The 113,456-nt window shown below is 61.4% G+C and carries 107 protein-coding genes and 2 pseudogenes (2 of these 109 only partly in view); 74 read left to right on the top strand and 35 right to left on the bottom strand.

Features of this window, described 5'->3' with window-relative positions; translation table 11 throughout:
- Both thrS and V4R08_RS05635 read right to left on the bottom strand, forming a co-directional pair.
- Window positions 1-1,130, bottom strand: partial view of a threonine--tRNA ligase gene (gene thrS / locus V4R08_RS05640; RefSeq protein WP_335578448.1) — the 5' portion only. The gene continues 916 nt to the left of window position 1, outside the view; only the first 1,130 of its 2,046 coding nucleotides appear in the window; its start codon is at window positions 1,128-1,130; its stop codon lies beyond the left edge, outside the window.
- A 155-nt stretch (window positions 1,131-1,285) separates the two neighbouring features.
- Complete coding sequence (locus V4R08_RS05635) at window positions 1,286-1,726, bottom strand: copper uptake system-associated protein (protein ID WP_335578447.1); 441 nt, start codon at window positions 1,724-1,726, stop codon at window positions 1,286-1,288.
- A 122-nt stretch (window positions 1,727-1,848) separates the two neighbouring features.
- Between V4R08_RS05635 and V4R08_RS05630 the strand changes: the two genes are divergently transcribed.
- The 8 genes from V4R08_RS05630 to V4R08_RS05595 all read left to right on the top strand — a co-directional run bounded on the left by V4R08_RS05630 (window position 1,849) and on the right by V4R08_RS05595 (window position 9,196).
- Window positions 1,849-2,214 carry an ArsC family reductase gene (locus V4R08_RS05630; protein WP_335578446.1) on the top strand — a complete coding sequence of 122 codons (366 nt, stop codon included), beginning with the start codon at window positions 1,849-1,851 and terminating at the stop codon, window positions 2,212-2,214.
- A gap of 349 nt (window positions 2,215-2,563) precedes the next feature.
- Window positions 2,564-3,319 (top strand): ABC transporter ATP-binding protein, encoded by a 756-nt coding sequence (locus tag V4R08_RS05625; RefSeq protein WP_335578445.1) that lies wholly within the window; start codon window positions 2,564-2,566, stop codon window positions 3,317-3,319.
- Window positions 3,312-4,067, top strand: coding sequence for an ABC transporter ATP-binding protein (locus tag V4R08_RS05620; RefSeq protein ID WP_335578444.1), 756 nt, complete (start codon window positions 3,312-3,314; stop codon window positions 4,065-4,067). Before V4R08_RS05625 ends, V4R08_RS05620 begins: the two co-directional genes overlap by 8 nt.
- Before the next feature lie 145 nt (window positions 4,068-4,212).
- Complete coding sequence (locus tag V4R08_RS05615; protein ID WP_335578443.1) at window positions 4,213-5,442, top strand: ABC transporter substrate-binding protein; 1,230 nt, start codon at window positions 4,213-4,215, stop codon at window positions 5,440-5,442.
- Window positions 5,443-5,540: 98 nt separating this feature from the next.
- Window positions 5,541-6,404, top strand: a complete 864-nt coding sequence (locus V4R08_RS05610) for a branched-chain amino acid ABC transporter permease (protein WP_335580189.1) — start codon at window positions 5,541-5,543, stop codon at window positions 6,402-6,404.
- Window position 6,405: 1 nt separating this feature from the next.
- A complete protein-coding gene (locus V4R08_RS05605; RefSeq protein ID WP_335578442.1) occupies window positions 6,406-7,377 on the top strand; it encodes a branched-chain amino acid ABC transporter permease in 972 nt (323 codons plus the stop codon).
- Between the two features lie 155 nt (window positions 7,378-7,532).
- On the top strand, window positions 7,533-8,177 hold the full coding sequence (locus V4R08_RS05600) for a DUF47 domain-containing protein (RefSeq protein WP_335580188.1): 645 nt from the start codon (window positions 7,533-7,535) through the stop codon (window positions 8,175-8,177).
- A gap of 14 nt (window positions 8,178-8,191) precedes the next feature.
- Window positions 8,192-9,196 carry an inorganic phosphate transporter gene (locus V4R08_RS05595; RefSeq protein WP_335578441.1) on the top strand — a complete coding sequence of 335 codons (1,005 nt, stop codon included), beginning with the start codon at window positions 8,192-8,194 and terminating at the stop codon, window positions 9,194-9,196.
- Here the strand turns inward: V4R08_RS05595 and sugE are convergent.
- Window positions 9,189-9,503 (bottom strand): quaternary ammonium compound efflux SMR transporter SugE, encoded by a 315-nt coding sequence (gene sugE, locus V4R08_RS05590; RefSeq protein WP_335578440.1) that lies wholly within the window; start codon window positions 9,501-9,503, stop codon window positions 9,189-9,191. The genes V4R08_RS05595 and sugE overlap by 8 nt on opposite strands.
- A 245-nt stretch (window positions 9,504-9,748) precedes the next feature.
- On the opposite strand from sugE, the gene V4R08_RS05585 reads away from it, so the two are divergent.
- Window positions 9,749-11,368 (top strand): peptide chain release factor 3, encoded by a 1,620-nt coding sequence (locus V4R08_RS05585; protein WP_335578439.1) that lies wholly within the window; start codon window positions 9,749-9,751, stop codon window positions 11,366-11,368.
- 59 nt (window positions 11,369-11,427) lie between these two features.
- On the opposite strand, the gene V4R08_RS05580 is transcribed toward V4R08_RS05585, so the two are convergent.
- Window positions 11,428-11,718: a hypothetical protein gene (locus tag V4R08_RS05580; protein ID WP_335578438.1), complete on the bottom strand. Its 291-nt coding sequence runs from the start codon at window positions 11,716-11,718 to the stop codon at window positions 11,428-11,430.
- Between the two features lie 178 nt (window positions 11,719-11,896).
- On the opposite strand from V4R08_RS05580, the gene V4R08_RS05575 reads away from it, so the two are divergent.
- From V4R08_RS05575 to der, 5 genes are all read left to right on the top strand, one after another.
- On the top strand, window positions 11,897-12,481 hold the full coding sequence (locus V4R08_RS05575; protein WP_335578437.1) for an NnrU family protein: 585 nt from the start codon (window positions 11,897-11,899) through the stop codon (window positions 12,479-12,481).
- A gap of 1 nt (window position 12,482) precedes the next feature.
- Window positions 12,483-13,307: a 3-methyl-2-oxobutanoate hydroxymethyltransferase gene (panB, locus tag V4R08_RS05570; RefSeq protein ID WP_335578436.1), complete on the top strand. Its 825-nt coding sequence runs from the start codon at window positions 12,483-12,485 to the stop codon at window positions 13,305-13,307.
- 154 nt (window positions 13,308-13,461) lie between these two features.
- Window positions 13,462-14,115: a tetratricopeptide repeat protein gene (locus V4R08_RS05565; protein ID WP_335578435.1), complete on the top strand. Its 654-nt coding sequence runs from the start codon at window positions 13,462-13,464 to the stop codon at window positions 14,113-14,115.
- Window positions 14,116-14,154: 39 nt separating this feature from the next.
- Window positions 14,155-14,700: a hypothetical protein gene (locus V4R08_RS05560; protein ID WP_335578434.1), complete on the top strand. Its 546-nt coding sequence runs from the start codon at window positions 14,155-14,157 to the stop codon at window positions 14,698-14,700.
- Between the two features lie 65 nt (window positions 14,701-14,765).
- The gene (gene der / locus V4R08_RS05555) at window positions 14,766-16,148 is read left to right on the top strand and encodes a ribosome biogenesis GTPase Der (RefSeq protein WP_335578433.1); all 1,383 of its coding nucleotides are present in this window, start codon (window positions 14,766-14,768) and stop codon (window positions 16,146-16,148) included.
- 43 nt (window positions 16,149-16,191) lie between these two features.
- On the opposite strand, the gene V4R08_RS05550 is transcribed toward der, so the two are convergent.
- Window positions 16,192-16,377, bottom strand: a complete 186-nt coding sequence (locus V4R08_RS05550; RefSeq protein WP_335578432.1) for a hypothetical protein — start codon at window positions 16,375-16,377, stop codon at window positions 16,192-16,194.
- A 108-nt stretch (window positions 16,378-16,485) separates the two neighbouring features.
- Window positions 16,486-17,229 (bottom strand): SDR family NAD(P)-dependent oxidoreductase, encoded by a 744-nt coding sequence (locus V4R08_RS05545; RefSeq protein ID WP_335578431.1) that lies wholly within the window; start codon window positions 17,227-17,229, stop codon window positions 16,486-16,488.
- A 470-nt stretch (window positions 17,230-17,699) separates the two neighbouring features.
- On the opposite strand from V4R08_RS05545, the gene pyrF reads away from it, so the two are divergent.
- The 3 genes and pseudogenes from pyrF to V4R08_RS05530 all read left to right on the top strand — a co-directional run.
- A complete protein-coding gene (gene pyrF, locus V4R08_RS05540; RefSeq protein ID WP_335578430.1) occupies window positions 17,700-18,422 on the top strand; it encodes an orotidine-5'-phosphate decarboxylase in 723 nt (240 codons plus the stop codon).
- A gap of 200 nt (window positions 18,423-18,622) precedes the next feature.
- Window positions 18,623-18,886, top strand: a complete 264-nt coding sequence (locus tag V4R08_RS05535; protein WP_335578429.1) for a hypothetical protein — start codon at window positions 18,623-18,625, stop codon at window positions 18,884-18,886.
- Between the two features lie 33 nt (window positions 18,887-18,919).
- A pseudogene (locus V4R08_RS05530) lies at window positions 18,920-19,426 on the top strand (IS1 family transposase); the annotation flags it as partial.
- Here V4R08_RS05530 and V4R08_RS05525 read toward each other — a convergent pair.
- A complete protein-coding gene (locus V4R08_RS05525; protein WP_335578428.1) occupies window positions 19,423-19,956 on the bottom strand; it encodes a hypothetical protein in 534 nt (177 codons plus the stop codon). The pseudogene V4R08_RS05530 and the gene V4R08_RS05525 sit on opposite strands and share 4 nt — an antisense overlap.
- A gap of 424 nt (window positions 19,957-20,380) precedes the next feature.
- Between V4R08_RS05525 and dnaE the strand changes: the two genes are divergently transcribed.
- The 16 genes from dnaE (at window position 20,381) to lpxB (ending at window position 41,575) form a co-directional block, all read left to right on the top strand.
- A complete protein-coding gene (gene dnaE / locus V4R08_RS05520) occupies window positions 20,381-23,884 on the top strand; it encodes a DNA polymerase III subunit alpha (RefSeq protein ID WP_335578427.1) in 3,504 nt (1,167 codons plus the stop codon).
- 169 nt (window positions 23,885-24,053) lie between these two features.
- The gene (locus V4R08_RS05515; RefSeq protein ID WP_335578426.1) at window positions 24,054-26,585 is read left to right on the top strand and encodes a caspase family protein; all 2,532 of its coding nucleotides are present in this window, start codon (window positions 24,054-24,056) and stop codon (window positions 26,583-26,585) included.
- Between the two features lie 230 nt (window positions 26,586-26,815).
- Entirely contained in the window at window positions 26,816-27,814 is a 999-nt protein-coding gene (locus V4R08_RS05510; RefSeq protein ID WP_335578425.1) for a 30S ribosomal protein S2, read from the top strand.
- Between the two features lie 129 nt (window positions 27,815-27,943).
- Window positions 27,944-28,867, top strand: a complete 924-nt coding sequence (gene tsf, locus V4R08_RS05505; RefSeq protein ID WP_335578424.1) for a translation elongation factor Ts — start codon at window positions 27,944-27,946, stop codon at window positions 28,865-28,867.
- A 51-nt stretch (window positions 28,868-28,918) separates the two neighbouring features.
- Window positions 28,919-29,635, top strand: coding sequence for a UMP kinase (gene pyrH / locus V4R08_RS05500; RefSeq protein ID WP_335578423.1), 717 nt, complete (start codon window positions 28,919-28,921; stop codon window positions 29,633-29,635).
- A 60-nt stretch (window positions 29,636-29,695) separates the two neighbouring features.
- Window positions 29,696-30,259 carry a ribosome recycling factor gene (gene frr, locus V4R08_RS05495; protein ID WP_335578422.1) on the top strand — a complete coding sequence of 188 codons (564 nt, stop codon included), beginning with the start codon at window positions 29,696-29,698 and terminating at the stop codon, window positions 30,257-30,259.
- An 18-nt stretch (window positions 30,260-30,277) separates the two neighbouring features.
- Window positions 30,278-31,036: an isoprenyl transferase gene (locus tag V4R08_RS05490; RefSeq protein WP_335578421.1), complete on the top strand. Its 759-nt coding sequence runs from the start codon at window positions 30,278-30,280 to the stop codon at window positions 31,034-31,036.
- Window positions 31,037-31,041: 5 nt separating this feature from the next.
- Window positions 31,042-31,884: a phosphatidate cytidylyltransferase gene (locus tag V4R08_RS05485; RefSeq protein WP_335578420.1), complete on the top strand. Its 843-nt coding sequence runs from the start codon at window positions 31,042-31,044 to the stop codon at window positions 31,882-31,884.
- 3 nt (window positions 31,885-31,887) lie between these two features.
- Window positions 31,888-33,111 carry a 1-deoxy-D-xylulose-5-phosphate reductoisomerase gene (dxr, locus tag V4R08_RS05480; RefSeq protein ID WP_335578419.1) on the top strand — a complete coding sequence of 408 codons (1,224 nt, stop codon included), beginning with the start codon at window positions 31,888-31,890 and terminating at the stop codon, window positions 33,109-33,111.
- Between the two features lie 46 nt (window positions 33,112-33,157).
- The gene (locus V4R08_RS05475; RefSeq protein WP_335578418.1) at window positions 33,158-34,309 is read left to right on the top strand and encodes a M50 family metallopeptidase; all 1,152 of its coding nucleotides are present in this window, start codon (window positions 33,158-33,160) and stop codon (window positions 34,307-34,309) included.
- A 288-nt stretch (window positions 34,310-34,597) separates the two neighbouring features.
- Window positions 34,598-37,126 (top strand): outer membrane protein assembly factor BamA, encoded by a 2,529-nt coding sequence (gene bamA / locus V4R08_RS05470; RefSeq protein WP_335578417.1) that lies wholly within the window; start codon window positions 34,598-34,600, stop codon window positions 37,124-37,126.
- Window positions 37,127-37,158: 32 nt separating this feature from the next.
- Window positions 37,159-38,244, top strand: a complete 1,086-nt coding sequence (lpxD, locus tag V4R08_RS05465) for a UDP-3-O-(3-hydroxymyristoyl)glucosamine N-acyltransferase (RefSeq protein WP_335578416.1) — start codon at window positions 37,159-37,161, stop codon at window positions 38,242-38,244.
- A gap of 3 nt (window positions 38,245-38,247) precedes the next feature.
- Window positions 38,248-38,703 (top strand): 3-hydroxyacyl-ACP dehydratase FabZ, encoded by a 456-nt coding sequence (gene fabZ, locus V4R08_RS05460; RefSeq protein ID WP_011510202.1) that lies wholly within the window; start codon window positions 38,248-38,250, stop codon window positions 38,701-38,703.
- Window positions 38,703-39,509, top strand: a complete 807-nt coding sequence (lpxA, locus tag V4R08_RS05455) for an acyl-ACP--UDP-N-acetylglucosamine O-acyltransferase (RefSeq protein ID WP_335578415.1) — start codon at window positions 38,703-38,705, stop codon at window positions 39,507-39,509. Before fabZ ends, lpxA begins: the two co-directional genes overlap by 1 nt.
- An 18-nt stretch (window positions 39,510-39,527) precedes the next feature.
- Window positions 39,528-40,385, top strand: coding sequence for an LpxI family protein (locus V4R08_RS05450; RefSeq protein WP_335578414.1), 858 nt, complete (start codon window positions 39,528-39,530; stop codon window positions 40,383-40,385).
- Complete coding sequence (gene lpxB, locus V4R08_RS05445; protein ID WP_335578413.1) at window positions 40,385-41,575, top strand: lipid-A-disaccharide synthase; 1,191 nt, start codon at window positions 40,385-40,387, stop codon at window positions 41,573-41,575. Before V4R08_RS05450 ends, lpxB begins: the two co-directional genes overlap by 1 nt.
- A 61-nt stretch (window positions 41,576-41,636) precedes the next feature.
- On the opposite strand, the gene gltA is transcribed toward lpxB, so the two are convergent.
- Together gltA and gltX are read right to left on the bottom strand one after the other, a co-directional pair.
- Window positions 41,637-42,932 carry a citrate synthase gene (gltA, locus tag V4R08_RS05440; RefSeq protein ID WP_335578412.1) on the bottom strand — a complete coding sequence of 432 codons (1,296 nt, stop codon included), beginning with the start codon at window positions 42,930-42,932 and terminating at the stop codon, window positions 41,637-41,639.
- Window positions 42,933-43,076: 144 nt separating this feature from the next.
- A complete protein-coding gene (gltX, locus tag V4R08_RS05435) occupies window positions 43,077-44,501 on the bottom strand; it encodes a glutamate--tRNA ligase (protein WP_335578411.1) in 1,425 nt (474 codons plus the stop codon).
- A gap of 173 nt (window positions 44,502-44,674) precedes the next feature.
- Here gltX and V4R08_RS05430 point away from each other — a divergent pair, with 173 nt between their 5' ends.
- Both V4R08_RS05430 and V4R08_RS05425 read left to right on the top strand, forming a co-directional pair.
- Entirely contained in the window at window positions 44,675-46,354 is a 1,680-nt protein-coding gene (locus tag V4R08_RS05430; RefSeq protein WP_335578410.1) for a glutamine--tRNA ligase/YqeY domain fusion protein, read from the top strand.
- 188 nt (window positions 46,355-46,542) lie between these two features.
- Window positions 46,543-48,939, top strand: a complete 2,397-nt coding sequence (locus V4R08_RS05425; RefSeq protein ID WP_335578409.1) for a ComEC/Rec2 family competence protein — start codon at window positions 46,543-46,545, stop codon at window positions 48,937-48,939.
- 48 nt (window positions 48,940-48,987) lie between these two features.
- Here V4R08_RS05425 and lexA read toward each other — a convergent pair whose 3' ends face one another.
- Together lexA and V4R08_RS05415 are read right to left on the bottom strand one after the other, a co-directional pair.
- On the bottom strand, window positions 48,988-49,692 hold the full coding sequence (gene lexA / locus V4R08_RS05420) for a transcriptional repressor LexA (protein WP_335578408.1): 705 nt from the start codon (window positions 49,690-49,692) through the stop codon (window positions 48,988-48,990).
- 163 nt (window positions 49,693-49,855) lie between these two features.
- On the bottom strand, window positions 49,856-51,070 hold the full coding sequence (locus tag V4R08_RS05415; protein ID WP_335578407.1) for a molybdopterin molybdotransferase MoeA: 1,215 nt from the start codon (window positions 51,068-51,070) through the stop codon (window positions 49,856-49,858).
- Window positions 51,071-51,600: 530 nt separating this feature from the next.
- Between V4R08_RS05415 and V4R08_RS05410 the strand changes: the two genes are divergently transcribed.
- Window positions 51,601-51,993 carry an SPW repeat protein gene (locus tag V4R08_RS05410; protein ID WP_335578406.1) on the top strand — a complete coding sequence of 131 codons (393 nt, stop codon included), beginning with the start codon at window positions 51,601-51,603 and terminating at the stop codon, window positions 51,991-51,993.
- On the opposite strand, the gene moaC is transcribed toward V4R08_RS05410, so the two are convergent.
- From moaC to V4R08_RS05390, 4 genes are all read right to left on the bottom strand, one after another.
- A complete protein-coding gene (gene moaC, locus V4R08_RS05405; RefSeq protein ID WP_335578405.1) occupies window positions 51,982-52,497 on the bottom strand; it encodes a cyclic pyranopterin monophosphate synthase MoaC in 516 nt (171 codons plus the stop codon). The two genes, V4R08_RS05410 and moaC, sit on opposite strands and share 12 nt — an antisense overlap.
- Window positions 52,498-52,651: 154 nt before the next feature.
- On the bottom strand, window positions 52,652-53,497 hold the full coding sequence (gene trpC, locus V4R08_RS05400; RefSeq protein WP_335578404.1) for an indole-3-glycerol phosphate synthase TrpC: 846 nt from the start codon (window positions 53,495-53,497) through the stop codon (window positions 52,652-52,654).
- Window positions 53,498-53,507: 10 nt separating this feature from the next.
- Window positions 53,508-54,521 carry an anthranilate phosphoribosyltransferase gene (trpD, locus tag V4R08_RS05395; protein ID WP_335578403.1) on the bottom strand — a complete coding sequence of 338 codons (1,014 nt, stop codon included), beginning with the start codon at window positions 54,519-54,521 and terminating at the stop codon, window positions 53,508-53,510.
- 39 nt (window positions 54,522-54,560) lie between these two features.
- Complete coding sequence (locus V4R08_RS05390; RefSeq protein ID WP_335578402.1) at window positions 54,561-56,471, bottom strand: SurA N-terminal domain-containing protein; 1,911 nt, start codon at window positions 56,469-56,471, stop codon at window positions 54,561-54,563.
- A 270-nt stretch (window positions 56,472-56,741) separates the two neighbouring features.
- On the opposite strand from V4R08_RS05390, the gene tpiA reads away from it, so the two are divergent.
- The 3 genes from tpiA (at window position 56,742) to pyrG (ending at window position 59,820) form a co-directional block, all read left to right on the top strand.
- Window positions 56,742-57,494, top strand: a complete 753-nt coding sequence (tpiA, locus tag V4R08_RS05385; RefSeq protein ID WP_335578401.1) for a triose-phosphate isomerase — start codon at window positions 56,742-56,744, stop codon at window positions 57,492-57,494.
- 136 nt (window positions 57,495-57,630) lie between these two features.
- Entirely contained in the window at window positions 57,631-58,023 is a 393-nt protein-coding gene (gene secG / locus V4R08_RS05380) for a preprotein translocase subunit SecG (RefSeq protein ID WP_335578400.1), read from the top strand.
- A 165-nt stretch (window positions 58,024-58,188) separates the two neighbouring features.
- Entirely contained in the window at window positions 58,189-59,820 is a 1,632-nt protein-coding gene (gene pyrG / locus V4R08_RS05375; RefSeq protein WP_335578399.1) for a CTP synthase, read from the top strand.
- Window positions 59,821-60,151: 331 nt separating this feature from the next.
- Here the strand turns inward: pyrG and nirD are convergent, their stop codons facing one another.
- Together nirD and nirB are read right to left on the bottom strand one after the other, a co-directional pair.
- Entirely contained in the window at window positions 60,152-60,481 is a 330-nt protein-coding gene (nirD, locus tag V4R08_RS05370; RefSeq protein WP_335578398.1) for a nitrite reductase small subunit NirD, read from the bottom strand.
- A 5-nt stretch (window positions 60,482-60,486) separates the two neighbouring features.
- Window positions 60,487-62,934, bottom strand: a complete 2,448-nt coding sequence (nirB, locus tag V4R08_RS05365; RefSeq protein ID WP_335578397.1) for a nitrite reductase large subunit NirB — start codon at window positions 62,932-62,934, stop codon at window positions 60,487-60,489.
- 455 nt (window positions 62,935-63,389) lie between these two features.
- On the opposite strand from nirB, the gene kdsA reads away from it, so the two are divergent.
- Together kdsA and V4R08_RS05355 are read left to right on the top strand one after the other, a co-directional pair.
- The gene (gene kdsA, locus V4R08_RS05360) at window positions 63,390-64,253 is read left to right on the top strand and encodes a 3-deoxy-8-phosphooctulonate synthase (RefSeq protein ID WP_335578396.1); all 864 of its coding nucleotides are present in this window, start codon (window positions 63,390-63,392) and stop codon (window positions 64,251-64,253) included.
- Window positions 64,250-65,461 carry an MFS transporter gene (locus V4R08_RS05355; protein WP_335578395.1) on the top strand — a complete coding sequence of 404 codons (1,212 nt, stop codon included), beginning with the start codon at window positions 64,250-64,252 and terminating at the stop codon, window positions 65,459-65,461. The genes kdsA and V4R08_RS05355 overlap by 4 nt, the downstream gene beginning before the upstream one ends.
- Before the next feature lie 15 nt (window positions 65,462-65,476).
- Here the strand turns inward: V4R08_RS05355 and V4R08_RS05350 are convergent.
- A pseudogene (locus V4R08_RS05350) lies at window positions 65,477-65,578 on the bottom strand (preQ(1) synthase); the annotation flags it as partial.
- Between the two features lie 310 nt (window positions 65,579-65,888).
- Between V4R08_RS05350 and V4R08_RS05345 the strand changes: the two are divergent.
- Window positions 65,889-67,466: an anti-phage dCTP deaminase gene (locus V4R08_RS05345; protein WP_335578394.1), complete on the top strand. Its 1,578-nt coding sequence runs from the start codon at window positions 65,889-65,891 to the stop codon at window positions 67,464-67,466.
- 41 nt (window positions 67,467-67,507) lie between these two features.
- On the opposite strand, the gene queF is transcribed toward V4R08_RS05345, so the two are convergent.
- The gene (gene queF / locus V4R08_RS05340; protein ID WP_335578393.1) at window positions 67,508-67,984 is read right to left on the bottom strand and encodes a preQ(1) synthase; all 477 of its coding nucleotides are present in this window, start codon (window positions 67,982-67,984) and stop codon (window positions 67,508-67,510) included.
- A gap of 185 nt (window positions 67,985-68,169) precedes the next feature.
- On the opposite strand from queF, the gene eno reads away from it, so the two are divergent.
- Window positions 68,170-69,453, top strand: a complete 1,284-nt coding sequence (gene eno / locus V4R08_RS05335) for a phosphopyruvate hydratase (protein WP_335578392.1) — start codon at window positions 68,170-68,172, stop codon at window positions 69,451-69,453.
- Between the two features lie 81 nt (window positions 69,454-69,534).
- Here the strand turns inward: eno and V4R08_RS05330 are convergent, their stop codons facing one another.
- Window positions 69,535-70,209 (bottom strand): hypothetical protein, encoded by a 675-nt coding sequence (locus V4R08_RS05330; protein ID WP_335578391.1) that lies wholly within the window; start codon window positions 70,207-70,209, stop codon window positions 69,535-69,537.
- Window positions 70,210-70,444: 235 nt separating this feature from the next.
- Here V4R08_RS05330 and V4R08_RS05325 point away from each other — a divergent pair, with 235 nt between their 5' ends.
- From V4R08_RS05325 to V4R08_RS05280, 10 genes are all read left to right on the top strand, one after another.
- Window positions 70,445-71,695 (top strand): hypothetical protein, encoded by a 1,251-nt coding sequence (locus V4R08_RS05325; RefSeq protein WP_335578390.1) that lies wholly within the window; start codon window positions 70,445-70,447, stop codon window positions 71,693-71,695.
- Between the two features lie 13 nt (window positions 71,696-71,708).
- Window positions 71,709-72,296 carry a protein-S-isoprenylcysteine O-methyltransferase gene (locus V4R08_RS05320; protein ID WP_335578389.1) on the top strand — a complete coding sequence of 196 codons (588 nt, stop codon included), beginning with the start codon at window positions 71,709-71,711 and terminating at the stop codon, window positions 72,294-72,296.
- 151 nt (window positions 72,297-72,447) lie between these two features.
- Window positions 72,448-73,005, top strand: coding sequence for an NADPH-dependent FMN reductase (locus V4R08_RS05315; protein WP_335578388.1), 558 nt, complete (start codon window positions 72,448-72,450; stop codon window positions 73,003-73,005).
- A 60-nt stretch (window positions 73,006-73,065) separates the two neighbouring features.
- On the top strand, window positions 73,066-73,383 hold the full coding sequence (locus V4R08_RS05310; protein WP_335578387.1) for an FtsB family cell division protein: 318 nt from the start codon (window positions 73,066-73,068) through the stop codon (window positions 73,381-73,383).
- Window positions 73,384-73,604: 221 nt separating this feature from the next.
- Window positions 73,605-74,627 (top strand): pyruvate dehydrogenase (acetyl-transferring) E1 component subunit alpha, encoded by a 1,023-nt coding sequence (pdhA, locus tag V4R08_RS05305; RefSeq protein ID WP_335578386.1) that lies wholly within the window; start codon window positions 73,605-73,607, stop codon window positions 74,625-74,627.
- Window positions 74,628-74,654: 27 nt separating this feature from the next.
- Entirely contained in the window at window positions 74,655-76,079 is a 1,425-nt protein-coding gene (locus V4R08_RS05300; RefSeq protein WP_335578385.1) for a pyruvate dehydrogenase complex E1 component subunit beta, read from the top strand.
- Between the two features lie 15 nt (window positions 76,080-76,094).
- The gene (locus V4R08_RS05295) at window positions 76,095-77,459 is read left to right on the top strand and encodes a pyruvate dehydrogenase complex dihydrolipoamide acetyltransferase (protein WP_335578384.1); all 1,365 of its coding nucleotides are present in this window, start codon (window positions 76,095-76,097) and stop codon (window positions 77,457-77,459) included.
- A 188-nt stretch (window positions 77,460-77,647) separates the two neighbouring features.
- Window positions 77,648-79,081 carry a dihydrolipoyl dehydrogenase gene (gene lpdA, locus V4R08_RS05290; RefSeq protein WP_335578383.1) on the top strand — a complete coding sequence of 478 codons (1,434 nt, stop codon included), beginning with the start codon at window positions 77,648-77,650 and terminating at the stop codon, window positions 79,079-79,081.
- Between the two features lie 296 nt (window positions 79,082-79,377).
- Window positions 79,378-79,722 carry a dihydroxy-acid dehydratase domain-containing protein gene (locus V4R08_RS05285; RefSeq protein ID WP_335578382.1) on the top strand — a complete coding sequence of 115 codons (345 nt, stop codon included), beginning with the start codon at window positions 79,378-79,380 and terminating at the stop codon, window positions 79,720-79,722.
- On the top strand, window positions 79,709-80,530 hold the full coding sequence (locus V4R08_RS05280) for a tetratricopeptide repeat protein (protein ID WP_335578381.1): 822 nt from the start codon (window positions 79,709-79,711) through the stop codon (window positions 80,528-80,530). Before V4R08_RS05285 ends, V4R08_RS05280 begins: the two co-directional genes overlap by 14 nt.
- Window positions 80,531-80,545: 15 nt before the next feature.
- Here V4R08_RS05280 and xth read toward each other — a convergent pair whose 3' ends face one another.
- Entirely contained in the window at window positions 80,546-81,346 is an 801-nt protein-coding gene (gene xth, locus V4R08_RS05275; protein ID WP_335578380.1) for an exodeoxyribonuclease III, read from the bottom strand.
- Window positions 81,347-81,485: 139 nt separating this feature from the next.
- Entirely contained in the window at window positions 81,486-81,818 is a 333-nt protein-coding gene (erpA, locus tag V4R08_RS05270) for an iron-sulfur cluster insertion protein ErpA (protein ID WP_011510252.1), read from the bottom strand.
- A gap of 111 nt (window positions 81,819-81,929) precedes the next feature.
- On the opposite strand from erpA, the gene V4R08_RS05265 reads away from it, so the two are divergent.
- The 7 genes from V4R08_RS05265 (at window position 81,930) to gyrA (ending at window position 92,284) form a co-directional block, all read left to right on the top strand.
- A complete protein-coding gene (locus tag V4R08_RS05265; protein WP_335578379.1) occupies window positions 81,930-83,144 on the top strand; it encodes a deoxyguanosinetriphosphate triphosphohydrolase in 1,215 nt (404 codons plus the stop codon).
- A 39-nt stretch (window positions 83,145-83,183) separates the two neighbouring features.
- On the top strand, window positions 83,184-84,977 hold the full coding sequence (gene argS, locus V4R08_RS05260) for an arginine--tRNA ligase (RefSeq protein WP_335578378.1): 1,794 nt from the start codon (window positions 83,184-83,186) through the stop codon (window positions 84,975-84,977).
- A gap of 99 nt (window positions 84,978-85,076) precedes the next feature.
- Window positions 85,077-86,531, top strand: a complete 1,455-nt coding sequence (locus V4R08_RS05255; protein WP_335578377.1) for an SPOR domain-containing protein — start codon at window positions 85,077-85,079, stop codon at window positions 86,529-86,531.
- A gap of 47 nt (window positions 86,532-86,578) precedes the next feature.
- Entirely contained in the window at window positions 86,579-87,604 is a 1,026-nt protein-coding gene (gene nagZ / locus V4R08_RS05250) for a beta-N-acetylhexosaminidase (protein ID WP_335578376.1), read from the top strand.
- The gene (locus V4R08_RS05245) at window positions 87,601-88,437 is read left to right on the top strand and encodes a segregation and condensation protein A (protein WP_335578375.1); all 837 of its coding nucleotides are present in this window, start codon (window positions 87,601-87,603) and stop codon (window positions 88,435-88,437) included. Before nagZ ends, V4R08_RS05245 begins: the two co-directional genes overlap by 4 nt.
- Before the next feature lie 21 nt (window positions 88,438-88,458).
- Window positions 88,459-89,247 (top strand): SMC-Scp complex subunit ScpB, encoded by a 789-nt coding sequence (scpB, locus tag V4R08_RS05240; RefSeq protein WP_335578374.1) that lies wholly within the window; start codon window positions 88,459-88,461, stop codon window positions 89,245-89,247.
- 295 nt (window positions 89,248-89,542) lie between these two features.
- Window positions 89,543-92,284 (top strand): DNA gyrase subunit A, encoded by a 2,742-nt coding sequence (gene gyrA / locus V4R08_RS05235; RefSeq protein WP_335578373.1) that lies wholly within the window; start codon window positions 89,543-89,545, stop codon window positions 92,282-92,284.
- A 95-nt stretch (window positions 92,285-92,379) separates the two neighbouring features.
- Here gyrA and V4R08_RS05230 read toward each other — a convergent pair whose 3' ends face one another.
- Complete coding sequence (locus tag V4R08_RS05230; protein ID WP_335578372.1) at window positions 92,380-92,634, bottom strand: hypothetical protein; 255 nt, start codon at window positions 92,632-92,634, stop codon at window positions 92,380-92,382.
- 348 nt (window positions 92,635-92,982) lie between these two features.
- Here V4R08_RS05230 and coaD point away from each other — a divergent pair, with 348 nt between their 5' ends.
- The 6 genes from coaD (at window position 92,983) to tgt (ending at window position 97,299) form a co-directional block, all read left to right on the top strand.
- A complete protein-coding gene (coaD, locus tag V4R08_RS05225; RefSeq protein ID WP_335578371.1) occupies window positions 92,983-93,480 on the top strand; it encodes a pantetheine-phosphate adenylyltransferase in 498 nt (165 codons plus the stop codon).
- A 32-nt stretch (window positions 93,481-93,512) separates the two neighbouring features.
- Window positions 93,513-94,073, top strand: a complete 561-nt coding sequence (locus V4R08_RS05220) for a peptidylprolyl isomerase (protein WP_335578370.1) — start codon at window positions 93,513-93,515, stop codon at window positions 94,071-94,073.
- 9 nt (window positions 94,074-94,082) lie between these two features.
- The gene (gene tolA, locus V4R08_RS05215) at window positions 94,083-94,535 is read left to right on the top strand and encodes a cell envelope integrity protein TolA (RefSeq protein WP_335578369.1); all 453 of its coding nucleotides are present in this window, start codon (window positions 94,083-94,085) and stop codon (window positions 94,533-94,535) included.
- Window positions 94,511-94,975, top strand: a complete 465-nt coding sequence (locus tag V4R08_RS05210) for a peptidylprolyl isomerase (RefSeq protein WP_335578368.1) — start codon at window positions 94,511-94,513, stop codon at window positions 94,973-94,975. Before tolA ends, V4R08_RS05210 begins: the two co-directional genes overlap by 25 nt.
- Before the next feature lie 111 nt (window positions 94,976-95,086).
- Complete coding sequence (gene queA, locus V4R08_RS05205) at window positions 95,087-96,169, top strand: tRNA preQ1(34) S-adenosylmethionine ribosyltransferase-isomerase QueA (RefSeq protein WP_335580187.1); 1,083 nt, start codon at window positions 95,087-95,089, stop codon at window positions 96,167-96,169.
- On the top strand, window positions 96,166-97,299 hold the full coding sequence (gene tgt / locus V4R08_RS05200; RefSeq protein ID WP_335578367.1) for a tRNA guanosine(34) transglycosylase Tgt: 1,134 nt from the start codon (window positions 96,166-96,168) through the stop codon (window positions 97,297-97,299). The genes queA and tgt overlap by 4 nt, the downstream gene beginning before the upstream one ends.
- 25 nt (window positions 97,300-97,324) lie before the next feature.
- Here the strand turns inward: tgt and V4R08_RS05195 are convergent, their stop codons facing one another.
- The gene (locus tag V4R08_RS05195; protein ID WP_335578366.1) at window positions 97,325-97,543 is read right to left on the bottom strand and encodes a hypothetical protein; all 219 of its coding nucleotides are present in this window, start codon (window positions 97,541-97,543) and stop codon (window positions 97,325-97,327) included.
- Window positions 97,544-97,764: 221 nt separating this feature from the next.
- Between V4R08_RS05195 and cysK the strand changes: the two genes are divergently transcribed.
- Window positions 97,765-98,742, top strand: coding sequence for a cysteine synthase A (gene cysK / locus V4R08_RS05190; protein ID WP_335578365.1), 978 nt, complete (start codon window positions 97,765-97,767; stop codon window positions 98,740-98,742).
- Between the two features lie 38 nt (window positions 98,743-98,780).
- Window positions 98,781-99,020 (top strand): BrnA antitoxin family protein, encoded by a 240-nt coding sequence (locus tag V4R08_RS05185; protein WP_335578364.1) that lies wholly within the window; start codon window positions 98,781-98,783, stop codon window positions 99,018-99,020.
- An 87-nt stretch (window positions 99,021-99,107) separates the two neighbouring features.
- Here the strand turns inward: V4R08_RS05185 and V4R08_RS05180 are convergent, their stop codons facing one another.
- The 4 genes from V4R08_RS05180 to V4R08_RS05165 all read right to left on the bottom strand — a co-directional run bounded on the left by V4R08_RS05180 (window position 99,108) and on the right by V4R08_RS05165 (window position 100,565).
- Entirely contained in the window at window positions 99,108-99,605 is a 498-nt protein-coding gene (locus V4R08_RS05180) for a hypothetical protein (RefSeq protein ID WP_335578363.1), read from the bottom strand.
- Between the two features lie 17 nt (window positions 99,606-99,622).
- The gene (locus V4R08_RS05175; protein ID WP_335580186.1) at window positions 99,623-99,973 is read right to left on the bottom strand and encodes a hypothetical protein; all 351 of its coding nucleotides are present in this window, start codon (window positions 99,971-99,973) and stop codon (window positions 99,623-99,625) included.
- A gap of 210 nt (window positions 99,974-100,183) precedes the next feature.
- Complete coding sequence (locus V4R08_RS05170) at window positions 100,184-100,339, bottom strand: hypothetical protein (protein ID WP_335578362.1); 156 nt, start codon at window positions 100,337-100,339, stop codon at window positions 100,184-100,186.
- Between the two features lie 40 nt (window positions 100,340-100,379).
- Complete coding sequence (locus V4R08_RS05165) at window positions 100,380-100,565, bottom strand: hypothetical protein (protein WP_335578361.1); 186 nt, start codon at window positions 100,563-100,565, stop codon at window positions 100,380-100,382.
- Between the two features lie 423 nt (window positions 100,566-100,988).
- On the opposite strand from V4R08_RS05165, the gene V4R08_RS05160 reads away from it, so the two are divergent.
- From V4R08_RS05160 to V4R08_RS05145, 4 genes are all read left to right on the top strand, one after another.
- Complete coding sequence (locus V4R08_RS05160; protein WP_335578360.1) at window positions 100,989-101,282, top strand: hypothetical protein; 294 nt, start codon at window positions 100,989-100,991, stop codon at window positions 101,280-101,282.
- Between the two features lie 715 nt (window positions 101,283-101,997).
- A complete protein-coding gene (locus V4R08_RS05155) occupies window positions 101,998-103,443 on the top strand; it encodes a tyrosine-type recombinase/integrase (protein ID WP_335578359.1) in 1,446 nt (481 codons plus the stop codon).
- Between the two features lie 33 nt (window positions 103,444-103,476).
- The gene (locus V4R08_RS05150; protein WP_335578358.1) at window positions 103,477-103,650 is read left to right on the top strand and encodes a hypothetical protein; all 174 of its coding nucleotides are present in this window, start codon (window positions 103,477-103,479) and stop codon (window positions 103,648-103,650) included.
- A gap of 460 nt (window positions 103,651-104,110) precedes the next feature.
- Window positions 104,111-105,523, top strand: a complete 1,413-nt coding sequence (locus V4R08_RS05145) for a hypothetical protein (RefSeq protein ID WP_335578357.1) — start codon at window positions 104,111-104,113, stop codon at window positions 105,521-105,523.
- A 628-nt stretch (window positions 105,524-106,151) separates the two neighbouring features.
- On the opposite strand, the gene V4R08_RS05140 is transcribed toward V4R08_RS05145, so the two are convergent.
- The 5 genes from V4R08_RS05140 to V4R08_RS05120 form a co-directional block, all read right to left on the bottom strand.
- Window positions 106,152-106,487: a hypothetical protein gene (locus V4R08_RS05140; protein WP_335578356.1), complete on the bottom strand. Its 336-nt coding sequence runs from the start codon at window positions 106,485-106,487 to the stop codon at window positions 106,152-106,154.
- Window positions 106,488-106,511: 24 nt separating this feature from the next.
- Window positions 106,512-108,293, bottom strand: a complete 1,782-nt coding sequence (locus tag V4R08_RS05135) for a hypothetical protein (protein WP_335578355.1) — start codon at window positions 108,291-108,293, stop codon at window positions 106,512-106,514.
- A 233-nt stretch (window positions 108,294-108,526) separates the two neighbouring features.
- On the bottom strand, window positions 108,527-108,826 hold the full coding sequence (locus V4R08_RS05130) for a hypothetical protein (protein WP_335578354.1): 300 nt from the start codon (window positions 108,824-108,826) through the stop codon (window positions 108,527-108,529).
- Between the two features lie 7 nt (window positions 108,827-108,833).
- On the bottom strand, window positions 108,834-108,986 hold the full coding sequence (locus tag V4R08_RS05125) for a hypothetical protein (RefSeq protein ID WP_335578353.1): 153 nt from the start codon (window positions 108,984-108,986) through the stop codon (window positions 108,834-108,836).
- A gap of 5 nt (window positions 108,987-108,991) precedes the next feature.
- Window positions 108,992-109,192, bottom strand: coding sequence for a hypothetical protein (locus tag V4R08_RS05120; RefSeq protein ID WP_335578352.1), 201 nt, complete (start codon window positions 109,190-109,192; stop codon window positions 108,992-108,994).
- Window positions 109,193-109,302: 110 nt separating this feature from the next.
- On the opposite strand from V4R08_RS05120, the gene V4R08_RS05115 reads away from it, so the two are divergent.
- Window positions 109,303-109,815, top strand: a complete 513-nt coding sequence (locus V4R08_RS05115) for a hypothetical protein (protein WP_335578351.1) — start codon at window positions 109,303-109,305, stop codon at window positions 109,813-109,815.
- Between the two features lie 55 nt (window positions 109,816-109,870).
- Window positions 109,871-110,248 carry a cupin domain-containing protein gene (locus tag V4R08_RS05110; protein ID WP_335578350.1) on the top strand — a complete coding sequence of 126 codons (378 nt, stop codon included), beginning with the start codon at window positions 109,871-109,873 and terminating at the stop codon, window positions 110,246-110,248.
- 548 nt (window positions 110,249-110,796) lie between these two features.
- Here V4R08_RS05110 and V4R08_RS05105 read toward each other — a convergent pair.
- Together V4R08_RS05105 and V4R08_RS05100 are read right to left on the bottom strand one after the other, a co-directional pair.
- Window positions 110,797-112,365 (bottom strand): anti-phage dCTP deaminase, encoded by a 1,569-nt coding sequence (locus V4R08_RS05105; RefSeq protein ID WP_335578349.1) that lies wholly within the window; start codon window positions 112,363-112,365, stop codon window positions 110,797-110,799.
- Between the two features lie 614 nt (window positions 112,366-112,979).
- A protein-coding gene (locus V4R08_RS05100) for a hypothetical protein (protein ID WP_335578348.1) crosses the window boundary here: on the bottom strand, window positions 112,980-113,456 show its 3' portion. It continues 387 nt past the right edge of the window; 477 of the gene's 864 nt are visible here — the last part of the coding sequence; the start codon falls outside the window, past its right edge; the stop codon is at window positions 112,980-112,982.

Genomic DNA, 113,456 nt, shown 5'->3' with positions numbered 1-113,456 from the left:
CTCTTGAGGCCGTGTTTGAAAATCAGAACATGGCCGGGACAGTTCATCGGCTTGATCGCGAACCAGCGCTTGTCCTCGGCTTCGTCGCCCGCCGACTGCGCCGCGAACATGTTCTCGCGATACCACTCCCAATGGCCGGAAGTCTCCCACAGCGACTTATCGAGCATTTGCGGGGCATTGACCTCGTCATAATCCTCAGCAAGTCGCCGGCGCATATAGGCGATGATCTCCTGGAACAGCGTCCAGCCCTTGGCGTGCCAGAACACGACTCCGGGACCTTCCTCCTGGAAGTGGAACAGGTCCATCTCGCGGCCCAGACGACGATGGTCGCGCTTCTCGGCTTCCTCGATCTGCTTGAGGTAGGCGTCGAGATCCTGCTGGCTCGCAAACGCCGTGCCGTAGATGCGGGTCAGCATCGGGTTGTTGCTGTCGCCGCGCCAGTAGGCGCCGGCCACCTTCATCAGCCTGAAGGCGTTGCCGATCTTGCCGGTGGAGGTCATGTGCGGGCCACGGCAGAGATCGAACCAGTCGCCCTGATAGTAGATCTTGATCGGCTCGTTGCCGGGAATGGCGTCCACCAGCTCGACCTTGAAGGTCTCGCCCTTGTCGCGGAACACCTGCTTGGTCTTTTCGCGGTCCCAGACGTCCTTGGTGAAGGGTTTGTCGCGCGCGATGATCTCGCGCATCTTCTTCTCGATCGCGGCAAAGTCCTCCGGCGTGAACGGCTCGTTGCGGAAGAAGTCGTAGTAGAAGCCGTTCTCGATCACGGGGCCGATGGTCACCTGCGTGCCCGGCCACAGCGACTGCACGGCTTCGGCCAGCACATGCGCGGCGTCGTGCCGGATCAGTTCCAGCGCGCGGGGGTCGTCGCGGTTGATGAATTCGATTTTTGCGTCGCGTTCGATCGGGTCGGCAAGATCGCTGACCACGCCATCGAGCGCCATCGCCACCGTGCGCTTGGCCAGCGACGGCGAGATGCCCTTGGCGATATCGAGGCCGGTGGTGTTTTGCGGGAACTGACGCTGCGCGCCGTCGGGGAAGGTGAGGGTGACGTTTTCGGTGGACGAGACGGGCTTCAGGTTGGCGAGGCCAAACTGGAATCCCGATGCGGTTTCGCGCTTGTCGGACATTGATCTCTCCTGTGGCTCACTCCTGCGAACGAGCGCAGGTAAGCGGGATGCAGCGGTATAGCAGCCGGTTTGTCCGTTGCAATGGCTGTCCGGCAGGCATGGCGACGCACCGCCCGATCCAGAGTCAGAAGCCGGCTTTGTCCTTTTATCGTTGGTCAGTGCATCCGGTCATGGACGGGAGGGTGGTTGCCCGTTTCGTCCATGCGCAGCAGCCCCTCGAACCGGGAGAACATCGCAAGGCGGTTGGCCGGAACCGCTTGCTCGGCTTTCGCGAGCGCCTCTGCGAGTTCACCTGCGACGTCAGGCGCAATGCCGGCACGCTGCAATGCTTCGGCGCTCCTGATTCCGTCTCCGGCGCAGAGGATAATGGTCCAGCGTCCGTGCTTGTTCTGGAGGAGCGCGCGACCGCCCATCTCGCCCTGCGTCCAGCCGGCAATCGCGTAGCCCGCTTTGGCGACCACCGGTGCGATGACCAGCTTTGCTTCCGGCTTGTCGAAGGTCGAATGGAGCAGATCGCGCACCGCGTCCTCGTCCGGCCCCGCGATCGCCGAACCGGCGAGGCTCCAAAGCACGACGAGTGCGGCCAATAGTTTCATCAGCACCGAAATCTCCTTATACATTCGCTTCACAATACACCCGCTTCGCAGGCCGTTGCGGCTCGCGTGGCCGTAACGCCCGATCCATCGGTTTCAAGCCGCAATCCCCGGAGAGCCTCGCGTTGACCATTACCATCTACGGCATCAAGAACTGCGACACCATGAAGAAGGCGCGCGCGTGGCTGGACGGCCATAGCATCGCCTATGACTTCCACGACTACAAGACCGCCGGCATCGATCGCGCCCGGCTCAAGGGATGGGCCGCAAAACTCGGCTGGGAAACATTGCTCAACCGCGCCGGCACGACGTTTCGCAAATTGTCGGATGCGGACAAAGCGGGGCTGAACGAAACCAAGGCGCTGGCCCTGATGCTGGCGCAGCAGTCGATGATCAAACGTCCGGTGCTGGAGGTTGGCGACAAGCTGCTCGTCGGCTTCAAGCCCGAGGTTTATGAAGAAGAGCTTCGAGCGCCGAAGACGAAGCGATAGTGCTGTCTCGATCGGTTCGGTCACGTCGCATTTCGACTGGAGCGCGATCAGCAAAAGTGGATGCCGGTTTTGCGTCCGATCGCGCTCCAAAATATTGATAATGCGCATGATCTTTTCGCCAAACCGCTCACACTTTGGCGGATCATGCGCTAGACTAATGGCTGATAGATGTGGGCTCAAGACGCCCGCCGAGTGCTACTTTGCACCTTGCGCGATCCTGCCCATTGACTGCATATTCCTGACATAGGCGACCGGGTCCGGGTGGTGTCCAAGCGCACTGAACGGGTCCGTCAGTAACTAGTCTCAGCCGCGAAGGGGACACCGAGCGATAGCTGAGGGGGAATTTTGAGTGGCGAATGAGTTCATTCTTGAAACCCATGGATTAACCAAGGAATTCGCTGGTTTTGTCGCCGTGCGCGACGTTGCACTACGCGTTCGCCGCGGCAGCATTCATGCATTGATCGGCCCCAACGGGGCGGGAAAAACCACCTGCTTCAACCTGCTGACCAAGTTCCTGAAGCCGTCGGCGGGTCGGATTGTCTATAAAGGGCGGGATATTACGGCGCTTGCTCCGGCCGACGTGGCGCGGCTCGGACTGGTGCGGTCGTTCCAGATTTCGGCGGTCTTTCCGCATCTCACGGCGCTTGAAAATGTCAGGGTCGCGCTGCAACGTCAGCACGGCCATTCTTTCGATTTCTGGCGCTCCAGATCGGTGCTCGATCGCTTCAACGGTCGGGCACTTGAATTGCTGGACGACGTCGGATTGAGCGAATTCGCGAAAACTCCGGCCGCCGAGATGCCATACGGGCGCAAGCGCGCGCTGGAGATTGCGACGACGCTGGCGCTCGATCCGGAAATGATGCTGCTCGACGAGCCGATGGCCGGCATGGGCCACGAGGATATCGACAGGATCGCCGCGCTCATCAAGCGCATTTCGGCGAAATATACGATCCTGATGGTCGAGCACAATCTGAGTGTGGTCGCCAGCCTGTCCGATATCATCACCGTGCTGACACGCGGTAAGGTGCTCGCCGAGGGCAATTATGCCGACCTGACCAAGGACGAGCGCGTCAGGGAAGCCTACCTGGGAGCCGGTCATGGCTGACGGGACGACGACCATATCGGGCGTTGCCGGTGCCGCAAGACCGGCCGGCGCCGCCCTGCTCACGGTTGACAATCTCGAAGCATGGTATGGCGAATCCCATATCCTTCACGGCATCAGCTTCAACGTCGCGGCGGGAGAGGTCGTCACGCTGCTCGGCCGCAACGGCGCCGGCAAAACCACGACGCTGAAGTCGGTCATGGGCATCATCAGCAAGCGCACCGGATCGATCCGTTTCGACAACCACGACATCTCGCGCGCCTCCTCGGACAAGATCGCGCGTTTGGGCGTTGCGTTCTGTCCGGAGGAGCGGGGCATCTTCGCGAGCCTCGATGTGCGCGAGAACCTGATGTTGCCGCCGCAGGTCCGCAGCGGCGGCATGTCGCTGGACCAGATCTTCACGCTGTTTCCCAACCTGAAGGAACGGCTGGGCAGCCAGGGCACCAAGCTCTCCGGCGGCGAGCAGCAGATGCTGGCGATCGCGCGCATCCTGCGCACGGGGGCGCGCTTCCTGATGCTCGACGAGCCGACCGAGGGCCTTGCGCCGGTTATCATCCAGCAGATCGGCCGTACCATCGCGCGACTGAAATCCGAGGGATTTACGATCCTTCTGGTGGAGCAGAATTTCCGCTTCGCCTCGACGCTCGCCGACCGCTTTTACGTCGTCGAACACGGCAGGATCATCGACGGTTTTGCCAACTCCGAATTGCAGGCCAACATGGACAAACTTCATGGCTATCTCGGTGTTTAGAGCGTTTTCGAGCGAAGTGGACACCAAGTTCGCGTGAAGAAAACGCGCCAAATCAAAATCAGAGAGCCTCGCTTCTGATTCCATCAGAAGCGAAAAGGCTCCAGGCAGCGTCCCCGGACGGGACCAAAACGGAGTGGAGAAGAAAATGAGAAGCGGATTAGCGGCTCTGCTCGTCGGCACGGCGCTGACTTTTGGCATGACCGTCGGCGCGACGGCCCAGGATAAACTGGACAAAAACGTCAAGATCGGCGTGCTGACCGATCTTTCCGGCCTTTATGCAGACCTCGCCGGGGAAGGGTCGGTCGTCGCGGCGCAGATGGCGGTCGATGATTCCGGCCTGAAGGCCAAAGGCTGGACAATCGAGGTGATCTCGGGAGATCACCAGAACAAGCCCGATGTCGGTACCGGCATCGCGCGCCGATGGATCGATACCGACAAGGTTGACATTATCGCCGATGTCCCGAACTCCGGCGTTGCGCTCGCCGTCAACAACCTCGTCAAGGAGAAGAACCGCATCCTGCTCGATTCCGGCGCCGGCTCTTCGGAATTGACCAACACGCAGTGCACGCCGAATACGATCCATTTCACCTACGACACCTACATGCTGGCTCACAGCACCGGCAGCGCGATGGTGAAGGCCGGCGGCGACAGTTGGTTCTTTATCACGGCGGACTATGCATTCGGTCACGCGCTCGAGAACGATACGGCTGCGGTCGTCAAGGCCGCCGGCGGTAAGGTGCTGGGAAGCGTCAGGGTGCCGCTGAACACGGCCGACTTCTCGTCATACCTGCTGCAGGCCCAGGCATCGAAGGCCAAGGTGATCGGGCTCGCCAATGCCGGCGGGGACACGACGAACTCCATCAAGCAGGCCGCGGAATTCGGCATCGTCAAGGGCGGCCAGAAACTAGCCGGCCTGCTCATGTTTTTGTCGGATGTTCACTCGCTCGGCCTGAAGGTGGCGCAGGGCCTCAACCTGAGCGAGACGTTCTACTGGGACATGAACGACGGAACTCGGGCGTTCTCGAAGCGTTTCAGCGAACGCCTGAAAACCCATGCGATGCCGACGATGGTTCATGCCGGCGTCTATGCGGGCCTGCTGCATTACTTCAAGGCGCTGGAGGCGCTTGGCGGCAATCCGCATGACGGCGCCAAAGTGGTGGCCAAGATGAAGGAGATACCGACCGACGATCCGCTGTTCGGCAAGGGTACGATCCGGATCGACGGCCGCGCGATTCATCCGGCCTACCTGTTCGAGGTCAAGACGCCTGCGGAGTCGAAGGGCGAATGGGATCTCTACAAGCTGATTGGCACCACGCCGGGAGACGAGGCGTTCCGGCCGCTGTCGGAAAGCAAGTGCCCGCTGGTGAAGCATTAATGCTGCGGTCGCCCCGGTGGTGCTGAGCCGCCGGGGAACCGTTACACACTGGAAACCGTTATTGACGGGTTGAAGCCGAGAGCATGATGTCGATCAATCTGCAGGCCCTCTCTGCGCAGCTTCTGGTCGGGCTGATCAACGGTTCGTTCTATGCGCTGCTGAGTCTCGGCCTTGCCGTGATCTTCGGAATGCTCAACATCATCAATTTCGCGCACGGCGCGGTCTACATGATGGGTGCGTTCTGCGCCTATTTCCTGCTCAACGTCTTCGGGATCGGCTACTGGCCGGCGCTGATCGTTGCACCGATTCTCGTGGGCATCTTCGGCATGGTCATGGAGCGGACCATGCTGAAATGGCTGACCGGGCTGGATCAACTGTATGGGCTGCTGCTGACCTTCGGTCTCGCGCTGATCATTCAGGGCGTGTTCCAGAACTATTTCGGTTCCTCTGGTCTGCCCTATGCAATTCCCGACGAATTGCAGGGCGGCATCAATCTCGGCTTCATGTTTCTGCCGATCTACCGCGCCTGGGTGATCGTATGTTCGCTGGTGGTCTGCATCGCCACCTGGTATCTGATCGAGCGGACCCGGCTCGGCGCCTATTTGCGCGCGGCGACGGAAAATCCCACGCTGGTGCGCGCGTTCGGCATCAACGTGCCGCGCATGATTACGCTGACCTACGGGTTAGGCGTCGGCCTCGCGGCGCTGGCCGGCGTGCTGTCGGCGCCGATCAATCAGGTGCGGCCGCTGATGGGCGCGGACCTCATCATCGTGGTGTTCGCGGTGGTGGTGATCGGCGGCATGGGATCGATCATGGGATCGATCATCACGGGATTTGCGCTCGGCATCGTCGAGGGGCTGACGAAGTATTTTTATCCCGAGGCCTCCAATACTGTGGTTTTCGTGCTCATGGTTCTCGTCTTGCTGGTAAAGCCGACAGGATTGACGGGACGGGCGACCTGACATGCCAGCATTGACCGACGATACCGCCCGGACCGCAAATGGCCGCGCCATCGGCGACGAGATGATCGTCTTCATCCTCATGACGGCCTTGCTGGCCATCGTTCCGATGACCGGGATCTACCCGTATTTCGTGATGCAGGGGCTTTGCTTCGCGCTGCTCGCCTGCGCGTTCAATCTGCTGCTCGGCTACGGTGGCCTGTTGTCGTTCGGCCATGCGATGTTTCTCGGGACGTCCGGTTACGTCAGCGCGCACGCCCTGAAGGTGTGGGGTTTGCCGCCCGAACTCGGGATCGTCGCAGGCGTCGCCGCCGCGGCTGTGCTGAGTGTCGTCACCGGCGTTGTCGCCATTCGCCGGCAAGGCATCTATTTCGCGATGATTACGCTGGCGTTGGCGCAGCTTCTTTATTTCATCTATCTGCAAACGCCGTTCACCCATGGCGAAGACGGCATCCAGGGCGTTCCTCAGGGCAAGCTGTTCGGGGTCATCGACCTGTCGCATCCGGACACGCTCTATTACGTCATTCTGGGCGGCTTCCTGTTCGGATTCCTGGTGATCTACCGCGCGATCAACTCGCCGTTCGGCGAGGTGCTGAAATCGATCCGCGAAAACGAGCAGCGCGCGATTTCGCTGGGCTACAAGACCGACCAGTACAAGCTTCTGGCCTACGTCCTGTCGGGCACGCTCGCCGGGCTCGCCGGATCGCTCAAGGTGCTGGTGGCGCAGAACGCCTCGCTGACCGACGTGCACTGGACCATGTCGGGTGAAATCGTGCTGATGACGCTGGTGGGCGGCCTCGGCACGGTATTCGGGCCTGTCGTCGGCGCCTTCGCGATCGTTGCCATGCAGCAGTACCTGGCCGGTTTCGGACAATGGGTCACGGTGATCCAGGGTGCGATCTTCGTCGTCTGCGTGCTGACCTTCCGCCGCGGCGTGGTCGGCGAAATTGCTCATTATTTCAAGCGGTCGCTGTAAATCGATCGCCCGGACGGAGCCGTTTGGGCCGCACAAACCGGTGGATGATCCCGCCGGCTGCGATGCCGATAGCCCATCTCTCCCGGAAATGGTTTATGACACCTGTGCGATCCGGACTGGCGGCCCGGTTCATTTTCTGCAATGTGGATGCTGCGATGCTGCGTTGGTTCCGGTCCTTTCTACCGAAAGAGGAGCGTTTTTTCGACCTGTTCGCCCGCCATTCGCAGACGATCGTGCAGGGGTCGCAGGCGCTTCAGGAGATGCTGAAAGGCGGTGAACAAACACCGGTGTTCTGCCAGCGGGTCAGCCAGCTCGAAAACGATGCGGACGGCATCACGCGCGAGGTGCTGACCGCGGTCCGCCGTACCTTCATCACTCCGTTCGACCGCGTCGACATCAAGAACCTCATCACCGCGATGGACGACGCCATCGACCAGATGCAGCAGACCGCGAAGGCCGTGGTGCTGTTCGAGGTGCGCACCTTCGAGCCGCCGATGCGCGAGATGGGCACGCTGATCGTGGAATGCGCCAATCTGGTCGGCCGCGCGCTGCCGCTGCTTCAGTCGATCAGCAACAACGTCGCGATGCTGACGGCGATCACCGAGGAACTAGGCAGGCTGGAAGGCCGTGTCGACGATCTGCACGATATCGGCCTGAAGGAGCTTTTCCTGAAACACCGTAACGCCAACGCGATGGACTTCATTGTCGGCGTCGAGATCTACGATCACCTGGAGAAGGTCGCCGACCGCTTCGACGACGTTGCCAACGAGATCAGCAGCATCGTCATCGAGCAGGTATAGGGCAGGGCCGCGCTGTGGACGCCACGCTTGGTCTTCCTGTTCTGGTCGGCCTGATCGCCGTCGCCCTGCTGTTCGATTTCCTGAACGGGCTGCACGACGCGGCGAATTCGATCGCGACCATCGTCTCGACCCGGGTGCTGCGGCCGCAATACGCGGTGCTATGGGCGGCGTTCTTCAACTTCATCGCGTTCCTGGTGTTCGGCCTGCACGTCGCCAACACCATCGGCACCGGAATCATTGACCCCAATGTGATCGACCCGCAGGTGGTCTTCGCGGCGCTGGTCGGCGCCATGGTCTGGAATCTGGTCACCTGGACGCTCGGGATTCCGTCGAGCAGCTCGCACGCGTTGATCGGCGGGCTGGTCGGTGGCGGCATTGCCAAGGCCGGCTTTTCGGCGGCGGTCTGGAGCGGTCTGTCGAAGACGTTGCTTGCGATCGTATTGTCGCCGCTGGTCGGGTTCCTGCTTGCTCTGGTGCTGGTCGCCATCGTCTCGTGGCTATCGGTGCGCTCGACGCCGTTCGCGGTCGATCGTGCATTCCGCATTCTGCAGTTCTTTTCCGCGTCGCTTTATTCGCTGGGTCACGGCGGCAACGACGCGCAGAAGACCATGGGCCTCATCGCGGTGCTGTTGTTTTCGCAAGGTTATCTCGGCGATCAATTCGAGGTTCCGTTCTGGGTGGTGCTGGCGTGTCAGGCCGCGATGGCGTTGGGGACGCTGATGGGCGGCTGGCGGATCGTGCGGACGATGGGCCTTCGCATCACCAAGCTGACGCCGATGCAGGGCTTTTGCGCGGAGACCGGCGGCGCGGCGACACTGTTCACGGCGACGTTTCTCGGCGTCCCGGTATCGACCACCCACACCATCACCGGCGCCATCGTCGGCGTCGGCGCGGCGCGGCGGCTGTCGGCGGTGCGCTGGAACGTTGCGAGTTCGATCGTCTATGCGTGGGTCATCACCATCCCCGCATCGGCGACTGTCGCCGCGCTGGCTTATTGGGCGGTGTCGTTCATCAAGTAACGAGCTTCAGCCCGACGATGCCGGCGACGATGAGGCCGATGCTGCCGAGCCGCGCCATTGTCGCCGGATCGCCGAACAGCACGATGCCGAGGATCGCGGTTCCCACCGCGCCGATGCCGGTCCAGACCGCATAGGCGGTGCCCATCGGCAGCGTCTTGAGCGCCAGTCCGAGCATCCCCAGGCTGACCGCCATGGCCGCCAGCGTCAGCACCGACGGCACCAGTCGCGTAAATCCTTCTGTGTATTTGAGGCCGATCGCCCAGCCGACTTCCATCAATCCGGCGACGAACAGCATGAGCCAGGCCATGACGAACCTTCCTTGAAAGACGGGCAGGGCCGTCCCCGCGAATGTTAGAGCATGATCCCGACCCGAAGGGCCGCGCCAGCGCAAAGTAGAACCCGGTTTTCGGTTACGATCATGCTCAATCGAAATAGCCTGATGGAAGGTCGTCCTTCCGCTTGCTATATGAGGCCGCGAACGCTGGTTCGCAACCGCGCTTTACCCTGCAAATCCCCTTGATCCGGCCGGTTTTCCCTGCCACACGCTCGTTGATGCCCGACCTCGCATTGCAGACTGAATCGCCCTCGCGCTCGCCATTGGCGGCGGAAGTCGCGCGCCGGCGCACATTCGCGATCATCTCGCATCCCGACGCCGGCAAGACCACGCTGACGGAAAAGCTGCTGCTGTTCGGCGGCGCCATCAATCTTGCCGGACAGGTCAAGGCCAAGGGCGAGCGGCGCAACACCCGGTCCGACTGGATGAAGATCGAGCGCGAGCGCGGCATCTCGGTGGTCACCTCGGTGATGACCTTCGAGTTCGAGAACCGGGTCTTCAATCTGCTGGACACGCCGGGCCACGAGGACTTTTCCGAGGACACCTACCGCACGCTGACCGCCGTGGATTCCGCGGTCATGGTGATCGACGCGGCGAAGGGGATCGAGGCGCGCACCAGAAAGCTGTTCGAGGTCTGCCGTCTCCGCGACATTCCCATCATCACCTTCATCAACAAGATGGACCGGGAGAGCCGCGATACCTTTGATCTGCTCGATGAGATCGAGAAGACGCTGGCGCTCGACACCACGCCGATGACCTGGCCGGTCGGGCGCGGCCGCGATTTTCTCGGTACCTATGACGTTGCGACCGGCGGCATCCGCCTGCTCGACGGCGGCGGCGCCAAGACCGGCGCGGCCGAACAGATCGACATCGCCGATCTCGCCGCGCGCAACCCCAATCTGAATGTCGACGAGATCAGGGAGGAACTGGCGCTGGCGACCGAGGCCTGCAAGCCGTTCGATCTTGACGCCTTTCGCGAGGGACACCTGACGCCGGTGTATTTCGGCTCGGCGCTGCGCAATTTCGGCGTCGGCGATCTGCTGGAGGGGCTCGGCAAATTCGCGCCGCCGCCGCGCGCGCAGGAGTCCAATCTGCGCAGGGTCGAGGCCGACGAACCGCGCATGACCGCCTTCGTGTTCAAGATCCAGGCCAACATGGATCCCAATCACCGCGACCGCATCGCTTTCGCTCGCCTTTGTTCCGGCAAGCTGACGCGCGGCATGAAAGCGAAGCTGGTGCGCACCGGCAAGCCGATGCCGCTGTCGTCGCCGCAATTCTTCTTTGCTCAGGATCGCGCGATTGCGGACGAGGCGTTTGCCGGCGACGTGGTCGGTATTCCCAATCATGGCACGTTGCGGATCGGCGATACCCTGACCGAAGGCGAGGATGTCACCTTCGTCGGCGTGCCGTCGTTCGCGCCGGAAATCGTGCGCCGCGTGCGGCTTACGGATGCGATGAAAGCGAAGAAGCTGAAGGAGGCCCTGCAGCAGATGTCGGAGGAGGGCGTCGTGCAGGTTTTCCGTCCGCGCGACGGCGCGCCCGCGCTGGTCGGCGTCGTCGGTATGCTGCAACTCGATGTGCTGAAAGCACGTCTCGCCGCCGAATATTCGCTGCCGGTGGATTTCGAGACCAGCGAATTCCAGCTCGCGCGCTGGATTTCATCCGACGACCGCAAGAAGCTCGACGCCTTCATCGCCGCCAACGGCTCCGGTGTCGCCGACGATGTCGACGGCGATCCGGTGTTCCTGGCCAAGAACGAATTCTATCTCGGCTACACAAAGGAACGCGCCGAAGGCATCACGTTTTCCAGCATCAAGGACGTGAAGAAGACGTCATAAGCCCGCAACGAAAAACGGCCGGTGCGCGACCGGCCGTTTCCCGGGAGGTGCGGGCTAGTCTAGCGCATCGAGCCGCCCGTGCGGGCGTTGCCGTTGATGTCCGCCGGCGGCGTTTTCGCGGACCCGGAGGGTTCGGTATTGACGCCGCGGCGCCCGGTTGCGGCGCCGACCGTGCCGTTCGTCGATCCCTTCGGATGAACCTTTTTGGTGTGCGCGGATCCGGACGCTCCGGCGCTGCCACGGACGCTGTCGTTCTGCTGCGCCTGACCGTGGTAGGCGGGCTGAGCCTGGGCACCGGCAATTCCGAAGGCGGCGATAGCGGCGGCGGCGACGAGAAGTCTGACGTTCATATTTATAAGCTCCATCTGGTTTGGTGGAGCGGCGATCGTGTGCTGGCGTTCTTCGTTTTTTCAAGGTGATGGCTGGGTGTTGTTGCGACGAAAGCGTGTTTGCCTCTGTTCTTGCGCCGTGTTGCCTGAAACTCCTCAAAAATGTTAATCGGAAATCAGTGCTCATAAGGAGGATACGATGGGACTAACGGTGATGATTGCTGGCCTTGTTCTGTTCCTCGGTGTGCACCTCGCCACAACACGGCGTGATTTTCGCAGGCGGTTGATCTCGTCCTATGGCGAAGGACCATACAAGATCGGGTTTTCGCTGATTTCCGCGGCTGGTGTCGCGCTGATCGTCTGGGGGTTCCTGCACTACCGCGCCACCGGGTTGATCGACGTCTGGCATCCGCCGCATGTGATGAAGCACATCGCTGAAGCGCTGATCCTGCCCGCCATCATTCTCGTGGTTGCGTCCTATATCCGCGGCCGCATCTATGCGAAGCTGAAGCATCCGATGCTGGCAGGCATCAAGCTATGGGCGGCGGCGCATCTGCTCGCCAACGGGGACCTCGGCTCGATCATCCTGTTCGGCTCGATCCTGGCGTGGGCGGTGATCGATCGCATCTCGCTCAAACATCGCACTGACCCGAGCGGCCTGCCAATCCCGGTCGGCGGGGTTCGCAACGACGTAATCGCGGTTATCGTCGGCATCGTCGTTTATCTTGCGCTCGGCGCTCTCTTTCATCCTTACGTCGTCGGCGTTCCAGTTTTTGGAGCATAGCATGTCAGTCCAGTCGGCCATCAGACGCAGGACAGCACCCGACATTCGCGCTCGCAAGAACGGCGATCCGATCGTGATGCTGACCTCGTATCATGCCCACACCGCGGCGCTGGTCGACCGCCATTGCGACGTCATCCTGGTCGGCGACAGCCTCGGCAACGTGATGCACGGTTTCGAGACCACGGTGCCGGTCACGCTGGACATGATGATCCTGCAGGGTCGCGCGGTAATGCGCGGGTCGCAACAGGCGCTGGTCGTGGTGGACATGCCGTTCGGCTCCTACGAGGCTTCGAAGGAGCAGGCGTTTCATTCCGCCGCGCGCATTCTCAAGGAGACGCTCTGTGGCGCGGTGAAACTCGAAGGCGGCGTGAAGATGGCGGAAACCATCGCGTTTCTCACCGCGCGCGGCATTCCCGTGATGGGGCATGTCGGCCTGACGCCGCAATCGATCAACACGCTGGGCTCGTTTCGCGCGCAGGGACGCGAGGAGGGAACGTGGCGGCCGATCGAGGACGATGCGCGTGCCGTGGCGGAGGCCGGCGCGTTCTCGATGGTGATCGAGGCGGTCGCAGAGCCCTTGGCGCGCAAGATCACGGAAAGCGTGGCGATCCCCACGATTGGCATCGGCGCCAGCGCCGCCTGTGACGGCCAGGTGCTGGTGCTGGAGGACATGCTCGGGTTGTCGCCGCGCGCGCCGAAATTCGTCCGGCGCTATGGCGAACTCGGTCCCATGATCGAGACTGCAATCGAAGGCTATGCGCGTGATGTGCGCAGCCGGGCTTTTCCCGGCCCGGAACATGTTTATGCGATGAAGCCGAAGGGCTAGCTGAGTCGAACGCGTGCGTGCCGCCGTGCGGTTAGTCGGGCTCGCTTTGCCTTGTCGGCGCCATATCGCTAGGGTATCGCCGCCGCCATCGACGGAGACGCGCGCTGGCTGCGCTGCGGGGCTTGCGGAAAATCGGGGACGGGGAAATCATTAAGTGACTGAGCTGTTTAGCGAAATTGACGATGAACTGCGCCGCGAGAAGGTCCAGAAGGTTTGGAGCCGCTATTCGGGGCTGATCATCGCCGCCGCCGTCCTGATCATTGTCGCTGTCGGCGGCTGGCGTGGGTACCAGTATCTCCAGGCCCAGAAGGCCGCCAAGGCCGGTTCGGCCTTCGAGGCTGCGGCGACGCTGGCCGATCAAAACAAGTATGCCGAAGCTGAAGCGGCCTTCACGAAACTGGCGGCGACCGCGCCGCCCGGATATCGCAACCTGTCGCGCCTTCGCGCTGCCGCCGAAGCCGTCAAGCGTGACCCCAAGGAGGCGGTCAAGCTCTATGACGCGATCGCCGCCGACAGCGGGTTCGGCAGCGCGGAGCGCGATCTCGCGCGGGTGCGTGCCGCCGGATTGCTGCTGGACACCGAGACCTACAACAACATGCTGCAGCGGCTGGAGCCGGCGACCGCACCCCAGGCGACCTTCCGCCACACCGCGCGCGAACTGCTGGCGTTGTCAGCCTGGCGCGCCAACGATACGACGGCCGCGCGGAAATGGCTCGATATGATCAGCGAGGACGGCCAGACCCCGTCCAGCCTGCGCAGCCGCGCCGAAGCCTTGCAGGCCTTGCTGCCGCCGGTTGCGAAGAGCTGAGCAGGATGTGCTGAACTCAAGTTTGAACGAGAACCGTTTATGCGCCGCTCGCAACGCCTGATTGCCACCGCTGTTCTGATCTCGCTCTGCGGCGTGCTGGCCGGTTGCGGCGGCGGCGGCCTGAGCAATTGGGATCCATCCGATATGCTCGACTTCCTCGATACCAAGAAGAAGCTGCCGGGCAAGCGCGAGCCGGTTTTCCCCGAGGGCGTTCCGGGCATCGAGCAGGGCGTGCCGAAGGATCTCTACAAGAGCAACGTCGAGCAGCAGCAGCAGGAGCAAGCCGCCGCGGCCGCTGCGGCTTTGCCATCGGGTGAATCCGGGCAAGCGCGGCGGTCACCGGACGGGACGGCTCGCAGCGTGCCTGCCGGCGCCGCGGCCGGTGCTGCCGCGGATGGCGCCACCGCCGCCGCGCCGCCCCGCAAGCCGAAGCGGCTGGTCCATCGCCGAGCCACCTCGTTGCCCAAGGAAGAACCCGCGCCGCCGCAGCAGGCCGCGCCGCAGCAGCCACAGCCGGTGCAACAGTCTCAGCCCGCTGCCTCGCCATTTCCGGCGCCTCTGCCCAGCGGCAGCTTCTCGCACTGATAGCGGTTTCGGCGCCGCCGAAACGCTGGTATTGAGACGCCGCCCCTGCCGGGCAGGGAACACCGATGTCCTTTATCATTGCCATCATAGGCCGACCCAATGTCGGCAAGTCGACCCTGTTCAACCGTCTGGTCGGGCAGAAACTGGCGCTGGTCGATGACAAGCCCGGCGTGACCCGTGATCGTCGCGAAGGACAGGCGCGGCTCGGCGATCTCGATTTCACGGTGATCGACACCGCCGGCCTCGACGAGGGACCGCGCGGTTCGCTGACGGCGCGTATGCAGGAGCAGACCGAGGCTGCGATTGCGGCCGCCGATGCCCTGATGTTCGTATTCGATGCGCGCGCGGGCCTGACGCCGACCGATCGCTCGTTTGCCGATTTCGCGCGGCGTGCCAACAAGCCGGTTGTTCTTGTCGCCAACAAGAGCGAGGGCAGGCACGGAGACGCCGGGGCGCTGGAGTCCTATGCGCTGGGGCTTGGCGATCCCGTCGGTGTGTCCGCCGAGCACGGCGAGGGCATGAGCGATCTCTACGACGCCTTGCGCGGTGTGATGCCGGAGCCAGCCGAAGAAGCCGAGGAATTCGACGACGACGATATCATCGAGTCCGAGGATATCTCACAGCGGCCGATCCGCGTTGCGATCGTCGGGCGCCCCAACGCCGGCAAATCGACGCTGATCAATTACCTGCTCGGGGAAGAGCGACTGCTGACCAGCCCCGAAGCCGGGACCACGCGGGATTCCATTTCGGTCGAACTCAACTGGCAGGGCCGCGATTTTCGTATCTTCGACACCGCCGGATTGCGGCGCAGGTCGCGGATCGAGGAGAAGCTCGAGAAGCTGTCGGTGGCGGATACGTTGCGTGCCGCCAGGTTCGCCGAAGTCGTCGTGCTGATGATGGATGTGCAGAACAAATTCGAGGAGCAGGATCTCCGCATCGCCGACCTGATCGAACGCGAGGGCCGCGCTCTGGTGATCGCGGTCAACAAATGGGATCTGACGGACCGGGGATCCGGCCGGATCGCATCGCTGCGCACCGATGCCGATCACCTGCTGCCGCAAGTCAAGGGTGCGCCGATTGTCGCGGTCTCCGGCCTGACGGGCGAGGGGATCGATCGCCTGATGACGGCGATCCAGGATGCCTACGCGATCTGGAACCGCCGGGTGCCGACCGCGGCGCTCAATCGCTGGTTCGAGCAGGCGGTCGATGCCAACCCGCCGCCGGCCGTGTCAGGGCGGCGGCTGAAACTGAACTACGCAACCCAGGCCAAGGCGCGGCCTCCGAGTTTCATTGTGTTCTGTTCGCGCGCGGATGCGGTTCCGGAGTCCTATCTGCGCTATCTCGTCAACAGCCTGCGCGGCTTTTTCGATCTGCCGGGGACGCCGATCCGCATCATGCTTCGCGAAAAGGCCAATCCGTTCGCCCATAAGCGCAAGCGCAAGTCATGAGCGCGGCGGGCGTTTGCCGATCGCTCTGGAAGTGGAATGCCGGTCAGCGGTTGCGAGGAGACTGCGCACGCTGCAGAAGCTGCGCCCTGTAATTCTCCAACAAGTCGGCAGCCAACTCAGCCGGAGTCCGGCGAGCGCCGCCGGCCTTTTCGTCGGGCGGCCGGTCCTTGAAGATAAAGGCGTGTATCACGCGCTCGACAATTGCTTGCATCGACAGCTCCTGACCCAACCGAACCCATCCATCGCGCACGACGTTCCAGTCATTTGTGAGGCGGCCGCCCCAGACGGTTCAATGTAGGGTGTGGCGGAAAGGTACCAATCGCCACCCAAGTAAAGATCAGGCCGACGGTGGATGGAAGCCCATCACCTTGCCGCTCTTGTAGTCGTAAAGCTTGCCGGTCTCGCTCCAGGACGGCAGGCACATCGGCACGATGAATTCCGCAACCTGTTCCGGCGTGTCCAGCGTCTTGGGATCCTCGCCGGGAAACACGGCGGCGCGCATCCGGGTCCGGATCGGCCCCGGATCGAACAGGTTGACGCGGATCGGGGTCGAGGCGGTCTCGTTCGCCCAGCACCGCACCAGCGTATCCAGCGCGGCCTTCGAGGCCGCATAGGGGCCGCGATAGGCGTTGGCTCTGCTGGCGACGCCAGACGTGACGAACACCGCGCGTCCGGCGTCGGATTGCCGCAGCAGCGGCTCCATGCAGCGGATCAGTTGAAAATTCGCGGTGACGTTGATCGCCATCACGTCCTGCCATGGCTTTATCTCGATGTGGCCGAGCGGCGAGGAGGGACCGGCGATGCCGGCGTTGCCGACGAGAATATCGAGCTTGCCGTGGCGCTCGTTCAGGGCAGCGCCGAGCCGGGCGATGCCGTCGAAGTCCGTGAGATTGAGCGGCACCAGCGTCGCGCTGCCGCCGTCCTTGCGGATGTCGTCGTCGAGCTCTTCGAGCCCTCCTTGCGTGCGCGCCACGGCGATCACATGCGCGCCGGCCTTGGCGAGCGCTCGCGCGGTGGCATAGCCGATGCCGCGTGAGGCGCCGCTGACGAGCGCGATGCGGGAGATGAGCGGTTGTGTCATGAGACGGGTACTTTTGTGCTAGAGCATTTCCCGGTGAAGTGGAAACCGGTTCACCGTAAGGAAATGCGACCATTCAATAGTTTAGAGCGCTTATCGTTCTGATTCCATCAGAACGATAAGCGCTCTAGTGGGGTGGATTTGACATTCGCTACCGCACCTGCTGCGGGCTCGCGATGCGAATGTCAAATCCACCCGCCAGGCCGGTCACGACGCCGCGTTTGCCGCCATATATCCTTGCCTGAAGCAGCCTCATGTAGCAAAACACGGCCCTAAAGCCTTTTCGCTTCTGATGGAATCGGAAGCGAGGCTCTATGATTTTGATTTGACGCGTTTTCTTCACGCGAACCGGTATCCACTTCGCTCGAAAACGCTCTAAATTCCGATATTTCAAGGATCCGGTGCCGACTGTTGCGTCAACCCTCCATAGCGTCCCGGAAATCCCTATGGCAAGCACTGAGGCAGTTCGAGGCATGACCGATTCGCACTATCTCGACCGCGCTCGTGAAAAGCTGATTGTGGCTCTCGATTTTTGGGAGGTTGAGGACGCCAGGAAGCTTGTTCGGAAGCTGGGCGACGAGGTCTCCTTTTACAAAGTCGGTCTGGGTCTCCAGCTCGTCGGTGGAAACGAGTTTGCCAGGGAGCTTATCGCCGAGGGCAAGCGGGTCTTCCTGGATTACAAGTATTACGACATCGAAGAAACCGTTCAACGCGCGGTCGCACAGGCAGCCGAGTTAAAAATCACGTTCCTGACCGTGCACGGCGTTGCGAGCATCATGAAAGCCGCCGTCGCCGGCCGCGGCAGTTCCGACATGAAGATTCTCGGCGTCACCGTGCTGACGAGCATGGATGCTGGGGACATCAAGGAGATGGGCTTCGAATGCAACGTCGAAGACCTCGTTATTGCCCGTGCAAAGAAAGCGCTTGAGGTTGGGGTCGACGGCGTCGTCGCCTCCGCGCTGGAAGCCGCCGAGCTTCGCAAACAGACGAGCAACAAGCTGATGATCGTGTCGCCGGGTATCCGCCCGAGCGGTGGCGCCAGGCACGATCAGAAGCGGGTGGCCACACCGTTTGAAGCCATACGGGCGGGAGCCGATTATCTGGTGTTGGGCAGACCCATCTACGCGGCGGACGATCCGAAAGCCGCCGCGCAAGCGATCATCCAGGAGATGGCGGACGCGCTGCGCCCAGATTGAGGCAGGAGGTTCATTTCACCAAAGGTCCGGCCGAGCTTCGCCGAGCCTTTTCCCCGTTTCTCGTTCGGCATTAACCACGCAAAATATTCCAGGGGTCATGTTTTAAACTGACCCACTACCGACCCTTGGGTAGTGGGTCAGTTTGATTGTGGCAGGGTTCCGGGCTGGAAAACGACCGACTCCAGGCGCATATTCGGGGGATGGCAGTTTCCCTCAAATCCTTGCGGCGCGTGGCCAGTTACGCCGTTCCCGCGCTGATGCTCGTTCTGCTCGCCTACGGGGCGAGTCGGTTCCATGATGGACCTATCAGTCCATGCGCGAGCGGCTATTGCTCGACTCATGGCCTCGCTCATAGTGCTGACGATTATGCGGCCTACAAGGCTTGGGAGAAGACAGCATTTGTCATTTGGCCGCTCGGTATGGTGGCCCTGTTCTTCCTACAACGTGGTAAGGGCGACGAATGACCCCCAAACGCCCTAGGGACCCCAACCAGCTAGATTCGCTACAGTCCCGCGAAGTGCCTTGGAGCGGATAAGAAGCCGAAGATAGGCAATCCCGACCAGAAGCATATCAGCACATCATATGTTGAGCGCAGCAACCTCACGATGCGGATGCACATACGCCGGTTCACTCGGCTCACGAATGCCTTCTCAAAGAAGGTCGAAAACCACGCCGCCGCGATTGCGCTCCATACGATGTATTACAACTTTGTCCGCATCCATCAGACCTTGAAGGTTACGCCCGCAATGGCTGCGGGCGTCACTGACAAGCTGTGGGAAGTGTCCGACATCGTCGCGATGTTGGAGCAGTGGGAGCTTGCGAACTTCAAGCCGGAATATCAATTCGTGGTCCGGCAGTACGCAATCGGGAAGGGCCATCAGGTCAGCGTTCTGTGGCGCGGCGGGGAAGTGGATAGCATCTTCGGATTTGAGAAGGAGGCGGATGCACTGGAATGGATTAAGGAAAAGTCGCGAGTTTGGTTGTTGGCAAACGCAAAGACTTAAGCTGCCGGGAATGGATTGCTTGGTTTGAGCGTCTGTCCATCTTGAAAAACAGGAATTTTCAACATCCCTAAATCGTGAAGGAGGCGAACGAAGGTTTCTACTTCGGGTATATTTGATTTGAACATAAACCCATGAAAGCGGCAGCCAACAATCCCGCCAATGCCGCCATCATAGACAAGCGTTACATTTCGAAACTCACAATCATAATATTCAAATCCTGAGAGCATCACCTCCTCATTTGTAAACACCTTTCCTCTGATGCGCTGAGGAGGGCCTTTTGCCTTCCGCGATGATCTCGCAATGGGCTGATAGAGCCTGAGTCCTATCCCAATTAGAATCCACGTAATGAGCCCAGCGCCTAATACGCCCGCCCATCGAAACGCTTCCCAAAACCACGATAGTTGCGAGAGAGCCCAACCCATCACAGTCGCGCCCGTGAGGCCTGTGATAAGTAGGAAGGCGCTCCACACCCAACCGCCCAAACTGAGAGCGGTATCCGCTCCTTTAAATTTCTCGAAAAACTTGAACATCGCGATTGCATACCACGTCCTCCTTGTTCGTCGCAGGATGGCAGCGAGCCAGGTCAAGAATTAACCACAGGGGTCATTCTTCAAACTGACCCACTACCCGCCCTTGACTTTTAGAACAAAACATAAACAATGTTCCTGTTATGTTCTGATCGGAGGAGGGAATCATGTTGAGACTATTCGTTGAGGAGGTGACGGCGCTGGCCTCGATCGTGCTGTTCGTCGGGATGATCGCCGTCTGGGCGCAACTCATTCCGCAGCTTTCGTGAGTGTGTGCGGCTTTCCGGGGCGTGCTGGGGAAAACAGGAACAGCTCCGCCGGCGCCTGGGTTTCGCATGGACAGGGCGGGTGCAAGCGCTCACCATTCTTTGTCGAGTCGGCTTATCACGCCGTCAACGTAGCTCCGCACCGATGATTGCCTGAAGCCATGACCGAGAAGCCCGTCGTCGCCGCCGGTTTCGTCCACCTGCACGTCCATTCGGCCTATTCGCTTTTGAAGGGTTCGATCAAGATTCAGAAACTGGTGGAACTGGCCAAGGCCGACCGTCAACCGGCATTGGCGCTCACCGACACCGACAATATGTTCGGTGCGCTGGAATTCTCCGACAAGGTCGCGGGTTACGGGATTCAGCCGATCGTCGGGTGCGAACTGGCGGTCGACTTCGGCGATCAGGATCCCAATGCGCGCAGCACGCTTCCCTTCGCCCGAGTTGTTCTGCTGGCGACGCGCGAGGCCGGTTATCGCAACCTGATGCGGCTGAATTCCCGCGCGTTCCTCGAAACGGCGGTACATCAGACCCCGCACATCAAGTCGGAGTGGCTTCGGGATGAAAACGAAGGGCTGATCGCCTTGACCGGCGGCCCCGACGGGCCGGTGGCGCTGGCGCTCAATGCCGATCATTCCGCTCTTGCGACTGCACGTTGCGATCAACTCGCCCGAATTTTCGGCGACCGGCTCTATGTCGAGTTACAGCGTCATGGCCTCGACAAGGAACGGCGCGTCGAAGGGGCGTTGATCGACCTCGCCTATGCCAAGGGCCTTCCGCTGGTCGCGACCAACGAGCCGTATTTTGCCACCTCCGATGATTATGAGGCCCATGATGCCTTGCTGTGCATCGCCGGCGGCCGCCTGGTTGCGGAAACCGACCGCGATCAACTGACGCCGGATCATCGCTTCAAGACCCGCGCGGAAATGGCCGTGCTGTTCGCCGACCTTCCGGAAGCGTTGTCGTCCACAACTGAAATTGCGGAACGTTGCGCGTTCCGTCCCCTGACGCGCAAGCCGATCCTGCCGCATTTTGCGGTCGGCGCCGGCGCCAACGCGGCGGATGCGAAAAGCGATGAGGTTGCCGAATTGCGGCGCCAGGCGGAAGAGGGGCTTGCCAACCGGCTGGCGGTTCACGGCGTCTCAAAGGGAATGACGGAGGACGACTACAGCGCGCGCCTGAGTTTCGAACTCGACGTCATCACCCGCATGAACTATGCGGGTTATTTCCTGATCGTTGCGGACTTTATCAAGCACGCCAAGTCCGAGGGCATTCCGGTGGGGCCGGGCCGGGGCTCCGGCGCTGGCTCGCTGGTCGCCTATGCGCTCACCATCACCGATCTGGATCCGATCCGGTTCGGTCTGCTGTTCGAGCGCTTCCTCAACCCCGAACGCGTGTCGATGCCGGACTTCGATATCGATTTCTGCCAGGAGCGGCGCGGCGAGGTCATCGACTACGTGCAGAAGCGCTACGGCCGCGATCAGGTCGCGCAGATCATTACATTTGGAACGCTTCAGGCGCGCGGCGTTCTGCGTGACGTCGGCCGCGTCTTGCAGATGCCTTACGGGCAGGTCGACAAGCTGACCAAGCTGGTCCCGCAAAATCCCGCAGCGCCCGTGACTCTGGCCGCCGCGATCGCGAGCGAGCCGAAGCTGCAGGCGTTTCGCGACGAGGATCCGGTGGTGGCGCGCGCGTTCGATATCGCCCAGCGTCTCGAAGGGCTGACGCGTCATGCCTCGACCCATGCCGCGGGCATCGTGATCGGCGATCGTCCCCTGAGCGAACTCGTGCCGTTGTACCGCGATCCGAAGTCGGACATGCCGGTGACCCAGTTCAACATGAAGTGGGTGGAGCCGGCAGGGCTCGTGAAGTTCGACTTTCTCGGCCTGAAGACGCTGACTGTTCTTGACGTTGCCGTGAAGTTGCTGAAGCAGCGCAATATCGATGTCGATCTCGCCACATTGCCGCTCGACGATGCGGCAAGCTACCAGATGCTGATGCGGGGCGACGTGGTCGGCGTGTTCCAGGTTGAAAGTCAGGGTATGCGGCGGGCGCTGGTGGACATGCGCCCGGATCGTTTCGAGGACATCATCGCGCTGGTCGCGCTGTATCGGCCGGGGCCGATGGCGAATATTCCGACCTACTGCGCGCGCAAGCATGGCGAAGAGGAGCCGGAGTATCTTCATCCCATGCTGGAGCCGATCCTCAAGGAAACGTTTGGCGTCATCATCTATCAGGAACAGGTGATGCAGATCGCCCAGGTCATGGCCGGCTATTCGCTCGGCGACGCCGACCTGCTGCGGCGCGCGATGGGCAAGAAGATTCGCGCTGAAATGGAGAAGCAGCGAGCGATCTTCGTTGCCGGCTCCGTGAAAAACGGCGTGCCCAAGGGGCAGGCGGAAACGATTTTCGAGTTGCTGGCGAAGTTTGCCGATTACGGTTTCAACAAAAGCCATGCCGCGGCCTATGCGCTCGTGTCCTACCAGACGGCGTATATGAAAGCGCATTACCCCGTCGAGTTTCTGGCGGCGTCGATGACGCTGGATATGAGCAACACCGACAAGCTCTCGGAGTTTCGCAGCGAGGCCCAGCGCCTCGGCATCAAGGTCGAAACGCCCTCGATCAACCGCTCGGGAGCGACCTTCGAGGTCAGCGACGGCGTCATCTGTTACGCGCTGGCGGCGCTGAAGGGAGTGGGCGCGCAGGCGGTCGAGCAGATCGTTGAAGCCCGCAAGAGCGGGTTGTTCACGTCGCTGGCCGATTTTGCCGTCAGGGTGTCGCCGCGCGCCGTCAACAAGCGCGTGATCGAAAGCCTGGCGGCCGCCGGCGCGTTCGATGCGCTCGAACCCAACCGCGCCGGCGTGTTCGCCGGCGCCGAGGCAATCCTTGCCGCGTGCCAGCGCAGTCACGAGGCCGCGACGCTCGGTCAGAACGACATGTTCGGCGGTATGGCGGATGCGCCGGCCATCATGCTGCCTCAGGCGGAGCCGTGGTTGCCGTCCGATCGGCTGAAGCGCGAGTACGATGCGGTCGGATTTTTCCTGTCCGGGCATCCGCTCGACGACTACGCAACCGCGCTGAAACGGCTGCGCGTCCAGTCCTGGGCCGAGTTTTCCCGTGCGGTGAAGACAGGCGCGACCGCGAGCAAGGTCGCCGCGACGGTCGTCTCGCGGATGGAGCGGCGCACCAAGACCGGCAACAAGATGGGTATCGTCGGCCTGTCCGATCCGACAGGCCATTTCGAGGCGGTGCTGTTCTCGGAAGGGCTGGCGCAATTTCGCGAGGTGCTGGAGCCGGGGGCCGCGGTTTTGATGCAACTCGGCGCAGAGTTGCAAGGCGAGGAGGTTCGCGCCCGCATTCTGCACGCGGAGCCCTTGGACGATGCCGCGGCCAAGACCCAGAAGGGCTTGCGGATTTTCCTGCGCGATACCAGGCCGCTCGATTCGATCGTAAAGCGACTTCAGACGCCCGAAAACGATGACCCGGCCGGGTCCGCAAAAGGCCCCGCCTCCAGGCAATCCGGAGACGGCGACGTCTCGCTGGTGATGTTGCTGGACCTCGAAACCGAGGTGGAAATAAAGCTTCCTGGCCGTTTTCGGGTTTCGCCTCAGGTCGCAGGCGCAATCAAGGCGGTTTCGGGGGTGGTGGACGTCCAGGCGGTCTAAGCCAATCTCGACTGCTTAAATTCTTGCGCGTTGCTCAAGGGAGAGAGCCTCGCGGATCTCAATCTTTGTGGATGTGCCTTGTTCGGACCGCTTTTCGTTCAAATAACATTCAGATAACCGCGCGCTGAATGCCTGAGGTTCATATTGGCTGTTGGTAGGCAGAACGATCATGCGCCTGAACAGAAGTCTCGCAATCTTTGTGTCGTGTCTGCTTTTCTTCGGTGTGTGCTCGGTGATCCCGAGCGCGGCTATCGCCCAGCAACAGGAAAAGCGTATCGCGCTGGTGATCGGGAATGGCGCATATGCCAAGGCTCCGCTCGCGACCGCAGCCAATGATGGTGGACTTATCGCGCAGACGCTGCAAGCGGCCGGGTTCGATGTCAGCGGCGCGCGCGATCTCGACGGCGATACGCTGCGCGGGGCTTTTCGTGACTTCGTGAAGAAAGCGGAAGCATCGGGCCCTGATACCGTCGCGGTGGTGTATCTCGCAGGTTACGGCGTCCAGTACGCGGGCGAGAACTATTTCATTCCGGTGGATTCGACGATCACGCATGACACCGATATCCCGACCGAAGGTTTGCGGATCGGTGATTACATGCACCAACTCACGGCGTTGCCGTTGAAGCTCAGCATCGTCGTGCTGGATATCGCGCGCGAGCAGCCGTTCGTCGAAGATGGATCAATTGCAAGCGGCCTTGCCCTGGTCGAACCCAATCCGCGAATGCTGGTCGCATTCAATGCTGCGCCGGGTACGGTCGCGCCGGAAGAGCAGGGGCCATACGGCGTTTACGCGCAGGCGCTCGCTGAAATGATCCGCACCGGCGGCCTGCCGCTTCCCGAGTTGTTCAATCGGGTGCGTCTGCGCGTCAACGAGAACACCAAGGGCGCGCAGGTGCCGTGGGACACGCAGAAGGTCGACGATGCGCGGTTCATGTTCTTCGATCGCGCGCCGGATGCGCCAGCGACCGCGTCGCCTGATCAAGTCGCGGCGGTGCGCGACAAACCGATCCGCGATCTCGGTGCGTCAGACGCGTATCTGGCGGCGCTCGATCGGGACACCTTGCAGGGCTACGAGGATTTCCTTACCGCCTATCCGCACGATCCAATGGCGAAGCGGGTGAGGGCGATCGTCGCGGCGCGTCGTGAGGCGATCACCTGGCGGCGCAGCTATCGCGCCGACACGCCGGACGCCTACTGGTCATACTTGCGGCGCTATCCGCACGGCCCCCATGCCGCTGATGCGCGGCGCAGGCTCGCGATTCTGTCGGCTGCGCTCGAGCCGCCGCAAACATTCACGGCTCTGGATTACGACGTGCCGCCGCCGCCGCCGGATGAGATTGTCTATGTCGACCGCCCGGTGCTGATGTTCAGCGATCCGGATTTCGACTTTGCTCCGCCGCCACCGCCGCCGGTGTTTTTCCTGCCGCCGCCGCCACCGGACTTCGTGGTGCTGGAGCCGCCGCCGCCGCCGATCGGATTGTTCTACCTGCCGAGTCCGTTGTTCGTGCCGATACCTGCCTATGTAAGCGCCCCAGCTTATGTGCAGCCGCCGCCGAACAACATCATCTTCAACAACATCCACAACACTACGGTGATCAACAACGTCATCAACCGTTCGCCGCCCGCGACCACGGCAAATCCGGCGGCGCCTCTGATAAACCCGGCGGCGCCCAAAGTTGCGCCGGGCAACAAGACCGCTCCGGTGCAAAACCCGGCCGCGCAAGTTCAGGTCAGCCAGCCCGCTGCACATGCAGGACCCGGGCTACCTGCCGCGGTGATGCGGAAAGCAACCCTGATTCAACAAGGCAAAGCGCCAGTCCCGCTGAGCGCGTCCATTAAACCGGCTGCGAAAGCTGGATCGGCTACGGAACGTACCGGCAAGCCGCCCGGACCACGCCGTGCGATGCCTAAGGCTGGCGGCACACGGGCTCAGCCCGCTAAGCCGCAATCGGCTACAACTCCGCCTGCCACGGCCCCGGCCACGACCGGGCACCCGCCCGCGACAGCGGTGCAGCCTGGCAAGCCAGCGTCGGGCTCGGCTTCGGCCAGCAAGCAGATTCCGAAGACCAACGCGCTGCCGGTGCCCGGTACCAAAGGGACGCCGCCGGAACCGGGCGCGTCGACACCAAAACCCGCCGCCACTGGTCCTGGGACGGCACCAGTTTCCGGTGTTCGACCATCGCCGAGCGTCCGACGGGGTGGTGTTGTGCCAAGCCCAGCCGCGCCACGGGCTGTGTCAAAACCCGGCGCCGCAACTTCAGCGCGGAAACCGCAAATTCACCCGCAACTCCGAAGGCCGGGACCATCATCCCGAAGCACTCCAACAGCTGTCGCGCCTCCACATACGCCTCCGCCGCGGGCTGCTCCGACCGTAAGGTCCGCGTCTCCGCCACGACGTGCCGGGCCAACGGCAAGACCCGCGGCTCCAGTGTCGCACGCGGCCCCGCCATTGCGGAGGATGGCGGCGCCTCCGAGACCTGCGCCGCCGCGACGCGTCGCCCGGCCACCGCGGCCCGCGCCGCACGCCGCACCTTCGCGAATGGCTCCGCCGCGGCGCGTTGCGCCGCCGCCGAGACCTGTCGCGCCGCCTCGGGCGGCCCCACGCCCCCCACGGCCGGCGCCGGTCGCCCGTCCGGCGCCACCGCCACATCGTGCCGCGCCTGCGGCCAAGAAGTGTCCGCCGAACGTCGCCAAATGCTAGCAGTAGTGCCGGTCCGACCTCGCCATCTGACCGACATTGTTCCCTTTACGGGAGGCCGAATAACGGCCGGAAATCCTTGCGCTAGGGTGATGCGGCGGCTATAAGCCGCGCCATCTCACACGGAAACATGGCCTAAACAGCCGTCCGGTGGCAGCCGGACCGCATTCCTTTTGGTTTGACGGTTTGTCCTGCTCACACGTTTCCGGAGGAACCAACCGGAGAATTGAACTATGGCGCTTCCTGAATTTTCCATGCGTCAGCTGCTTGAAGCTGGCGTTCATTTCGGCCACCAATCGCACCGCTGGAATCCGAAAATGGCGGATTACATTTTCGGTGCGCGCAACAACATCCATATCATCGATCTGGCGCAGACCGTGCCGCTGCTGCATCGCGCGCTGCAGGCCGTCAGCGATACCGTCGCCAAGGGTGGCCGCATACTGTTCGTCGGCACCAAGCGGCAGGCGCAGGACGGCGTCGCCGAGGCTGCGAAGCGGTCGGCGCAGTACTTTGTCAACTCGCGCTGGCTCGGCGGCACGCTGACCAACTGGAAGACGATTTCCGGTTCGATCAAGCGGCTGCGCCATCTCGATGAGGTGCTCAATTCCGGCGATGCTAACGCCTACACGAAGAAGGAGCGGCTGACGCTGCAGCGCGAGCGCGACAAGCTTGATCGCTCGCTGGGCGGCATCAAGGACATGGGCGGCCTGCCGGACCTGATCTTCGTGATCGACACCAACAAGGAAGACATCGCGATCCAGGAGGCCCAGCGGCTGAACATCCCGGTCGCGGCGATCGTCGACACCAACTGCGATCCCAAGGGCATCACCTATCTGGTTCCGGGCAATGACGACGCCGGCCGCGCCATCAGCCTGTATTGCGACCTGATTGCGCGTGCGGCGATCGACGGCATTTCGCGAGCCCAGGGTGATTCCGGCATTGACATCGGCGCTTCGGTTCAGCCGGCGCGCGAAGAACTTCCGGCTGCCGCGCAGCCTGCCGGCTTCCAGGGTCTCGCCGGTCCGCGCGGCGTCGCCGACGATCTCAAGAAGCTCACGGGCGTCTCCGGTGAGATCGAGAAGAAGTTCAACGACCTCGGCATCTTCCACTACTGGCAGCTCGCCGAGTTCGACCACGAGACCGCTCACAAGATCGGTGAAGAGGTTGGACTTCCGGGCCGTGCTGACGGCTGGGTCGCCCAGGCCAAGGCGCTGACCGCCGAGGCCGAATAACGTGACGGGCCGGCGGTTTCGCGGCCGCCCGCTTTCACACCGGATCTTCTGACTTGTTTCCTGAGTAGAGGTGGGGCGGTGGCCGGTGAGCTGCACCGCAGTCTCCTGACAGGCAAAGGACATACAGCAATGGCAACAATCACCGCAGCCATGGTCAAGGAACTGCGCGAAACCACCGGCGTCGGCATGATGGATTGCAAGCAGGCGCTGGCCGAGAACAACGGTGATATGCAGGCTGCGATCGACTGGCTGCGCAAGAAGGGACTGTCGAAAGCCGCCAAAAAGGCCGGACGCGTTGCGGCCGAGGGCCTGATCGGCGCCGTCACCAGCGGCAACAAGGGCGTCGTCGTCGAAGTCAATTCGGAAACCGACTTCGTCGCGCGCAACGAGCAGTTCCAGGGGCTGGTCAAGATGGTGGCGCAAGTCGCCCTCAGCGTCGGCGCCGATGTCGAGGCGATCAAGGCCGCCAAGGTTGGCAGCGCGACCGTGGAGACGGCCATCTCGGATGCGATCGCCACCATCGGCGAGAACATGACGCTGCGTCGCGCCGCGTTGCTCGAGGTCAGCAAGGGGCTTGTCGCGAGCTATGTCCACAATGCCGTCATCGATGGCGCCGGAAAAATGGGTGTGATCGTCGCGCTCGAGTCAGCGGGGAACTCCGACGAACTCGCTGCGCTTGGCCGTCAGATCGCGATGCATGTCGCGTCCTCGAACCCGTTGGCCATCGATCCTTCGGGGGTCGATCCTGCCGTCGTCAAGCGCGAGAAGGACATCCTCGCCGACAAGTTCCGGCAGCAGGGCAAGCCCGAAGCGATGATCGAGAAGATCACCGAGTCCGGCCTGAAAACCTTCTTCAAGGAACAGACCTTGCTGGAACAACCGTTCATCTTCGACGACAAGAAAAGCGTCGGCCAGGCGCTCAAGGACGCTGAGGGCAAGGTCGGCGCGCCCGTGAAGCTCACAGGCTTTGTGCGCTATGCACTCGGCGAGGGCATCGAGAAGGCCGAATCCGATTTTGCGGCCGAGGTTGCCGCGGCCGCCGGGCAGGGGTAACGCCAGACCTGAATGGGGCGGAGACAAGACTCACGGCGGAGCTAACGCATCATGGATGAGCCGGCCTATCGTCGTGTTGTCATTAAATTGTCCGGGGAATATCTGGCGGGTTCGCAGCCCTTCGGGATCGACCAGCCGACCGTCGATCGTATCGCCGGCGATCTGACCTCTGCACGCGAGTTGGGAACGGAAATCGCGGTTGTGGTCGGTGGTGGAAACATATTCCGGGGCGTCGAAGTGTCATCTCGCGGCGTCTCGCGCCCGACCGGCGATACCATGGGAATGCTTGCGACCGTGATGAACTGCCTTGCGCTCGAGGCCGCCCTCGAACGCCGCGGGCAGTCGGCCCGCGCCCTGTCTGCGTTCGTGATGCCCGAAGTCTGCGAGCTTTTCACCCGCAATGCGGCGCACAAATACCTCTCGGAGGGGCGTATTGTTCTGCTCGCCGGCGGGACCGGCAATCCTTATTTCACGACCGACACCACGGCGGTGCTTCGTGCCGCAGAAATCGGCGCGCAAGCCGTGCTCAAGGCGACGAACGTGGATGGTGTTTACAGTTCGGACCCGAAGAAAGACCCGTCAGCGAAACGGTTCGAGCGGTTAAGCCACTCGCAGGCGCTCGAAGGCGGCTATAAGGTGATGGATGCGACTGCTTTCGCGCTTGCCCGCGAGACGTCGCTGCCTATCATTGTGTTCTCGATCGCCGAACCGGGTTCGATCGGTGCAATTTTGCAAGGCACCGGTCGGGGAACGGTCGTCGCCAGTTGATTCATGGCGTCGGGCCGGGTGCGGTCGGAGGTCGAAGACGTGTCCGGGATGGAGAGCGGTATGACGGCGGGTAATTTCGATATCAACGAGTTGAAACGCCGGATGCAGGGGGCAATTCAATCCCTCAAGCACGAGTTGGGCGGTTTGCGGACCGGGCGGGCGGCGGCATCGATGCTCGAACCGGTGCAGGTCGAGGCCTATGGCAGCCACATGCCCTTGAATCAGGTTGCGACGATCAGTGTTCCGGAGCCGCGCCTGCTGTCGGTGCAGGTCTGGGACAAGTCGATGGTGAAGGCGGTGGAAAAGGCGATCGTCGATTCCAATCTGGGATTGAGCCCCGCGACCGAAGGACAGGTGCTGCGTCTTCGCATCCCCGAACTGAACGAAGAGCGTCGCAAGGAACTGGTCAAGGTCGCGCACAAGTATGCCGAGGCGGCGAAAGTGGCGGTTCGTCACGTGCGGCGCGACGGCCTGGATACGATCAAGAAGCTCGAGAAGAATCACGAGATGTCGGAGGACGATCAGAAGCGTTTGGACAATGACGTTCAGAAAGCGACCGATGCTATGATCTCCGAAATCGATCAATTGCTGGCGGGCAAGGAAAAGGAAATCCTCACCGTTTAGCGGGACTGGACTGACCTCATGTCGAATGCCGTCGCGCCCGCAACCAATGGATCGGATCACACCGATGCGCCGCTGCATGTCGCCATCATCATGGACGGAAATGGGCGCTGGGCGGCGTCGCGCGGTTTGCCGCGCGCCGAAGGTCATCGTCGCGGTGTCGAGGCGCTGCGGCGCGTTGTGCGGGCGGCGCATGAACTCGGCATTCAGTACCTGACGATCTTTTCCTTCAGCTCGGAAAACTGGTCGCGGCCCGCCACCGAAATTGGCGATCTTTTCGGCTTGCTACGCCGGTTTGTCCGCAATGATCTGGCCTCGCTGCATCGTGACGGTGTTCGCGTGCGCGTTATCGGTGAGCGCGCGGGGCTGGAGCCGGACATTTGCGCGCTTCTCGGCGAGGCGGAAGAACTCACCAGAGACAACACTCGCCTCACGCTGGTCGTGGCCTTCAACTATGGCTCACGGCAGGAAATTGCCAACGCCGCGCAGCAACTGGCGCAGGAGGTCGCGGACGGCAAGCGCGATCCGGCGACGATCGATGCGGACGCGCTCGGTCAGTATCTCGATGCGCCCGATATTCCTGATCCCGACCTGATCATCCGCACCAGCGGCGAACAGCGTCTGTCGAATTTCCTGATGTGGCAGGCGGCCTACAGCGAATTCGTTTTTGTTCCGATGCATTGGCCGGATTTCGACAAGGCAGCGCTGGAAGGCGCGATTGCCGAATATGCCAGACGCGAGCGTCGCTTCGGTGGCTTGGCTGCGAAAACCGCATCGTGATGGATATGAACCAGGATCAGGTAGCGCCAGTTTCCGGAGGGGAATCGCGAAATCTCCGGGCGCGTATCATCGCAGCACTGGTTCTCGCGCCGGCTGCGATTGCCGTCGCATGGACCGGCGGACCGCTGTGGATCGGACTTGTGACGCTCGCGGCCGTCGGCCTTTACGTCGAATGGCTCATGATCGTCGGCACCGCGCAGGAAACGCGGACGGCTGCCGCCGGGATCACGGCTCTCGTCGTATCGGGCCTGTGTCTGGGGTTGGGACACAGCGGATATTCGCTGATTATTCTTGTTATCGGCGCTGCGGCGGTTGCTGCGGTGTCGCAACGGCTGCGCCTTTGGTCGGTGGCCGGATTTTGTTATGCGGCGGCGGCGGAATTCGCCTCGGCGCAACTGCGCATCGACGGCGACTACGGATTCATCGCGTTGATGTTGGTGCTGCTGGTGGTTTGGGTGACCGATATCGGAGGTTATTTCGCCGGCCGCGGAATCGGTGGACCCAAATTGTGGCCTCGCGTTAGTCCGAAGAAGACATGGGCGGGTGCGGTGGGCGGCCTCGTCGCGAGCCTAGTTGTCGCCGCCGGATTTTCCGCCTTCGGTTTTGGAGGAATAGCGCCCTTGCTTCTGCTTGGGGCGATTCTGTCAATCGTGTCGCAATCGGGCGATCTATTTGAGTCGGCGGTCAAGAGGCGTTTCGGGGTCAAGGACTCCAGTCAGATCATTCCGGGACACGGCGGGTTGCTCGACCGCCTCGACGGCTTTGTTGCGGCGATTGTTCTCGCCGCGCTTTTCGGATTTTTGCGTGGCGATGCGGATGGCATCGGTCATGCCCTTATGGTTTGGTGATGTATGAGTGCTGTTCCGCTGAAAAACGACAAGCCGGTTCAGGCTGGCGTCAGGACCGTGACGGTTCTGGGAGCGACCGGATCGATCGGCGACAGCACGATGGATTTGTTGCGCGGCGCGCCCGGCCGCTACCGTGTCGAAGCGCTGACCGCGAATTCCAATGTCGAGGCTCTTGTCAAACTGGCGCGGGAATTCGACGCGCGGTTCGTGGCGGTCGCCGATTCCACGCGCTTTGGCGAGTTGAAGGATGCGCTCGCCGGCAGCGGTATCGAGTGTGGCGTCGGCGAAAGCGCGATCATCGAGGCTGCTTCGCGTCCGGCCGACTGGTTGATGGCGGCGGTGAGCGGCGCGGCCGGACTGAAGCCCGCGCTTGCGGCCGTGGATCGCGGGACAACGATTGCGCTTGCGAACAAGGAGTGCCTCGTCTGCGCCGGCGACTTCTTCATGCAGCGCGCCGCGAAGGCGGGGGCCTGCATCCTGCCGGCCGACTCCGAACACAATGCCCTGTTTCAAGCCTTGAGTTCGGGAAATCGCGATGAACTCACGCGCGTCATCATTACCGCATCGGGGGGGCCGTTTCGCACCTGGGCGGCGGCCGACATCGAGAAGGCGACCCTGGCGCAGGCGCTAAAGCATCCGAACTGGAGCATGGGCCGGAAGATCACCATCGATTCGGCGTCGATGATGAACAAGGGACTCGAGGTCATCGAGGCGGCCTGCCTGTTCGCGCTGACGCCGGACGAGATCGACGTCCTGGTTCACCCGCAATCGATCGTCCACGGCATGGTCGAATTCTCCGACCGATCCGTCGTCGCTCAACTCGGAACTCCCGATATGCGGACGCCGATCGCCCATTGCCTCGGCTGGCCCGAGCGCATTGCTGGACCGGCGGCGAAGCTCGATCTCGCCACCATCGGACAGTTGACATTCGAGGCGCCGGATTTCACGCGGTTCCCAGCGCTCCGGCTGGCCTACGACGCGCTGAGAACGGGGAACGGCGCAACCACGGTCTACAATGCCGCAAACGAGATCGCCGTTGCGGCGTTCATCGGCGAGAAAATCAGGTTCGGCGCCATTGCGCGGCTGGTCGAGGCCACCATGAATGACTGGGTCCGGGCAGGAAATCTCGCGCCGCTGACGTCGGCTGACGACGCCATCGCCATTGATCACAACGCGCGGAACATGGCCGCGTCGCTATTGCCACAAATTGCCGCAAAGGCCACCTAAAGGGTGGCCGGAAACAGGGCCTCCGGCACTGGACGAGGGAAACGGGATGGCCGAGTTTTTTCTTCATGGTTTCAATACATTAAGCCACGGTTTGATCGGCTATATCGTTCCGTTCCTGTTTGTTCTCACCATCGTCGTTTTCTTTCACGAACTCGGCCACTTTCTGGTTGGGCGCTGGGTGGGCGTGAAGATCCTGACCTTCTCCGTCGGCTTTGGACCAGAATTGGCGGGCTTCAACGACAGGCACGGGACGCGCTGGAAACTCTCCGCCATCCCCCTCGGTGGATACGTCAAGTTTTTTGGCGATGATTCCGAAGCGAGTACGCCGTCGAATGCAGCCCTCGCAGCCATGACGGCGGAGGAGCGAGACGGCAGCTTTCATCACAAGAAAGTTCTCCCGCGTGCCGCGATCGTGGCTGCGGGGCCGATTGCCAACTTTATCCTCGCGATCGTCATCTTCGCCGGCCTGTTCACGATTTTCGGCAAGCCCAGCACGACCCCCCGTGTCGATACGGTGCAGGCCGGCAGCGCAGCCGAAGCGGCCGGTTTCAAACCCGGCGACATCGTGACCGCTATCAACGGCAGCGGGATCGACAGCTTTTCAGATATGCAGCGTATCGTCGGAATCAGCGCCGGCGAGACGCTGACATTCGCCGTGAAGCGCGGCGATTCGATTATCGATCTGCGGGGAACACCGCAGCTCAAGGACATCAAGGACAGGTTTGGAAACGAGCACAGGATCGGCGTTCTCGGGATTGCGCGCGCGACCTCGCCTGGAGATGTCACCACGGAACGCGTGAATCCGGCGACGGCGGTATGGCTGGGAGTCAAGGAAACCTGGTTCGTGGTCGACAGCACGATGTCCTATATCGGTGGAATTTTCACCGGGCGCGAGGACGCCGACCAGATCGGGGGACCGCTTCGGATCGCGCAGATATCCGGGCAGGTCGCCACGATCGGCCCCGCCGCGCTAATCCATCTTGCCGCCGTTCTTTCCATATCCATCGGGCTGCTGAACCTGTTTCCGGTTCCGTTGCTGGATGGCGGGCACCTTTTGTTTTATGCGGTCGAAGCCGCTCGAGGCCGGCCGATGTCCGAGCGTGCACAGGAAATGGGGTTCCGAATCGGACTCGGCCTGGTGCTGATGCTGATGGTTTTTGCGACCTACAACGATATTCTGCATCTGGCCGGCTCGTGAGTCGCGCGTTCTCTAGGGCGGGATGAGGAAAAGTGTGTAGCGGTTTTCCGCCCGCATGCGGCCCTAAAATGCTGGAATCGATCACGTTCATGATTTTGGATCGATTCAATCCAAAATCATCGCGATCCGGGCGTGGCTAATGGGCAACGTCTTGGAGTTAAATTGGAATTGCACTGCGAAAGGCCGTTTGCCACTCTGGCAAAATTAGCTACAAGCGTTGCAACGAATGGGAATCTGCCGGTTCGTAGGGGTATGGGCCGGCATCGGAATGATAAGGGCGCGCTGCGCATGAATGCTGGAATGCGAGTGTTAAGGGGGACACTGCTCGCCGCCCTGATGGCCGTTGCCGTGCCGGTCGCCGCTGTCGTGACCGTTCCGCTTGTGTCGTCGCCAGCCGCCGCCCAGACTCTTTCGTCGATTTCCGTCGAGGGGAACCGCCGGGTCGAGCTGGAGACGATCCGTTCGTATTTCAAGCCGGATGCAAACGGGCGCCTCGACCAGGCGAGCATCGACGACGCGTTGAAAGCGCTGATCGGGACCGGTCTGTTCCAGGACGTCAGGATCAACCGTGTCGGAGGCCGGCTCGTGGTCTCGGTCGTGGAAAATCCGGTCATCAACAGGGTTGCGTTCGAGGGCAACAAGAAGATCAAGGACGAGCAACTGAAGGCGGAAATTCAGTCCAAGCCGCGCGGCACGTTCTCCCGGCCGATGGTCCAGTCCGACGTCCAGCGAATCGTTGAAATCTATCGCCACTCCGGCCGCTACGATGTGCGCGTTACCCCCCAGATCATCGAGCAACCCAACAACCGCGTTGATCTCGTTTTTTCGATCAACGAAGGCGGCAAGACCAGCGTCAAATCGGTCGAATTCATCGGCAACCACGCTTTTTCGTCCTACCGTCTGAAGGACGTGATCAAGACGCATGAGTCGAACATCCTGAGCTTCCTCGGTAGCGGGGACGTGTACGATCCCGACCGCGTCGAGGCCGATCGCGACTTGCTGCGCCGCTATTATCTGAAGCACGGCTATGCGGACGTTCAGGTCGTTGCCGCCTTGACCGAATACGATCCCGCTCGCCACGGGTTCCTCGTGACCTTCAAGATCGACGAAGGCCAGCAGTACCGCGTCGGATCGGTGACATTCGAATCGACGGTTCCGTCGCTCGACGGAAATTCGTTGCGCAGCTTTTCTCAAGTCCACGTCGGGGCACTCTATAACGCCGAGGCGCTTGAGAAGTCGGTCGAGGAAATGCAGGTCGAAGCGTCGCGGCGCGGATTTGCATTCGCCGTGGTGCGCCCGCGAGGTGACCGCAACTTCGATGCCCATACCGTCTCGATCGTATTTGCGATCGACGAAGGCCCGAGAACCTACATCGAGCGCATCAACATCAGGGGCAACACGCGGACGCGGGACTATGTGATCCGGCGCGAGTTCGATATTTCTGAAGGCGACGCCTACAATCGATCGCTGGTGGATCGTGCCGAGCGCCGCCTGAAGAACCTCGATTTCTTCAAGACGGTCAAGATCACGACCGAGCCGGGATCGTCCAGCGATCGCGTGATTCTCGACGTCGACGTCGAGGATAAGTCGACCGGCGACTTCTCGGTGTCCGGCGGCTATTCGACGACCCAGGGCGCACTCGCGGAAGTCAGCGTCTCCGAACGCAACTTGCTGGGCCGCGGTCTGTATGCAAAGGCCGCTGTTCAGTACGGGCAGTACGCGCGGGGATATTCGCTGTCGTTTGTCGAGCCCTACCTGCTGGACTATCGTGTCGCGCTCGGGCTCGATTTCTACCAGCGCGAGCAACTCGCCAACCAATACATCTCCTATAACATGAAGACGCTCGGATTCAGCCCGCGGCTCGGCTTCGGCCTGCGGGAGGATCTGACCCTGCAATTGCGTTATTCGATCTTCCAGCAGGAAATTACGCTGCCGACCGCCCTGCGGAACTGTAACAATATTCAATTCAACCCGGATGGTACGCCTAACCCGCTCTACAATCCGTCGCCCGCATTCGCTGGTCCGGGAGTCGGATTGGGTTGCTACTCCGACGGTGAAGCTTCGCTTCCGATCCGCCGGGAGTTGGCTGGCGGCAAGACGCTGACCTCGATGCTCGGCTACACGCTGACCTACAATACCCTCGACAACAACAAGAACCCGACCGACGGTCTGCTGATCGATTTCAGGCAGGACTTTGCCGGCGTCGGTGGTGACGTCAGCTACCTGAAGACCGCGATCGATGCGAAGTACTATCGGCCGCTGGTCTCGGACATCGTCGGTCTGATCCATCTGCAAGGCGGTATCCTGAATAGCGTCGGCAAGGACGACGGACAGCCTGGAATTCGTATGCTGGATAATTTCCAGATGGGCCCGAATCTGGTGCGTGGTTTCGCGCCGAATGGCATCGGTCCGAGAGATACCAATTATCTAAGCACGATGGATGCTTTGGGTGGCACCAAGTACTGGGGCGCTTCGGTCGAGTTGCAGATGCCGTTCTGGTTCCTGCCGAAGGAAGTCGGGTTGAAGGGCGCGGTCTATGCGGATGCCGGCTCGCTCTGGGGTTACGAGGGACCGACCTCTTACGCGCTGACCGGCGAGTTCAATGCGCCGGGCTGCATAAAAGGTACGTCGAGCAGTTCGGGAACGTGTGCCGGTCTTCAGTATGACGACACCAACCTGGTCAGGACCTCGGTCGGTGTCGGCCTGATCTGGCAGTCTCCGTTCGGCCCGCTCCGCTTCGACTACGCCGTGCCGATCACAAAGGGCAAGTACGACCGGGTGCAGGAGTTCAGGTTTGGCGGCGGAACGACGTTCTGAGCGTGATCACGGCGCGCACCGCGACGGATGGAATGGCGCAACCGGCATTCTTTAAGCAGCCGCCGTCGTTGACGCTGGCGGAGATCGCCGCATCGACGGGAGCGCAGTTGATCGACGCCTCCCGTGGTGACCAGCGGATTACCGGCCTCGCTTCGCTCGACCAGGCCGGGCCGATGCATCTCACGTTTTTCGACAACCAGAAGTATGCCGCGCAACTGGCGGCGACCAAGGCGGGCGCCTGTTTCGTCAGCCCGCGATTCGAGGCCAGCGTACCGGCCCACGTGGCTGTTCTGCGATCGGCGGCGCCGTTTGGTGCGTTCGTGAGGATCGCGCGAGACTTTCATGCCGATACCCTCCGGCCGCAATCCTGGTTCGACAACGAGGCAATCGCGCCCTCGGCCGTCATTCATCCGTCCGCGCATCTTGAAGATTCGGTCGTCGTCGATCCTTTGGCGGTGATCGGCCCCGGAGTCGAAATCGGAACCGGTTCGGTCATCGGTTCGGGCGCGGTGATCGGCCCCGGTGTGCGGATCGGCAGGAACTGCAATGTTGGCGCAGGCACGACGATCCAGACCACTCTTATCGGCAATAATGTTCTCATCCATCCCGGCTGTCATATTGGTCAGGATGGCTACGGCTTCATTTTCTTCGGCTCCGAAGGCCATGTTAAGGTTCCGCAGACCGGGCGCGTGCTGATCCAGAACGATGTCGAGATCGGCGCCGGCACAACCATCGATCGCGGCAGCCTGCGCGATACGGTTATCGGGGAGGGGACCAAAATCGACAACCAGGTCCAGATCGGCCACAACGTCAGGATCGGCCGGCGCTGCCTGCTGGCGGCCCAAATCGGCCTGGCGGGCAGCCTGACGATCGGCGACAACGTGGCGATAGGCGCCAAGGTCGGGATCAATAACCACCTTCATATCGGTGACGGCGCGCAGATCGTTGCGATGAGCGGGGTCAAGGACGATATTCCTCCGAACGGTCGCTGGGGCGGTTATTTCGCAAAACCAACCAAGCAGTGGTACCGCGAACTGTTTGCGGTGGAGCGCCTGGGGCGCGATGGTGCGCCCAACGCCGGATCGGCCACGCCCGATCCAACGGATCGAGGTGAATGAGTAATGGAGTCGCCGATCAAGTTCGAGGAGGTGGACATTGCCACCATTCTCAAAACTCTCCCTCATCGTTATCCATTCCTGCTGATCGACCGGGTCATCAACATTCGCGCCGATCACAGCGGTATCGGCGTGAAGAACGTCACGATCAATGAGCCTGCGTTCCAGGGGCACTTTCCGGAACGACCGGTCTATCCGGGGGTGTTGATGATCGAGGGGATGGCGCAGACGGCGGGTGTCATCGGCATCACGTCGGTAGAGGGCACCGAAAAGCCTCGCGCGGTTTATTTCCTGACCATCGACAAGTGCAAGTTCCGCAAGCCGGTGATGCCGGGCGATATCGTCGAATATCACATGCGCAGCATCGGTCGCCGCAAGACGATGTGGTGGTTTCACGGCGACGCGAAGGTGAATGGCGCGACCGTCGCCGAAGCCGACGTCGGCGCGATGCTGACCGACTGATGAGCAAGATCGACGCTACCGCACGGATTGAAGATGGTGCCGTGATCGGAGAGGCGACCGAGATCGGGCCGTTCTGCACGGTCGGCCCTCACGTCGTCCTCGGCCCGAATTGCCGCCTGATATCGCATGTGTCCGTCACGGGCCACACGACCATCGGGGCAAATTGCACGATCTATCCGTTCGCCGCGCTTGGCGGCGCGCCACAGGATATGGGTTACCGGAACGAGCCGACGCGTCTCGAGATCGGTGACGGCTGCACGATCCGCGAAAGCGTGACGATGAACGTCGGCAGCCCCAAGGATGTCGGCGTTACCCGCGTCGGTGCCCGCGGGTTCTTCATGAGTTACAGTCATGTCGGCCACGACTGCCAGGTCGGCGATGACGTGATCTTTGCCAACTCGGCAACGTTGGGAGGGCACTGCAAGGTCGGAGATAACGTCTATATCGGCGGTCTTTCGGCGGTGCATCAGTTCGCGCGTATCGGCAGACAAGCCATGATCGGCGGCCTCACCGGCATTCGCGGCGATGTGATTCCTTATGGCTTCGTCAACGGCCAGCATGGGCACCTCGAGGGTCTCAACGTTGTCGGCATGAGGCGCCGCAAGTTCACCCGCGAGCGTCTCGCCAAGGTCAGGTCCTTCTATCAGGAGCTGTTTTACGGGCCGGGTCTGTTTGCAGAGCGCCTCGAGCGCGTTCAAGCCTGTGCGTCGGACGATCCGGCCATTGCGGAGATCCTGACGTTCATCGGCGAGGGTAAGCATCGCCCTTTGTGTTTGCCGGAGGACGGTGCAAATAAATCTGCATAGCGGAGTCGTCGGCGAGCCATGACTAATCGCGTTTCGGATATCTCTTCGCCGATTGGCTTGATTGCCGGAGGCGGAGTGCTGCCGTTCGCGGTTGCGGATTCGCTTTTGGCGCGAGGCATCAAACCGGTTTTTTTCGCATTGAAGGGCGTTTGCGATCCGGAGAAGGTGTCGCAGTTCCGACATCACTGGATTGCGGTCGGCCAGATCGGGAAGGTTGTCCGTCTGCTGCGTGCCGAAAATTGCCACGATCTGGTTTTCATCGGAACGCTGGTTCGCCCGGCGCTGTCGGAGATTCGCCTGGACTGGGGGACTGTTCGGGCGATGGGACATGTTCTGGCGGCATTTCGCGGCGGCGATGACCATTTGCTGTCTGGGATCGGCCGCATCCTCGAGCGCGACGGTTTTCGAATGGTAGGTATTAGGGACATTGCCCCGGATCTGCTGATGCCGGCTGGATGCCTGACCCGGAAGACGCCGGACCAATCCGCTTCGGCAGACATAGCGAAGGGGCTGGACGTGCTGCGCGCCCTCAGTCCGTTTGACATCGGGCAGGCCGCCGTGGTGATCGACGGGCATGTGGTCGGCGTGGAAGGCATCGAGGGAACGGATGCGCTGTTGGCTCGTATCGCCCAACTGCGCACCGAGGGACGAATCCGCGCCAAAGCCGCGCGCGGCGTGCTGGTGAAGGCGCCGAAGAACGGGCAGGACTTGCGCTACGACCTTCCGACGCTGGGTCCGCGAACCGTCGAGAATACGGCCGCCGCCGGACTCGCCGGTATGGCCGTCGTCGCCGGCAATACGCTGGTTGCCGAACCGCAGGCGCTGGTCGGCGCGGCGGATGCGTCAAGCCTGTTCGTTGTCGGACTGCCTGCGTGATGGCGGACGGGACCGCTGCAAATCGCTCGCGACGGATATTTCTCATCGCGACGGAGGAGTCGGGCGACCGCCTCGGTTCCAGCCTGATGAAAGCCCTGCGGTGGCGGCTCGATGGTGCCGTGCGGTTCGAAGGCGTCGGCGGCCGGTCAATGGCGCGCGAAGGCCTGGTGTCGTTGTTTCCGATCGAAGATCTGTCGATCATGGGATTAGCGGCCGTGGTGAAGCAGCTTCCCATGATCCTGCGGCGGATACGCGACACCGCCGATGCCGTGATCGCGGCTGCGCCCGACATGCTCGTCATTATCGACAGTCCCGACTTCACCCATCGCGTGGCGCGACGGGTGCGTGCGCGGCGACCGGCCCTGCCGATAGTGGACTACGTCTCGCCCTCGGTGTGGGCGTGGCGGCCCGGTCGAGCGCGGGCCATGCGTCGCTATGTGGATCATGTGCTGGCGCTGCTGCCGTTTGAGCCGGAAGAATATCGCAGGCTCGGAGGTCCGCCTTGCACCTATGTCGGGCATCCGCTGACCGAGCAGGTCGGAATGCTGCGACCGGACGCACAGGAACGCCAGCGGCGCGATGCGCCGCCGCCGGTGCTTCTGGTATTGCCCGGAAGCCGGCGCAGCGAGATTGATCATCACATGGCGGTGTTCGGCGAGACGTTGCGTGCGCTACAGGCGGACGCCGGCGCGATGGATGTGGTGCTGCTGACGATGCCGCATCTGATCGAGAAGGTGAAAGTGGCAGTCGCGAACTGGCCGCTGCAACCCCGAATCGTCGTTGGCGAGCAGGGCAAACAAGCGGCGTTTCGTGTCGCCCGTGCAGCCCTCACGAAATCAGGAACCGTCACACTCGAGTTGGCGCTCGCGGGCGTGCCGATGGTTACCGCCTACAGGGGGGGCGCAGTGGAGGCCTGGATCGCACAACGCGTGATCCGCACGTCATCGGTCATTCTGGCCAATCTCGTGATTGGTGAAAACGTCATTCCCGAATTTCTTCAGGAAACCTGTACGCCCGGGAATCTTGCGCCGGCGCTTCGAGACATTCTGACAGACTCGCCGCTGCGGCTGCGTCAGCTCGAGGCGTTTGCCACGCTCGATGCGATTATGGAAACGGGACAGCGCTCGCCGAGCGAGCGCGCGGCGGACATCGTCCTTGAAACAATGCGCGCGTCCCGCGGACCGGAGTAGTGCGTAAAGAAAAGGATGAGCGGGTCCGTAGCAGCATCCGGCCTCGCCTCATTTCGAGAGCTTATTTTCGGTCGGCCATATCGACGTAATCGCGCCGCGCCGCGCCGGTATAAAGCTGCCGCGGGCGGCCAATCTTCTGCTGCGGATCCTCGATCATCTCGCTCCACTGGCTGATCCAGCCGACAGTGCGCGCGACGGCGAACAGAACCGTGAACATCGAGGTCGGGAAGCCCATCGCTTTCAGCGTGATGCCCGAATAGAAATCGACGTTCGGATACAGCTTGCGATCGATGAAATACTGATCGTTCAGGGCGATCTTCTCAAGCTCCAGCGCCACCTTGAGCATCGGATCGTCGCCGTGGCCGGTCTCATCGAGCACCGCGTGACACACCTTCTGCATGATCTTGGCGCGCGGATCGTAGTTCTTGTAGACCCGGTGTCCGAAGCCCATCAGGCGGACATCGCTGTTTTTGTCCTTCACCCTCGCTATGAAGTCGGGAATCCTGTCGACCGTTCCGATGTCGGAGAGCATGGCCAAGGCTGCCTCATTGGCGCCGCCGTGCGCGGGTCCCCACAGGCAGGCGATGCCCGCGGCGATACACGCGAACGGATTCGCGCCCGACGAACCCGCGATGCGCACGGTCGATGTCGAGGCGTTCTGCTCGTGGTCGGCATGCAGGATGAAGATTGTGTCGAGCGCGCCCGCCAGAACGGGGTTGATCTCGTAGTCCTCGCACGGCACGGCGAAGCACATCTGGAGGAAATTCTCGGCAAAGCTCAGCGAATTCTTCGGATAAATGAACGGCTGGCCGATGGTGTATTTGTAGGCCATCGCAGCCAGTGTCGGCATTTTCGCGATCATGCGCATGGACGCGATCATGCGTTGCTTGGAATCGTTGATGTCGGTGGAGTCGTGATAGAAAGCGGCGAGTGCGCCGACAGCAGCTACCATGACCGCCATGGGGTGAGCGTCGCGGCGGAAGCTCTGGAAGAACCGCGTCATTTGCTCGTGAACCATGGTGTGGTGAATGACACGCTGGTCGAAATCGGATTTCTGCGACCTGGTGGGCAGTTCACCGTAGAGCAGCAGATAACAGGTCTCGAGGAAATCGCCGTTTTCCGCGAGCTGCTCGATCGGATAACCGCGATATTCGAGCACGCCTGCGTCACCGTCGATATAAGTGATCTTGGATTGGCAACTGGCGGTGGACGTGAAGGCAGGATCATAGGTGAACATGCCTGCATGTGCATAAAGCTTGGCGATGTCGATGACGTCCGGTCCGACTGTGCCGCTCAAAACAGGAAACTCGTAGGTCTTGTCGTCGACCGTCAGCGTTGCGGTTTTTGTTGCGTTCATCGCGAAGCCCCCCGATGATATCGTTGCGGGCCGGCTAGTTCTCTCGATGAGCTAGAGAGACGAGTCGGTCATTCCAGAAGCGCCGCGCAATGGGTATCGTATTGCTGTGTGCATCGCAAGATCGCCAAAAATCGGTGGTCGGTGTTACGGCGAGACCTGATCGTCAAGCCGAGCCAGACACGTCTGTTTTCCAAGCACGGCGAGGACGTCGAATATGCCTGGCGAGGTCGTTCGTCCCGTCAAGGCGATGCGAAGCGGTTGCGCGATGGCGCCGAGTTTCAGGTTGTTTTGCTCGGCAAAAGTTCGCATCGCGGCTTCGGTGGTCTCCGCGCTCCACGATGTCACCGATTCAAGCGTTGCGCGGAGTCTGCCGATCAGCGCGCGAGTCTCCGGGGTCAACAACGGGATGGCTTTGGCGTCTAGTGTCAACGGCCGATCGGCGAAGATAAACCTGGCGCTGTCGATCAGTTCGATCAGGGTTTTAGCTCGTTCCTTGAGTCCGGGCATCGCGCGCAGCAGTTGCGCTCGCGTGACATCGTTGAGTTTCGGTTTGAGGTCCGCTCCGCGGGGAACGTAATCGAGCGCATCCTGGAACAGGTTTACAAGAACGTGATCGTCACAATTGCGGATATAGTGGCCGTTGAGATTTTCGAGTTTGGCAAAGTCGAAGCGCGCCGCGGATCGTCCGATCGCGGACAGGTCGAACGCGTCGATCATTTCCTGTGTGGAGAAAATCTCCTGATCGCCATGGCTCCAGCCGAGCCGGACCAGATAGTTGCGGAGTGCCGCCGGCAGATATCCCATGGCGCGGTAGGCATCCACCCCCAGCGCGCCGTGGCGCTTCGAGAGCTTCGATCCGTCGGGGCCGTGGATGAGGGGAATGTGGGCCATCGTTGGGAGAGCCCATCCGAGGGTATCGTAGATCTGCTTTTGGCGGGCGGCATTGATAAGGTGGTCGTCGCCGCGAATGACGTGCGTCACTCCCATGTCATGATCGTCGACCACGACCGCGAGCATGTAAGTCGGGGTGCCGTCGCCCCGCAGCAGCACGAGGTCGTCGAGGTTCTCGTTCTGCCAGACAACACGCCCCTGAACCTGGTCCTCGATCACGGTCTCGCCGATCAGAGGCGCCTTGAGGCGAATGGTCGGCTTGAGGTCAGGCGGGGCTTCCGACGGATCGCGGTCGCGCCAGCGGCCGTCGTAAAGCTTAGTGCGGCCCTCGGCGCGCGCCTTGTCCCGCATCTCGGCCAGCTCTTCCGGCGTCGCATAGCATCGGTAAGCCTTGCCTTCGGCAAGCAATTGCTCGGCGATGTCGCGATGCCGTGCGACGCGGGAAAATTGGTACACGACATCGTCGTCCCAGTCGATTCCCAGCCATTTGAGCCCGTCAAGGATAGCCTCGATTGCCGCCGTCGTGGAGCGCGCGCGATCGGTGTCCTCGATCCGAAGCAGCATCCTGCCGCCGTACTTGCGCGCGTAGAGCCAATTGAACAGCGCGGTTCGTGCGCCCCCGATGTGAAGAAAACCGGTCGGTGACGGAGCGAAACGGGTGACGACGGGTGCGGTCATTTTCGGGGATCAAACTTTCAGAGACGGTATCGGCGGGCCTTTATCACACCCGGGATTCGCATGAAAGGCTGCGAGCCGATACGGGCCTGCCGTTCCCGCAAAACGGCCAGTATCTCGGCCCTTGGCGGGCGCTTGCGGATTTGGCACATAGGCTCAGCTTTGAAAGGCACACAATGACTGACGAATCGACCGCGGATGCGGGCCGGGATTTCATACGCGATATCGTGGCGGCCGATCTCGCGTCCGGAAAGCACAACAGCGTCGTCACCCGGTTCCCGCCGGAGCCGAACGGCTATCTGCATCTGGGACATGCCAAATCGATCTGCCTGAATTTCGGCATCGCCGAGGAATTCGGCGGATGCTGCCACCTGCGTTTCGACGACACCAATCCGGCCAGGGAGGAACAGGAATACATCGACGCGATCCAGCGCGACGTCCGCTGGCTCGGCTTCGATTGGAGGAAGAACCTTCACTATGCCTCGGACTATTTCGAGCAGCTCTACGCCTGGGCGCAGCACCTCATTCGCGCGGGCAAGGCCTACGTCGATGACCAGTCGCAGGAGGAGATCCGGCTGGCGCGCGGCACGCTGACCGAGCCCGGCAGGGACAGTCCGTTCCGCGACCGGCCGGTCGATGAAAATCTCGACCTGTTCGCGCGGATGCGGGCCGGAGAATTTCCCAATGGTGCGCGGGTTCTGCGTGCCAGGATTGATATGGCGTCGGGCAACATCAACCTGCGCGATCCCGTGCTTTACCGGATCCTCCATGCCCCTCATCCACGCACGGGCACGGCGTGGAATATCTATCCGAGTTACGATTTTGCCCATGGGCAATCGGATTCGATCGAACACATCACGCATTCGATCTGCACGCTGGAGTTCGAGGATCACCGGCCGCTCTATGACTGGTTTCTCGACAACCTTCCAGTGCCGTCGCGGCCGCATCAGTACGAATTCGCACGGCTCAATGTCACGCACACCCTGTTGTCGAAGCGGATCCTGACCGAACTCGTCCGTGGCGGTCACGTCTCGGGCTGGGATGATCCACGGATGCCGACGCTTGCGGGCCTGCAGCGGCGCGGTGTGCCGGCCGCGGCGCTACGCGAGTTCATCAAGCGGATCGGCGTTGCCAAGGCCAACAGCACCGTCGACATCGGAATGTTTGATTTTGCGGTCCGCGAGACTCTCAACAGGAGCGCACCGCGTCGCATGGCCGTCTTGCGTCCACTCAAGATCGTGATCGAGAACTATCCGGAAGGCGAGAGCGAGGAGCTTGAGGCGGTCAATCACCCCGACGATGCATCGCGGGGCACGCGACGGATCCGGTTCGGGCGCGAACTTTATATCGAGCAGGATGATTTCATGGAGAACCCGCCGAAGAAGTTCTTCCGCCTTTCACCGGGCAAGGAAGTGCGGCTGCGTTACGCCTATTTCATCACCTGCCGCGATGTCATCAAGAACGCGGCGGGCGAAGTGGTCGAACTCCGCTGCACCTACGACCCCGCGACCAAAGGCGGCAACGCGCCCGACGGCCGCAAGGTGAAGGCCACGATGCATTGGGTGAGTGCAGCCGAGGCCGTGCCGGCCGAGATCAGACTCTACGGTCATCTGTTTGAAACGGCGCAACCCGACGCCGCGAACTTTGCATCCGAACTCAATCCGCAATCGCTGGAGACTTTGTCCGGCTGCATGGTCGAGCCCGCGCTTGCCAGCGACGATACCGAGGGCGCAGTGCAGTTCGAACGGCAGGGCTATTTCTGCCGGGACCGGGATTCGTCGCCCGGCCGGTTGGTGTTCAACCGGACGGTCGGCCTGCGCGACACCTGGGCCAAGGTCGCGGCGTCCGGCTCCTGATTTCGCCAGTATTCCGCATCCGTTCCACTGTTCCTTGCGCGGTCTCTTCCGTTATAGCGTTTTCGAGCGAAGTGGATCCCGGTTCGCGTGAAGAAAACGCGTCAAATAAAAATCATAGAGCCCCGCTTCTGATTCCATCAGAAGCGGAAAGGCTCTAGCATCGCGGCGAGGGCGCGAGGAGTGGCCGGATGCCGGAGCGGGGCAGGGCTCGGGATCGGACAGGGGGATACGCAGGAACGTGGCCGTCGCGGCAAGCGGTCGCTGCCAGTCCCTCACAAACGCCTTCGGGCACTTTGCCGGCACTTGTGGCACGGCTGCGAGACTGGGCGCGCGCGGAAGCGGGAGCCGGGCGGCTGTTGCCCTGGGTGCCGGTGGCATTCGGCGCAGGCATTGCGATCTATTTTTCGGCCGATCACGAGCCGATAGCCTGGGTTGTCGTTGCGACTGCGGGGGCCCTTTGTGTTGCGGCGCTGTTACTGCGTCGGCATCGGCTGTTTCCAGCCGCCGTGGTGATCGCAGCAATGGCCGCGGGTTTTGCCGTCGCCACGGTGAAAACGGCACGGGTTGGACACGTCGTCCTGACGCGGCCGATGTATTCGCCGCTAATCAGGGGCTTCGTCGAAACCCGAGAGGTGCGCGAGCGCACCGACAGATTTGTTCTGCGCGTCGTCCGGATGGACGATCCGTGGCGGCACGTCAAACTGGATCGCGTGCGGCTGTCGGTCAGGAAGGGCACCGCGCCGGCCGTCGGCAGTTTCGTGGAATTGAAAGCGCGGTTGCAGCCGCCGCTCACAGCTTTGCGGCCCGGAAGCTACGATTTCGCGCGCGACATGTATTTCCAGGGCATCGGCGCCTCCGGCTTTGTCATGGGCGCCATCAAAACCGTGAATCCGCCGCGCGGCGGCGGGATCGCGCTGCGCTATGCCGCGCTGATGCAGGAACTGCGCGACGCCATCGACGCCCGCATCCGTCTCATTCTCAGCGGCGATTCCCGGGCGATTGCCACCGCGCTCCTGACCGGACGGCGCGACGCCATCACGAAGCCCGTCAACGACGCGATGTTCATTTCGGGGCTGGGCCATGTGCTGTCGATTTCCGGCTATCACATGGCCGTGGTCGCCGGCGTGGTGTTCTTCGCGGTGCGCGCGTTGCTGGCGCTGATCCCGGCGCTGACGGCGACCTTTCCGATCAAGAAATGGTCGGCTGCGGCAGCGCTCGCCGCGGCCGCGTTTTATCTCCTGCTGTCGGGCGCCGAGGTCGCGACCCAGCGCTCGTTCTTCATGACGGCGGTGGTGCTGATCGCGATCATGGTCGATCGGCGCGCCATCACATTCCGCACGCTGGCGGTCGCGGCGATGATTGTGCTCGCGATTGCGCCGGAGGCACTGGTGCATCCGAGCTTTCAAATGTCGTTCGCGGCGACGCTCGGGCTCGTGGCGCTGGTCCAGGTCGGGATGCCGAAATTGTTCGCAACGCCCGATCATTCGCCGACGGCGCGGGCGGCACTGTGGGGCGGCCGCGAAATCGTTACGCTAACACTGGCGTCGCTCGTCGCCGGACTTGCGACGACGCCCTATGCCGCGTTCCATTTTCATCGCGTGACGCCGTACGGCGTGGTCGCAAACCTGCTGGCAATGCCGGTGGTCTCCGCACTGGTGATGCCGGCCGGGCTGTTGGGACTGGCTGCGATACCGTTCGGTTTCGACGGTGTGTTCTGGCGGCTGATGGATATCGGCATCGAATGGATGATCGTGGTCACGCAATGGGTGGCGGCGTTGCCCGGCGCCATCGGCCGCATGGCGGCGTTCGGAACCGGGCCGCTGATCGCTGCGACCGCGGGCATCGTTCTGCTCGGACTGCTCAGAACGCCGCTGCGCTGGAGCGGTGCGGCCATCATCGGGCTGGCGATCGCATGGTCGCTTGCCGTGACGCAGCCGGACATTCTGGTCTCCGCCGACGGCCACAATGTCGGCGTGCGGGGCGGAGACGGCCGGCTGCGTCTCATCCGCACGGCCAAAGACAACTTTACGGTCAGGGAATGGCTGGCCGCTGATGCGGACGGACGTGGGCCTGCCGACCCCACGCTTGCAGAGGGCGTCTCATGCGACGACGCGGGCTGCGTGGTTAAGGTGAGCGGAGGTGGAATTGTCGCGCTGGCGCGGCGCGCGGACGCGATGGAGGACGACTGCGTGCGGGCGGAGGTGATGGTGACGCCGTGGCAGGCTCCGGAGGGCTGCCTTGCGCAGGTCATCGATCAGGACAGGCTGCGGCGGGAAGGCGCCCTGGCGCTGCGGCGAACGCCGGATCATGATAATTTTGGGTCGAATCGATCCAACATCACGAACGTGATCGATTCCAATATTTTAGAGCGGGATGCGGGCGGAAAACCGCTGCACACTTTTCATCCCGCCCTCGGCGGCGCAAAACACAACTTTGCGGTCAATGCCGTCCGGCCCGATCAGGTCGACCGGCCCTGGTCGCCCGCCGTCGGCGGTGAAAAACCGGCGCATGTCAGCACCCGGCCCAGGCCGGCACACCCGATCGATGCCACGCCCGCGGCTGACGATCTCCAGCCGGACGATTGAACGGTCCGCCGCCGCCCAAGGACTTGCGAGAGCCAGCACTTGCGAGAGTCAGTACTTGCGATAGATGCCGATCAGCTTGCCCTGGATCTGGACGCGGTTGGGCGGAAGAATGCGAACCTCGTAAGCTGTGTTCGCGGGCTCGAGCGCGATCGAAGCCCCGCGGCGGCGGAAGCGCTTCAGCGTCGCTTCCTCGTCGTCGATCAGGGCAACGACGATGTCGCCGGTTTCCGCCGTTTCGTTGCGCTGGATCAGCGCCATGTCGCCGTCGAGGATTCCGGCCTCGACCATCGAATCGCCGCGCACCTCGAGCGCATAATGCTCGCCGGAGCCGAGCATGTCGGGCGGCACGCTGATTGTGTGGCTCCGGGTCTGTAGCGCCTCGATCGGTGTGCCAGCCGCGATACGTCCCATCACCGGAACGGCGACCGGACGGTCTGCATCGTCGACGACACCGCCGCCGCTGCTCGGGCGGACTTTGCCGAGATTGCCTTCAATGACGCTCGGCGTGAAACCGCGACGGCCGCCGCCGCTGCCGGCGACCTCCGGCAGCTTGATGACCTCGATGGCGCGGGCGCGATTGGGCAGGCGGCGGATGAAGCCGCGTTCCTCCAGCGCGGTGATCAGGCGATGGATACCGGACTTCGAGCGCAAATCGAGCGCATCCTTCATTTCATCGAACGAGGGCGGCACGCCGGATTCCTTCAGCCGTTCGCTGATAAAACGCAGGAGTTCGTACTGTTTGCGCGTGAGCATTCCGACCAGTCCCCGGTTGATGGTGCCTGCCGTCCGATTCCAGAACCTCAGGCTTACAGCCTTATACCGGGCGGCACGACTACTCGAAACAAATCATGAACATACACTATATGTTCGATATGTGTTCCGCAACCCTTTAATTTAACGTCAACAAGGCGAGGCTTTACGACAGCGAGAGCTTAATGACGGCGCAGGGCTCGCCTTTGCTCGCGGCAGGCGCAAGCGGCGCGCGGACCACGAGTGCTTCCGCTGCCGCGAGATTTCCCATCAACGAACTGTCCTGATGTCCGACCGGCGTCGCGACCGGCAACCCGTCTGGCGAGTGCGCGAGGCGGGCGCGCAGATAATCCTGCCGGGCTTGATTGGCGGCGACATTGCTGCCGAGCACCGCCGGTTCAATGCGATGGTGGATATCCTGACGGCCCGACAACGCACGAATCAGCGGCACCATGAACAGGAACGCGCAGATGTAAGACGAGACGGGATTGCCGGGCAGGCCGATCACGCGCATTGCGCCGAGGCGTCCGTGCATCATCGGCTTGCCGGGCCGCAGCGCGATCCGCCAGAACGCAATCTCCACGCCTTCGGCCTCCAGCGCGCGCTTGACGAGGTCATGGTCTCCGACTGACGCCCCGCCTGTGGTGACGAGAATGTCGGCGCCGCTGTCGCGGGCACGACGGATTGCGCTTCTGGTCGCCTCCATGGTGTCGGCGGCGATGCCGAGGTCGATCGCCTCGGCGCCTTCGTTCCGGGCGAGCGCGCGAAGCGCGTAGCCGTTGGACAGGACGATTTGACCCGGACCGGGCGTCGTGCCCGGCAAAACCAGTTCATCGCCGGTGGCGAGCACGGCTATTTTCGGATGGCGGTGCACCGGCAGGTCCGGATAGTTCATGCCGGCGGCAAGGGAGAGATGGCGGTCGGTGAGATGGCTGCGGGCGCGCAGCAACACGTCGCCTTCGTGAAAATCGACGCCGGCAGGGCGGATATTCTTTCCGGCCGCGGTGGCTTCCTTGACCATGACGTCGTCGCCGTCGCGTTCCGTGTCCTCCTGGATCACGACGGTGTCGGCGCTGTCCGGCACCACGCCTCCGGTAAAAATCCGCAGAGCTTCGCCGGCCCCCAGCGCCCGCTCGAGCGGCCGTCCCGCGGCGATCTCGCCGATCACATGCAGCCGCGCCGGAATCGTCGCGATGTCCGCCGCGCGCACCGCGTAGCCGTCCATCGCCGACATCGCCACCGGCGGCTGGGTCCGGCGCGAGGGGAGGTCGCGCGCCAGCACCCGGCGATGCGCGGCCTCGAGGCCAACCGATTCTTCCGGCAGCGGTTCGACTCCGGCGAGAACGGCCGCAAGGGCGTCGGCGACTGCCATCAGGGCCATGACCATATTCTCCCAGGTTTCCAATGATCCGATTCTAACATTCGCATCCCGTGCGAGCAGGTGTCTTTGCGAATGTTGGAATCAAAGGACCACTGGCAAATATAGATGACTAATGGAGTTTTAGACGATGCGCTTCGAGAGCACACAAGTTCATCTATAGAACTTGCGGTCGGCAGACAACGGCTCCCTGAACCGAAACGCTCGGGTGGAGCGTTCGCTCGAGGCTCCGCGCGGCTCTGATGGTGGTTTCGGAGGATCGCTTCCCTTTTTCGGAGTTCACCCGTCAGACGAACTCATCATTCCAAATGACACTTGGATCATAAAGTTGTCCGCGCTTCTTGATTCAAAATTAAATCATGCCGCGACGACGTGCGATTCTCGGAATCGGAGCGGCGGAACCGTCCGGGGCCGGATCGGTTGTCCCATAAACTGACGGTTTGATCCGGGATGGCGCGATTGCAGCCAGTCATGCGGAGGACCGTCAGGGAGGACTGCCCCGGCAAGCGGAGCGCAGGTCGAAGGAGGCACCCATGATGCGGAAATGGCGGCGCGAATCGATCCTCGATGTCTACAATCTCGTATTGGCTCTGGTCCTGTTTGTAACGCCGTGGTTTCTCGCGCGGGATACCATGGCTGTGGACCTCACTCTCTGGGCGAGCAGCGCGGCGATCGGCGCGATCTCGGTGGCCGCGATTTTGGCGTTCGCCTGGTGGAAAGAGTGGATCAACCTGCTGCTCGGCCTCTGGTTGATCGCCTCGCCATGGCTTCTGGGCTTCGCCCACACTAGCGCCATGCACTTCAGCATCGGCATCGGAGTCGTGGTGGCGTTCATGTCAGTGCTTGAAATATGGCTGGTCTACGACGAGGAGGACGAATCCCGCAATCCGGCGCCGCACGAGGAGGACCGGCCGCTATTGTCCTGACGGAGTATCCGTCACGAGGTAGTGGCCGGATTTGCCGCCCTTCTTCTCGACGAGGTGAATGCCCTCGATGCGGACGCCGCGTTCGACGGCCTTGATCATGTCGTAGATCGTCAGGCAGGCGACGGAAACCGCGGTGAGGGCTTCCATTTCCACGCCGGTCGGGCCGGAGACCTTGACACTGGCGCGCACGCGGCAGCCGGGGAGTTTTTTGTCGGTTTCGATGTCGAGCGTGACCTTCGACAGCGCCAACGGATGACAGAGCGGGATCAGGTCCGATGTTCGCTTGGCCGCCATGATGCCGGCGATCCGCGCGGTGCCGAGTACGTCGCCCTTCTTGGCGTTGCCGCTCTCGATCAGGGCCAGCGTGGTCTTGGTCATGATGACCTGGCCTTCGGCGACGGCGATGCGTTCGGTCGCGGGCTTTGCCGAGACGTCGACCATCCGCGCCTCGCCTTTGACATCGATATGGGTGAGGGCGGGTTCGTCTTTCACTTTTCCGGACATGTTTGCGGAACTCCAAAACCGGTGTCGTCCCTGCGGACGCAGGAATCCATACGCCGAGGACGCGCGAATGAATACAGGTAGTGCGGACAGGAACAGCACGTCGTGCGAACCAGCTTCGCTTGAAAACGGTTTGACGCCTGCTCCGTCACGATCGTCAGGGGTTATGGGTCCCTGCGTTCGCAGGGGCGACCTGTGGAAATGATTGTTCGCCGCGTGCCAGCAGCGTACGGGTTGCGGCGGTGACGTCGGCTTGCCGCATCAGGCTTTCGCCGACGAGGAAGGTGGAAATGCCGACCCGTTCGAGCCGCGCGAGGTCAGCCGACGCGAAGATGCCGCTTTCGCCCACCATCAGGCGGTCCTTCGGAATGTGCGGCGCCAGCGCTTCGCTGGTCGCAAGCGTCGTTTCAAAGGTGCGGAGGTTGCGGTTGTTGACGCCGATCATCGGCGAACGAAGTTTGAGTGCGCGATCCAGTTCCTCGCGATTATGGATTTCGAGCAGCGCGTCCATGCCGAGATCGAGCGCGGCCGCCTCGATGTCTTTCGCCGCGGCATCGTCGAGCGCGGCCATGATGATCAGGATGCAGTCGGCCCCGTGCGCGCGGGCCTCGACCACCTGATAGGTGTCGAACATGAAGTCCTTGCGCAGTACCGGCAGCGACGTCGCGGCGCGGGCGGCGACCATGAAATCGAGATGGCCCTGAAAGGAGGGCGTGTCGGTCAGGACCGAGAGGCAGGCCGCGCCGCCGGCCTCATAGGCGCGCCCGAGCGAAGGCGGATCGAAGTCGGCGCGGATCAGGCCCTTCGAGGGCGAGGCCTTCTTGATCTCGGCGATCAGGGCATAATCGCCGTGGGCGAGTTTTGCTCGGATGGCTCGGACGAAGCCGCGCGGCGGCGACGCAGCCTTGGCGGCGGACAGAACGTCGCCGAGGGAATGCGCGCGCTTTGCGCTCGCGATCTCCTCGCGCTTGTAGGTTTCGATCCTGGTCAGGATGTCAGCCACGCCACGATCCTCAACCGTTGGAAACCGCAATCAACTGCTTCAGTTTGTTCATGGCGGCTCCGTTGTCGAGCGATGTCGCGCCGAGCGCGACGCCGTCCTTCAGGTTCTTCGCCTTGCCCGCGACGATCAGGGCCGCCGCCGCGTTGAGCAGCGCGACATCGCGGAAGGCGCCGGGCTTGCCCTCGAGCACCCCGCGCAAGGACGCTGCGTTCGCCTCGGCGTCGCCCCCTTTCAGCGCGTCGCCATGGACGCGCGACAGTCCGGCGTCCTCCGGCGTCACCTCGAACGAGCGAATGTTGCCGTCCTCGAGCGCGGCCACGAAAGTCGGGCCGGCGAGGGTGATCTCGTCGAGGCCGTCGGAACCGTGCACGACCCATACCGAATCCGAACCGAGGTTCTTGAGCACCTGCGCCAGCGGCTGCACCCATTGCCGCGAGAATACGCCGACCATCTGCCGCTTGACGCCGGCGGGGTTGGATAGCGGGCCCAGCAGGTTGAAGATCGTGCGGGTCGCCAGTTCGACGCGGGTCGGGCCGACGTTCTTCATCGCGGGATGATGCGACGGCGCGAACATGAAGCCGATGCCGGCCTCGTTGACGCAGCGGCCGACCTGTTCGGGCGTGAGGTCGATCTTGATGCCGAGCGCGGCGAGACAATCGGCGGCGCCGGATTTCGAGGATAGCGCACGGTTGCCGTGCTTGGCGACCGGGACGCCCGCGCCTGCGACGATGAACGACGCGCAGGTCGAGACGTTCACCGAGCCGGAGCCGTCGCCGCCGGTGCCGACGACATCGACGGCATCCGCCGGCGCTGTGACCCGCAGCATCTTGGAGCGCATCGCCGCGACCGCGCCGGTGATTTCGTCGACGGTCTCGCCGCGCACGCGCAGCGCCATCAAAAGGCCGCCCATTTGCGAGGGCGTCGCCTCGCCGGACATCATGCTGTCGAACGCGCAGGACGCCTCCTCGCGCGTCAGTGTTGCGCCGGTGGCGACCTTTCCGATCAGGGCCTTGAGATCGTCCATCGGATGCTTTCGGAAAATGGCGGGACGCCGTCGATCCCGTCAGTTGTTGCTGTTGGCGCCGGTGATCTGCGCCACCGCCGCCTGATTGACCGTGGTGCCGATCTCGGTTTCGAGTTTGGCAATGTACTGGCCGACGGCCTCATCCGACAGGCTGCGCTGGAGGCTGTCCTTCAGCTTTTTCATCTCATCGGAGGCAAGATCGAGCGGCGGCACTTTCACGTCGGTCACACGAAAAACGACCCATTCCTCACGGCCTGCGCCCGGCGCCTGTCCGGCTCCGTCCTTGGCGGTGCGGAAGACGGCGGCGATCACGGCGGCGGGCAGGCCGCCCGCCGTGGAGTCGCGCTTGAGAGCGCTCGCGTTCTCGACCTTGAGACCGAGGCCTGCTGCCTCGTCGGCGAGCTTGCCGCCCTGGTCGAGCTTGTGGATCATGTCCGTCGCCTTGGTCATCAGCCGGCCCGTGATCTGCTCGTCCCGCCATCCCGTCTCGACCTTGTCCTTGACCTCGTCGAGGGTGCGGTCGCGCGAGGGCGTGACGCCGAGCACGTCGAACCAGACGAAGCCGTTGTTGCCGACTTGCAGCGTCTCGTTGTCGACGCCGACGTCGCTGGCGAACGCCTGCGCGATCAGGTCGACGTGCGGCGGAATCCCCGTCACGGGTTTGCCGTCCGGCGCGCGTCCGGAGCGGTCGACGGCATCGATGGTGACCGCGGTGAGGCCGAGCTTCTTGGCGGCCTCGATCACGCTCGCGCCGCCGCCACGCTCGTCCTCCATCTTGTTGTGGAGGTCGTTGACCGCAGTGCGTGCGCGATCGACCGCGATGTCATGCTTCAGTTTCGCGGAGACGCTGTCGTAGGTCGGCTGGTTGCCGGGCTCGATCTTGCCGACCTTGACCAGTACGACACCGAACCTGCCCTGGATTGGCTGGCTGATCTCGTCGGCCTTCAGCGAGAAGGCGGCTTCGGCGACGGCGGGGTCGATGATCTCGGATTTGGAGATCGTGCCGAGGTCGACGTCGGAGGCGGCGAGATTGCGCTCTTTGGCGATGTCGTCGAACGAAGCGCCGCCGGCGATCTTGCTCCGCGCAGCCTGGGCCTCGGCGACGTTGGGGAATACGATTTGCCAGAGCTGCCGCTTTTCGGGCGTGGACAGCTTGTCCTTCTGTTGCTCGTAGGCCTTCTTCGCATCCTCGTCGGACACCGCCGTCCGTTTCGCGATCCCCTCGGGCGTCATCACGACGAACGCGATTTTGCGGAATTCGGGCGCGCGGAACTGCACCTTGTGGGCGTCGAAATAGCTCGCCAGTTGCTCCGGTGTCGGCGGATCGATGGTTCCGGCCTGGGTTACGCCGAGTTTGACATAGTCGATGGTGCGCTGCTCGTTCTGGAAATGGTTCAGCATCTCCAGCAGCGTCTTCGAGGGCTCGACGCCTGCCGCCACCGTGCCGGCGATCTCGCGGCGCAGCGTCGTATGCCGCTGCTCAGTGACGTAGCGCTGCTCGGTATACCCCATCTGGCGGATCAGGCCGGCGAAGCGCGCCGGGTCGAAGGCATCGTTGGCGCCCTTGAAATTGGGATCGCTCATGATCTGGCGCCTGATCTCGTCGTCGGATGCGTTGAGGCCCTTGCGTCGGGCGTCCTCGTCGAGCGCGGCTTCCGCGATCACCTGCTGCAAAACCTGACGGTCGAGGCCGAGGGCCCTGACCTGATCGGGGGTTAACGAACGCCCGAACTGGCGCGCGAGCTGCTGCAGCCGGTCATTGTAGATCTGGCGGAACTGCTCGGTCGAAATCTCGGTGCTGCCGATCGTGGCCAGGTTCGACTGGCCGAAACCGTGGAAGATATCCGCGATGCCCCAGATGCCGAAGGCTACGATCAGCAGGCCCATCACGATGGACATGAGGATCTTGCCGAGCCAGTTTGATGAGGCGTTGCGTATTCCTCGAAGCATGAGACCGTCTTTTGCAGGAGGGAGAAGCGGAGCGTACCTGAGCGGAAACCGCGTGAGGGCGTCACCGGGTTGATAACGCATCATAAAGTGGCAGACGCGCCGTCGCAACCTCGACGGAACGCCGCAGCGGGCACCGGAGACTGGCCCCGGCCGATAACGTCTGCTAGCAAGACCCTTCAAACTTCGGCGGCGGGATTGCTCGTGTCGAGGGGGCGAACTGTCGAAATCACACTGTCGAAATCACACAGTCGAAATCACCATGAGAGATACATGACCGGGCTGCGACCGCTGATTGCTGGAAACTGGAAGATGAACGGCCTCAAGGCTTCGGCCAGCGAACTCGGCCAGATGATCGCAGGCGCGGGCGGCCCCGCGCAAAAGGCCGATCTGCTGATCTGTCCGCCGGCGACGCTCGTGTTGGCCTTCGCGGGGGCGGTCCAGGGGTCGCCGCTGCGGATCGGCGCGCAGGATTGCCACCCTGATCCTTCCGGAGCCCATACGGGCGACACATCCGCCGAGATGCTGGCCGATTCGGGCGCCACCGCCATCATCGTCGGTCACTCCGAGCGGCGCGCCGATCACGGCGAGACCGACGCGCTTGTGCGGCAAAAGGCGGAAGCGGCGTGGCGGGCGGCGTTGATCGCCATCGTCTGCGTCGGCGAAACCCAGGACCAGCGCGATGCCGGTCAGACGCTCGAGGTGGTCGGCCGGCAGCTTGCGGGCTCGCTGCCGGATAGCGCGACTGCTGCAAATCTCGTCGTCGCCTACGAGCCGGTCTGGGCAATCGGCACTGGACGCACCCCCACACCAACAGATGTGCAGGATGTCCATGGGTTTATCCGCGATCAGCTCACACAGCGCTTTAGCGGGGAGGGGACCAGGGTCCGTATTCTCTACGGCGGCTCGGTGAAGCCGTCGAATGCCGCGGAATTGATGGCGGTTCCGAATGTGAACGGAGCGCTGGTCGGCGGCGCCAGCCTCAAGGCGACAGATTTCCTTGCGATCGCCCAGGCCGTTGCCTGACCGGTTCAATCGCGGCGGCGCGTCAGCCTGCGGGGTGGCAACGTCGCGCCTGATCGTGTAGACACCCGCCAGGTTCAAGCCCCGCAAGCCTGTGATTTCCGGCCAGCCGGCGCGCGCTTGTGATGGAAGGCCAGAGATGCAAACCGTTGTTATCGTATTCCACCTGATAATTGTTGCGACGCTGACCGTCATCGTCCTGCTGCAAAAGTCCGAAGGCGGCGGTCTCGGCATGGGCGGCGGCGCCGGGTTCATGTCGAGCCGGGGCACCGCGAACCTGCTGACCCGCACCACGGCCATCCTCGCGGCCGGCTTCTTTGCGACCAGCCTGTTCCTGTCCTGGCTTGCGGGCTACGAACATGCGCCGAGTTCAATTCTGGACAGGGCGCCGGCATCGCAGTCCCAGCCGGCGGGAGGCGCGACGCCGGTTGCTCCGCCGGCCAGCGGCGGTCTCCTCGATTCGCTGAAACAATCGGAGCAGCATCCGGCCGCGCCGGCGCCCGCGGGTCCGCAGGCGCCTCGGTCGCAATAAAGCAGGGCACCATGCAGGGACGGGGTTTCCGTCCTGCATCAGCAGCCTCAGCCAAGAGACTGCAATCGTTGGAACTTTGAAGTCACCCACAGCCCATCGGCGTTCCGGCTGACGGCTGCGATTGGTTTTGGCGAATCGACACGGGAGCCTTAAAGGTTGAGCCCCATGGCGCGGTACATTTTCATCACCGGCGGCGTGGTTTCCTCGCTCGGAAAAGGTCTGGCATCGGCGGCGCTCGGCGCGCTGTTGCAGGCGCGCGGCTATAAGGTCCGCCTTCGCAAGCTCGACCCCTATCTCAACCTCGATCCGGGAACGATGTCGCCCTACCAGCACGGCGAAGTATTCGTGACCGACGATGGCGCCGAGACCGATCTCGATCTCGGTCACTACGAGCGTTTCACCGGGCGTCCCGCGACCCGGCAGGACAACATCACCACCGGCCGCATCTATCAGGACATCCTGACCAGGGAGCGCCGCGGCGACTATCTCGGCGCCACGATCCAGGTGATTCCCCATGTCACCAACGCCATCAAGGACTTCATTCTCGACGGCAACGACGGCTACGACTTCGTGCTGTGCGAGATAGGCGGCACGGTGGGCGACATCGAGGGTCTGCCGTTCTTCGAGGCGATCCGGCAGATCAAGAACGATCTTCCGCGCGGTCATGCGGTCTACGTCCACCTGACCTTGCTGCCGTTCATCCCGAGCGCCGGCGAGTTGAAGACCAAGCCCACGCAGCATTCGGTGAAGGAACTGCGCTCGATCGGCATCCAGCCCGATATCCTGCTGTGCCGCACAGACCGTGAGATTCCGAAAGAAGAGCGCCGCAAGCTCGGGCTGTTCTGCAACGTCCGCGAAAGCGCCGTGATCGAGGCGCGCGACGCCGACAACATCTATGCCGTGCCGGAAGTCTATCACGCCGCAGGTCTCGACGACGAAGTTCTGGCAGCGTTCGGAATCGAGCCGCGCGTGCCGCCGGCGCTGCAAGGCTGGCACGAGATCAACGAGCGTGTCCGCAATCCCGAAGGCGCAGTGACGATCGCGATCGTCGGCAAGTACACCGGCATGAAGGACGCCTACAAGTCGCTGATAGAGGCGCTGTCCCATGGCGGCATCGCCAACAAGGTGAAGGTCAATCTCGACTGGATCGAGAGCGAGGTCTTCGAGAATGAAGATGCCGCGCCGTTCCTCGAACATGTCGACGGCATCCTGGTGCCGGGCGGGTTCGGCCAGCGCGGCGCCGAGGGCAAGATCAAGGCGGCGCGGTTCGCCCGCGAACGGCATGTGCCCTATTTCGGCATCTGCTTCGGGATGCAGATGGCCGTTATCGAGGCGGCCCGCAATCTGGTTGGAATCGTCGATGCCAATTCCACCGAATTCGGCCCGACCGGCGAGCCGCTGGTCGGCCTGATGACGGAATGGCTGCGCGGCAACGAACTGGAGAAGCGCTCAAAGGTCGGTGACCTCGGCGGCACCATGCGGCTTGGCGCCTATCAGGCTGTGCTCAATCGCGGCAGTCGCGTCTCCGGAATTTACGGTGGCGCGCTCGAGATTTCCGAACGGCACCGCCATCGCTATGAGGTCAACACCGCCTACAAGGACCGGCTGGAGCAGCATGGCTTGCGCTTCTCGGGCCTGTCGCCCGACGGCGTGCTGCCGGAGATCGTCGAATACGAGGATCATCCGTGGTTCATCGGGGTGCAGTACCACCCCGAACTGAAATCGCGGCCGTTCGAGCCGCATCCGCTGTTCGCCTCGTTCATCCAGGCCGCGGTGGTACAGAGCCGGCTAGTGTAATTCTAGAGCGTTTTCGAGCGAAGTGGGTACCGGTTCGCGTGAAGAAAACGCGTCAATTCAAAATCATAGAGCCTCGCTTCTGATTCCGTCAGAAGCGAAAAGGCTCTAGGGCGGGGTAAGAAAAAGTGTGTAGCGGTTGTCCGCCTGCATTCCCCATGATTTTGGATCGATTCGATCCAAAATCATCGTGATCTATAGGAGCAGAGCCGTCCGAAATTCGATGAGGGACCGGATCGGCGAGGCGCCGGTGATTCGAGCCTGCCCACGCCATAGCCGTCCGCGCAATGGAGAAGTCCTGCGGACCTGACGCCGCCCGGCAAATCGCTTCACGTCATGCGGTGCGCTTGACGAGCGCTTCCGAGGAGATGAAGAGCTTTCCGCCCTCCACCTTCAGCGCAAAAGTGCGTACCGAGCCCTCATCGGCGCCGAGAGCCGTGCCTGTTTCGAGCGAGATCACCCAGTTGTGCAACGGGCAGGTGACCTGAGCGCCATGCACGATCCCCTGGCTAAGCGGGCCTCCTTTGTGTGGGCAGCGGTCCTCGATGGCGAAGAAGCGATTCTCGACGGTGCGGAACACCGCGATCCACCCCTGAGGCGTTGCCACACAGCGTGCGCCGCGAATAGGGATATCTGCCGTCAGGCCGATAGATATCCAGTTCATGGTGCTCACTCCGCTACGACTGGGGAAACGATAGTCGCCAACGGCCGGAACTCATGCTTGTCCTTCCCCGACACGCGTTCGGACCAAGGATCGATCTGCGCGAATCTCTGGCTGAATATGAATCGCTCGAAATAAGCCTTGCGCTTCTGGTGATCCTCCAGAATCTGGCGGCGGATTTCGTCGAGGCCAACGCGCTTGGCCCACTTGTAGATGCGCTCGAGATAGCGTGCCTGCTCGCGGTACATCTGGACCAGCGCCACGATATGCTCCAGCGCCTCGTCCTCGGTTTTCAGCAGTCCAAGAACCTCCGTGCCCTTGATGTCGAGGCCCGCCGCGCCGGCGAAATGAATCTCGTAGCCTGAATCGACGCAGATCACGCCGACATCCTTGCAGGTCGCCTCGGAACAATTGCGCGGACAGCCCGAAACCGCCATCTTGACCTTGGCCGGTGTCCACGATCCCCACATGAATTTCTCGATGCGGATTCCGAGTCCCGTCGAATCCTGCGTGCCGAAGCGGCACCAGTCGGTGCCGACGCAGGTTTTCACCGTGCGCAGGCCCTTGGCATAAGCGTGTCCCGAAACGAAGCCCGCCTTGCCGAGATCGGCCCACACCGCGGGCAGGTCTTCCTTCTTGACGCCCAGCATGTCGACGCGCTGGCCGCCCGTCACCTTAACCGTGGGAATGTGGAATTTATCGACCACGTCGGCGATGGCGCGCAGTTCCTTCGCGCTGGTGACACCGCCCCACATGCGCGGCACGACCGAATAGGTGCCGTTCTTCTGAATGTTGGCATGGATGCGCTCGTTGACGAAACGCGACTGGGAATCGTCGGCATATTCGCCGGGCCAGTCGCAGACGAGATAATAGTTGAGCGCCGGCCGGCACTTCGCACAACCGCACGAGGTCTTCCACTCCAATTCCTGCATGACCGCGGGAATGGTCTTCAGGTTCTTGGCCTTGATGAGCCGGCGGACGTCATCATGACCAAACGCGGTGCAGCCGCACATCGGCTGTAGGGCACCGGGATTGTACCTGTCCCCGAGCGTCACTTTCATGAGTTGTTCGACGAGACCTGTACAGGCACCACAGGAAGCAGACGCCTTGGTGTGAGAGCGCACGTCGTCGAGCGACATCAGGCCTTTGGCAGTGATGGTCGAGACGATCTTGCTTTTGCAGACGCCGTTGCAGCCGCAGATTTCCGCATCATCCGGCAAGGCTGCAACGGCCGCCATAGGGTCGAGCGGCGCGCTCCCCTGATAGGCCTGACCGAAAATCAACATGTCGCGCATCTGCGAGACGTCGGTGCCCTTGCGCAGCATATCGAAGAACCAGGTACCGTCTGCGGTCTCCCCGTAAAGGACAGCTCCCAAAATGCGGTTTTCCTTCAGCACGAGCCTCTTGTAGACGCCCGAGCCTGCATCCCGCAGCACGATCTCTTCTCGATCAGGCGCATCGGCGAAGTCGCCCGCCGAGTAAAGGCTCACGCCGGTCACCTTCAACTGGGTTGCTGTTTCAACGGCATGGAATGTCGCTTCAACTCCTGTCAGGGTCTTCGCGGCGACCTTGGCCATATCGTAGAGCGGCGCGACGAGGCCGTAGCAGACGTTTTTATGCTCACAGCATTCGCCGATAGCGAGGATGTTGTTATCAGAGGTCAGCATTCGGTCGTCCACGACGATGCCGCGCTCAACATGGATGCCTGCATCGGTTGCGATCCGCACCTCCGGGCGGATGCCGATCGCCATTACAACGATATCGGCAGGAAAAACGGTGCCGTCATCGAGCAGCACGGCTTCGGCGCGCTCGTGGCCGAGGATCGCGATGGTCTGCGCCTTGCAATGGATTTTGATTCCGCGGCCCTCCAGTTCCTTCTGCAGCAGATAGCTGGCCGCGGCGTCCAACTGACGCTCCATCAAGTGGCTCATCAAATGCAGGACGACCACTTCCATGCCGCGCAGTCCAAGTGCCGCGGCAGCCTCCAGTCCGAGTAAACCCCCGCCGATAATGACAGCTTTGGCGTCCTTTTTTCCGGCTGCGGCCACCATCGCCTGGACATCGTCGTAGTCGCGAAATGCCATGACGCCCGGCAAGTCCCGCCCGGTAATGGGGATCATGAAGGGAGCGGATCCGGTCGCAATCACAAGCCTGTTGTAAGGAGTTTCGCCTCTCGCCGAGTGCACCATCTTCGCCATGCGATCGATGCGTGTCACCGTTTCGCCGAAGCGGCATTTGACCTGATGGTCGTCGTACCAAGCCGCATCATGCGTGACGATCTGATCGAACGACTTCTCGCCGGCCAACACTGGCGACAACATGATGCGGTTGTAATTGCCGCGCGGTTCCGCTCCGAAAAGGATGATGTCGAAACGATCTTGATTGGCCTCGAACAGATGCTCCAGCATCCTTCCGGAGGCCATACCGGCGCCTATGACAACCAGCTTTTCCTTCATATTCGCTTTGTCCGTTTAGTCCTCAGATACGCACGGCGGCAGCCCGACAAGACCTTCATCGGTTTTCAAGCAAGCCCCGTGCCAACCTTGAAATGCAGCACACTTCCGTTCGAAACACGGCTGAGATCGATTGATGGCACGAACGACACTGCAGAATTGCTCGCGACAGCAGCAGACGTGCGCCGAAAACTTGTGCAAGGCAGCGGCGACTGCTGTTGCGGAGGGCTCACGGATGTCAGGATGGTTGAGCGCCGTCGGACTAACGTCGCTCAGCCTGCCTTCTTGACGATCTTGCGGAAGACCTCGTCGATCCGCGACTGCGGCTGCTATTGAAATGCAGGGGCGCGGCGGCCGATTCCGCTGTGCCCCGCGCATTCCTTATCTTCGAAGCCGCAATAAGCGGGTTGATCCCGCCGCCGCTGCCCGGCATGGTCGGTCAGCAAAGGAATTCACCCTTGAATCAGTCCGTCTCCGCGGCGCCCGTCGTCTCCGCCGGCTCCGTCACTTTCGGTCAGGACCGGCCGCTGTCGGTCATTGCCGGTCCGTGCCAGATGGAAAGCCGGGCGCATGCACTTGAGGTGGCCAGCGCGCTGAAGGAGATCGCCGCGCGCCTGAACATCGGCCTCGTCTTCAAGACCTCGTTCGACAAGGCCAATCGCACCAGTGCGTCGGGCGAGCGGGGGCTCGGACTGAATCAGGCGCTGCCGGTGTTCGCGGAGATCGGCTCGTCGCTCGGATTGCCCGTGCTCACCGACGTACACGAGGCCGCGCAATGCGCCGAGGTCGCGCAGGCGGTCGACGTGCTGCAGATACCTGCGTTCCTGTGCCGGCAGACCGACCTGCTGCTGGCGGCGGCGGCGACGGGCAAGGTCGTCAACGTCAAGAAGGGGCAGTTCCTCGCGCCGTGGGACATGGCCAACGTCGTCAGCAAGATCACCGGCGGCGGCAACCGCAACGTGCTGGTGACTGAGCGCGGGGCGTCCTTCGGCTACAACACGCTGGTCTCCGACATGCGCGCGCTGCCGATCCTGGCGCGCACCACCGGCGCGCCTGTCATCTTCGACGCCACCCATTCGGTGCAGCAGCCGGGAGGCAAGGGCACCTCAAGCGGCGGCGAGCGCGAATTCGTGCCGGTGCTGGCGCGCGCGGCCGTTGCGGTCGGTGTCGCCGGCGTGTTCATCGAGACCCATCCCGATCCCGATCATGCACCGTCGGACGGTCCCAACATGGTGCCGCTGCGCGAGTTCGAGGCGCTGGTGCGAAGGCTGATGGCGTTCGATGCGCTGGCGAAGGCGGCCGATCCGGCCCTCCCAAAATGACATCGGTCACGTCGGCAGCGGCTGGAAAGCACAAACTGCCGCCGCTCCTGAATATTATCGCGCTGGCCACCTTCGCAGCCAGCCTGTCGACGCGCGCGATGGACCCGGTGCTGCCGCATGTCGCCGACGATCTGTCGGTGACGGTCGCAACCGCCGCCGGCCTGTCGGCGGTCACCGCTTTCTCGTTTGCCATTGTGCAGCCGCTGGTCGGCGCGGCCGCCGATATCTTCGGCAAGGGGCGGCTGATGCTGGTGTGCCTGGTGCTGCTCGGCATCGCGAACGTCGCCGGCGCGCTGTGCACGTCCTACAGTGCGCTGTTCGTGACGCGCATCTTCGCAGGAATCGCATCGGGCGGTGTTTTTCCGGTCGCGCTCGGCATGGCGAGCGATCTCGTTCCAGTGTCACAGCGGCAGGTGGCGATCGGCAGGACGATCGCGGGTACAGTGAGCGGCAATCTGCTTGGCGCCTCGTTTTCCGGCGTGATCGGCGATCTTGTCGGCTGGCGCGGTGTGCTCGTTGTGCTCGGAGTGCTGGTTCTGGCCGCCTCGATCGCCGTCGGGTCTGGATTCCGCCGCGGCAATGCGATCACGACCTCGCAGCCCATGAAGTTCATCGATCTGCGGCATGGCTACCGGCAGATCTTCAGCAATCCCAACGCCCGGGTCTGCTACTCCGCCGTTTTCATCGAAGGCTGCTGCGTGCTTGGACTGTTTCCCTACGTCGCGGCGTTTCTGTTCGAACTCGGCGAAACCCGGCTTTCGGTCGCGGGCATCGTCATCGCCGGATTTGCCGTCGGCGGGCTGTTCTACACCATGACGGTGTCGCGGTTGCTGTCGCTGCTCGGCGTACGCGGTATGATGATATCAGGCGCTATGCTGGTGGCGGCGCAGATCGTCGCGGTCGGTTTCGGTCCGGACTGGCGGATCCAGGTGCTCAGCTTCATCCTGATGGGCTGGGGCTTCTACATGCTGCACGGCTGCCTGCAGGTGTTTGCGAGCGAATTGTCCGAGCAGGCGCGGGCGACCGCGTTGTCGCTGCACTCCTTCTTCTTCTACATGGGGCAGACGGCCGGTCCGATCGCCTATGGCGTGAGCCTCGCCTGGGCCGGAAAATTTCCGACCCTTGCTGCAAACGCCGTCGTCATCGCGATTCTCGGATTCGTCTGTGCGCGGCTGCTGGTCGGGAAGGCCGGATCGCGCGGGGGTTAGAACTGCAGTTCGCGCTCAGCCTCGTCCCCGATAGGCCGGGACGCTCTGGTCGGGAATCCAGACGCCCTTCGGCACCGTGCCGGTCTGCCAGAACACGTCGATGGGAATGCCGCCGCGCGACTTCGGACTTTTAGCAAAACCTCAAATTGCAAAATCGGGTCAGCTAGTACTAATAGACGTGACAAACGACTTCAGATTCCGATTGATCTCCATGACGATCAATTTGTTGAAGGCGATCTTCGATGAATTGATCGAAAGCATCGGCTCTTACTGCTCTAGCCGATCCTGTGCCTGAACTTTGCTGCCTCTGAGTTTGGGACTGTTGTCGGGTGGGTGGCTTTCGTGACATCGACGCTACTCTTTCATCCTGGAAGCTAGCCATTTTAACGTTTCGTTAACCTAATGGGAATCTCCGAGAGATGAGCATATGTTAGAAAGAATAGAATTTCCTGAACTTTTTTTCGGTCTCGTTGCTCCGATAGGTGTTGACCTTTCTGAAACAGTCCAACCATTGAAGTCTCAATTGGAGGGATTCGGCTATGACGTCGAAGTGATCAAGGTCACTGATCTCTTTCGAGACATCGACTACTGCGATGTAAAGCTTAATGACAGACCGAGCGAGGCGCGCTTCAAAAGCTATATAGATTTTGGAAATCGCTTACGGGAGATTTCGGGTGACAAAGCTATTTGTGCCTCCCTCGTTATTGATAAAATTGCCAAGGGACGAGGACTCAAGCACTCAAAACGGCAACACCGCGAAAGCAAAGCATATATAATTCATCAATTTAAACGCAAAGAAGAGATCGATCTTTTACGCAGCGTCTATGGCAAATTGTTTTTTCAAATTTCAGTTTACTCATCGAAGGGGGAAAGAACAGATGCCTTTGCCCAACGTATCGCACGCGATCACAAAAGTACCGATCTTGACAAGTACAAGGCAGCTGCAGATCAACTTATAAAATTGGATGAAGATCAGGAAGAGGATCAAAATGGGCAACGAGTTCGCGACGTATTCCATTTAGCCGATTTCATCATCAACGTAGATATCCCGTCCACTCAATCTGAGCAACTATATAGATTCATCAAGCTTATTTTCGGTGCCACTGACCTGTCGCCGACTCCAGTTGAATATGGAATGTACATGGCCAAGGGCGCCTCGCTACGTTCGCTGGATTTGTCTCGACAAGTTGGCGCCGCCATTTTTTCAAAAAATCACGAGGTCATTTCGCTTGGTTGCAACGAAGTCCCTAAAGGCGGGGGCGGTACCTATTGGGCGGAAAATGGCGGCAATGATGCGCGTGATTTTAAGTGGGGCAATGATCCAAATGACGAAAAGAAGCGCGCGTTAATTCTCGATCTATTTGAGAGGCTAAGTGGCCAAGCTTTGATGAACGAAGAGTGTGTCGAAAAAATTGACGATATGCTCCAGCATCCTGCTGTCAAAGACTCCCAACTCATGGACATCATTGAGTTCGGACGTATTCTGCACGCAGAGATGTCCGCTCTTATGGATGCCGCTAGGCTCGGGCGAGCGGTTCAAGATGCAACATTATTCTGCACGACGTTTCCGTGTCATATTTGTGCAAAACATATAGTTGGATCAGGTATTGATACAGTCTTTTTTTTGGAGCCTTACCCAAAAAGCGCGGCGTTCGCTCTGCATCCTGACTCGATCGAGGTAGAGGGCTCTTCACGCGTTCATTATGCTAATTATCGCAAAGTCAAATTTACCCACTTTTACGGCATATCGCCACGTCGGTATCGTGACTTCTTCGAGAAATCGTTACGCAAGAACAAAATCACAGGAAAGTCCCAAGAATGGGTCGGGTCACAAAATGAACCCCGACCTATTTTGGATATTAAGGTGGCGATTTTTCTTCCCTTAGAACGTTACGTTGAAGAAGCGTTGGAAAAGAGCAAAGCGAGAGCTCTCGCGGCCCTCAGTATGGCGCACACTGTGGAAGGCGCATTAAAGGGAAGAAAAAATATCAAAAAACGCCGCTAAGAAACGGCGACTGAAGACAAGTTAAAGCGGCGGTGTGCGGCTCAGCCCCGTCCCCGATAGGCCGGGACGCTCTGGTCGGGAATCCAGACGCCCTTCGGCACCGTGCCGGTCTGCCAGAACACGTCGATGGGAATGCCGCCGCGCGGATACCAGTAACCGCCGATGCGCAGCCATTTCGGCCTGACCGCGGCGGCGATGCGCTTGCCGATCGCCACCGTGCAGTCCTCGTGAAAAGCGCCGTGATTGCGGAAACTGGCAAGATAGAGCTTGAGCGATTTCGACTCCAGCAGCCACGACCCCGGCACATAGTCGATCACGAGATGGGCAAAGTCCGGCTGACCGGTGACCGGGCACAGCGTGGTGAACTCCGGCGCCGTGAACCGCGCGACATAGTTGGTGCCCTTCTGCGGATTGGGCACGCGGTCCAGATTCGCCTTCTCCGGTGAATCCGGCCACGCCACCGCGCGGCCGAGTTGCAGAGCGGGCGTTTTTGGCGAAGAAGGAAGCTTTCTTGGCATGATCGTCTCTAAACATTTTTAAAGGGCGCGTGATCTTTTCGCCAAACCGCTCACACTTTGGCGGATCATGCTGCTGATAGCCAATCCTGATGGATACGTCACGCAGGCGTCATGATTCACGGCCTTTCGCGCGCGCAAGCATTGCTGTAGAAGCAGCGCAAAATCCAGTGATTCAAGAGGTTCTTATGACTGCCATCGTCGACATCATCGGCCGCGAAATTCTCGACAGCCGCGGCAATCCGACCGTCGAGGTCGACGTGGCGCTCGAAGACGGCGCGATGGGCCGCGCGGCGGTGCCCTCGGGCGCCTCCACCGGCGCACACGAGGCGGTCGAACTGCGCGACGGCGACAAAACCCGCTATTTCGGCAAGGGCGTGCGAAAGGCGGTCGATGCGGTGAACGGCGAGATCTTCGACGCCATCGGGGGCATGGACGCCGAGCAGCAGGCGCAGATCGACGAAATCCTGATCGGGCTCGACGGGACCGCGAACAAGAGCCGGCTCGGCGCCAACGCTATACTCGGCGTGTCGCTGGCGCTCGCCAGGGCGGCGGCGGACTCTCTCGACATGCCGCTATATCGCTACGTCGGCGGCGTCACGGCGCGGACGCTTCCGGTGCCGATGATGAACATCGTCAACGGCGGCGTGCATGCCGACAACCCGATCGACTTTCAGGAATTCATGATCATGCCGGTCGGCGCCCAAACCTTTTCGGAAGGTCTGCGCTGCGGTTCGGAAATCTTTCATACCTTGCGGGCCGAGTTGAAGAAGGCCGGTCACAACACCAACGTCGGCGACGAGGGCGGTTTTGCACCGAACCTGCCGTCGGCCGCCGCGGCGCTCGATTTCATCATGTCTGCGATCGTCAAGGCCGGTTACAAGCCGGGCGATGACGTGGTGCTGGCGCTCGATCCGGCCGCAAGCGAGTTCTTCAAGGGCGGCAAGTATGTTTATAAAGGCGAGGGGAAGACCCGTTCGATCGAGGAGCAGGCCAGATATCTTGCCAAGCTGGCGTCGGACTACCCGATCGTCTCGATCGAGGACGGCATGGCCGAGGACGATTTCGAGGGCTGGAAACTCCTCACCGACATGATCGGCAAGACCTGCCAACTCGTCGGTGACGATCTGTTTGTCACCAACGTGACGCGACTCGCCGACGGCATCAGGAAGGGCCTCGCCAATTCCATCCTCATCAAAGTCAACCAGATCGGCACGTTGACCGAGACGCTGGCCGCCGTCGAGACGGCCTACAAGGCCGGCTACACCGCCGTGATGTCGCACCGCTCCGGCGAGACGGAGGATTCCACCATCGCCGACCTCGCGGTCGCCACCAATTGCGGGCAGATCAAAACCGGGTCGCTGTCGCGCTCGGACCGCGCCGCCAAATACAACCAGTTGCTGCGCATCGAGCAGCAGCTTGGCGCTCAGGCGAGGTACGGAGGCCGCGCGGCGCTGAAGGCGCTGGCGTAACGCGGCTATCAAGCGGACTTGCAAACAAACCGACCGGCGCGCGAGGCTCTGCGCGTCGGCCGATTGAGACTGCGATGCAGTTTACTGTGCCGGCAACGCCGAGATCTGATTGTGCCTGGCAGGCCGCTTGACGCGGCGGGTGCCCCGGCTGACTGCCTGAAGCACCGCCGCGATTGCCTTGCGCTGGAGGTCGTCGGCCTTGTCGATGCCGAAATGGCTGTACTTGCCGCTTTCGTTGAGGTTGGACAGGCGGCCGCGGAACCGCTTGCCTCCCTCGACCGGACGTCCCCATGCGGTGGGCACGTAAAAATTGATGATTCGGCGGACGTTCCGTGGAACCGGGCCCGGCGAGGTCGGATCGAAGTTTACGATCAGAGCCACGGGAATCCTGCTCTCGTTCAGCTTGCGCGCCAGGGAAATCGTCGTATCAGCGCCGAAGGAATGGCCCATCAGAATGATCGGCTCACGGTTGCCGGCGCGATATTTGGCCGTGATGCTGTCGGCGAGCGATGACCAGGATGTATAGGGCATGGCTTCGGCCTTCACGCCGACTTTCTCCAGCTTCGCGGCCAACTCATCCATGCCGAGCGAAAATACGTTGAACAGGCCGCGCATCAGATAGACGTGACCGGGCCGGTGCGGCGCCGCGGTCCGCGCGTCGGCCGAAGTCGTCAGGAACCCGCAGATCACAAACAAGGCAAGACTTACCACCGCGACATACAGGCCGCGGCGTGCAGGCGGAAAGGTGCTTGGCATAAATAGGTTCCAGTTCAAATGACCTGAGATCGCACAATATTTCGTCTCTATGTTCTCTCGTCAATTGCGCTGCCATAAATCCTGTGTGTTGTGATGGAAACGTCACATGTGGACTTGTGTCGATGCAAGTATTCGGGGTCGAATTCGGGGTATCCTGTTCGCGGTCGGAGAGTATCCCCATCTCCCAGCTTGATTCGAACATGCAAATTGACGGCGACGGAAGTGGCGGGAGCGGATGATCGCACGGCGGCATGTCTTTCACATCGGCGGATACGACCCGATTACGCCGGAGCAGCAGCTTCAACGGGTTCGGCGGTCGCTGTCGGTGTTTCAACGGACCTGGGGCGTGAGAGCCGGGATCGTGAGCGGGATCGAGGCGACGCCGGTCAGCGCGTCCTGGGAGATGGAGGCCTCAGGCCCCAACTGGAGCACCCGGACGTCCTACGAAATGCTGCGGTGGGACGACCTGATCCTGGAAGACCATGTGCGAGGCATGTGGTCGCGTCTCGGTCAAAGCCTCGTCACGCTGGCGGACTTCGTTGTGACCGGCACGCTGTTCCGTTTTATGTATGCAAGCTGGAAATATGCCGGCTTCTTTCTGTTCCCGTATCTGTATGTCGCAGGGTTTGCCGCGTGCGGGGCGGGGATCGGGTACGGCCTGGTCCGGCTCACGGGTGTGACCGGATTCGCAGCGTTCCTGCTGGCAGCGGCGGTGACCGTGGGTGTGACGGCAGGTTTGCTGCGTTTGTTAGGCTGGCGATGGCCGATCAACCATGTGTTCGACGACTGGATCTTCTCGCGCGAGTTCGTCTACGGCCAGCGGCCGCGCATGGATGCCCGGATCGATCGGTTTGCTGAGCGAATCCTCGACCGGGTCCGCAACGCCGATGTCGACGAGATCGTCATTGTCGGCCACTGCCTCGGCGCCGCGCTGGTCATGGATTCGGTCGCGCGAGCGCTCAAGCACGAGCCAGAGCTTGCCCGGCGCGGTCCTTCGCTGTGCATCCTGACCGTCGGCGCCACCATTCCGAAATTCTCGCTGCATTCGCACGGCGAGCGCATTCGCCAGGCCACGCAAACCGTCGCCGACGAGCCCCGGATCCGCTGGACCGAATACCACGCCCGCGACGACGCCATCAGTTTCTATCGCTTCGATCCGGTGACATTGAAGCGCGTCAGCCGCGAGCGCTCCGACGGACGTCCGAATATCCGGCGCGTGCAGTTGCACGATATGATGGACAAGGATAGCTTCCGCCGTCACCGGTTCGACTTCATGGTGTTGCACTACAAGTTCTTGATGGGAAACAGCGTGCGCGCCAACTACGATTATTGCCTCATCGTCTGCGGTCCGCTGCCGTTCGACGAGATCACGGCGCCGCGCGGCGGTGTCGACCGTTTCGGAGAGGACGGCGCGCTTCTGAAGCGCGCGTCGTCCGGAGCGACCGCGACGGTCAGGTCGGCGGACGCCGCCGTCGGCGCGGCGTAAGCGGCGGCGGCTCATGTCATCGATTGCGCTGGGACAGACGATCTGGCTCGTCGGCGTCATCGCGTGGTTCATCATCCGCTATCCCTACGCCCGGCGGGCGCGGCGCACCGCGACGTTGCGGCGCGACGGCACCTGGCGTGAAGGTTTGCTTCTGGCCGCCGCGTCTCTCGGACTGTTTGCGATCCCGGTCCTGAATCTTGCGACGGGATGGCCGCACGCTTGCGCCTACGATCCGGGCTATGGGCTCGTCGTGTTCGGCGCCGCGTTGTTCGCCTTTTCGCTCTGGCTGTTCCGCCGCTCGCACAAGGATCTCGGCCGGCAGTGGTCGGCGGCGCTGGAGGTACGCGAGGGGCATCGGGTCGTCCGCAACGGCGTCTACCGGACGATCCGCCATCCGATGTATGCCTCGTTCTGGCTGTGGGCGGCGGCGCAAGCCTGCCTGTTGCCGAACGTCGTCGCCGCCTTCAGCGGCCTCGTCGCCGTGGCGGTGCTGTTCTTCGCGCGCGTGCGCTTCGAGGAGCAGATGATGATCGAGACGTTCGGCGAGGATTATCGCCGTTACATGCAGGAAACCAAGCGGATTATTCCCGGCGTTTATTGATCGGCGCGATAGTCCGCATTCGACGGAGTGAACCGGCAAAATTTTTTGTGATGACGGGTATCCCGCCAGATAGATGCACTTGCATCTTTATCCCTGACCGCTAGGTTGGAGTACAGCCGGCCATGAAGGCCGCACAACGGCAGGATTTGTCATGGCATCCCGGCACAGCACCGCCGTCATCGTCGGCAGCCTTCGCAAAGGGTCGTTTTCCCTGAAAATCGCCAAGGCGTTGACGGGGCTTGCGCCGCCCTCGCTTCAGCTTGACGTTATCACGCTCGGCGGATTGTCGTTCTACAACCAGGATCTTGAAGCCACGCCGCCCGCCGACTGGGTGAGTTTTCGCGAGCGGGTCAAGAAAGCGGATGCTGTCCTGTTCGTGACACCCGAATACAACCGGTCCGTTCCCGGCGTTCTGAAAAACGCCATCGATGTCGGATCGCGTCCCTATGGACAGAGCGTATTCGACGGCAAGCCAGGCGGCGTCATCAGCAATTCGCCGGGCGCCATCGGCGGGTTCGGCGCCAATCATCATCTGCGCCAATCGCTGGTATTCCTCAACGTCCCGGTGCTGCAGCAGCCGGAAGCCTATGTCGGCGGCATTGGCGAAGCGTTCGACGAGAACGACGATCTGGTCAAGGCGTCGCTGCGCGAGTTTCTAGAAGCCTATATGAAGGCCTTCGCCGCCTGGGTGGCTCAGCAGAGCAAATAGCAACCTGCGCCCGGCCTGGTTGTTAGCGAAGCCTTAACCGGGTCGCCGCATCGTCAGGCTATGGTCTCGCGCTCACGACTCAAATCGGTGCTCACCGGGCTTGCCCTCTACGCGATGGCGGCGATGGTCGTCGGCTATTTCGGCGTCAACGCCTATACCGGCAAGTACGGCTTGAATGCCCGGCAGGAACTCGATCAGGAGATCGTCGCGCTGACGTCGGAACTGGCGCGGCTGAAGGCGGAGCGTGCCGAAGGCGAGAAGCGGGTCGCGCTCCTGCGCTCGAGCAGTATCGATCCCGACATGCTCGACGAGCGCGTCCGCTATCAGCTCGACTACGCGAATCCGCGCGATCTGGTTCATATCATCCGCCAAAAGTAATTCCGAAGGGGCGCAGCTGCGGCGGGCGAATGCAAGCCGTTCGCTTGATTTCGTCTGAGTTCGAAAACTTGTTGTCTAATTTCAAAAACCTCCGATTTTCGGTCACGGAATTTCGCAACGCGCTGCACCGCAGAAACCGCGCGCGTCAATTTGATCACGCGCTTTCAACGTTGTCTGAGTTGGGCTAGAGAGAGTGAACCCTTCCCGCACCCGGATTTAATATGGCCGCATCCAAAAAAAGCGTCGCGCAGCCGGCAGCCAACGGCTCGAAAAACCCGTCACCCCCCGCGTTCACGAGCGAGCAGGACCTTCACGCGCTGCGCGACATGTTGCTGATCCGCCGTTTCGAGGAAAAGGCCGGTCAGCTCTACGGAATGGGTGCGATCGGCGGCTTCTGTCACCTCTACATCGGCCAGGAAGCGATCGTGGTCGGGATGCAGATGGCGCTCGGGGAGGGCGATCAGGTCATAACCGGCTACCGCGATCATGGTCACATGCTGGCCTGCGGCATGGACGCCAGGGGCGTGATGGCCGAACTGACCGGGCGGCGCGGCGGCTATTCCAAGGGCAAGGGCGGCTCCATGCACATGTTCAGCAAGGAGAAGAACTTCTACGGCGGACATGGCATCGTCGGCGCGCAGGTGTCGCTCGGAACGGGCCTCGCCTTCGCCAACCGCTATCGCGGCAACGACCGCGTCAGCCTCGCTTACTTCGGAGACGGCGCAGCCAATCAGGGCCAGGTCTACGAGAGCTTCAACATGGCGGAGCTGTGGAAGCTCCCGGTGGTCTACATCATCGAGAACAATCGCTATGCCATGGGCACGTCGGTGACGCGCTCGTCGGCGCAGACGGATTTCTCCAGGCGCGGCGCGTCCTTCAACATTCCCGGCGAGCAGATCGACGGCATGGACGTTCGCGCCGTGAAGGCGGCGGGCGACAAGGCTGTGCAGTGGTGCCGCGAGGGCAACGGACCCTATATCCTGGAGATGCAGACCTACCGCTATCGTGGCCACTCGATGTCCGATCCGGCGAAGTACCGCACGCGCGAGGAAGTCGACAAGGTCCGGCACGATCAGGATCCGATTGAGCAGGTCCGCAACCGGCTGCTGGCGGGCAAGGTCTCCGAGGACGATCTGAAGAAGATCGATGCCAGGGTGCGCGAGATCGTCAACGCGGCTGCCGACTTCGCGCAAAACGATCCCGAGCCCGACGTGTCCGAACTTTACACCGATGTTTACCGCTGAGCGCGCAAGCCTCTTTTCGGAGCGATCATGCCAATCCAAGTTCTGATGCCCGCGCTTTCGCCGACCATGGAGAAGGGCAACCTCGCCAAGTGGCTGAAGAAGGAGGGCGAGACGATCAAATCCGGCGATGTCATCGCCGAGATCGAGACCGACAAGGCGACCATGGAGGTCGAGGCGACCGACGAGGGCACGCTCGGCAGGATTCTGGTGCCGGAAGGCACCAATGACGTCGCGGTGAATACGCCGATCGCTACCATTCTTGCCGACGGCGAGAGTGCGGCTGATCTCGGCAAGGCGGAAGCGCCGAAGGCCGCCAAAGCGCCGGCCACTCCCGCCCAGGACGTTTCGAAGGACGTTGCCGAATCCCGTTCGCCGGTCGGCGAGGGCAAGCCGATGATCTCGGACCCGAAACGACCCGCTGGGCCGGCGGTGGAGATTCCCGAGGATCCCGACATTCCTGCCGGCACCGAGATGGTGACCATGACCATCCGCGAGGCACTGCGCGACGCCATGGCCGAGGAGATGCGCCGCGACGGCGACGTCTTTCTGATGGGAGAGGAGGTCGCCGAATATCAGGGCGCCTACAAGGTGTCGCAGGGCCTGCTGGAAGAGTTCGGCGCGCGGCGCGTGATCGATACCCCGATCACCGAGCACGGTTTTGCCGGCGTCGGCGTCGGCGCGGCGATGGCGGGCCTCAAGCCGATCGTCGAGTTCATGACCTTCAACTTCGCGATGCAGGCGATGGACCAGATCATCAACTCCGCCGCCAAGACGCTTTACATGTCCGGCGGCCAGATGGGCTGCGGAATCGTGTTTCGCGGCCCCAACGGCGCCGCCGCCCGCGTCGCCGCCCAGCACAGCCAGGACTATTCGGCCTGGTACTCGCAGATTCCGGGCCTCAAGGTGATCGCGCCGTATTCCGCCGCCGACTACAAGGGGCTTCTGAAGGCCGCGATCCGCGATCCCAATCCGGTGATCTTCCTCGAGAACGAAATTCTTTACGGGCACACCGGTCCGGTGCCGAAACTCGACGACTACGTGCTGCCGATCGGCAAGGCGCGGATCGCGCGTGCCGGTCAGCATGTCACGCTGATCGCGTGGTCGAACGGCATGACCTATGCGCTGAAGGCCGCCGATGAACTCGCGAAGGAGGGCATCGAGGCCGAGGTCGTCGACCTGCGCACGCTGCGCCCGATGGATACCGAAACCATCGTGGCCTCGGTGCGAAAGACCGGCCGCGCCGTGACCGTGGAAGAGGGCTGGCAGCAGTCGGGCGTCGGCGCGGAGATCGTCGCGCGCATCATGGAACACGCGTTCGATTATCTCGACGCGCCGGTGATGCGCGTTTCCGGCAGGGACGTGCCGATGCCGTATGCGGCCAATCTCGAAAAGCTGGCGCTGCCGTCGGTGGCCGACGTCGTCGAGGCGGCCAAGGCCGTCTGTTATCGCTGAGCGGGGCTGACATCCATGCCGATCAACATCCTGATGCCCGCGCTGTCGCCGACGATGGAAAAGGGCAACCTCGCCAAGTGGCTTAAGAAGGAGGGCGACAAGGTCAAATCCGGCGACGTCATCGCCGAGATCGAGACCGACAAGGCAACCATGGAAGTCGAGGCGGTGGACGAGGGCACCATCGCGAAAATTCTGGTGCCGGAAGGCACGCAGGATGTGCCGGTCAACGACGTGATCGCGGTGCTCGCCGGCGAGGGCGAGGATGTGAAGGCGGCGGCGAGCAGCGGAGGGGCGTCTGCGAAAGCCGAGCCGAGGGCCGAAGCAAAAACGGAATCCAAGACGGAAGCGAAAACTGGAGCTGAGGGGGCGACTCGAACCCCGGACCTGTCCTCCAGTGCCCCTGCGCCCAAGCCTGCATCGTCAGGATCGCCAACGCCGCAGGCCAACGGCCAAGCCCGTGTGTTCTCGTCGCCGCTCGCCCGGCGGCTGGCGAAGGAAGCAGGCATCGAACTGGCGCGCATCGAGGGCAGCGGTCCGCATGGCCGCGTCGTCGCGCGTGACGTGGAGCAGGCGAAATCCGGCAAGGGCCTGAAGGCGCCCGCCGCTGCGCCCGCAGGCGCGTCGTCGATCGCGCCCGCGATGTCGGACAAGCAGATCCTGTCGCTGTTCGAGGACGGCTCCTATGAAATCGTGCCGCACGACAACATGCGCCGCACGATTGCGCAGCGCCTGACCGCCTCGATACAGACCGTGCCGCATTTCTACCTGACGATGGACTGCGATATCGGACGGCTCTTGGCCGCGCGCGAGGACATCAACGCGTCCGCGCCGAAGGACAAGGACAAGAAGCCGCTCTACAAATTGTCGGTCAACGACTTCGTCATCAAGGCGATGGCAATCGCGCTGCAACGTGTTCCGAATGCCAACGTGAGCTGGACCGAGGGCGGCATGCTTAAGCACAAGCATTCCGACATCGGCGTCGCGGTGGCGATGCCGGGCGGGCTGATCACGCCGATCATCCGCAAGGCGGAGACGAAATCGCTCTCGACCATTTCAGCCGAGATGAAGGATTTCGCCGGGCGTGCGCGGGCGCGAAAACTCAAGCCCGAGGAATATCAGGGCGGCACCACGGCGGTCTCCAACCTCGGCATGTACGGCATCAAGGATTTCACCGCGGTCATCAACCCGCCGCACGCCACGATCCTCGCGGTCGGCGCCAGCGAGGAACGCGCGGTCGTGCGGGGCGGCAAGATCGAGACGGCACACATCATGAGCGTGACGCTGTCCTGCGATCACCGCGCGGTCGACGGCGCGCTCGGCGCAGAGCTGATCGGCGCATTCAAGACGCTGATCGAGAACCCCGTGATGATGATGGTGTGATGGCGATGATGCCGTCATTGCGAGCGTAGCGAAGCAATCCAGACATGATAGGACGAGACTGGATTGCTTCGTCGCAAATGCTCCTCGCAATGACGTAACGAGAGTTCGTAGCGTTACCCCTTACCGCGCGGCCCGCGGCCGCGACCTCTCCCGCAAGGGGAGAGGGAAGCAAGAAAAGCGTCTGGACAATGCCCGATACCTCCTTCGACGTCATCATCATCGGCTCGGGCCCCGGCGGCTATGTCACCGCGATTCGTGCGGCACAGCTTGGCTTCAAGACAGCGATCGTCGAGAAGGCGTATCTCGGCGGCATCTGTCTGAACTGGGGCTGCATTCCGACCAAGGCGCTGCTGCGCTCGGCGGAAATCTATCGCTACATGCAGCACGCCAAGGATTACGGCCTGTCGGCGGAGAAGGTGAGCTACGATCCGAAGGCCGTGGTGCAGCGCTCGCGCGGCGTTTCCAAGCGCCTCAACGAGGGTGTCGGCTTCCTGATGAAGAAGAACAAGGTCACCGTGATCTGGGGCGAGGCGTCGATCGACGCGCCCGGAAAGATCACGGTGAAGAAGTCTAATCCGTACCTCAAAACCGAGCCCCCAAAGGGCGCGCTTGGCGAGGGCAGCTATCAAGCCAGCCACATCATCGTCGCCACCGGCGCGCGGCCGCGTATGCTTCCCGGCCTGGAGCAGGACGGCAGGCTGGTCTGGACCTATTTCGAGGCGATGGTTGCGCCCAAGATTCCGAAGTCGCTGCTCGTCGTCGGCTCCGGCGCGATCGGCATCGAGTTCGCCTCGTTCTTCCGCACCATGGGGGCCGAGGTCACCGTGGTCGAGGTGCTGCCGCAGGTCCTTCCCGTCGAGGATGCCGAGATCGCCGCACTTGCCCGCAAGCAGTTCGAGAAGCAGGGCATCAGGATCATGACCTCTACCAAGGTCACCAGGCTCGACAAGAAGGCCGACAGCGTCGTCGCCACCATCGACGCGGGCGATGGCAAGCCGGTCACCGCCGAGTTCGAGCGGGTGATTTCGGCGGTTGGCGTGGTCGGCAATATCGAGAATCTCGGATTGGAGAAGCTCGGCGTTAAAACCGATCGCGGCTGCATCGTGATCGACGGCTTCGGCAGGACCAACGTGCCGGGTATCTACGCCATCGGTGACGTCGCGGGGCCGCCGATGCTGGCGCACAAGGCCGAGCACGAGGGGGTCGTCTGCGTCGAGGCGATCAAGGGCCTGCATCCGCACCCGATGGACAAGAGCCTGATCCCCGGCTGCACCTATTGTCACCCGCAGATCGCATCTGTCGGCCTCACCGAAGCCAAGGCGAAAGAGGCGGGCAGGGATATCCGCGTCGGCCGCTTCCCGTTCGCCGGCAACGGCAAGGCAATCGCGCTGGGCGAGGATCAGGGGCTGGTCAAGGTGATCTTCGACAAGACGACCGGCCAGTTGCTCGGCGCGCACATGGTCGGCGCGGAGGTCACCGAACTGATCCAGGGCTACGTGGTTGCGATGAACCTGGAGACCACCGAGCAGGAATTGATGCACACCATCTTTCCGCATCCGACACTCTCGGAAATGATGAAGGAAGCAGTGCTCGACGCCTACGGGCGCGTGCTCAATATGTAAGAAGACAAGCCGCGCTGTTTGGCCGATCGATTATCGGCAATTCTAGCGGGCTCATGCCCCGCGCCGGGGCTACCGGGCCAATGGTTGCCCGGCGGTAACCCTTGTTGCGAGCGCGCAACACCAATCGAACATTTAACCCTGCGGACAGGTGGCTCTTGCAGACGCCGCTATTTGGCCACACCACTTCGTGAACTATTGCCCGTCGGCTCAAGGCTGGCGCTCTTGATGGCTTGGGACATCCCTCGCCCGGGAGCGGCTCCGGTCAAAAAGAGGCCGCCGGGGAGAACAGGTTCGCGATGGACGTCGAGACGGGCATCAAGGGCAGGCTGCCGAACCGTCATGGAACGGAAGGTCAGGAACGCGTGCCCCATCGCGCGCACCTGCCGGGGACCGCCGTCGGCGGCCCGATCGGGTCGCTCCGGCAGGGCGATATGGTCGAAATCGATGCGGTCGCCGGGACTCTTGACGTAAATTTGACCGCCACGGAACCCACCGAACGCAAGACCAATTGGCGGCTCCGCGCGACCAACCATACATCTGGTTTGCTCTGGAAATATGCCCAGCAGATCGGACCGGCAGTCAGCGGTGTTCTGACCTATCGGGGCGGGGTGTACGAGAAATTGCGTTATGCGGACGTCTAGGAGCGTAGTTCTTGTTGCGTTGGCGTTGGGCGTGGTGTGCGCGAGCGTGCCGGCGTTTGCCTTTGACGGAACCGTGGCCGGCCAGCCCGATACCGCGGCGACGGCGCTTCCCGTGGCCTCCGCGCCTCTCGCCGGCGGCCAGGCGCTGAAGAAGGCGGTGCCTCCGAGCACCTCGCTGACGGCTCTGCAATATGCTGCCGAGGGCGGCCACCCCGTTGCCCAGTGGCGATTGGGGCGGATGTACGCGAATGGCGACGGCGTCACCCAGGACGATCTGCGCGCCTTCGAGTACTTCAGCCGTATCGCCAATGCCCATGCCGAGGACAGCCCTTCGGCGCCGCAGGCCGGGATTGTCGCCAACGCGTTCGTCGCGCTTGGACGCTATTATCTCCAGGGCATCCCGAACTCGAAGATCAAGCGCGATGCCGAGCGCGCGCGCGAGATGTTCTCCTATGCCGCCTCCTACTTCGGCAATGCCGATGCGCAGTACGATCTGGCGCGGCTTTATCTGAAAGGAGTCGGCGCCCCCCACGACGTCAAGTACGGCGCACGCTGGCTTGGCCTCGCGGCGCAGAAGGGCCAGCATGAGGCCCAGGCGATGCTGGGCAAGTTGCTGTTCAACGGCGACCAGTTGCCCCGGCAGGCAGCGCGCGGACTGATGTGGCTGACGCTGGCGCGGGATGCAGCCACGCCGGACGAGACCTGGATCGCCGAAAGCTACAACAAGGCGATTGCTAAAGCCTCGGAAGACGACCGCGCGATGGCGCTGCAGATGCTTGAGCACTGGGTGCAGGGGCGGCGAGACTGAGTTATCGGGTTCGGCTCAGGCCGATCCGGCTGCGTCCAGATCGAGGTCGATCCAGACGGGGACATGGTCCGACGCCTTTTCCCAACCGCGGACATGGCGATCGATGCCGACCGCGCTAAGGCGGTCGCTGGCCTGCGGCGACAGCAGCAGGTGGTCGATCCGCAGTCCGTTGTTCTTCTGCCAGGCGCCCGCCTGATAATCCCAGAAAGTATAGTCTTCGGCGGCATCTGAGGCCGCACGCAGCGCATCGGTCAGGCCGAGCCCGAGCAGCGTCTGAAACGCCTCCCGCGTCTGCGGGCGAAACAAGGCATCGTCCATCCACGCGGCGGGATTGTAGACGTCGCGCGGCGCGGGAATGACGTTGAAATCGCCGGCGAGAACGAAGGTCTCCTCGCTTTTCAGCCGCTCTTTTGAATATTCAATAAGCCGCGATATCCACTTGAGCTTATAAGGATATTTTTCGGTATTCGGTGGGTTTCCGTTGGGCAGATAGAGGCAGGCGATCCGGACCACCCCGTGCTTGAGCGAGACGACGCCTTCAAGGAATCGCGACTGCACGTCGCCGTCATCGCCGGCCAGCCGGGGCCGGGTTTCGTCGAACGGGAATTTCGACAGCAGCGCCACGCCGTTGAAGGTCTTCTGGCCGTGCGTCACCACGTTGTAGCCGAGCGCCTCGATGGCCTCGCGCGGAAACTGCTCGTCGACGCACTTGATTTCCTGGAGACAGACGACATCCGGCGCGGTCTCCCCCAGCCAGGCGAGAAGGTGATCCAGGCGCTGCCGGACCGAATTGACGTTCCAGGTCGCTATCCGCATGACGTGATTCCGGGTGTCATTGCCGGACTTGATCCGGCAATCCATCTCTCAAAAGCTCTTCTGTCGATGGATGCGCGGGTCACAGGTGGCGGAAGCGACGCCGTTCTTTGAACGGCTATGCCCGCGCATGACATGGAGCCTAGATCGAAAAGCTGGTGCCGCAGCCGCAGGAGGCGGTGGCGTTCGGATTGACCACCCGGAACGAGGCCCCGATCAGGTCGTCGACGAAATCGACTTCGGAACCGCTCAGGAACGGGACCGAGGCGGGATCGACCAGCACCACGGCCGTATCGCGCGCGATCACCAGATCGTCCTCGGCCTTGGCGCGTTCGATATCGAACTTGTACTGGAAGCCCGAGCAGCCGCCGCCCTCGACGCTGATCCGCAACATGGCGCCGTCGCCCTCGGATTTGAGGATTTCCCCGATCCGGCGCGCCGCGCGTTCGCTGACGGTTATGTTGGTTTCGGTCATCGTGCGACTCCGTATGCGATGGCGGACATTGTCCAGTATTTTGAAATACCCGCAAAGCCATAGTTAAGTGCGCCGGACGCCGGAATCAAACGATAAGAGGGTCAAAACGCCATGGCAGTCGGAATGGCAGCTCCCCACGCGACCTACGCCAGCGATCCCGGCCGCAGCCGCGGCCGCCTGTTCGACGAGTCGCCGAGCAAGACCCGCAGTGCGTTCCGGCGCGACTGCGACCGGGTGATCCATTCGACCGCTTTTCGGCGGCTGAAACACAAGACGCAGGTGTTCGTCTATCACGAAGGCGATCACTACCGGACCCGTCTCACCCATACCCTGGAGGTGGCCCAGATCGCCCGCGCGCTGGCCCGGCAACTCGGGCTCGACGAGGATCTGACGGAAGCGCTGGCGCTGGCGCATGATCTTGGCCATCCGCCGTTCGGCCACGCCGGCGAGCGGGCGCTGGACGCCTGCCTCGATGCGTTTGGCGGGTTTGACCACAATGCGCAGACGCTGCGAATTGTGACCCTGTTGGAGCGCCGCTATCCGGATTTTGACGGCCTCAACCTGACCTGGGAAACGCTGGAAGGGGTGGTCAAGCACAACGGTCCGCTGACCGACCGCGCCGGCAGCGCCATCGGGCGCTATCAGCGGCGCGGCGTCCCCGTCGGCATCGCTGATTTCAACCGGCATTACGATCTGGAACTATGGAGTTTTGCCTCGCTCGAAGCGCAGGTCGCGGCGATCGCCGACGACATCGCCTACGATGCCCACGATATCGATGACGGCTTGCGCGCCGGTCTGTTCGCCGTCGACGATCTGAAGGCGATGCCGCTGACCGCGGCGATGATCGCAGAGATTGCCCAGCGCCACCCTCGGCTGGACGACGTCCGGCGTGGCGCCGAACTGGTGCGCGAGCTGATCTCCTATCTGATCACGGCGGTGGTATCGGAAGCGGGCAGGCGGCTTGCCGATGCCCGGCCGGGATCGGTGGACGAGGTGCGCCGTCACGGTCAGGCGCTGGTCGCGTTTCCGCGCGAGGCGGCCGAGGCGGAGGCCCTGATCAAGGCGTTCCTCAGACAGCGGATGTATCGTCACCCCCGCGTCATGCATGTGATGGACGAGGCTGAAGCTCTCGTCCGGGATCTGTTCGCGCGTTACCGCGATGACCCGGCGGCGCTTCCCGCCGAATGGTTGCCGGAGGACGGCGACAGCCGTGAGCTTGATGCCGAAAGAGCACGCCGGGTCGGCAATTTCATCGCCGGGATGACCGACCGGTTCGCCATTACCGAGCATCGCAGGCTTTTTGACTCGACCCCGGAATTGCGTTAGGCGGCGCGTAATTCCACTCTTATGCAAGTCGCAGATATCATGACCAATTCCAGTCCATCGCAGCACCTTTTCGCGGACGTGCTTGCGCGGGTGCATACGGCGTGTGCGGCGCTTGCGGAAGACGGCGCGCTGCCGGCGGGACTTGACCTGTCGCGGATCGTGGTCGAGCCACCCCGCGACGCCTCCCATGGCGACATGGCGACCAATGTCGCGATGGTGCTGGCGAAGGATGCTAAAACCAAGCCGCGCGATCTTGCCGAGACGATTGCCGCAAAACTGCGCACCGACGGCCTGATCGACAGGGTCGAGATCGCCGGTCCCGGCTTCATCAATCTGACCCTGAAGCCGCAGGTCTGGTCGGATGCGCTGCGCACCGTGCTGCGGGAAGGCGAGGACTATGGCCGCAGCGCGATCGGCGCGGGCGAGAAGGTCAACGTCGAATACGTCTCCGCCAATCCGACCGGCCCCATGCATGTCGGTCATTGCCGCGGCGCGGTGTTCGGCGATGCGCTCGCCAACCTGCTGTCGATGGCAGGCTGCGATGTGACGCGCGAATACTACATCAACGATGCGGGCGCGCAGGTGGACGTGCTGGCGCGCTCGGCATTCCTGCGCTACCGCGAGGCGTTAGGTGAGGATATTGGCGAGATCCCGGAAGGGCTTTATCCCGGCGATTATCTCAAGCCAGTCGGGCAGGCGCTCGCCGCCGAGCACGGCGACAGGCTGCTGAGCGCGTCGGACGCGGAGTGGCTCCCGGTCGCGCGCGCCAAAGCCATCGCCATGATGATGGAGATGATCAAGGGCGACCTCGCAGCGCTCAACATTGGGCATGAGGTGTTCTTCTCGGAGCGCTCACTGATCGATGGCGGCAATGACCGCGTCGCCGCGACCATCGATTTCCTGCGCGCGAAGGGCGACGTCTACGAGGGACGGTTGCCGCCGCCGAAAGGCGCGCCGGTCGAAGACTATGAGGATCGCGAGCAGACCCTGTTCCGCGCCACTGCCTATGGCGACGATATCGATCGCCCGCTCAAAAAATCGGACGGCGGCTACACCTATTTCGCGTCCGATATCGCCTATCACAAAACCAAGTTCGACCGCGGCTTTCTCAACATGGTCGATGTCTGGGGCGCCGATCACGGCGGCTACATCAAGCGCGTGCAGGCCGCGATCAAGGCGGTGACGGCGGGCAAGGCGACGCTCGACGTCAAGATTGTGCAGCTCGTGAAGCTGTTGCGCAACGGCGAGCCGGTAAAGATGTCGAAACGCTCCGGCGATTTCGTCACCTTGCGCGAAGTGGTCGATGAAGTCGGCTCCGATGCGGTGCGCTTCATGATGCTGTTCCGCAAGAACGACGCGGTGCTGGATTTCGACCTCGCCAAAGTCATCGAGCAGTCGAAAGACAACCCGGTGTTCTACGTGCAGTACGGCCACGCCCGTGGATTTTCGATCTTCCGCAATGCCCGCGAGGCGTTCCCGGACCTGCCGGACGACGCCTTAAAACGTGCCGCTTTTCTTGCTGACGCTGCCGTCGAACGGCTGACCGATCCGGCGGAACTCGGATTGCTGCGGCGGCTTGCGCTTTATCCGCGAACCGTCGAAGCCGCCGCGCTCGCGCACGAGCCGCACCGGATCGCATTCTACCTCTATGATCTCGCAAGCGAATTTCACGCGCTCTGGACGAAAGGGCGCGATATGCCTCATTTACGCTTCATTATCAATAATGATGCAGTAATCACCAGGGCGCGGCTGGCACTGGTTCAGGGCGTCGTCTCTGTTCTGGCATCGGGACTTGCCGTTCTCGGCGTCCATGCGCCGAACGAGATGCGATAGTGGGGTATAGCCGACACGAGGGGGGTGACGGCTTGATTGGCTGCTGTTTCGTTTAGAACGAGCGAGTTGGCGCCTTTCCGGAAGGGACGCGACATCACGATGGCTCATCGATATCAGGACCGGCCTTTCCCGGAGGACGACGATTACGGGCGCGACGATCGCCGCGCGACCGCCCAGGCGGAGCCCGATCCGCTTGCCGAACTGGCCCGGCTGATCGGCCAGACCGATCCCTTCGGCGATATCAAACGCAGCGCACCGACGATCCCCGCGGATGATCCCGTCGATCACTTTGAGCCGCTGCCCCCGATCGAAGACGACGCTCCCGCTTCGCCGCCGTCGTGGATTCAAAGGCGGATGGCTCAACCTGATCCGCCGCAAGACGTCGAAGTCGCGCCGCACCCGGTTTTGCGGCGCGCGGCTGTCTATCCCGACGATCAGCCGCACGTTCAGCACCCCGAGCCGGAGTCCTATCTTCCTCAGGCCGATCCCGACCGCTATGACGACGTGCTGTACGGCCGTCTGCCGGACGAGCAGCGCGCGTATGCGTATGAGGACCGCGTTCCCCGCGATGCGTATCAGGATCAGTTTCCCCGCGAGACGTATTCGGAAGCGCCTTTCGGCTATCAGGACGGCTACGGGGAAGAGGGGGAAGAACCGGCTCCCAGGCGTCGCGGCAGGATGGCGACGGTGGTCGCGGTTCTGGCGCTCGCGGTCCTCGGCACCGGGGCAGCGTATGCCTACCGCACCTATGTCGGCACGTCCCCGAGCGGCGCGCCGCCGGTCATCAAGGCCGACGCCGAACCCAACAAGATCGTTCCGCGGCAGGCCAGTACGGGCGATGCCGTCGGCAAGTTGATTCAGGACCGGATGTCCACGGAGAACGGCACCGAGCAAATGGTGTCGCGTGAAGAGCAGCCCGTCGACGTCAAGGAAGCCACGACCTCCGGTCCGCGCGTGGTATTCCCGCCATTGAACCAGAACGCCAATCCGCCGTCTGCGGCAAGCGTGGCGCCGAATATCCGGCCTCCCGCGACCGTCGCGAACGGGACACTTGCCGGCGACGAACCGCGCAGGGTCAGGACGCTGACGGTTCGTGGCGATCAGGCCGATGTTGCGGCTGCAACTATCGCCCGGCATGAATCTCAGGCAGCTCCAGCACCTGTCGCCACCCGGCATACGCCTGCGGCCACCGCTGCGTCTGGTGCAAATCCGCCGCTGTCGCTGTCCCCGCAGGGCGCCAACGAACCGCGGACCCGGATGGCTTCGACCAATCCGGGCCAGCAGGCGTCGGCCGTAGCCAGCGCCGGCGGCTATCTGGTCCAGGTCTCATCGCAACGGAACGAAGCGGACGCGCAGGCCTCGTTCCGGGTGCTGCAGGGCAAATTCCCGTCGGTGCTGGGGTCGCGGACTCTATTGGTCAAACGCGCCGACCTTGGTGCGAGAGGTGTCTACTATCGCGCGATGGTTGGGCCGTTCGGCTCGTCCGAGGAAGCATCGCGCGTCTGCGGCAGCCTCAAATCGGCCGGCGGACAGTGCGTCGTCCAAAGGAATTAACCGCGGTTTCCTTGACCCTCGCTGCCGACGCGAGCTAATCGGCCGCCATGAATGTACGCGCATTTATCACGGGTATGTCCGGCCTGAGCCTGACAGCGGAGGAGCGCGAGTTCCTCCGCGTCGAGCGGCCATGGGGCTTTATTCTATTCAAGCGCAATGTCGATAACCCCCTGCAAGTTGCGAGTTTGGTTCAAGACTTTCGGGAGACGGTCGGCGATAGCGACGCCCCCGTCCTGATCGATCAGGAAGGCGGCCGCGTGCAGCGGCTGGGTCCGCCGCACTGGCCGGCCTATCCGCCGGGCGCGATGTTTGGCGCCCTTTATGACCGCGACCGCGCCGCGGGGCTGAAAGCGGCGCGGCTCAGCGCGCAACTGATCGCGGCCGACCTCGCCGATCTCGGCATTACCGTCGATTGCCTGCCACTGGCGGACGTTCCGGCGTCCGGCGCCGATGCCGTCATCGGTGATCGCGCCTATGGCGCCGATCCGGTCAAGGTCGCGACAATCGCGCGCGCCGTCACCGAGGGGCTGGAGCAGGGTGGCGTTCTGCCGGTTCTCAAGCACATTCCGGGGCATGGGCGGGCGACCGCCGACACCCACCATCGGCTGCCGGTCGTGGATGCCTCGAAGATTGACCTGGAAGCCATTGATTTTGCTGCATTCAGGCCGCTCGCCGACCTGCCGATGGCGATGACCGCACATGTTGTGTTCAGCGCGATTGATCCCACACAACCGGCCACGACTTCTGCGACAATCATCGAACAGGTGATTCGCGGAACGATCGGGTTCCAGGGATTGTTGATGAGTGATGACGTGTCCATGAATGCGTTGACGGGATCAATTGCCGAGCGGACCCGGGCAATCGTTTCGGCCGGTTGCGACATGGTCCTGCATTGCAACGGCAATCTCGACGAAATGCGTCAGGTCGCCGGGGAAACCCCGGAGCTGTCGGGAAAAGCGCTGGACCGTGCGCGACGGGCCCTGGCATCGCGCAAGCCGCCGCAGCCGTTCGACCGCGAGGCGGCGCGGGCGGAACTCGACGCGTTGACGGCAGCGGGAGCAGCAGGCGCATGAGCGCGGAAATTCTGTCGTTTGAAACGGGACGGCCGGCCGCGCGCGTCGATGATAACGACGTTGCGCTCATGGTCGATGTCGAGGGCTATGAAGGCCCGCTTGACCTGTTGCTGGCGCTGGCGCGGCAGCAGAAGGTCGACCTGTCGAAAATCTCAATTCTGGCGCTCGCCGACCAGTACCTCGTTTTCATCGAGGCGGCGCGCAAGATTCGTCTCGAACTGGCCGCCGATTATCTGGTGATGGCGGCGTGGTTGGCGTTCCTGAAATCGCGATTGCTGCTGCCGGAACCGGCGACTGCGGACGGACCGAGCGCCGGCGAGATGGCCACGGCGCTCGCCAATCGCCTGCGCCGCCTCGAGGCCATCCGGGAAGCGTCGAACCGCCTGATGAACCGCCAGCAACTGCGGCGCGACATCTTTCCGCGCGGAAATCCGGAGGCGATCGCGGAGATCCGCCATCCGCGGTTTACGGCGACGTTGTTCGACCTGCTCACCGCCTATGCCGCGCAGCGCCAGCAGCGCGTCTTGGCGACCGTCCACATGGCCAAGCGCACGGTCTGGTCGTTGAGCGAGGCGCGGGCGTCCCTGGAGCGTCTGGTCGGCCTGTCCGGCGAGGACTGGGGATGCCTCGACGACTATCTGATGACCTTTGTCGTCGATCCCTCGCAGCGGGCCACCATATTCGCATCGAGTTTTGCGTCCGCGCTCGAACTGGTCCGCGAAGGCGTCATGGATCTGAACCAGAAAGAGGCGTTCGCGCCGCTTTATTTTCGCAAGCGTGCGTCGCAGCCGGCATCCGCTCCGGTGACGGGGTCGGACGCTCCGGCGCAGTAAGTGGAAGAAGGAGACCGAGCGATGGCAAGCCTGGCGGAAATGCGCGTGGAGCGGCTCGATGAACCTCAGTTGGAACACCCCGCAGCGCGCCCCGAGGAATTGCGGTTGCTGGAGGCGCTGCTGTTTGCCTCGTCCGAGCCGCTGGATCAGGCGGCGCTGGCCAAGCGGATGCCCGACGGCGTCGACATCAAGGTCGCGCTCGCGCAATTACAAGCGGACTACGCCTCGCGCGGGGTCAATCTGGTGCGCATCGCCAACAAGTGGACGTTCCGCACTGCGGGCGATCTGGCCTGGCTGATGACGCGGGAAAGCACGGAGACCCGGCGCCTGTCGCGCGCGGCCATCGAGATGCTGGCGATCATTGCCTACCATCAGCCCGTGACCCGTGCGGAGATCGAGGAAATCCGCGGCGTCGTCACCTCCAAGGGTACGCTCGATGTGCTGCTGGAGACCGGCTGGATCAAGCCGCGCGGCCGCCGCAAGACACCGGGTCGCCCGCTCACTTTCGGAACCACGGAGGCGTTCCTGTCCCAGTTCACTCTCGAAAGCCTCGGCGACCTGCCGGGCCTGGAGGAGCTGAAGGGAACGGGGTTGCTGGATTCCCGTCTGCCCGGCGGCTTCATGGTTCCGACGCCATCCGACGATCCCGCTTTGCACGACGATGAGGATCCGCTCGAGGCCGGCGATCTCGAACTGGCGCTGGCCCCGGCTCTGGAGCCGGAAAGCGACGATTCCGCCGACGGCGATGTCGGCGCGAACGATCCCTCGGGCAGCGGCCGGAATGCCGATATCGACGACGAACGTCCGTAATACAGGCGTCGATGGCGAACATCCGGCCCGAGCGGACCGACGACGCGGCCGGGGCTGTAGATCGTGAGCTTCCCGTCATTGCGAGCGAAGCGAAGCAATCCAGGAGCCACTCCGAAAGACCGGATTGCTCCGTCGCTTGCGCTCCTCGCAATGACGATGATTCAAGCTCATTTCATCCCGCTCTAAGTATCTGGAAAAACAAAAGGAAAAACGCTGCACGGGACGGTGTCGGGGGTGGTTCGCGAGGCCTCGATAGGCTATATGATTCCGAGCAGAAACCGACCGGAATCCTCGATTGTCAGACACTGAAGATACGAAGTCCGGAGAGCCGCCGGCGCCTTCGGGCATTCGGCCCGTTTCCATCCTCGATGAGATGAAGCGCAGCTATCTCGATTACGCCATGAGCGTGATCGTGGCACGCGCGCTGCCGGATGCGCGCGACGGTCTCAAGCCGGTTCACCGGCGCATTCTCTATGCGATGTACGAGAACGGTTTCGAGTGGAACAAGCCTTATCGCAAGTCGGCGCGCACCGTCGGCGACGTCATCGGTAAATACCATCCCCACGGCGACCAGTCGGTTTACGACGCGCTGGTGCGCATGGCGCAGGGTTTCTCCATGCGCGTGCCGCTGATCGACGGGCAGGGCAATTTCGGCTCGGTGGACGGCGATATGGCCGCGGCCATGCGTTACACCGAATCCCGCCTGACCAAGATCGCGCAATCGCTGCTCGACGATATCGACAAGGACACCGTCGACTTCCAGCCCAACTACGACAGCAGCGAGAAAGAGCCGGCGGTCCTTCCGGCGAAGTTTCCGAACCTTTTGGTCAACGGCGCCGGCGGCATTGCCGTCGGCATGGCCACCAATATCCCACCGCACAATCTCGGCGAAGTCATCGACGCCTGCGTGGCGCTGATCGACGATCCCGCGCTCGGAATCGACGACCTCATCAACATCGTGCCGGGTCCGGATTTCCCGACCGGCGGCATCATTCTGGGACGACAGGGCATTCGCTCGGCCTATCACCTCGGCCGGGGCTCGATCGTGATGCGCGGCAAGGTCTCGATCGAGCCGGCGCGCAAGGACCGCGAAGCGATCATCGTTTCCGAAATTCCCTATCAGGTGAACAAGGCGACGATGGTCGAGCGCATCGCCGAACTGGTGCGTGACAAGAAGATCGAAGGCATCTCGGATTTGCGCGACGAATCCGACCGCGACGGTTTCCGTGTCGTCGTTGAATTGAAGCGCGACGCCGTTCCGGAAGTCGTGCTCAACCAGCTCTACAGGTTCACGCCGCTGCAAACCAACTTCGGCGCCAACATGGTGGCGCTGGATGCGGGCCGTCCGCAGCTCATGAATCTGAAAGACTTTCTGACCTTGTTCATCGCCTTCCGCGAACAGGTCGTCACCCGCCGCACCAAGTTCCTGCTCAACAAGGCGCGCGACCGCGCTCACATCCTGGTCGGCCTCGCCATCGCTGTCGCCAACATCGACGAGATCATCCGCGTCATCCGCACCTCGCCGGATCCGACCACCGCCCGCGAAACCTTGATGTCGCGCGACTGGCCGGCCAAGGACGTCGCGGCAATGATCACGCTGATCGACGATCCGCGCCATCGCCTGAATGAAGACGGCACGGCGCGGCTGTCGATGGAGCAGGCCAAGGCCATTCTCGATCTGCGCCTGCAGCGCTTGACCGCGCTCGGCCGCGAGGAAATCTCCGAAGAACTCGACAAGCTCGCCGTCGAGATCGCCGATTATCTGGATATCCTGCGTTCGCGCGCCCGCGTGCAGGCGATCATCAAGACCGAGCTTGGTGCGGTGAAGGCCGAATTCGCCACCCCGCGCAAGACCGTCATCGTCGAGCAGGAAGGCGAGGTCGAGGACGAGGACCTGATCCAGCGCGAGGACATGGTTGTGACCGTCTCGCACGCCGGCTACGTCAAGCGGGTGCCGCTGTCGACCTATCGGGCGCAAAAGCGCGGCGGCAAGGGCCGCTCTGGCATGCAGACCCGCGAAGAGGATTTCGTCTCGAGGCTGTTCGTGGCGTCCACCCACACGCCGGTGCTGTTCTTCTCGTCACGCGGCCAGGTCTACAAGGAAAAGGTCTGGCGCCTGCCGATGGCGGCCCCGAATGCGCGCGGCAAGGCGATGATTAACATCCTGCCGCTCGAACAAACCGAGCGCATCACCACCATCATGCCGCTGCCCGAGGATGAATCGTCCTGGGCCAACTTTGATGTGATGTTCGCGACCACCAGCGGCACGGTCCGGCGCAACAAGCTTTCCGATTTCGTCGACGTCCGGCGCTCCGGCATCATCGCGATGAAACTCGGCGAGGGCGAGGCAATCGTCGACGTGCAGATCTGCACCGAGCGCGACGACGTGCTGCTGACTGCCGCTGGCGGCCAGTGCATCCGTTTCCCGGTGTCCGACGTGCGGGTGTTCTCGGGCCGGACGTCGATGGGCGTGCGGGGTATCGCACTGGCTGAAGGCGACCGGGTGATCTCGCTGTCGATTCTCCATCATTTCGATGCGACGCCGGCCGAGCGCGCCGCCTATCTGAAACAGTCCGGTGCGATCCGCCGTGCCGCCACCGGCGAGGATATCGAGCCCGAAGAGGCGACGCCGGAGGCCGACGAGGCCGCGCATACCGATCTCTCGCTGCCCGAGGGGCGCTATGTGGAGATGGGCGCCGCCGAGCAGTTCGTGCTCACTGTCACGGCGCATGGCTATGGCAAGCGGTCGTCGTCGTTCGAATTCAGGGTTTCGGGACGTGGCGGTAAGGGCATCCGCGCCAGCGATCCGACCAAGCTCGGCGAGATCGGGCATCTGGTGGCGGGATTCCCGGTGGAGATGTCGGACCAGATCATGCTGGTGAGCGATGGCGGGCAATTGATCCGGGTGCCGGTGGAGGGTATCCGCATCACGAGCCGCGCCTCCAAGGGCGTTCGCGTCTTCACCACGGCGGAGGACGAGCGCGTGGTGTCGGTCGAGCACATCCGCGAGGAGAACGAGAACGGCAACGGCGGATAGCGCCGCTTCGCCTGTGCCGGAAAGCAAAAGCCGCCCGTGGGCATACGGACGGCTTCGCCTTGGAGGTTGGAAGAACGAAAGCTCGAAGATCCGGGTCAGTGACGGGCTGCCGTCACCAGGCGGGCTTCACGAACGATCGTTTTGGAACCGGAGACGCGGAGGCAGGACGTCTCGAAATTCGGCCAGGTCTGCTGCGAGCAGTCCGTGCCGACGGGGCGAATGTCGAGTCGGTCGCCCTTGGCGAGCGCGACCGGCGTGCTGGCCGAAACCTGCGGGGCAAAACCCGGCAGAATGGTGAGGGCGGCTGCAATGAACGCTGCAACCGCGACTGCGGAAAGAGCCTTGGTCATGACGGTCCCCTTGTTATTTAGGCCTTGCCGTTTGTGGCTTGGCGGCCCGGTTGGTTGGACGGATTGATAGCCCGCCCCGGTTTCGCGATGTCTTCGTGTCCTCCCGAAAGTGGTTTCATCGGCCGAAGAATTGTTTCGTCCTATTTCCTCCTGTTTCGTCCTGGCTCGTCGGGCGAAACAGAGTGCCGGAATCTGCAATGATTTCAGTGATCTCGCCGCCACGTCGAGAAGACGCGCGACCCCCTGTTTGGGTTCGGTCGGCGCTGGAAAATAAATATCGGCTCCGGCAGCGCTGATTGTGGAACCCGCTTCGCTTGCGGCCTCCTGGCGGTCGCGCTAGAGGGGAATATGTCTCGCGTCGCGCTCTATCCCGGATCGTTCGACCCCGTCACCAACGGTCACGTTGATGTCGTCAGGCACGCTGTCGTCCTGTGCGACCGGCTGGTCGTTGCCATCGGCATTCATCCGGGCAAGACGCCGCTGTTCCCGGCCGAGGAGCGTCTTGCGATGGTGCGCTCGGTGTTCGCCCCGGTTGCCGCAAAAGCCGGCTGCGCCTTCGACTGCACGACCTACGACGATCTCACGATTGCCGCGGCGCAAAAGGCCGGCGCCACGATCCTGGTCCGCGGCCTGCGCGACGGCACCGATCTCGATTATGAAATGCAGATCGCGGGCATGAACGAGGCCATGGCGCCCGGCGTGCATACGGTATTCGTCCCGGCTTCGCCCGGCGTTCGCCCGATCACCGCCACACTGGTGCGTCAGATCGCAGCCATGGGCGGCGATGTATCAGCTTTCGTTCCGCAACCGGTCGCATCGAGTCTCAAGACCAAATTCGCCGGTTGAATGAGCCGGCCTTCCTCTGATCCGGAGTTGTCATGATTAGAATCCTTGGCCTCGTCGCCGCGTTGATGTTCGCGATCCCCGCTTTCGCCCAGCCGCTGCCGGCCAACCTCGACAAGCAGAACGCGATCGTGATCGAGACCACGAAGGGCACCATCGTCATCAAGCTGCGGACCGACATCGCGCCCAAACATGCCGAGCGCATCAAGCAGCTCGCTCGTGATGGCTTCTACAACAACGTTCCGTTCCATCGCGTCATGGCCGGCTTCATGGCGCAAACCGGCGACGGCCAGAATTTCAACGGCACCGGCGGATCGAAATATCCGAACCTCAAGGCTGAGTTCTCCAACGTGCCGTTCAAGCGCGGCGTGGTCGGCATGGCGCGCGCGGGAAGTCCGGACTCGGCGAACTCGCAGTTTTTCATCTGCTTTGCCGACGCCTCCTTCCTCAACGGCAAATACACCGTGGTGGGCGATGTCGTCTCCGGCATGGATGTGGTGGACAAGCTGAAGAAGGCGCCCGCCGGCTCGGCGAGTGGCACTGTCACCGACCCGGACAAGATGCTGAAGGTTCAGGTTGCCTCCGACATCAAGTGAATGCGGATCATGCGGTGGCTGGCCGTCATCGTTGCGATCTGCGTTGCGATCTGCGTTGCGATCTGCATCGGCGGTGTTGGATCGGGACACGCGGTTGCGCAGGAGGATGGAGTGCCGAATCTGGCCGCCATGTCCGCGCGGTTGACGCGATGCTGGCAGCCCCCAGCCTTGCCGCGCGGAAACCCCGGCATGGAGATCACCGTGCAGTTCACCTTCAGGCGCGACGGCAGCCTCCTGGGTCGCCCCCGCATCACCTACGAGACGCGCAGCGCAACGGACGAGGAGCGCATCATCTACCGGACGGCCGTGATGCAAGCATTGCAACGCTGCGCTCCGATGCCATTTACTTCGGGCATGGGCGATGCGATTGCGGGCCGTCCCCTGACCATCCGATTTGACGACCGACGAACCTATCCCAAACCGAGAGAGAAGAGAGCATGGCTGACAACGACAACACTTTGATCCTCGAAACCACACAGGGGCCCGTGACCATCGAGATGCGTCCCGATCTCGCTCCCGGTCATGTTGCGCGGATCAAGGAGCTGGTGCGTGAAGGCTTCTACGACGGCATCGTCTTCCATCGCGTCATCGACGGCTTCATGGCGCAGACCGGATGCCCCCAAGGCACCGGGACGGGCGGCTCGGGCACGAAACTGAAGGCCGAGTTCAACAAGGAGCCGCATGTGCGCGGCACGACATCCATGGCGCGGGCGCAAAGTCCGGATTCAGGCGACAGCCAGTTCTTCATCTGCTTCGGCGAAGCCTCGTTCCTGGACGGACAATACACCGTCTGGGGCAAGGTGACCGAAGGCATGGAGAACGTCGACAAGATCAAGCGCGGCGAGCCGGTGCAAAATCCCGACAAGATCGTCAAGGCACGTATGGCTGCCGATGCGGCTTGAACGCTGACACCCGTCATGCGCGGGCTTGACCCGCGCATCCATCCATCTTCACAAGAGTCTTTCCAAGAAAGATGGATTGCCGGGTCGAGCCCGGCAATGACGGCTTACAGTATGCGAACCGATCTCTTCGATTTCGAATTGCCGTCCGAGAGCATCGCGCTGCGTCCGGCGAGCCCGCGCGATTCGGCGCGGATGCTCGTGGTGCAACCGGGAGCGGGCTTGCACGATCAGCGGGTGAGCGATCTGCCAAAATGGCTGCGGCCCGGCGACCAGCTCGTCGTCAACGACACCCGCGTCATTGCCGCGCAGTTGCATGGCCGCCGCATCGGCCGCGAAGCCGAGCCGAGGATCGAAGCGACGCTGATCAAGCGCCTCGACGGCTCGCGGTGGAACGCGCTGGTCAAGCCCGCCAGGAAGCTTGTGGCGGGAGATATCGTCCGCTTCGGCAACGATGGGCGGGTGTGCTTCCTCGGGCACCTGGATGCGCAGGTCGAAAGCAAGGGCGAGGAGGGCGAAGTCACGTTCGCCTTTTCGTTTCACGGGCCGACGCTGGATCAGGCCATTGCCGATCTGGGCTCACCGCCGCTGCCGCCCTACATTGCCTCACGGCGCGAGCCTGACGATCGCGACGCGGCGGACTATCAAACCATGTTCGCGGCCCATGAGGGCGCGGTCGCCGCGCCGACCGCGGGACTGCACTTCACGCCGGCGATGGAAGCGGCGCTGCGCGAACGCGGCGTGGGCCTTCACCGGCTGACCCTGCACGTCGGCGCGGGCACGTTTCTTCCGGTGAAAACCGAGGACACCGCCGGGCACCGCATGCATTCGGAGTGGGGCACGATTTCAGCCGAGACCGCCGAGGCGCTGAATGCGGCGCGGGCCGGCGGTGGCCGGATCGTCGCGGTCGGCACGACATCGCTGCGGCTTTTGGAGAGCGCGACCGGGGAAGACGGCCAGATCGCGCCGTTCACCGGCGAGACCGCGATCTTCATCACGCCGGGCTATCGCTTTCGCGCCGTCGATATTCTGATGACGAATTTTCATCTGCCGCGCTCGACGCTGTTCATGCTGGTCTCGGCCTTCAGCGGCCTTGAAACCATGAAACAGGCCTATGCTCACGCCATTGCCGCAGGCTACCGGTTCTATTCCTATGGCGATGCCTGCCTGCTATTTCCGGGCAGGTCCGGCGCATGAGCCTCGCCAACCATTTCGAGCTTCTCGGCCGCGACGGCGACGCTCGTACCGGAATGCTGACCACGCCGCACGGCGCGGTGCGAACGCCGGCGTTCATGCCGGTCGGGACGCAGGGCGCCATGAAGGGCCTGCAATGGCGCGAGGTGCGCGATGCCGGGACTGATATCGTGCTCGGCAACACCTATCATCTGATGCTGCGGCCGGGCGCCGAGCGGATCGCCGAACTCGGTGGTTTGCAAAAATTCACCACCTGGGGCGGGCCCATGCTGACGGATTCCGGCGGCTTCCAGGTGATGTCGCTGGCGCAGTTGCGAAAGGTGAAAGAGCAGGGCGTGACCTTTCGATCCCATATCGACGGCGCCGCGATCGAACTGACGCCGGAACGCGCGATCGAAGTCCAGCGGCTGCTCGGCTCCGACATAGCAATGCAGCTCGACGAATGCGTGCGTCTGCCGGCGGAGCGCAACGACATGGAGCGCGCCATGCGGCTCTCGCTGCGCTGGGCCGAGCGCAGCAAGCGCGCTTTCGAGGGGGCGCCCGCTGCCAATATGCTGTTCGGTATCGTTCAGGGGGGCGATAGCCCCGAGCTGCGTCGCACGAGCGTGCGGGAGCTGAACGAAATCGGTTTCCACGGCTACGCCATCGGCGGCCTCGCGGTCGGCGAACCGCAGGCCGTGATGCTCGCGATGATCGAGGAAACGGTTCCGTCGATGCCGGCGGACCGGCCGCGGTATCTGATGGGCGTCGGCACGCCGGACGATCTGCTGGAAGCCGTCGCGCGCGGCATCGACATGTTCGATTGCGTCATGCCGACGCGGAACGGGCGTCACGGCATGGCCTTCACTCGCTTCGGCCAAATCAACCTGCGCAACGCGCGCCATGCCGACGATCCGCGTCCGCTCGACGAAGAGAGTTCATGGTCGGCATCGCGAAACTATTCGCGGGCCTATCTTCATCATCTGGTTCGATCGGGCGAAACGCTGGGCGCGATGCTGCTCTCCGGGATCAACGTCGCCTACTACCAGAACCTGATGCAGGCCATGCGCGCGGCGATCACCGAGGAAACCTTTCAGCAATTTCGTGAACGGACGCGTGAAGACTGGGCGCGCGGCGATATTGCCGCGCGTTGATGTCAGGCTGCGTTGGACGTGTCTATCAGTTGCAGGCGATGCGTCGGACAATGACATGCTTGGTCACGAAACCGTAACCGCAGGTGTCGCAACTCCACAAATGGCCGATGAGGTTATCCGACAGATATGCCGATGCTTCCGCCGCGATCATCGTATCAGCGCAAACCGGGCAGGTCGGAAGATCGGATTCCCGCCGCGCGGAGTGTGGCAGGGCGGTCGACTGGATTTCAGCAATCGCCGGCATCGTGACCTCCTCTTTGATCAGGCTAAGCTGAGTTCTTCATTAAATGCAATGTTTGACGATGTCGCAACACAAATACGTTTCTTTTACGATTCTAGTTTTGCGGGCGCCCGGTTTTGCGGTGCAATGGATTGTTGCAGCACGCACGGCGCTTGCCCCCGGGTGCTAGCTGACCCTATGGAGAGGATGCGCATTGTTTCAACCCGTTACTCAAGGACGCTGACATGGATACGCAGTCGAATACCGATGCATCGCACCGTGCCGGCCGTGGCCGCGTGTTCGACAGTATTGTCGATACGGTCGGCGACACCCCGATCGTCCGGCTGCGCCGGTTGCCGCAGCAGCACGGCGTGAACGCGACAATTCTGGCCAAGCTGGAATATTTCAACCCGGCCGCGAGCGTGAAGGATCGCATCGGCGCCGCGATGGTCATCGCGATGGAGAAGGCCGGCAAGATCCACGCCGACACCGTTCTGATCGAACCGACATCGGGCAACACGGGCATTGCGCTGGCCTTCGTTGCAGCCTCGCGCGGCTACCGCCTGAAGCTGGTGATGCCGGAATCGGTTTCGACGGAGCGCTGCAAGATGCTGGCGTTTCTGGGCGCTGAAATCGTTCTGACGCCGGCGGCAGAGGGCATGAGGGGATCCATCGCCATGGCCGAGGAACTGGTGCGCACGACGCCGCACGCCGTGATGCCGCAACAGTTCAAGAACCTCGCCAACCCGGAGATTCACCGGCGCACCACGGCGGAGGAGATCTGGAACGATACCGGCGGAAACATCGATTATATCGTGGCGGGCGTCGGTACCGGCGGGACCATCACGGGGATCGGTCAGGCCCTGAAGCCGCGCAAGCCGGCGCTGCGCATCGTTGCGGTGGAGCCGGAAGAGAGCGCGGTCTTGTCGGGCGGCCGGCATTCGCCGCACAAGATTCAGGGATTAGGCGCGGGTTTCATCCCGGACATCCTGGATCGTTCCGTCATCGACGAAGTCGTCAAGGTCGATAGCGCCACGGCGCTCGAAACCGCCCGCGCGCTGGCGCGTAACGAAGGCATCCCGGGCGGCATTTCGTCCGGCGCCGCGGTTGCGGCGGCGCTTGCCATCGGCAAGCGGCCGGAGAGCGCGGGCCGGACGATTCTTGCCGTCGTCCCGTCGTTTTCGGAGCGCTATCTCTCGACTGCGCTGTTCGAGGGAATTTGATCGAATTGTCTTGCGAGCGGATTTTCAGGAAAGAGGCGATGGCAGAACCACCGAGACGGCCAAGGACGCTGAACGATGCCCGCACCGAGGCGGAGGCCGCGTTCAAGCAGGTGACAAAGAAGGTCGCCGAAGCTCCACCGAAGACGGCCGCGCTGCCCGGCGTCAAGCAGCTTGTGTCGCTGCGGATCGACCAGGACGTCCTGGAATATTTTCAGGAGGGCGGTCCGGGCTGGCAGGACCGCATCAATGTTGCCTTACGCAAGGCCGCGGGTCGCTGACGTGACGGGCTAAAGAGGTGGCACCGACGCGTGCGGCCTGACGAAAGCAACCGCCAGAAATGCCAGGCCGACAAAGGCTTGAAAAAATCAGGAGCGCGATAGCGAGATACGGGCGCCCCTGAACTGACCCTCGGAGCTGATGACGACGTTCTGCCGGTTGCCATGCGTGGTCAATTTGAGCTTCGCCGTGAATGCGGGAGCGCTGACGTTGACGTTAAACTGCCCGTTGCCGGCACGCCCTTCGAGAGTTCCGCCAACATTGCGGCTGGTTTCGTGCCAAGTGCCGGACAAAACCCCACCCTTGGCAAGCACGTTGCTCTTGAGTTCGAATTTGTAACTGTCGCTGGCGCACAGCAGCGTCTGATTGAGGCCCTGCGCGTCGCCGCTCACCGCGTAGGTGGCTTTGCATCGAATATTTTCGGTCGAGCCACCCTCGAGCTGTATGGTGCCGCGCCCGGTCCAGACGCCAGCCAGGCCTTCGAACGGACCGGCCCCCGCGTAACTCGCGGACACCGAAAGCATCATCGCAGCGCCGACGGCGCACGCCGTCGATAATCCTCGTGACATGGTTGCCCCGAATCCCATTGCCCTCGACCCCGATTTTACTGACGCGACGCTTCCCAGCGGCCGCTGCAAGGAATTCCTGCGGATGCGCCGTTCCACTTGCCGGATCCGGCATTGCCGCTGAGTTGGCCGTTGGCGTAAGCGCCGCGGATTGACACCCTCACCCGACCCCGGTGGCCGACGCTGCCGGTGACGTCGGCGTCGGCCGCCGAAACCTTGCCGTCGGTCACCGTCATGGGATATTGCGCCACCGGGTCGCAGCTACCCGTTTTGGTGACGATTTTGACGTTCCAAAGCCCGTCGTAGGGCGTCTGGGCAAGGGCCGGAGCAGCAAAACCCGCAGTCAGGACGCATGAAAAAAGAGCAGCTTGAATGCGAGTAACGCGCATGAACCAGATCCTCGATGTCGTGATTGCCGCGTTATTCCGGCAGAATGTGTTCAAAATTTGCGGCAACACGAAATCGCAAATTTGGCTCGCCGTAACGTTAATCCGCACGTCATTTTGAGTTTTAATTCGGTTCTGGCAAATCAACAATGAATTCAGTCTGTTACGATATCGCCGCCGATCTCGGCGGCGGGTTCGGCGAAATTCGTCCAGTTATTGAATGCGGCGGTCGATCAGTTCACGCACCATCGCCATTTTGCGGTCCAGCGAGCGAAACTGCTCGGGAGAGAAGGCCAGATCGAAATGGATGTCCCCGGCCAGGGAAATCCTCCAGGCCAGCGTACCGTCGGGAGACATCGAAACGGACATCTGGGTAGTCCGAAGCTCCTGCATCGGAAGATCGGACAACTCAGGAAGGCTGGCGTGAAGCTCCTTGGCCTCGCCGAGCGACCAGGGCCGCTAAGATGGAGGGGTCGATCTCGATCGCATAGTCCTTTCCGTCGTCGCCCGCGAACAGGATATCGACGGATTGTCGCTCGACGTTGGCACGACTGCCAGTAACGGTCACGAATCGTGCGGCTCTGTGAACTTTCATCAAAAACCTCCGTGGCGTTCTGACCGAAGAGCGAGTCGCGCTCTATCGCGTACGCCACGCTTGATATCCATACCGCAATTTCCCTGATCGAATCTCACAATAGCCGGTCTGTCTGACGCAGGTGATGCACACTGGTCCTCAGTCCGTCGCGCGATAGCTCCAGATCCGAGGGCGTTCACAAAAACTCGGAAGGGCGGGATGAGTCAGTGCTCTGCGTTGAATGGAGCATGGCCATCGCGTTGGATAGAGCGGGGGATCGTTCCATGCAAAATGCGCGGGGGTGCCCTGAAGCTGGCGGTAGAGGTAAATGGGGGCGATGTATTGTAATAGATATATTCCCTTTGACGTAAGAAAATCGCCGGGAGGCCCGGCGGTTTGCGTCGCGTATCGTCTTCCGGACAGGACCACCTGCCCGGATGGTGGATGCGTGTGATGGGAAGTCAGGAAGAGAAGAAAATGATGGCAGATGCAGATAGAGTAGAGTTTGGAAATCATCTTGCAAAACTTGTCGCCGACAACCATTGGACAGAGGCGGAATTCGCCCGCGAAGCATCGAAGCGGTTCCGCGGTCGCTCTGATTTCCGCCGCTGCGACATCTCGCTCTACATGCGTGGCATCAAGTTTCCGGATCTTCCGCACCTGAAGGCGATTTGTGAAACGCTTGGGGTCGAAGAAAAAGCACTTGGGACCGAAGTTCACGTAGGCTTGAAGCACTAGAGCCTTTCCGCTTCTGATGGAATCAGATGCGGGGCTCTATGATTTGATTTGACGCGTTTTCTTCACGCGAACCGGTATCCATCCTCGGGTCAAGCCCGAGGACATGCTTCGCTGGAAAACGCTATGGCTTCAAGTACCAACTCCGAAGAATAACCCCGCTCCGGCGGGGTTTTCTATTTCTTCCCCGGCTTGTGCCGGACAGGAAGAAGTCCTTGTTCGCGATGAGAAGCATCGTATGAAGTTGAGTCCCGAATTTCATCGATGTCATTCGCCGTTTTTATCATCCGCCGGACTTGTCGGGATTCGAAGACGTTCGATGAAGCCGATCCTATAATAGCCGGAGGGCGGCTATCGCATTCCTTGAGCAACGAGCGGCGGAACGGAAGGTGTGAGCCTGATCCGTCTCGCTGATCGCCGGAACGCACCCGGCAGAGGCGCTCGCGCGTCGAATCGCGAACGTCAGAAAATCTGCGAAGTCGGAATGAATTCTATGGTGAGCGCGGTGGGACTCGAACCCACGACCCCATGATTAAAAGTCACGTATTACGCCGATTCGACGGTATCCAGCCCGCATCAAGTCAAACGCCATAAGTTGATTATTATCAAATATATACGAGCGTCATACGCTTCAAAACGCTTCTTCCCTAGTCACCCCTAGCCAACCCATAACAGGCCCCTTACATAGTCAAAACATAGTCAAATCGGGTATGGGACAATGGAGCAAAAGAAGCTCACTGACGAGGGTGTGGCGAAACTCAAAGCACCCACGGACCAGCAATTCCAAAACCACTTCGACAAACATGTGCCGGGATTGGTGCTGCGAGTCAGTGCCAAGGGCCGGAAGACTTGGGTTGCGCAGTATTACACTCGGTCAACGCGCAAGGAGGATGGCAAGCCGATTACAATCGTCACCTCCAAGTCTCTGGGCCTTTACCCGATCCTGAAAGTGAAAGAGGCGAGGGATAAAGCGCGTCTGTTTCTAGCCGATCCCAAAAAAGCGCTGTCGGAAGCCAAGGCGCTCGCGGAAGAAAAAATGCGGGTGGAAGAAAAAGCGCTCGCAGAAGCCAAGGCAAGAGGGCCAAGCTTCAAAGAAGTGGCCGAGAACTTCGTCAAGCGCCACGTCGAAACCAAGGGGCTGCGCACGAAAGCTGACATTGAGCGGTTGCTGGCCAAGTGTGTTTATCCGAAATGGGGGGATAAGCCGTTTCGTGATATCAAACGTAGCGAGGTTGCCGACTTGCTCGATCAAATCCAAGACAAGCACGGCGCGCGTCAGGCCGATGTCGTGCTCGCGATTATTCGGAAGACCATGAACTGGTATACGACTCGCAATGACGACTACACGTCACCGGTGGCGCGAGGGATGCACCGAAGCAATAGCACCGATCACAAACGCAAACGCATTCTCAATTACGACGAAATCAAAGCATTATGGACGGCCTGCGATAGCATGACTGACAAGACGGTTTTCGGTGCAATGGTGAGAGTGCTGCTATTGACGGCGCAGCGTCGTGAAAAAGTGGCCACCATGCAATGGGCCAATCTCGCGAATGGTGTGTGGACGATTCCGACCGAAGCGCGTGAGAAGTCCAATGCCGGAAGCCTTACCTTGCCACAAGTAGTGCAGGATATCATTGCTGCGCAGCCACGGCTTGAAGACAACCCTCATGTGTTTCCGGGCCGAACGCCTGGACGGCGGCGCAAGTCGACGGACAAGACACCACCAGCCCCGCCAGCGTTCAACTCCTTTAGCAAGGCCAAGGAAGCGTTCGATCTGCTGATGCTGAATGAACTGCAAAAGATAGCCGAGGCACGCAACGATTCTGCCAAGCTGATATTTGTCGCGAAAGTCAGGACGCTGCTGGAAGCCAATGCCGCCGCCAAGGGCCGCGAGGCCAAGAAAGAACTAACACGCCAGTTAAAACAGGAGTGGTGGACGTTGCACGATCTACGGCGCACGGCAAAGTCGCTCATGGCTAAGGCTGGCGTCTTGCCTCACGTTTCGGAGCGCGTACTAGGCCATTCCATTAAAGGCGTTGAAGGCGTTTATGATCGTCATTCCTACGACGCAGAGAAGGCGGACGCATTGCAGCGTCTTGCTGATCTCGTCGACCGGATCGTCAACCCGCCCGAAGACAACGTGATAGCGTTGCGACGTTGAAGCGGGACGCCAAACAAGGAGGGAGGAACGGTCATGACAAAGAGCAAAGAACCGACGCCGGAAAAGAAAACCAAATCGACGCCGTTGCCCGACAAGCTGCCGGGGGATTGCGTGGACCGGACAGAAGAGGCGCTTGGCACGGTGTTCGGTATCGTTGGAATCAACGCCCCCGCGACCAAATCCAAGCCATCGAAGGATAAAGAATAACGACATATTCGCCCACGAAGCGGCTTGTACGCGTCCCCCACTAACGGCGCGATTGGCCAGAATCGTCTAAAGTCATTGTGTTTTTCGTCGCGAGCACGGTTGCACGGTCCTTCTTCCCGCGTCAAAGTCGCGTTCGAAAAGCCGGACTTTTCGGGGGCGGGTACGAACGTGTTAATCAGGGCTGTGCCGAAATCGCTAAAATCCACTTGGGATTTCATTTCCGGGGCCACCACTCTTTGGGAATTTTATGCCAGCAGCTTGGCAGACCGTCCTTGTTACGGGTGCCCTGCGGTGACGGGATAGCTCGGTTGGCACACCGCGCGGGTCCATTCTATGCCGTATCGGTGCAGCAGGAGTCTTTGCGCTCAGTATGGTTGATGCCCACAATGCAAACCGCGTATTTGACCACTAGTGCCGAGCATAACGGTTCCGATGTCGTGCCGGTAGCAGGAATGCGAACATGACATTCGACCCCGTCAGTTCGAGGCACATTAACGATTTTTATCAGGCCATTGCTCCTTGGGAGTCGGGTTATGCAAATAACTCGTTCGCTTACGTTGCAGTAAAGCACGCCGGGCAGTTTGTGATCGTTCAAGGCATAATCTGGCTCCACACTGCACACTCAAAAATGTCGTTCAAGATGTTCAAATCGGAGAATGTGCGCGCTGGGCACTTCAAGCTGTCGGACTTAGGGAAGTCGTATCGAGATATGGTTACCGACATAGGAAATCGAACCGTTAGTACACCGCAGGGCGAACTCACGTTCCCCCCAAAACACAAGGCTTCGTACACCCCGCTTCATCCCTTGGCTTTGCAGTCTCAATCGAGAGTGAACGTGCTCCGGTTGACCGGAGACAAGCAGATATTGAGCGCCGGCCCTTCTGTGTTGGATTGGGAGTTGAGAAGCGCGGCCGTTCCACACGATAGCATGCAAGAGTTGTTTTCTGAGTACGGACTCGGCGGATTATTTACTGACTCAATTACCATCGAGGTGATTGGGGCCGCCGTCATGGGATTCGATGGCGACAATTCGAAAATTGTAGGTCAAACGGCTCACGTCGTTATTCGCCTAGCAAACACGCTAGATGTCTTGGGAGCTTCTTTAGGATACCGCGAGATTAACCAAGTAAAAATCAATCGTGGAGTTTTGACGGGTAACGAGTTCAGTTGGAAGCAAACCGATGACATGCAGATCGGTACTTTCGATCTACCAGTTAGCAAAGCCGCGATCCTTCATTGTTACGCCATCTACAAAGGCGTCGCACAGACTCACTGGTATATATCCGATCCCACAACATCCCAGAACTCCCGACGGGAAATTATAGAGTCGTTCGATAGCGGGCTAGCCATCCTCAAAACATTCCTTTCCCGTCCACATTCAAGAGGGCACGACGCACGAGATTTTGAGATCGCGGTGGCTTGGCTATTTTGGATGCTCGGATTTGGTACGGTGCAAATGGGTTTGACGGCACGAACTCAGGATTTTGCGGACTTGATCCTAACTACTCCACAGGGCCAGATCGCTATCCTCGAATGCACGACCGGATTGTTGAGAGCGGACAATAAGCTGCCGAAACTCGTTGCCCGCTATTCGAAGGTTCGGGAACGGCTCGATCAATCCAACAATGGACATGTCAAGCTTTTGCCCGTTATGGTTTCCACGTTGCCGCGTGGGGAGCTACAAGCCGACCTTGAACAAGCCGAGAAATTGGGCGTTCTAGTGCTTGCGAAAGAAGAGTTAGATCAGATCATTATTCGCACCTCATTTGCCGGCAACAATCCTGATGAGGTGTTTTCCGAAGCCGAAAGGAGAGTTCGAACAGCGCAGGAAGCTTTGACTGCGACCCCTGTCGAACCAGAACTGCCGCTGTAACTTTTGCTTGGTTCGGGGTGACATAGAGGCTATCTCCGCCGCCTAGCCTGCTGCCAAGCCATCGGTCGCATCGCATCGCGTTGGCAATGGCGTTTGATCCCCACCCGGCCTTTGGGTTCCGAAACTCCTTGGCTGTCGACCGTTCGGCCATGCGGGTCATGAGGGTCGCAAGGTGCCGAAGCGGATGCTGCGTTGATGTGAATCAATGCGCAGATGCGTGCTGTGTGCGTATTTCTTTCCTCTTTCAACGCGCGCAGCGCACGCCATGCACGGCCCGGAATCGCCCCGCCAAGGGCATGGGCTTCCCATGCCATGCTCGTTCGATCTCAAGTTCCAAACCCATAGCCTAGAGTTCCCTCAATGGAACCGAATGGAACTTTTCACCCCTCGATTGCCATTTTGACGACAGAGGCCCGACAGAGGCTTTGGGACCGAGGCTGCTGCTAACCCCTTGGAAACCGATCTAAATCCACGTCGGGGCCACGTCGGGCAAAACTAGCGCCGTTCGGGGATAGCAGGACGGACGCTCCTGCCGATTCCAATGGAACCGGGGTGGAACCTTGGTTTGGAACCCAAAGTCCCCACGGATTCGTGAGAACTCATGATCCGAAAGTTCCAAAGTTCCATTTCATTCGGCTGCTGCCAACACCGGCACGGGCGTAGCTGTGAGGCCGAGCAAAGCCATTGGCGAAGCGCCCAGCCTTCGGTGCACTTCCAGCCGTTCAGCCAAGGCGCGCGTGACCAGCGCCTCCTCGGTATGTTCAAGGCTTAAGAGTTCGGCTCCCAATTCGGCGGTGCGAGCTTCGCGCTCTTGTTTCGTGAGGCCATTTTCGAGTCCGGCGAGTCCGGCACAGAATCGACGAGTAATTTCATCACCAAACAACCAGCACAAAAAACGCCAGGCGTTGCCCGGTGGGGCAGACCTCGCCGTTGCCGAGATTGGCGAAAGCAGGTTGATCGGCAAAGCTGAGACTGACCTTCGCCGTTCTTAATGACCAATGTGACCGAACATCCCGGAAAGAATGGCTCGTAAGATCGCCTCCTGATCCTGTGGCAATTGTCCCCCAACGACCTGCTGAGGATCGGCATTAAATGCAAGCGGCTCGATGCGGCGCGCCTTCACTTCTCCACTCTCTTCTACGATTACCGGCGGCTCTTTTGGCGAAGAGTATTTTAGAAGATAGCCGAAGGTAGCTGCTCCCGAAGAACGCTGGCTTCTTTCAGGACTCCTGCAATCGAAATCCAACAAGCCGGTCGCGGTGCAAGTCATAGCGTCTTTGTCGCAATCGATTGCCAAGCTGTCTGCTCGCATCCGGTAAGATCGTATCGGCCATCTCTCATCGGAACGCTGCAATTCCACCAACACCTGTTCGCGTGTGTAGGTTTTACCAAAATATTCGACCCGCTCCGCGTAATTGCGGGAAGCCTCCTTTAAAACTTTGTTATTCGGGCCAGACACGCCAGCATACAAATTCACCAGAAATATTGCAGTCTTCTGCCGAAGCTCGATGTCGAGATCGCCTGAGCTTGCCACCGAAGGGTTCGCTGGTGACGGACCGGCCGCCGGCGCACTCGACTGCGCCGTCACAGGCGGTACAAGGCTAGCTTTCCATTTGGATACTACCTCTCGGGTGACAATCGATAGCTTTTCTCCTGTTTCCGGTTCGAATCCGGGTGCGTCATAGAATTCATAGGACCCATCCTTAGCTCGCCAGTACCAGACCTGTGCAACTCCCGTGGTAAGATCGAAGAACGGGTATTTGGTCGGATCAACTCGCTGAGGGACATGTGCGGGGGCGATGTGCCTCTTCCAATCGTCAACGACATCTCGCGTTACGACATTTAGTTTTTCGCCTGTTTGAGGCTGAAAGCCCGGAGCGTCGTAAAACTCGTAACTTCCGTCGGCGTTGCGCCAGTACCACGCTTGTGAATTGCCACTGACCGGATCAAAGAACACATATTTCTCAGGGGCATTTATCAGCCTAGGACCACGTCGCGACTGATTTTTCCAATCCTGTGCTATCTGTTTCGTGACAGGGAGCAACTCTTCGCCCGTGTTAGGCTCAAAGCCCATGAGATCGTATAGTTCGATTAGACCGTTTTTGGATTTGTAATACCAGACTATCGGCTCACCGCTGCGTGGGTCAAAAAAAACAGGATTGGGATCGTCAATTTTCTGAGCGCGTTTTCCCGCAGCATACTCTTGCAACCGCTCCACGAGCTTCGGTTTGACGGGCCTGCACTCCCGACCTGTTGCAGGATCAATTCCCGCATGCTCGCCGTACGTCACCTTGCCGTCACGGCTAAGCACATAGCATTTGATAGTATTACCTGCGCGGTCTATAAGCTCGCCGCGCGCGCCATACCAAAGCAGAATCGAATGTCCAATCAGGAGGACAGCAAATCCCGCAACACCTATTCTTCGTGTCGTCTTCGACAATGACCAAATCAATCGGCCGAAAATGACCGCCATGAAAAATGTTGCCAATACGAGGGCGTTGGCCAGATGCGGGTTGAGGTCAAACGTCTGCGCAATTTGATCAACATAAGTCCGCGCGAGATAGTAGTAGAATATTTTGTCTAAGAGCCAGAGCAGAGCAAACGCCAGAACGAGGCACGCAATGGCGACGATGATAATTTGACCGAACGGCCGTAAATAGGAAAGCGTGTTAGCGCGTTTTCTGATACGTTGAAAAACACCAGAAGCTCTCTTTTGACTTTCGGGTGTTACATGCGATTCCGCGGATTGATCGTTTTCGTCGTCCGCCATGAGCCTTGCCACCATAATACTTGCAAAAAACAAAAGACTTCCTAATCGCCCAACAGCGAGTGAACGAAGTTCGAAATTCCTGGTTATCCGAAATCGCCCACTCGCGTAAGTTGATCCCATGCATTGCGCTTGACGGTCAATCGCAATGTGCATTCTCTATCAATTCACTTCGAGCGGGGTCGCTGGGCCGCGCGGCAGGTAGATCACCTTTCGTTGCCTGCCCTGATTTTCGTTTAGAAGAGGCCATAAGGCAGTTTGCAGGTCGTGGCTTCGTGCGCCAAGTCACTTTTCGTTGGTGGAACTCGCCGTCCGCCTAAATTCTCCATTTGGAAAACAGCGTCCCCGAACTCGCCGCTACCCGGATCGCCTGTACGACTGAACGCCACAGCGCCGATATGTCCCTCAGTCCGCGCAAGCCTTTCGGCGCGCATGATGGCTGCGCTTGCGCTCGTGCATTCAACCGCTTCGCGCGGCTCAGGACCGTCTTCGCCCATGCCGAGCGGGAGTGCCACGTGATAAGTTACATCGACCATTATGCGGTCACCTGAAATGACCGGCCACGATCCAGGCAAACACAATCACCAGCGCTGCAACCCATCCAGCCCTTTGAATGATCCTCCGATCACGCAACGGCAGACGATTGAAGTCGCGTTCATTGGTCAGTTCGTAATTCTCTTGCGAGCGCCAGCCCATCGCCGTTATCCCGAATAGGTATTAAATCTTCCGTGCCTCACGCCGCGCCGGTATCCTTGTGAGATTTGCGCTTCTAGAAATTCGTTCGCCACGAGCAACGCCCGGATGGTTGCGCGCAAATCACCGTCGCAGGCCTCAATCGCCTGCGCTACTGCGGCCTCTAAAGTCTCGGCTTCCGCTTGATCGGGCCGTCGTTCGGTCTTCATGCCGCTATTCCGTCTTGACCGGGCAAGATACATGTTCTTATTTTGTTCTGATGGAGTCAAGCGGTCCTAAACGACGGTTTCCGCCCCCGTGGCAAGTCCAACGGGACGGCGTGGGGCCATTCGTTGTCAGTGACGCCAAGGGCGTGCCGCTCGCATACGTGCCGTTCCGCGACGATCTGCAAGGCATCGGCTTCGCGCATAACCATCTGACATCCGATGAGGCGCGGCGCATTGCCAACGGCATCGCCCGGCTGCCCGAGTTCTTGATGCAGCGGAAGGATTTTCATCAACGCGGTGGCGGCGAATATCGGTGGAAGAGATCGCGCCCCTACCATGTCGCACTTGAAGACAGCTATATTCGCGCGCATTGGGGATTTATCGAAGCGGTTTGCAAAATGAACAGCCTTCCATTTGATGGGACCGGCGAACGCATTGAGCGAGATGGGACGTGGTGCGTTTACGAGTTCGCGGTTCAGCTAGACGCTATTCAGTTTTGGGACCGCTTCGACGGGCGATGGTTACGCGGCGAAGAGTTCATTTATCCAGATCGTCCGAAAGGCTTACCGCAACTTCGCGAGCCGCCTGATATGTATCGGTTTGGACGACGACCGACGGGTAGATAGAGTCACTGTCCTGCACCAACACTCGTTTAGTGACCCGCCCATAATGCAGAGGGAGATGACAGCAATGGCAATGCACCACGCCAGCCCCGGAGAAGTTTTTGACCTCGCACCATTGGGGTCAAATCTGAAAGATGCGCGGACAACCGCCATCGTCAAATCGGAAGCGTTCGAAGTCGTACGCCTCGTTGTTCATGCTGGCGTGGATATCAAGACCCACCAAGTTGATGGCCCCATCACGCTGCATTGCCTGGAAGGCCGGGCATTGCTCAGCTTGCCTGAAACGACACTTGAACTTTCGAGCGGCCAATGGGTGTATCTCCAAGGGGGCGTCCCGCACTCGATCCGGGGAATCGAGGACACATCGCTACTGCTCACGATTTTTTTCTTTTCCGGGGGCCTCCCCGGAAGTACGCGTCAAGGTAAGGTGGCGTGAGGCTGCTCTCGGATACGCTCCAAGCCAAGGAAAGACCGCCAAGATCAAGTGAAGCGAACGCCAACCGTCTCTTGATCGCAGCGTTTGTCACGCTCATTTCGTCGCCTGCACTCGCCGACCACGGTTTATGAGCGATGGCTTGGCTTGGTCAGTCGCTTGAGCATGATGCGGATCATGGCGAGGCGGACGAAGTTTGCGACGGTTATTGCGTAGCATTCGAAGTCGCGTGCCAGGCGTTGGTTTCGACATGATCCATGCTGGCCTAGCGCTCGACGATCCAGCGCTTCGGCAGGATCACGAAGCGATGCGCATCGGATCGCGGGTGACGATGACCAGGCCCGCGTGGTTCGAAGTCCCGTCACAGCATGACGATCTTGCCAACGTTGTCGCTGGACTTGCTAGTCTCTCTAATCGCTTTGGTCACCGGGACGATAGAACCGGTGAAGCCGCAAGACGGGCAGTGGACAGTCATCCGATAGGCCACGCGCAATTAAATAGGTTCACTGCTTAGTTGAGCCAAGACTCGTGGCGAGACTTCGCACTTCGCACTATCGGGTGCACTTATTCAGCGCGGCAAGTCGCGGCTCAAGCAGGCTAACGACATGCATCTCGGCCTGAAAGTATGACGGGTAAATGACGTCAATCATTGGTTTCCGCTCGCCGCGATTCCATTGCTGTGCTTCGCCGGTCGAGTACTTGCGTTTTCCCTTCTCGAAAAGCTCTCTATAACGATAAGGTGAGATTCCTAGGAATCGTTGGAAGTTTACGCGATGGCCATCGCCATCGCCATCAACCTCAATCGAATCAGAATGCAGCTCCTCCGCGTAACTTTTCGGATAAGGCTCGATTGACACAACGCGCTTTATTCCAGCCGCAACGATGTGTTTTGCGCATAAATGGCAGGGAAACGTCGTGCAGTATAACGTCGCCCCCGCAATCGGCAATCCGTTACGCGCGGCGTCTGTTATGGCAGACATTTCCGCATGGATGTCGCGCCCGAACTCAATAAGGTCCATCACTTTCGAGTCCTTCAAGCCGTAAGCCGAGTCGTCACCCAACCATTCATCCGCTAGTGTAAGGGGGTCTCTATTTCCACATTGATCTTTCGAAAGAAGGCCGGCATTGAACATGCGATTGATGAAATCCGTCACAAGTTCGCGCTTCTTTTCGTCGTTTGGATCCCGCCCGACAACGAAGTCTCTGTGGTCAACATGATCGCCGCTCCAATATGTCCCGCCGTTCGCTTTTGGTACCTCGTTGCACCCGAGCGAAACTATCTCGCCGGTTGGGCGAAAAATTGCCGCGCCGACTTGTCGTGTCAGTGCCGACGATCTTAGTGATGCTGTCTTTGCAAGATACATCCCATACTCATCGTGGGTCGGAGATACATGGTTGTCGCCAAAAAGCGCGCGAATAAAACGGCCAACGGTTTCCTTGCATGACTTGCGATCAGGGGATTCAACAAACACGTCCGCGAGCGGGAAAGCGTCGCGGACATTTTGGCCGTGTCTTGTGTCACCCTCCATTTCGTCTCGCTTGACAAGCGAGTTGGCATCATTTTCAGCGTCCGCGGTTGAGCCGAGCCGCTTTTTGGATTGAGTTTCCTTAACGGCGATACGACGCTTGCGATAAAATTGCGGTTCGTACGCAGATACCTGAATGAACTGACGCCCGTAGACTGCCCGCATCAGTTTGATTTCTTCGGGTCGTTTGAACTGCCGGATTATGTAGGCTTGCTTCGAAATAGGCCGCTCAACGCTACCGCCTGTCGCCTCTCTGAACTGCCTGATCGCGCTAATGGAGAGAATCGCTAATGCATCGTTCCGACGCAATTGCTCTCTTACTTTATTTGCGTAAGAAATCCGCTGTTGGTACGACTCAATGTATCCAGTAGCATCAAGCGGAAGACCTGTCTTAACTTCGCGCATGAGGTCTGTGATCCGAAATACCTGTGAACCGTATCCGACCTCCCGTAGCGCATCGATTAGTTCATCGGTTACAGCTTTTAAGTCGACGCCAACGGGGCCAACTAAGCCCAAGATCAGTTCAGGATGGTCATCAAAGGGAAGGTCTTCTTCGAAGTTGGAACTAGACCTAGTCTCGCTAATTTGATTCACTATCGCATCCTAGATCGTATGCGCCACGGTCAACGCGAAGTTCCATTTCTGTGACGACAGGGAGACGCTTCATGGATAGTATGAAATTAGAGCCAGGATGGCTCGAAAGAGACGTTGTTCAGGCTGTGCGCCGTATCCAGGAATTGGACGACGAAAAAAGCCAAGCACGCTCGGCACACGGGAATCATAGGAACGATTGTTCTAGTAAGCCCAATTTAGCTGTGAAGAGCTAATCGTTTCTGAATTATTCACAGTGCAATCACGACGGCGGGATGATCGTGCGTCCATTCATTAGCCTGTTCGCCTTTTTCCGCAATCAACCGCTCTCTTTAGAGTCTCATGAATCCCCTCAATTTTGGCGGACCCAGACGGGCCTGACGTCCGGCATCTCATGAAGATCGCGAATCGCATCCTTTCGAGCTGCGACCATGAGGCGTCCAATCAAGCGCATTGATTTTGTTCACGACTTTCTCGCCGGGAATCTTCGCCGATGACCTCCATGCGAAGCGCGTGGCGTTCCCAAGCTGAGTGCGAAGGTTCGATTCCCTTCGCGGCTCCAATAAACACTCCATTCCGAATGATAGTGATAAAGGCGCGTGCACCGCTGGTGGCGTTCAAACGGTCCGTTTTAAGGCTGGCATCGACGCCTTATCCGCTCCCGCTCTGCCAACAAAGCGTTCGCGCTCCTCGCGATTGAGCCGCTCCTCCTGATCGCTTGCTGCCCGTTCGTGATAAGCGGCAATCTCCCCTTGCTGCTTCTCGATTTCTGCTCTTCGCAGCGCTTGAACGTCCGGGTCAGCCCATGATCCGCCCGGGTGATAAGGAACGATCATGCTCGCGGCAACCGCAACCGCAAGCGAATTGGAGTGCCGTAATGGCCAAAGCTTGCGGCTGGAATCGTCCCAGCAGCCCAGTTCAACGGTAGCAGCCAACGAGGGATGATTCCGATCAAAGCGATCAAGACCGCGCGCTTGGAGTTCGACGGGCTTGAGCCGCGTGTGCACCCCGTCGGGCGCGGAGGCGTTGATGCGATCAACTTCCGTATCGACCTGTGCTGCGAGCGCGAACGTGTCGGCAATCGCCTGCGCATG

The organism is Nitrobacter sp. NHB1, from assembly GCF_036964665.1.
GTDB lineage: Bacteria > Pseudomonadota > Alphaproteobacteria > Rhizobiales > Xanthobacteraceae > Nitrobacter.
The sequence above is the reverse complement of the archived record's forward strand: the minus strand, read 5'-3'. Positions and strand labels throughout refer to the sequence as shown.

What these genes read in the sequence shown, in the direction of transcription:
- V4R08_RS05635 (WP_335578447.1), bottom strand. Translation starts at nt 1,726, where the DNA reads ATGAAACTATTGGCCGCACTCGTCGTGCTTTGGAGCCTCGCCGGTTCG.
- V4R08_RS05620 (WP_335578444.1), top strand. Translation starts at nt 3,312, where the DNA reads ATGGCTGACGGGACGACGACCATATCGGGCGTTGCCGGTGCCGCAAGA.
- V4R08_RS05615 (WP_335578443.1), top strand. Translation starts at nt 4,213, where the DNA reads ATGAGAAGCGGATTAGCGGCTCTGCTCGTCGGCACGGCGCTGACTTTT.
- V4R08_RS05605 (WP_335578442.1), top strand. Translation starts at nt 6,406, where the DNA reads ATGCCAGCATTGACCGACGATACCGCCCGGACCGCAAATGGCCGCGCC.
- V4R08_RS05600 (WP_335580188.1), top strand. Translation starts at nt 7,533, where the DNA reads ATGCTGCGTTGGTTCCGGTCCTTTCTACCGAAAGAGGAGCGTTTTTTC.
- sugE (WP_335578440.1), bottom strand. Translation starts at nt 9,503, where the DNA reads ATGGCCTGGCTCATGCTGTTCGTCGCCGGATTGATGGAAGTCGGCTGG.
- V4R08_RS05585 (WP_335578439.1), top strand. Translation starts at nt 9,749, where the DNA reads ATGCCCGACCTCGCATTGCAGACTGAATCGCCCTCGCGCTCGCCATTG.
- V4R08_RS05580 (WP_335578438.1), bottom strand. Translation starts at nt 11,718, where the DNA reads ATGAACGTCAGACTTCTCGTCGCCGCCGCCGCTATCGCCGCCTTCGGA.
- V4R08_RS05575 (WP_335578437.1), top strand. Translation starts at nt 11,897, where the DNA reads ATGGGACTAACGGTGATGATTGCTGGCCTTGTTCTGTTCCTCGGTGTG.
- panB (WP_335578436.1), top strand. Translation starts at nt 12,483, where the DNA reads ATGTCAGTCCAGTCGGCCATCAGACGCAGGACAGCACCCGACATTCGC.
- V4R08_RS05560 (WP_335578434.1), top strand. Translation starts at nt 14,155, where the DNA reads ATGCGCCGCTCGCAACGCCTGATTGCCACCGCTGTTCTGATCTCGCTC.
- der (WP_335578433.1), top strand. Translation starts at nt 14,766, where the DNA reads ATGTCCTTTATCATTGCCATCATAGGCCGACCCAATGTCGGCAAGTCG.
- V4R08_RS05545 (WP_335578431.1), bottom strand. Translation starts at nt 17,229, where the DNA reads ATGACACAACCGCTCATCTCCCGCATCGCGCTCGTCAGCGGCGCCTCA.
- pyrF (WP_335578430.1), top strand. Translation starts at nt 17,700, where the DNA reads ATGACCGATTCGCACTATCTCGACCGCGCTCGTGAAAAGCTGATTGTG.
- V4R08_RS05535 (WP_335578429.1), top strand. Translation starts at nt 18,623, where the DNA reads ATGGCAGTTTCCCTCAAATCCTTGCGGCGCGTGGCCAGTTACGCCGTT.
- V4R08_RS05525 (WP_335578428.1), bottom strand. Translation starts at nt 19,956, where the DNA reads ATGTTCAAGTTTTTCGAGAAATTTAAAGGAGCGGATACCGCTCTCAGT.
- dnaE (WP_335578427.1), top strand. Translation starts at nt 20,381, where the DNA reads ATGACCGAGAAGCCCGTCGTCGCCGCCGGTTTCGTCCACCTGCACGTC.
- V4R08_RS05515 (WP_335578426.1), top strand. Translation starts at nt 24,054, where the DNA reads ATGCGCCTGAACAGAAGTCTCGCAATCTTTGTGTCGTGTCTGCTTTTC.
- V4R08_RS05510 (WP_335578425.1), top strand. Translation starts at nt 26,816, where the DNA reads ATGGCGCTTCCTGAATTTTCCATGCGTCAGCTGCTTGAAGCTGGCGTT.
- tsf (WP_335578424.1), top strand. Translation starts at nt 27,944, where the DNA reads ATGGCAACAATCACCGCAGCCATGGTCAAGGAACTGCGCGAAACCACC.
- pyrH (WP_335578423.1), top strand. Translation starts at nt 28,919, where the DNA reads ATGGATGAGCCGGCCTATCGTCGTGTTGTCATTAAATTGTCCGGGGAA.
- frr (WP_335578422.1), top strand. Translation starts at nt 29,696, where the DNA reads ATGACGGCGGGTAATTTCGATATCAACGAGTTGAAACGCCGGATGCAG.
- V4R08_RS05490 (WP_335578421.1), top strand. Translation starts at nt 30,278, where the DNA reads ATGTCGAATGCCGTCGCGCCCGCAACCAATGGATCGGATCACACCGAT.
- V4R08_RS05485 (WP_335578420.1), top strand. Translation starts at nt 31,042, where the DNA reads ATGAACCAGGATCAGGTAGCGCCAGTTTCCGGAGGGGAATCGCGAAAT.
- dxr (WP_335578419.1), top strand. Translation starts at nt 31,888, where the DNA reads ATGAGTGCTGTTCCGCTGAAAAACGACAAGCCGGTTCAGGCTGGCGTC.
- V4R08_RS05475 (WP_335578418.1), top strand. Translation starts at nt 33,158, where the DNA reads ATGGCCGAGTTTTTTCTTCATGGTTTCAATACATTAAGCCACGGTTTG.
- bamA (WP_335578417.1), top strand. Translation starts at nt 34,598, where the DNA reads ATGAATGCTGGAATGCGAGTGTTAAGGGGGACACTGCTCGCCGCCCTG.
- lpxD (WP_335578416.1), top strand. Translation starts at nt 37,159, where the DNA reads ATGGCGCAACCGGCATTCTTTAAGCAGCCGCCGTCGTTGACGCTGGCG.
- fabZ (WP_011510202.1), top strand. Translation starts at nt 38,248, where the DNA reads ATGGAGTCGCCGATCAAGTTCGAGGAGGTGGACATTGCCACCATTCTC.
- lpxA (WP_335578415.1), top strand. Translation starts at nt 38,703, where the DNA reads ATGAGCAAGATCGACGCTACCGCACGGATTGAAGATGGTGCCGTGATC.
- V4R08_RS05450 (WP_335578414.1), top strand. Translation starts at nt 39,528, where the DNA reads ATGACTAATCGCGTTTCGGATATCTCTTCGCCGATTGGCTTGATTGCC.
- lpxB (WP_335578413.1), top strand. Translation starts at nt 40,385, where the DNA reads ATGGCGGACGGGACCGCTGCAAATCGCTCGCGACGGATATTTCTCATC.
- gltA (WP_335578412.1), bottom strand. Translation starts at nt 42,932, where the DNA reads ATGAACGCAACAAAAACCGCAACGCTGACGGTCGACGACAAGACCTAC.
- gltX (WP_335578411.1), bottom strand. Translation starts at nt 44,501, where the DNA reads ATGACCGCACCCGTCGTCACCCGTTTCGCTCCGTCACCGACCGGTTTT.
- V4R08_RS05430 (WP_335578410.1), top strand. Translation starts at nt 44,675, where the DNA reads ATGACTGACGAATCGACCGCGGATGCGGGCCGGGATTTCATACGCGAT.
- V4R08_RS05425 (WP_335578409.1), top strand. Translation starts at nt 46,543, where the DNA reads ATGCCGGAGCGGGGCAGGGCTCGGGATCGGACAGGGGGATACGCAGGA.
- lexA (WP_335578408.1), bottom strand. Translation starts at nt 49,692, where the DNA reads ATGCTCACGCGCAAACAGTACGAACTCCTGCGTTTTATCAGCGAACGG.
- V4R08_RS05415 (WP_335578407.1), bottom strand. Translation starts at nt 51,070, where the DNA reads ATGGCCCTGATGGCAGTCGCCGACGCCCTTGCGGCCGTTCTCGCCGGA.
- V4R08_RS05410 (WP_335578406.1), top strand. Translation starts at nt 51,601, where the DNA reads ATGATGCGGAAATGGCGGCGCGAATCGATCCTCGATGTCTACAATCTC.
- moaC (WP_335578405.1), bottom strand. Translation starts at nt 52,497, where the DNA reads ATGTCCGGAAAAGTGAAAGACGAACCCGCCCTCACCCATATCGATGTC.
- trpD (WP_335578403.1), bottom strand. Translation starts at nt 54,521, where the DNA reads ATGGACGATCTCAAGGCCCTGATCGGAAAGGTCGCCACCGGCGCAACA.
- V4R08_RS05390 (WP_335578402.1), bottom strand. Translation starts at nt 56,471, where the DNA reads ATGCTTCGAGGAATACGCAACGCCTCATCAAACTGGCTCGGCAAGATC.
- tpiA (WP_335578401.1), top strand. Translation starts at nt 56,742, where the DNA reads ATGACCGGGCTGCGACCGCTGATTGCTGGAAACTGGAAGATGAACGGC.
- secG (WP_335578400.1), top strand. Translation starts at nt 57,631, where the DNA reads ATGCAAACCGTTGTTATCGTATTCCACCTGATAATTGTTGCGACGCTG.
- pyrG (WP_335578399.1), top strand. Translation starts at nt 58,189, where the DNA reads ATGGCGCGGTACATTTTCATCACCGGCGGCGTGGTTTCCTCGCTCGGA.
- nirD (WP_335578398.1), bottom strand. Translation starts at nt 60,481, where the DNA reads ATGAACTGGATATCTATCGGCCTGACGGCAGATATCCCTATTCGCGGC.
- nirB (WP_335578397.1), bottom strand. Translation starts at nt 62,934, where the DNA reads ATGAAGGAAAAGCTGGTTGTCATAGGCGCCGGTATGGCCTCCGGAAGG.
- V4R08_RS05355 (WP_335578395.1), top strand. Translation starts at nt 64,250, where the DNA reads ATGACATCGGTCACGTCGGCAGCGGCTGGAAAGCACAAACTGCCGCCG.
- V4R08_RS05345 (WP_335578394.1), top strand. Translation starts at nt 65,889, where the DNA reads ATGTTAGAAAGAATAGAATTTCCTGAACTTTTTTTCGGTCTCGTTGCT.
- queF (WP_335578393.1), bottom strand. Translation starts at nt 67,984, where the DNA reads ATGCCAAGAAAGCTTCCTTCTTCGCCAAAAACGCCCGCTCTGCAACTC.
- eno (WP_335578392.1), top strand. Translation starts at nt 68,170, where the DNA reads ATGACTGCCATCGTCGACATCATCGGCCGCGAAATTCTCGACAGCCGC.
- V4R08_RS05330 (WP_335578391.1), bottom strand. Translation starts at nt 70,209, where the DNA reads ATGCCAAGCACCTTTCCGCCTGCACGCCGCGGCCTGTATGTCGCGGTG.
- V4R08_RS05325 (WP_335578390.1), top strand. Translation starts at nt 70,445, where the DNA reads ATGATCGCACGGCGGCATGTCTTTCACATCGGCGGATACGACCCGATT.
- V4R08_RS05320 (WP_335578389.1), top strand. Translation starts at nt 71,709, where the DNA reads ATGTCATCGATTGCGCTGGGACAGACGATCTGGCTCGTCGGCGTCATC.
- V4R08_RS05315 (WP_335578388.1), top strand. Translation starts at nt 72,448, where the DNA reads ATGGCATCCCGGCACAGCACCGCCGTCATCGTCGGCAGCCTTCGCAAA.
- V4R08_RS05310 (WP_335578387.1), top strand. Translation starts at nt 73,066, where the DNA reads ATGGTCTCGCGCTCACGACTCAAATCGGTGCTCACCGGGCTTGCCCTC.
- pdhA (WP_335578386.1), top strand. Translation starts at nt 73,605, where the DNA reads ATGGCCGCATCCAAAAAAAGCGTCGCGCAGCCGGCAGCCAACGGCTCG.
- V4R08_RS05300 (WP_335578385.1), top strand. Translation starts at nt 74,655, where the DNA reads ATGCCAATCCAAGTTCTGATGCCCGCGCTTTCGCCGACCATGGAGAAG.
- V4R08_RS05295 (WP_335578384.1), top strand. Translation starts at nt 76,095, where the DNA reads ATGCCGATCAACATCCTGATGCCCGCGCTGTCGCCGACGATGGAAAAG.
- lpdA (WP_335578383.1), top strand. Translation starts at nt 77,648, where the DNA reads ATGCCCGATACCTCCTTCGACGTCATCATCATCGGCTCGGGCCCCGGC.
- V4R08_RS05285 (WP_335578382.1), top strand. Translation starts at nt 79,378, where the DNA reads ATGGACGTCGAGACGGGCATCAAGGGCAGGCTGCCGAACCGTCATGGA.
- V4R08_RS05280 (WP_335578381.1), top strand. Translation starts at nt 79,709, where the DNA reads ATGCGGACGTCTAGGAGCGTAGTTCTTGTTGCGTTGGCGTTGGGCGTG.
- xth (WP_335578380.1), bottom strand. Translation starts at nt 81,346, where the DNA reads ATGCGGATAGCGACCTGGAACGTCAATTCGGTCCGGCAGCGCCTGGAT.
- erpA (WP_011510252.1), bottom strand. Translation starts at nt 81,818, where the DNA reads ATGACCGAAACCAACATAACCGTCAGCGAACGCGCGGCGCGCCGGATC.
- V4R08_RS05265 (WP_335578379.1), top strand. Translation starts at nt 81,930, where the DNA reads ATGGCAGTCGGAATGGCAGCTCCCCACGCGACCTACGCCAGCGATCCC.
- argS (WP_335578378.1), top strand. Translation starts at nt 83,184, where the DNA reads ATGACCAATTCCAGTCCATCGCAGCACCTTTTCGCGGACGTGCTTGCG.
- V4R08_RS05255 (WP_335578377.1), top strand. Translation starts at nt 85,077, where the DNA reads ATGGCTCATCGATATCAGGACCGGCCTTTCCCGGAGGACGACGATTAC.
- nagZ (WP_335578376.1), top strand. Translation starts at nt 86,579, where the DNA reads ATGAATGTACGCGCATTTATCACGGGTATGTCCGGCCTGAGCCTGACA.
- V4R08_RS05245 (WP_335578375.1), top strand. Translation starts at nt 87,601, where the DNA reads ATGAGCGCGGAAATTCTGTCGTTTGAAACGGGACGGCCGGCCGCGCGC.
- scpB (WP_335578374.1), top strand. Translation starts at nt 88,459, where the DNA reads ATGGCAAGCCTGGCGGAAATGCGCGTGGAGCGGCTCGATGAACCTCAG.
- V4R08_RS05230 (WP_335578372.1), bottom strand. Translation starts at nt 92,634, where the DNA reads ATGACCAAGGCTCTTTCCGCAGTCGCGGTTGCAGCGTTCATTGCAGCC.
- coaD (WP_335578371.1), top strand. Translation starts at nt 92,983, where the DNA reads ATGTCTCGCGTCGCGCTCTATCCCGGATCGTTCGACCCCGTCACCAAC.
- V4R08_RS05220 (WP_335578370.1), top strand. Translation starts at nt 93,513, where the DNA reads ATGATTAGAATCCTTGGCCTCGTCGCCGCGTTGATGTTCGCGATCCCC.
- tolA (WP_335578369.1), top strand. Translation starts at nt 94,083, where the DNA reads ATGCGGTGGCTGGCCGTCATCGTTGCGATCTGCGTTGCGATCTGCGTT.
- V4R08_RS05210 (WP_335578368.1), top strand. Translation starts at nt 94,511, where the DNA reads ATGGCTGACAACGACAACACTTTGATCCTCGAAACCACACAGGGGCCC.
- queA (WP_335580187.1), top strand. Translation starts at nt 95,087, where the DNA reads ATGCGAACCGATCTCTTCGATTTCGAATTGCCGTCCGAGAGCATCGCG.
- tgt (WP_335578367.1), top strand. Translation starts at nt 96,166, where the DNA reads ATGAGCCTCGCCAACCATTTCGAGCTTCTCGGCCGCGACGGCGACGCT.
- V4R08_RS05195 (WP_335578366.1), bottom strand. Translation starts at nt 97,543, where the DNA reads ATGCCGGCGATTGCTGAAATCCAGTCGACCGCCCTGCCACACTCCGCG.
- cysK (WP_335578365.1), top strand. Translation starts at nt 97,765, where the DNA reads ATGGATACGCAGTCGAATACCGATGCATCGCACCGTGCCGGCCGTGGC.
- V4R08_RS05185 (WP_335578364.1), top strand. Translation starts at nt 98,781, where the DNA reads ATGGCAGAACCACCGAGACGGCCAAGGACGCTGAACGATGCCCGCACC.
- V4R08_RS05180 (WP_335578363.1), bottom strand. Translation starts at nt 99,605, where the DNA reads ATGGGATTCGGGGCAACCATGTCACGAGGATTATCGACGGCGTGCGCC.
- V4R08_RS05175 (WP_335580186.1), bottom strand. Translation starts at nt 99,973, where the DNA reads ATGCGCGTTACTCGCATTCAAGCTGCTCTTTTTTCATGCGTCCTGACT.
- V4R08_RS05170 (WP_335578362.1), bottom strand. Translation starts at nt 100,339, where the DNA reads ATGTCCGTTTCGATGTCTCCCGACGGTACGCTGGCCTGGAGGATTTCC.
- V4R08_RS05165 (WP_335578361.1), bottom strand. Translation starts at nt 100,565, where the DNA reads ATGAAAGTTCACAGAGCCGCACGATTCGTGACCGTTACTGGCAGTCGT.
- V4R08_RS05160 (WP_335578360.1), top strand. Translation starts at nt 100,989, where the DNA reads ATGCGTGTGATGGGAAGTCAGGAAGAGAAGAAAATGATGGCAGATGCA.
- V4R08_RS05155 (WP_335578359.1), top strand. Translation starts at nt 101,998, where the DNA reads ATGGAGCAAAAGAAGCTCACTGACGAGGGTGTGGCGAAACTCAAAGCA.
- V4R08_RS05150 (WP_335578358.1), top strand. Translation starts at nt 103,477, where the DNA reads ATGACAAAGAGCAAAGAACCGACGCCGGAAAAGAAAACCAAATCGACG.
- V4R08_RS05145 (WP_335578357.1), top strand. Translation starts at nt 104,111, where the DNA reads ATGACATTCGACCCCGTCAGTTCGAGGCACATTAACGATTTTTATCAG.
- V4R08_RS05135 (WP_335578355.1), bottom strand. Translation starts at nt 108,293, where the DNA reads ATGGCGGACGACGAAAACGATCAATCCGCGGAATCGCATGTAACACCC.
- V4R08_RS05130 (WP_335578354.1), bottom strand. Translation starts at nt 108,826, where the DNA reads ATGGTCGATGTAACTTATCACGTGGCACTCCCGCTCGGCATGGGCGAA.
- V4R08_RS05125 (WP_335578353.1), bottom strand. Translation starts at nt 108,986, where the DNA reads ATGGGCTGGCGCTCGCAAGAGAATTACGAACTGACCAATGAACGCGAC.
- V4R08_RS05120 (WP_335578352.1), bottom strand. Translation starts at nt 109,192, where the DNA reads ATGAAGACCGAACGACGGCCCGATCAAGCGGAAGCCGAGACTTTAGAG.
- V4R08_RS05110 (WP_335578350.1), top strand. Translation starts at nt 109,871, where the DNA reads ATGACAGCAATGGCAATGCACCACGCCAGCCCCGGAGAAGTTTTTGAC.